The organism is Acinetobacter sp. PK01, assembly GCF_022819285.1.
GTDB classification, from domain to species: Bacteria; Pseudomonadota; Gammaproteobacteria; order Pseudomonadales; family Moraxellaceae; genus Acinetobacter; species Acinetobacter tandoii.
Genome location: NZ_CP094643.1, coordinates 1,557,129 through 1,672,471, shown reverse-complemented (window position 1 = coordinate 1,672,471; position 115,343 = coordinate 1,557,129). Strand labels below are relative to the sequence as shown.

The 115,343-nt window shown below is 40.1% G+C and carries 102 protein-coding genes, 3 tRNA genes, 3 pseudogenes and 1 riboswitch (2 of these 109 cut by a window edge); of the genes and pseudogenes, 61 read left to right on the top strand and 47 right to left on the bottom strand.

Annotated features, from left to right (window positions below):
- The 3 genes from betA to betI all read right to left on the bottom strand — a co-directional run.
- Positions 1-830, bottom strand: the 5' portion of a protein-coding gene (betA, locus tag MP622_RS08000) for a choline dehydrogenase (protein WP_243793353.1). Its footprint begins 838 nt before the window's first position; 830 of the gene's 1,668 nt are visible here — the first part of the coding sequence; it begins with the start codon at positions 828-830; its stop codon lies off the left edge, out of view.
- A 113-nt stretch (positions 831-943) separates the two neighbouring features.
- Positions 944-2,416, bottom strand: coding sequence for a betaine-aldehyde dehydrogenase (betB, locus tag MP622_RS07995; protein ID WP_243793350.1), 1,473 nt, complete (start codon positions 2,414-2,416; stop codon positions 944-946).
- Positions 2,409-3,035, bottom strand: coding sequence for a transcriptional regulator BetI (gene betI / locus MP622_RS07990; RefSeq protein WP_243793348.1), 627 nt, complete (start codon positions 3,033-3,035; stop codon positions 2,409-2,411). Before betI ends, betB begins: the two co-directional genes overlap by 8 nt.
- A 537-nt stretch (positions 3,036-3,572) precedes the next feature.
- Between betI and MP622_RS07985 the strand changes: the two genes are divergently transcribed.
- Positions 3,573-5,633 (top strand): choline transporter, encoded by a 2,061-nt coding sequence (locus MP622_RS07985; RefSeq protein ID WP_243793347.1) that lies wholly within the window; start codon positions 3,573-3,575, stop codon positions 5,631-5,633.
- Between the two features lie 12 nt (positions 5,634-5,645).
- Complete coding sequence (locus MP622_RS07980) at positions 5,646-6,260, top strand: MarC family protein (protein ID WP_243793345.1); 615 nt, start codon at positions 5,646-5,648, stop codon at positions 6,258-6,260.
- Between the two features lie 91 nt (positions 6,261-6,351).
- On the opposite strand, the gene MP622_RS07975 is transcribed toward MP622_RS07980, so the two are convergent.
- The 4 genes from MP622_RS07975 to MP622_RS07960 form a co-directional block, all read right to left on the bottom strand.
- Complete coding sequence (locus tag MP622_RS07975) at positions 6,352-7,173, bottom strand: SDR family NAD(P)-dependent oxidoreductase (protein WP_243793344.1); 822 nt, start codon at positions 7,171-7,173, stop codon at positions 6,352-6,354.
- A gap of 292 nt (positions 7,174-7,465) precedes the next feature.
- Positions 7,466-8,290, bottom strand: a complete 825-nt coding sequence (locus MP622_RS07970; protein WP_243793342.1) for an SDR family NAD(P)-dependent oxidoreductase — start codon at positions 8,288-8,290, stop codon at positions 7,466-7,468.
- Positions 8,291-8,327: 37 nt separating this feature from the next.
- On the bottom strand, positions 8,328-9,962 hold the full coding sequence (locus MP622_RS07965; RefSeq protein ID WP_243793340.1) for a long-chain fatty acid--CoA ligase: 1,635 nt from the start codon (positions 9,960-9,962) through the stop codon (positions 8,328-8,330).
- A 74-nt stretch (positions 9,963-10,036) separates the two neighbouring features.
- Complete coding sequence (locus tag MP622_RS07960; protein WP_243793338.1) at positions 10,037-10,531, bottom strand: 2,4'-dihydroxyacetophenone dioxygenase family protein; 495 nt, start codon at positions 10,529-10,531, stop codon at positions 10,037-10,039.
- Positions 10,532-10,881: 350 nt separating this feature from the next.
- Between MP622_RS07960 and MP622_RS07955 the strand changes: the two genes are divergently transcribed.
- On the top strand, positions 10,882-13,575 hold the full coding sequence (locus tag MP622_RS07955; protein ID WP_243793337.1) for a LuxR C-terminal-related transcriptional regulator: 2,694 nt from the start codon (positions 10,882-10,884) through the stop codon (positions 13,573-13,575).
- A gap of 237 nt (positions 13,576-13,812) precedes the next feature.
- Here the strand turns inward: MP622_RS07955 and MP622_RS07950 are convergent, their stop codons facing one another.
- From MP622_RS07950 to MP622_RS07900, 11 genes are all read right to left on the bottom strand, one after another.
- Positions 13,813-14,541: an SDR family oxidoreductase gene (locus MP622_RS07950; protein ID WP_044739505.1), complete on the bottom strand. Its 729-nt coding sequence runs from the start codon at positions 14,539-14,541 to the stop codon at positions 13,813-13,815.
- Between the two features lie 185 nt (positions 14,542-14,726).
- Positions 14,727-16,730 carry an alpha/beta fold hydrolase gene (locus tag MP622_RS07945; RefSeq protein WP_243793335.1) on the bottom strand — a complete coding sequence of 668 codons (2,004 nt, stop codon included), beginning with the start codon at positions 16,728-16,730 and terminating at the stop codon, positions 14,727-14,729.
- A 121-nt stretch (positions 16,731-16,851) separates the two neighbouring features.
- Positions 16,852-17,769: a hypothetical protein gene (locus tag MP622_RS07940; protein WP_016167569.1), complete on the bottom strand. Its 918-nt coding sequence runs from the start codon at positions 17,767-17,769 to the stop codon at positions 16,852-16,854.
- Positions 17,770-17,886: 117 nt separating this feature from the next.
- A complete protein-coding gene (gene cysE / locus MP622_RS07935; protein WP_016167570.1) occupies positions 17,887-18,696 on the bottom strand; it encodes a serine O-acetyltransferase in 810 nt (269 codons plus the stop codon).
- Positions 18,689-19,543: an RNA methyltransferase gene (locus MP622_RS07930; protein WP_016167571.1), complete on the bottom strand. Its 855-nt coding sequence runs from the start codon at positions 19,541-19,543 to the stop codon at positions 18,689-18,691. The genes cysE and MP622_RS07930 overlap by 8 nt, the downstream gene beginning before the upstream one ends.
- Positions 19,544-19,584: 41 nt before the next feature.
- On the bottom strand, positions 19,585-23,154 hold the full coding sequence (gene dnaE / locus MP622_RS07925; RefSeq protein WP_104440787.1) for a DNA polymerase III subunit alpha: 3,570 nt from the start codon (positions 23,152-23,154) through the stop codon (positions 19,585-19,587).
- A 190-nt stretch (positions 23,155-23,344) separates the two neighbouring features.
- Positions 23,345-23,992, bottom strand: a complete 648-nt coding sequence (locus MP622_RS07920; RefSeq protein ID WP_243793333.1) for a hypothetical protein — start codon at positions 23,990-23,992, stop codon at positions 23,345-23,347.
- Between the two features lie 74 nt (positions 23,993-24,066).
- Positions 24,067-24,762 carry a methionine ABC transporter permease gene (locus tag MP622_RS07915; RefSeq protein ID WP_243793331.1) on the bottom strand — a complete coding sequence of 232 codons (696 nt, stop codon included), beginning with the start codon at positions 24,760-24,762 and terminating at the stop codon, positions 24,067-24,069.
- Positions 24,759-25,784 (bottom strand): methionine ABC transporter ATP-binding protein, encoded by a 1,026-nt coding sequence (locus MP622_RS07910; RefSeq protein WP_243793330.1) that lies wholly within the window; start codon positions 25,782-25,784, stop codon positions 24,759-24,761. Before MP622_RS07910 ends, MP622_RS07915 begins: the two co-directional genes overlap by 4 nt.
- 72 nt (positions 25,785-25,856) lie before the next feature.
- Positions 25,857-26,732, bottom strand: a complete 876-nt coding sequence (locus MP622_RS07905; protein ID WP_044739509.1) for a MetQ/NlpA family ABC transporter substrate-binding protein — start codon at positions 26,730-26,732, stop codon at positions 25,857-25,859.
- A gap of 763 nt (positions 26,733-27,495) precedes the next feature.
- Positions 27,496-28,386: a 3-hydroxyacyl-CoA dehydrogenase gene (locus tag MP622_RS07900; protein WP_243793329.1), complete on the bottom strand. Its 891-nt coding sequence runs from the start codon at positions 28,384-28,386 to the stop codon at positions 27,496-27,498.
- Positions 28,387-28,584: 198 nt separating this feature from the next.
- Between MP622_RS07900 and MP622_RS07895 the strand changes: the two genes are divergently transcribed.
- Positions 28,585-29,712 (top strand): AraC family transcriptional regulator, encoded by a 1,128-nt coding sequence (locus MP622_RS07895; protein ID WP_243793328.1) that lies wholly within the window; start codon positions 28,585-28,587, stop codon positions 29,710-29,712.
- A gap of 103 nt (positions 29,713-29,815) precedes the next feature.
- On the opposite strand, the gene purD is transcribed toward MP622_RS07895, so the two are convergent.
- The 7 genes from purD to MP622_RS07860 all read right to left on the bottom strand — a co-directional run bounded on the left by purD (position 29,816) and on the right by MP622_RS07860 (position 37,290).
- Positions 29,816-31,099, bottom strand: coding sequence for a phosphoribosylamine--glycine ligase (purD, locus tag MP622_RS07890; protein ID WP_044739512.1), 1,284 nt, complete (start codon positions 31,097-31,099; stop codon positions 29,816-29,818).
- Between the two features lie 127 nt (positions 31,100-31,226).
- Positions 31,227-32,801: a bifunctional phosphoribosylaminoimidazolecarboxamide formyltransferase/IMP cyclohydrolase gene (gene purH / locus MP622_RS07885; RefSeq protein ID WP_151504018.1), complete on the bottom strand. Its 1,575-nt coding sequence runs from the start codon at positions 32,799-32,801 to the stop codon at positions 31,227-31,229.
- A 92-nt stretch (positions 32,802-32,893) separates the two neighbouring features.
- Entirely contained in the window at positions 32,894-33,163 is a 270-nt protein-coding gene (gene fis, locus MP622_RS07880) for a DNA-binding transcriptional regulator Fis (RefSeq protein ID WP_001086304.1), read from the bottom strand.
- 391 nt (positions 33,164-33,554) lie between these two features.
- A complete protein-coding gene (locus MP622_RS07875; protein ID WP_044739514.1) occupies positions 33,555-34,436 on the bottom strand; it encodes a DUF3426 domain-containing protein in 882 nt (293 codons plus the stop codon).
- 18 nt (positions 34,437-34,454) lie between these two features.
- Positions 34,455-35,357: a 50S ribosomal protein L11 methyltransferase gene (gene prmA / locus MP622_RS07870; protein ID WP_243793327.1), complete on the bottom strand. Its 903-nt coding sequence runs from the start codon at positions 35,355-35,357 to the stop codon at positions 34,455-34,457.
- A 116-nt stretch (positions 35,358-35,473) separates the two neighbouring features.
- Positions 35,474-36,373: a bile acid:sodium symporter family protein gene (locus MP622_RS07865; protein ID WP_044739515.1), complete on the bottom strand. Its 900-nt coding sequence runs from the start codon at positions 36,371-36,373 to the stop codon at positions 35,474-35,476.
- A 569-nt stretch (positions 36,374-36,942) separates the two neighbouring features.
- Positions 36,943-37,290, bottom strand: coding sequence for a hypothetical protein (locus tag MP622_RS07860; protein ID WP_044739516.1), 348 nt, complete (start codon positions 37,288-37,290; stop codon positions 36,943-36,945).
- A 263-nt stretch (positions 37,291-37,553) separates the two neighbouring features.
- Here MP622_RS07860 and mnmG point away from each other — a divergent pair, with 263 nt between their 5' ends.
- From mnmG to MP622_RS07815, 10 genes are all read left to right on the top strand, one after another.
- Positions 37,554-39,434, top strand: a complete 1,881-nt coding sequence (gene mnmG / locus MP622_RS07855; RefSeq protein WP_016166492.1) for a tRNA uridine-5-carboxymethylaminomethyl(34) synthesis enzyme MnmG — start codon at positions 37,554-37,556, stop codon at positions 39,432-39,434.
- Between the two features lie 95 nt (positions 39,435-39,529).
- Positions 39,530-41,338, top strand: coding sequence for a tetratricopeptide repeat protein (locus MP622_RS07850; RefSeq protein ID WP_243793326.1), 1,809 nt, complete (start codon positions 39,530-39,532; stop codon positions 41,336-41,338).
- A 266-nt stretch (positions 41,339-41,604) separates the two neighbouring features.
- A complete protein-coding gene (gene mhpT, locus MP622_RS07845; RefSeq protein WP_151504014.1) occupies positions 41,605-42,819 on the top strand; it encodes a 3-(3-hydroxy-phenyl)propionate transporter MhpT in 1,215 nt (404 codons plus the stop codon).
- Positions 42,820-43,059: 240 nt separating this feature from the next.
- The gene (locus tag MP622_RS07840; protein ID WP_243793325.1) at positions 43,060-44,124 is read left to right on the top strand and encodes a diguanylate cyclase; all 1,065 of its coding nucleotides are present in this window, start codon (positions 43,060-43,062) and stop codon (positions 44,122-44,124) included.
- Between the two features lie 160 nt (positions 44,125-44,284).
- Positions 44,285-44,381: riboswitch (guanidine-I (ykkC/yxkD leader) on the top strand.
- Between the two features lie 29 nt (positions 44,382-44,410).
- Positions 44,411-45,154, top strand: a complete 744-nt coding sequence (locus MP622_RS07835; protein WP_243793324.1) for an urea amidolyase associated protein UAAP1 — start codon at positions 44,411-44,413, stop codon at positions 45,152-45,154.
- Between the two features lie 18 nt (positions 45,155-45,172).
- Positions 45,173-45,823 (top strand): urea amidolyase associated protein UAAP2, encoded by a 651-nt coding sequence (locus MP622_RS07830; protein WP_044739984.1) that lies wholly within the window; start codon positions 45,173-45,175, stop codon positions 45,821-45,823.
- Positions 45,824-45,828: 5 nt separating this feature from the next.
- Complete coding sequence (gene uca / locus MP622_RS07825; RefSeq protein ID WP_243793316.1) at positions 45,829-49,434, top strand: urea carboxylase; 3,606 nt, start codon at positions 45,829-45,831, stop codon at positions 49,432-49,434.
- A 274-nt stretch (positions 49,435-49,708) separates the two neighbouring features.
- Positions 49,709-49,840, top strand: coding sequence for a hypothetical protein (locus tag MP622_RS17390; RefSeq protein WP_279577669.1), 132 nt, complete (start codon positions 49,709-49,711; stop codon positions 49,838-49,840).
- A gap of 3 nt (positions 49,841-49,843) precedes the next feature.
- Positions 49,844-50,281 carry a CopG family transcriptional regulator gene (locus MP622_RS07820; protein WP_016167587.1) on the top strand — a complete coding sequence of 146 codons (438 nt, stop codon included), beginning with the start codon at positions 49,844-49,846 and terminating at the stop codon, positions 50,279-50,281.
- A gap of 18 nt (positions 50,282-50,299) precedes the next feature.
- Positions 50,300-51,319, top strand: a complete 1,020-nt coding sequence (locus MP622_RS07815) for an ABC transporter substrate-binding protein (protein ID WP_044739987.1) — start codon at positions 50,300-50,302, stop codon at positions 51,317-51,319.
- 90 nt (positions 51,320-51,409) lie between these two features.
- On the opposite strand, the gene MP622_RS07810 is transcribed toward MP622_RS07815, so the two are convergent.
- The 5 genes from MP622_RS07810 to MP622_RS07790 all read right to left on the bottom strand — a co-directional run bounded on the left by MP622_RS07810 (position 51,410) and on the right by MP622_RS07790 (position 55,568).
- A complete protein-coding gene (locus MP622_RS07810; RefSeq protein ID WP_151504307.1) occupies positions 51,410-51,739 on the bottom strand; it encodes an SMR family transporter in 330 nt (109 codons plus the stop codon).
- A 15-nt stretch (positions 51,740-51,754) separates the two neighbouring features.
- A complete protein-coding gene (locus MP622_RS07805) occupies positions 51,755-52,657 on the bottom strand; it encodes a hypothetical protein (RefSeq protein WP_243793315.1) in 903 nt (300 codons plus the stop codon).
- A complete protein-coding gene (locus tag MP622_RS07800; protein ID WP_243793314.1) occupies positions 52,654-53,658 on the bottom strand; it encodes a 2OG-Fe(II) oxygenase family protein in 1,005 nt (334 codons plus the stop codon). Before MP622_RS07800 ends, MP622_RS07805 begins: the two co-directional genes overlap by 4 nt.
- Before the next feature lie 81 nt (positions 53,659-53,739).
- Positions 53,740-54,624 carry an ABC transporter ATP-binding protein gene (locus MP622_RS07795; protein WP_243793313.1) on the bottom strand — a complete coding sequence of 295 codons (885 nt, stop codon included), beginning with the start codon at positions 54,622-54,624 and terminating at the stop codon, positions 53,740-53,742.
- Positions 54,624-55,568, bottom strand: a complete 945-nt coding sequence (locus MP622_RS07790; protein ID WP_243793312.1) for an ABC transporter permease — start codon at positions 55,566-55,568, stop codon at positions 54,624-54,626. Before MP622_RS07790 ends, MP622_RS07795 begins: the two co-directional genes overlap by 1 nt.
- A 470-nt stretch (positions 55,569-56,038) precedes the next feature.
- On the opposite strand from MP622_RS07790, the gene MP622_RS07785 reads away from it, so the two are divergent.
- Positions 56,039-56,917 carry a homocysteine S-methyltransferase family protein gene (locus MP622_RS07785; RefSeq protein WP_243793311.1) on the top strand — a complete coding sequence of 293 codons (879 nt, stop codon included), beginning with the start codon at positions 56,039-56,041 and terminating at the stop codon, positions 56,915-56,917.
- A 9-nt stretch (positions 56,918-56,926) separates the two neighbouring features.
- Positions 56,927-58,249, top strand: a complete 1,323-nt coding sequence (locus MP622_RS07780) for a basic amino acid/polyamine antiporter (RefSeq protein ID WP_044739994.1) — start codon at positions 56,927-56,929, stop codon at positions 58,247-58,249.
- 131 nt (positions 58,250-58,380) lie between these two features.
- Here MP622_RS07780 and pcaU read toward each other — a convergent pair whose 3' ends face one another.
- Positions 58,381-59,193 (bottom strand): IclR family transcriptional regulator PcaU, encoded by an 813-nt coding sequence (gene pcaU / locus MP622_RS07775; RefSeq protein WP_165493966.1) that lies wholly within the window; start codon positions 59,191-59,193, stop codon positions 58,381-58,383.
- Positions 59,194-59,484: 291 nt separating this feature from the next.
- Here pcaU and MP622_RS07770 point away from each other — a divergent pair, with 291 nt between their 5' ends.
- From MP622_RS07770 to MP622_RS07690, 17 genes are all read left to right on the top strand, one after another.
- The gene (locus MP622_RS07770; RefSeq protein ID WP_104442200.1) at positions 59,485-60,165 is read left to right on the top strand and encodes a 3-oxoacid CoA-transferase subunit A; all 681 of its coding nucleotides are present in this window, start codon (positions 59,485-59,487) and stop codon (positions 60,163-60,165) included.
- 13 nt (positions 60,166-60,178) lie between these two features.
- The gene (locus tag MP622_RS07765) at positions 60,179-60,832 is read left to right on the top strand and encodes a 3-oxoacid CoA-transferase subunit B (RefSeq protein WP_016166463.1); all 654 of its coding nucleotides are present in this window, start codon (positions 60,179-60,181) and stop codon (positions 60,830-60,832) included.
- Positions 60,833-60,920: 88 nt separating this feature from the next.
- On the top strand, positions 60,921-62,126 hold the full coding sequence (pcaF, locus tag MP622_RS07760) for a 3-oxoadipyl-CoA thiolase (RefSeq protein WP_243793209.1): 1,206 nt from the start codon (positions 60,921-60,923) through the stop codon (positions 62,124-62,126).
- Positions 62,127-62,148: 22 nt separating this feature from the next.
- On the top strand, positions 62,149-63,504 hold the full coding sequence (gene pcaB, locus MP622_RS07755) for a 3-carboxy-cis,cis-muconate cycloisomerase (protein ID WP_044740781.1): 1,356 nt from the start codon (positions 62,149-62,151) through the stop codon (positions 63,502-63,504).
- Entirely contained in the window at positions 63,501-64,289 is a 789-nt protein-coding gene (gene pcaD, locus MP622_RS07750; RefSeq protein ID WP_104442265.1) for a 3-oxoadipate enol-lactonase, read from the top strand. The genes pcaB and pcaD overlap by 4 nt, the downstream gene beginning before the upstream one ends.
- A gap of 41 nt (positions 64,290-64,330) precedes the next feature.
- Positions 64,331-65,686: an MFS transporter gene (locus MP622_RS07745; RefSeq protein ID WP_104442264.1), complete on the top strand. Its 1,356-nt coding sequence runs from the start codon at positions 64,331-64,333 to the stop codon at positions 65,684-65,686.
- 14 nt (positions 65,687-65,700) lie between these two features.
- Positions 65,701-66,135 (top strand): 4-carboxymuconolactone decarboxylase, encoded by a 435-nt coding sequence (pcaC, locus tag MP622_RS07740; protein WP_044740783.1) that lies wholly within the window; start codon positions 65,701-65,703, stop codon positions 66,133-66,135.
- Between the two features lie 26 nt (positions 66,136-66,161).
- Positions 66,162-66,887 carry a protocatechuate 3,4-dioxygenase subunit beta gene (gene pcaH, locus MP622_RS07735; protein ID WP_044740784.1) on the top strand — a complete coding sequence of 242 codons (726 nt, stop codon included), beginning with the start codon at positions 66,162-66,164 and terminating at the stop codon, positions 66,885-66,887.
- Between the two features lie 15 nt (positions 66,888-66,902).
- Entirely contained in the window at positions 66,903-67,532 is a 630-nt protein-coding gene (pcaG, locus tag MP622_RS07730) for a protocatechuate 3,4-dioxygenase subunit alpha (protein ID WP_044740785.1), read from the top strand.
- Between the two features lie 146 nt (positions 67,533-67,678).
- Positions 67,679-68,539, top strand: coding sequence for a type I 3-dehydroquinate dehydratase (aroD, locus tag MP622_RS07725; protein ID WP_044740786.1), 861 nt, complete (start codon positions 67,679-67,681; stop codon positions 68,537-68,539).
- 27 nt (positions 68,540-68,566) lie between these two features.
- Complete coding sequence (locus MP622_RS07720) at positions 68,567-70,027, top strand: right-handed parallel beta-helix repeat-containing protein (RefSeq protein ID WP_243793310.1); 1,461 nt, start codon at positions 68,567-68,569, stop codon at positions 70,025-70,027.
- Between the two features lie 60 nt (positions 70,028-70,087).
- On the top strand, positions 70,088-71,404 hold the full coding sequence (locus MP622_RS07715) for a carbohydrate porin (RefSeq protein ID WP_243793309.1): 1,317 nt from the start codon (positions 70,088-70,090) through the stop codon (positions 71,402-71,404).
- 178 nt (positions 71,405-71,582) lie between these two features.
- A complete protein-coding gene (locus MP622_RS07710) occupies positions 71,583-74,012 on the top strand; it encodes a glucose/quinate/shikimate family membrane-bound PQQ-dependent dehydrogenase (protein ID WP_243793308.1) in 2,430 nt (809 codons plus the stop codon).
- A gap of 134 nt (positions 74,013-74,146) precedes the next feature.
- Entirely contained in the window at positions 74,147-76,213 is a 2,067-nt protein-coding gene (locus MP622_RS07705) for a TonB-dependent receptor (RefSeq protein ID WP_347881060.1), read from the top strand.
- A 142-nt stretch (positions 76,214-76,355) separates the two neighbouring features.
- Positions 76,356-77,393 carry a DUF1311 domain-containing protein gene (locus tag MP622_RS07700; RefSeq protein WP_243793305.1) on the top strand — a complete coding sequence of 346 codons (1,038 nt, stop codon included), beginning with the start codon at positions 76,356-76,358 and terminating at the stop codon, positions 77,391-77,393.
- An 89-nt stretch (positions 77,394-77,482) separates the two neighbouring features.
- A complete protein-coding gene (locus tag MP622_RS07695) occupies positions 77,483-78,256 on the top strand; it encodes a Rossmann-like and DUF2520 domain-containing protein (protein ID WP_243793302.1) in 774 nt (257 codons plus the stop codon).
- A gap of 125 nt (positions 78,257-78,381) precedes the next feature.
- Positions 78,382-79,167: a fatty acid desaturase gene (locus MP622_RS07690; RefSeq protein WP_243793301.1), complete on the top strand. Its 786-nt coding sequence runs from the start codon at positions 78,382-78,384 to the stop codon at positions 79,165-79,167.
- Between the two features lie 52 nt (positions 79,168-79,219).
- On the opposite strand, the gene trmB is transcribed toward MP622_RS07690, so the two are convergent.
- Entirely contained in the window at positions 79,220-79,936 is a 717-nt protein-coding gene (gene trmB, locus MP622_RS07685) for a tRNA (guanosine(46)-N7)-methyltransferase TrmB (RefSeq protein WP_016167613.1), read from the bottom strand.
- 225 nt (positions 79,937-80,161) lie between these two features.
- Positions 80,162-80,833: pseudogene (locus MP622_RS07680) on the bottom strand (SulP family inorganic anion transporter).
- A 226-nt stretch (positions 80,834-81,059) separates the two neighbouring features.
- Here MP622_RS07680 and gstA point away from each other — a divergent pair.
- Positions 81,060-81,671, top strand: coding sequence for a glutathione transferase GstA (gene gstA / locus MP622_RS07675; RefSeq protein WP_016167615.1), 612 nt, complete (start codon positions 81,060-81,062; stop codon positions 81,669-81,671).
- A 46-nt stretch (positions 81,672-81,717) separates the two neighbouring features.
- Here gstA and MP622_RS07670 read toward each other — a convergent pair whose 3' ends face one another.
- The 6 genes from MP622_RS07670 to MP622_RS07645 form a co-directional block, all read right to left on the bottom strand.
- Entirely contained in the window at positions 81,718-82,407 is a 690-nt protein-coding gene (locus tag MP622_RS07670) for a hypothetical protein (RefSeq protein WP_243793299.1), read from the bottom strand.
- Positions 82,408-82,486: 79 nt separating this feature from the next.
- Positions 82,487-83,272 (bottom strand): thiazole synthase, encoded by a 786-nt coding sequence (locus MP622_RS07665; RefSeq protein WP_016167617.1) that lies wholly within the window; start codon positions 83,270-83,272, stop codon positions 82,487-82,489.
- A gap of 12 nt (positions 83,273-83,284) precedes the next feature.
- A complete protein-coding gene (thiS, locus tag MP622_RS07660; protein ID WP_016167618.1) occupies positions 83,285-83,482 on the bottom strand; it encodes a sulfur carrier protein ThiS in 198 nt (65 codons plus the stop codon).
- Positions 83,483-83,507: 25 nt separating this feature from the next.
- Positions 83,508-83,873 carry a DUF423 domain-containing protein gene (locus tag MP622_RS07655; RefSeq protein ID WP_044740796.1) on the bottom strand — a complete coding sequence of 122 codons (366 nt, stop codon included), beginning with the start codon at positions 83,871-83,873 and terminating at the stop codon, positions 83,508-83,510.
- 137 nt (positions 83,874-84,010) lie between these two features.
- Positions 84,011-84,880, bottom strand: coding sequence for an RNA polymerase sigma factor RpoH (rpoH, locus tag MP622_RS07650; protein ID WP_016167620.1), 870 nt, complete (start codon positions 84,878-84,880; stop codon positions 84,011-84,013).
- Between the two features lie 141 nt (positions 84,881-85,021).
- Complete coding sequence (locus MP622_RS07645; RefSeq protein ID WP_016167621.1) at positions 85,022-85,255, bottom strand: sulfurtransferase TusA family protein; 234 nt, start codon at positions 85,253-85,255, stop codon at positions 85,022-85,024.
- Positions 85,256-85,639: 384 nt separating this feature from the next.
- On the opposite strand from MP622_RS07645, the gene MP622_RS07640 reads away from it, so the two are divergent.
- Together MP622_RS07640 and rhlB are read left to right on the top strand one after the other, a co-directional pair.
- A complete protein-coding gene (locus MP622_RS07640; protein ID WP_005177104.1) occupies positions 85,640-85,852 on the top strand; it encodes a cold-shock protein in 213 nt (70 codons plus the stop codon).
- Between the two features lie 98 nt (positions 85,853-85,950).
- Entirely contained in the window at positions 85,951-87,102 is a 1,152-nt protein-coding gene (gene rhlB / locus MP622_RS07635; RefSeq protein WP_044740797.1) for an ATP-dependent RNA helicase RhlB, read from the top strand.
- A gap of 79 nt (positions 87,103-87,181) precedes the next feature.
- Here rhlB and MP622_RS07630 read toward each other — a convergent pair whose 3' ends face one another.
- Entirely contained in the window at positions 87,182-87,559 is a 378-nt protein-coding gene (locus MP622_RS07630) for a hypothetical protein (RefSeq protein WP_104442250.1), read from the bottom strand.
- Between the two features lie 197 nt (positions 87,560-87,756).
- Here MP622_RS07630 and MP622_RS07625 point away from each other — a divergent pair, with 197 nt between their 5' ends.
- The 14 genes from MP622_RS07625 to MP622_RS07560 all read left to right on the top strand — a co-directional run bounded on the left by MP622_RS07625 (position 87,757) and on the right by MP622_RS07560 (position 100,999).
- On the top strand, positions 87,757-88,332 hold the full coding sequence (locus MP622_RS07625; protein ID WP_243793298.1) for a nitroreductase family protein: 576 nt from the start codon (positions 87,757-87,759) through the stop codon (positions 88,330-88,332).
- 29 nt (positions 88,333-88,361) lie between these two features.
- On the top strand, positions 88,362-89,435 hold the full coding sequence (locus MP622_RS07620; RefSeq protein WP_016167625.1) for an NAD(P)H-dependent glycerol-3-phosphate dehydrogenase: 1,074 nt from the start codon (positions 88,362-88,364) through the stop codon (positions 89,433-89,435).
- A 113-nt stretch (positions 89,436-89,548) separates the two neighbouring features.
- Positions 89,549-90,004 carry a phosphoglycerate mutase family protein gene (locus tag MP622_RS07615; protein ID WP_243793293.1) on the top strand — a complete coding sequence of 152 codons (456 nt, stop codon included), beginning with the start codon at positions 89,549-89,551 and terminating at the stop codon, positions 90,002-90,004.
- 27 nt (positions 90,005-90,031) lie between these two features.
- Positions 90,032-91,174, top strand: coding sequence for a type II secretion system protein GspL (gene gspL / locus MP622_RS07610; RefSeq protein ID WP_243793291.1), 1,143 nt, complete (start codon positions 90,032-90,034; stop codon positions 91,172-91,174).
- Complete coding sequence (gene gspM, locus MP622_RS07605) at positions 91,174-91,653, top strand: type II secretion system protein GspM (protein ID WP_243793289.1); 480 nt, start codon at positions 91,174-91,176, stop codon at positions 91,651-91,653. Before gspL ends, gspM begins: the two co-directional genes overlap by 1 nt.
- 90 nt (positions 91,654-91,743) lie before the next feature.
- Entirely contained in the window at positions 91,744-92,754 is a 1,011-nt protein-coding gene (locus MP622_RS07600; RefSeq protein ID WP_151504870.1) for a quinone-dependent dihydroorotate dehydrogenase, read from the top strand.
- A complete protein-coding gene (locus MP622_RS07595; protein ID WP_151504871.1) occupies positions 92,751-93,335 on the top strand; it encodes a CvpA family protein in 585 nt (194 codons plus the stop codon). The genes MP622_RS07600 and MP622_RS07595 overlap by 4 nt, the downstream gene beginning before the upstream one ends.
- Positions 93,336-93,359: 24 nt before the next feature.
- A complete protein-coding gene (purF, locus tag MP622_RS07590; RefSeq protein WP_104442248.1) occupies positions 93,360-94,901 on the top strand; it encodes an amidophosphoribosyltransferase in 1,542 nt (513 codons plus the stop codon).
- A gap of 91 nt (positions 94,902-94,992) precedes the next feature.
- Positions 94,993-96,882, top strand: a complete 1,890-nt coding sequence (locus MP622_RS07585; RefSeq protein WP_243793288.1) for a M48 family metalloprotease — start codon at positions 94,993-94,995, stop codon at positions 96,880-96,882.
- Entirely contained in the window at positions 96,883-97,671 is a 789-nt protein-coding gene (locus MP622_RS07580; protein ID WP_347881059.1) for a hypothetical protein, read from the top strand.
- Positions 97,664-98,629: a D-glycerate dehydrogenase gene (locus MP622_RS07575; protein WP_243793286.1), complete on the top strand. Its 966-nt coding sequence runs from the start codon at positions 97,664-97,666 to the stop codon at positions 98,627-98,629. Before MP622_RS07580 ends, MP622_RS07575 begins: the two co-directional genes overlap by 8 nt.
- 120 nt (positions 98,630-98,749) lie before the next feature.
- On the top strand, positions 98,750-100,153 hold the full coding sequence (locus MP622_RS07570; RefSeq protein WP_243793284.1) for a M48 family metalloprotease: 1,404 nt from the start codon (positions 98,750-98,752) through the stop codon (positions 100,151-100,153).
- Between the two features lie 43 nt (positions 100,154-100,196).
- On the top strand, positions 100,197-100,562 hold the full coding sequence (locus MP622_RS07565; RefSeq protein ID WP_044740810.1) for a GFA family protein: 366 nt from the start codon (positions 100,197-100,199) through the stop codon (positions 100,560-100,562).
- A 71-nt stretch (positions 100,563-100,633) separates the two neighbouring features.
- On the top strand, positions 100,634-100,999 hold the full coding sequence (locus MP622_RS07560; protein ID WP_243793283.1) for a hypothetical protein: 366 nt from the start codon (positions 100,634-100,636) through the stop codon (positions 100,997-100,999).
- A gap of 68 nt (positions 101,000-101,067) precedes the next feature.
- On the opposite strand, the gene MP622_RS07555 is transcribed toward MP622_RS07560, so the two are convergent.
- Complete coding sequence (locus tag MP622_RS07555) at positions 101,068-101,514, bottom strand: GatB/YqeY domain-containing protein (RefSeq protein WP_016167638.1); 447 nt, start codon at positions 101,512-101,514, stop codon at positions 101,068-101,070.
- Positions 101,515-101,551: 37 nt separating this feature from the next.
- On the bottom strand, positions 101,552-101,767 hold the full coding sequence (gene rpsU / locus MP622_RS07550; RefSeq protein WP_001136722.1) for a 30S ribosomal protein S21: 216 nt from the start codon (positions 101,765-101,767) through the stop codon (positions 101,552-101,554).
- Between the two features lie 145 nt (positions 101,768-101,912).
- On the opposite strand from rpsU, the gene tsaD reads away from it, so the two are divergent.
- On the top strand, positions 101,913-102,929 hold the full coding sequence (gene tsaD / locus MP622_RS07545) for a tRNA (adenosine(37)-N6)-threonylcarbamoyltransferase complex transferase subunit TsaD (RefSeq protein WP_243793281.1): 1,017 nt from the start codon (positions 101,913-101,915) through the stop codon (positions 102,927-102,929).
- Between the two features lie 467 nt (positions 102,930-103,396).
- Here the strand turns inward: tsaD and MP622_RS07540 are convergent, their stop codons facing one another.
- Positions 103,397-104,095 (bottom strand): hypothetical protein, encoded by a 699-nt coding sequence (locus MP622_RS07540; protein WP_243793280.1) that lies wholly within the window; start codon positions 104,093-104,095, stop codon positions 103,397-103,399.
- Positions 104,096-104,183: 88 nt separating this feature from the next.
- On the opposite strand from MP622_RS07540, the gene MP622_RS07535 reads away from it, so the two are divergent.
- From MP622_RS07535 to MP622_RS07520, 4 genes and pseudogenes are all read left to right on the top strand, one after another.
- Positions 104,184-104,537, top strand: a complete 354-nt coding sequence (locus tag MP622_RS07535) for a DUF2345 domain-containing protein (RefSeq protein ID WP_243793278.1) — start codon at positions 104,184-104,186, stop codon at positions 104,535-104,537.
- Complete coding sequence (locus tag MP622_RS07530) at positions 104,537-105,691, top strand: hypothetical protein (RefSeq protein ID WP_243793276.1); 1,155 nt, start codon at positions 104,537-104,539, stop codon at positions 105,689-105,691. Before MP622_RS07535 ends, MP622_RS07530 begins: the two co-directional genes overlap by 1 nt.
- Positions 105,675-106,564 (top strand): annotated as a pseudogene (locus tag MP622_RS07525) (hypothetical protein). The gene MP622_RS07530 and the pseudogene MP622_RS07525 overlap by 17 nt, the downstream one beginning before the upstream one ends.
- A gap of 378 nt (positions 106,565-106,942) precedes the next feature.
- A pseudogene (locus tag MP622_RS07520) lies at positions 106,943-107,864 on the top strand (hypothetical protein).
- Between the two features lie 192 nt (positions 107,865-108,056).
- Here MP622_RS07520 and MP622_RS07515 read toward each other — a convergent pair.
- On the bottom strand, positions 108,057-108,929 hold the full coding sequence (locus tag MP622_RS07515; RefSeq protein WP_243793273.1) for an ATP-binding protein: 873 nt from the start codon (positions 108,927-108,929) through the stop codon (positions 108,057-108,059).
- A gap of 180 nt (positions 108,930-109,109) precedes the next feature.
- Between MP622_RS07515 and MP622_RS07510 the strand changes: the two genes are divergently transcribed.
- From MP622_RS07510 to MP622_RS07490, 5 genes are all read left to right on the top strand, one after another.
- A complete protein-coding gene (locus MP622_RS07510; RefSeq protein WP_016167642.1) occupies positions 109,110-110,624 on the top strand; it encodes a DUF3336 domain-containing protein in 1,515 nt (504 codons plus the stop codon).
- A gap of 106 nt (positions 110,625-110,730) precedes the next feature.
- Positions 110,731-111,438 carry a protein kinase gene (locus tag MP622_RS07505; RefSeq protein WP_243793272.1) on the top strand — a complete coding sequence of 236 codons (708 nt, stop codon included), beginning with the start codon at positions 110,731-110,733 and terminating at the stop codon, positions 111,436-111,438.
- Between the two features lie 107 nt (positions 111,439-111,545).
- Positions 111,546-111,630, top strand: a tRNA-Leu gene (locus tag MP622_RS07500).
- A 31-nt stretch (positions 111,631-111,661) separates the two neighbouring features.
- Positions 111,662-111,735, top strand: a tRNA-Trp gene (locus tag MP622_RS07495).
- Between the two features lie 29 nt (positions 111,736-111,764).
- A tRNA-Leu gene (locus MP622_RS07490) sits at positions 111,765-111,849 on the top strand.
- Positions 111,850-112,160: 311 nt separating this feature from the next.
- On the opposite strand, the gene MP622_RS07485 is transcribed toward MP622_RS07490, so the two are convergent.
- The 3 genes from MP622_RS07485 to MP622_RS07475 form a co-directional block, all read right to left on the bottom strand.
- Positions 112,161-112,364, bottom strand: coding sequence for a hypothetical protein (locus MP622_RS07485; RefSeq protein ID WP_100242376.1), 204 nt, complete (start codon positions 112,362-112,364; stop codon positions 112,161-112,163).
- Between the two features lie 351 nt (positions 112,365-112,715).
- Entirely contained in the window at positions 112,716-113,882 is a 1,167-nt protein-coding gene (gene metK, locus MP622_RS07480) for a methionine adenosyltransferase (protein WP_100242377.1), read from the bottom strand.
- A gap of 346 nt (positions 113,883-114,228) precedes the next feature.
- Complete coding sequence (locus tag MP622_RS07475) at positions 114,229-114,552, bottom strand: hypothetical protein (protein WP_104442241.1); 324 nt, start codon at positions 114,550-114,552, stop codon at positions 114,229-114,231.
- Between the two features lie 513 nt (positions 114,553-115,065).
- Here MP622_RS07475 and tkt point away from each other — a divergent pair.
- A protein-coding gene (tkt, locus tag MP622_RS07470) for a transketolase (RefSeq protein WP_104442240.1) crosses the window boundary here: on the top strand, positions 115,066-115,343 show its start. The gene runs 1,711 nt beyond the window's last position; 278 of the gene's 1,989 nt are visible here — the first part of the coding sequence; it begins with the start codon at positions 115,066-115,068; the stop codon falls past the right edge of the window.

The following is a 115,343-nucleotide window of genomic DNA, read 5'->3' as shown; positions in this document are numbered from 1 at the left end:
CCGACTCCTGAACGTTGCAAAATCTGCGGTGATGCAATTGCTCCTGCACAAAGCAGGACTTCTTTATTGGCATAGACTTGGTGCAGATTGTTTAAATTTGCCCCCTGAATATATTCAACCCCAATGGCTTGCTTACCATTAAACAAAATTCGATTGGTCATAGCATGAGTGATGATGCTTAGATTCGCTCGACCTTTTGCCATGTCTAAATAATTACGTGCGGTGCTTGAGCGACGACCTTTCGGCGTTACGGTTCGATCCATTGGGCCGAAACCTTCTTGTTGATAACCATTTAGGTCATCCGTTCTTGGATATCCTGCTTGTACACCCGCTTCAATCATGGCTTGGAATAAAACATTGTTATCTGCTTTAGGTGTAGCAACAGAAACAGGCCCAGTATCACCATGATAGTCATTGCCACCGATGTCACGTGTTTCCGCTTTTTTGTAGTAAGGCAGACAGTCGGCGTAGCTCCAATTTTCAAGGCCTTTCAAGCTAGCCCATTGTTCTAAGTCCATGGCATTACCACGGATATAGCACATGCCATTAATTAGGGATGAACCACCTAAGCCTTTGCCACGACCACATTCCATGCGGCGGTTATTCATATGAGGTTCTGGGTCGGTTAAATACGCCCAGTTATAACGACGCCCTTGTAAGGGATAGGCCAATGCAGCAGGCATCTGGGTGCGGAAGTCGAGGCGATAATCAGGGCCACCTGCTTCGAGTAAGAGCACAGAAACATCAGGGTCTTCGGTTAAACGAGCAGCCAGTACGTTACCCGCAGAACCTGCGCCAATAATAATATAATCGTAGTATTGAGAATGCATAATGATCCTTTTCTATGGCAGTACCACGTCCTAGCAGAACGTGGTCACCTGTTGAGTTGAGGATGAAATAAAGAGAGATTTGAGACGGTATTGAGTTGTTTAAAATTTAAGCATTAAAAAATACTTTGATAGTCACCCAGTTCAACTTGAACGGATTTGATACGGGTGTAATGTTCAAGGGTGGTAATGCCATTTTCACGCCCAACACCTGACTGTTTATAACCCCCGACAGGCATTTCAGCAGGGGATTCACCCCAAGTATTGATCCAGCAAATACCAGCTTCAAGTTGATGAATAATACGATGCGCTTGGGAAATATCTTGTGTAACTACACCCGCAGCTAAGCCAAAATTGGTGTTGTTGGCACGTTGAATCGCTTCCTCGATAGTGTCGTAGCTCAAAATACTCATGACAGGGCCAAAGATTTCATCCTGTACAATTTGCATGTCGTCGTGACAGTCGGTGAAAACGGTCGGTAATACATATGCACCTTGTGCGAACGCTGTTTCGGTGGCACGTTGTCCACCAATCAATAAGGTCGCACCTTGTTTTTTGCCCGACTCAATATAAGACAAGACTTTTTCCATATGCGGAAAGCTGACTAAAGGTCCAAAGTTGGTTTCAGCCTGCATAGGGTCACCTATACGGATACGTTTGACACGCTCAATCACAGCTTGTTCAAATGCAGATTTCAAATTTTCAGGGACAAAAACACGTGTCCCATTGGTACATACTTGGCCTGAACTAAAGAAGTTTGCCATCACTGCAATATCGGCGGCGCGGTCAAGGTCGGCATCAGCACAAATAATAAGAGGGGATTTACCGCCAAGTTCCATGGTGACTTCTTTGAGGCTAGAAGCAGCAGCACTCGCCATCACTTTTTTACCTGTCGCTACACCACCTGTGAATGAAATTTTTTGAATGTCGGGGTGTTCAGTCAACCATTGACCGACTTCAGTACCAAAACCTTGTACAACGTTGAACACCCCAGCAGGTACACCTGCTTCAGTATAAATCTCTGCTAGTTTTAAGGCTGTAAGGGGGGTGACTTCGCTGGGTTTAAAAATCATGGCATTTCCCGCAGCGAGGGCTGGAGCCGATTTCCACAGTGCAATTTGAATAGGATAATTCCAAGCGCCAATCCCAGCCACAACACCTAAAGGTTCACGACGTGTATAGAAAAAACTACTTTCGCGTAGAGGGACTTGTTCGCCTTGAATGGCGGTCGCCAATCCTGCGTAGTATTCTAAAACGTCTGCACCAGTGACAATGTCCACAGCAGATGTTTCACTGAATGCTTTACCTGTATCGAGTGTTTCGAGACGCGCTAACTCATCATTACGTGCGCGTAAAATATCGACTGCTCGACGTAAAATACGGGCACGCTCGACTGCCGTCTTGGCAGCCCATTCACGTTGCCCTTGTACAGCACTTTGCAAGGCTGTATCGACGTCGGCTTTAGAGGCTTGTTGAATGGTAGCAATGACCTGTCCTGTGGCAGGATTAATACTGTCAAAAGTTTGACCACTGGTGGCATTGAAATATTGTCCGTGAATATAAAGCTTGTGAAGCTGTACATCATTCATTTTGTTGTTCCTGCCGTATCTGTTGAATTAAGCGAAGTTGCATTTCGACATAGTCGTATGCAATAGAACGTGCCAAATCACGATCAAATGCTTGATGACCACTTAAACTTCCACGTAACCACAATCCATCAATCAGTGCTGCTAGCCCTTTAGCGGCTTGGCTGGCCTGTGACTTTGGCATGAGTTGCAAAAAATGAAACTTCAAATTCGAATAAAGACGTTGGTCATTGATTCGTTGCAGACGACCTAAGTCGGGTAGGTGCATACTGGCAGACCAAAAATCCAACCAAACCCGCATGGCGGTGTTGTTGACCTGACTGATGTCAAAGTTGGCATCAATAATGGCTTTGAGCAAATATTCTGGACTCGGCTGTGCAACCTGTGCTTTATAACTCGCCGTGGTTTCAGCCAAGACTTTGAGCATTTGTCGCATACAGCTATGAATGAGACCTTGTTTATCGCCAAAATAATGACTCACAATGCCCGTAGAAAGCTGTGCTTTTTTCGCAATTTGAGCAATAGTGGTGTTGGATAAACCCACATCATAAATGACTGCATAGGCAGCATTAATGATTTCTTCACGGCGCTCATGCTCAGGTTTTACTCTACGTTTATTCATGATAATCCAGAACAATTTGCCTTAAATTTAAAGGCGTTAGATTCAATAATTTACATGGAAATCATCATAGCATTTTTTTATGATACTTTTAATTGATTGAACGTTCAATCAATTAAAAGTACACTATTGTTTAAATTCACAGCAAAAGTTGCTCATCTGACCGTTGTATATTTGGATAAATTTATATTTATCAGCTAGATATTTAACTTGAGTCACTGTGTTTTTTGTTTTGTTTAAAATTTAAACGGATTACGGTTTTATACTTTTTCCGAGTTGAGAAAGCTCATATAGTCATGTTGAAGGGAGATATATAAGATTCCAATCGGAATATCGATGAATAAGGGTGGGCTCACATTTTAAGACTGTGTAGCAAATGCACCTCATAAATGATTTAGACCGTTATTCAGGTTTAAAGAAGATAGCGTTTTTATTGTTGATAAAAATACTGTCGTTTTCGTTAGTCGATTTTTAAGCTCTCGACCACGAGAAGTTTAAAAATTGGCTTTTGTCTTTTTTATTTACTTTCTTGAGGATTGTATGGCAACAGATAATCCAAGAGCAGTTGATGATCAAACATTAGCGCCTAAAGACCGTTTAAATGGTGTGGTCTTTTATATTTCAGCTCTCATTATTTTAATTTTTTCTATTACCACCATTTTATTTAATGACTTTGCCAATCAAACCTTAAATATGGTTTTGGCGTGGGTGAGTTCAACCTTTAGCTGGTATTACTTACTCGCAGCGACCTTGTATATGGTGTTTGTGATTTTTATCGCCTGTTCACGTTATGGCGATATTAAACTCGGCCCCAAACATTCCAAGCCTGAATTTAGCCTTTTAAGTTGGTCTGCAATGTTGTTCTCAGCTGGCATCGGCATCGACTTGATGTTCTTCTCAGTGGCGGAACCTTTATCCCACTATGTGCATCCACCTGTAGGTGAAGGGCAGACCTTAGAAGCGGCCCGTCAAGGTATGGTCTGGACGCTGTTTCATTACGGCTTAACTGGCTGGTGTATGTATGCCTTAATTGGTATGGCATTGGGCTATTTTAGTTATCGTTATAATTTACCCCTCACTATTCGTTCAGCACTCTATCCAATCTTTGGTAAGAAGATTCATGGCCCAATTGGTCACAGTGTCGATACCGCTGCGGTGATCGGGACGATTTTTGGTATTGCGACGACCTGTGGGATTGGGGTGGTACAGTTGAACTATGGTTTGCATGTGCTGTTCGATTTACCCGAAAATCTCTGGATGCAAGCTGCCTTAATTGGGGTTGCAGTTGTGATGACGATTATTTCTGTTACATCAGGAGTTAATAAAGGTCTACGTGTGCTCTCCGAGATCAATATTTATGTTTCTGTCGGTTTGATGCTGTTTATTTTGTTTTTAGGCAATACTGAATTTCTACTGAATGCTTTTGTACAAAATATTGGGGACTATATTAATCGCTTTCCAAGTATGACCTTGGAAAGCTTTGCCTTTCAACAACCGAAAGAATGGATGAACAGTTGGACTTTGTTCTTTTGGGCATGGTGGGTGGCGTGGTCGCCCTTTGTAGGTTTGTTTTTAGCACGTATTTCGCGTGGACGAACCATTCGTGAGTTTGTCAGTGGAACCCTGATTATTCCTTTATTTTTCACCCTCACGTGGTTATCAATATTTGGAAATAGTGCGCTACATAGTGTGATTTTTGATGGCAATTTAGCCCTTGCCCAGAGCGTGATTGCCAACCCAGCACACGGTTTTTATGACTTACTGGCACAGTATCCGTGGTTTCCGTTTATTGCAGGGGTAGCCACCATTACGGGCTTGCTATTTTATGTGACCTCAGCTGACTCAGGTGCACTGGTATTGGGTAATTTCACCACTCAATTTACCAATGTCGATCATGATGCACCACGCTGGTTAAGCGTATTTTGGGCTGTAGCGATTGGTTTATTGACCCTTGCCATGCTGATGGCTAACGGGATTACTGCACTACAAAATGCCACCATCATTATGGGGTTGCCGTTTAGTTTTGTCATGTTCTTGGTCATGGCGGGTTTATACAAATCGTTAAGACTTGAAGATTATCGACAAGCCAGTAGCAGTTTAAATGCAGCACCCGTGGTAGGGAATGTTGACATCCTCAACTGGAAAAAACGGTTGTCTCGAGTCATGCATCATCCAGGAACAACCGATACTCGACGTATGCTCGATGACATTTGTCGACCCGCAGTGATGGCGGTTGCAGAGGAAATGCAAAAACGGGGTATCAACATCAGTGTTCAAGAGAGTGCGCTAGAAGAAGACCTAAATCTGTATCATTTAGATTTGATGATTCATTTGGAAGAAGAACAAAACTTTGTCTATCAAATTTGGCCTGTGCGTTATATCGCACCGACCTTTAGTGAACGTGGCAAACTGGGTAAACGGTTCTATTACCGTCTTGAAACCTATTTGTATGAGGGTTCTCAAGGAAATGACCTTGTTGGTTATACCAAAGAGCAAGTGATTAATGATGTGCTAGATCGTTATGAACGCCATATGACTTTCTTACATATCAATCGAATTAGTCCAGGGAATCGTCCCTTATTTCCAGACCCTCAAGGATAATTAGGAGGAGCCATGTTGACCTCATATTTACATGCTTTCGCTTTGTTTTTCTCATTGCTCAATCCGTTCTTGATGAGCATTTATATGATTGGCATGATTCGCAATTCTGAAGCTAAAGTGTTTAATAAGGCTTTGATTCAGGGTTGTCTCATTGCTTTTGTGGTATTTGTCCTGTTTGCATGGGGAGGAGAAACGATTTTCAGCAAATATTTGAATGTGCGTTTTGAAGCATTTCAAATTTTTGGTGGACTGATTTTCTTGGTGATTGGCTATCGCTATGTGTTTCAAGGGGCAGATACTATTGGCGAAATGCGTGGTGCACCTGAACATCTAGCAGGAACGATTGCCATGCCTTTTATGATTGGGCCGGGGACCATTAGTGCGGCGGTGGTGACCGGTATATCCCTACCAATTGGCGGTGCAGCCATGATTATTTTTCTGACTTTGACGTTGACCTGCGTGTTGATGATTTTAATGAAATTTGCGCATGATCATTTGCGCTATAAGCATGCCAAATATATTGATCGTTATGTGGACATTGTCGGGCGACTGTCTGCTTTACTGATCGGCACAATTGCGGTAGATATGATTATTAATGGTATTTTGGGTGTTATATCGGAAATGTAATCATTTCAAATAAAAAAACCGAATGTCATGCATTCGGTTTTTTAAGCCAGAGAAATGTTGGTCATTTAGAGAAATAATTTCCGTGTTTTGATTATGAAGCTAATCGTTGGATAATTTTGTCTAATTTTTTATCGATTTGCTTACGATAGGTATCTGGTAATAAGCGTGAAATTTTGGCCAAAATACGTGCCTGAGCACCAGGAATAACCACAAAGTCATTTGAGAAAATGCCCTGATATATTTCCTTACATGCTTTTTCGACGGGCATACTACCGCCTAATTGTTTTAAAGCTGCAGTTACAGGAGAACCATTTTTTCTTTCTTCAGTGACAAGCGGAGTGTCTACTTCTGGTGGGCAAACCACAGCCACATCAATTTTTTGACTGCGTAATTCCATACGGAGTACTTCAGCTAAGCCAACCACACCAAATTTAGATGCACAGTAACCTGTATAACCGTAGCAACCGACTAGACCTGCAGCAGAGGCAATAAACACCAGCTTAGGGCGTTTACCTTGCTGAACTGCCTGTTTTAAATGCGGTAACGCAGCATGAGCTACATTGCGACTACCAACGAGGTTAATCTGAATTTGGCGTTCAAACTCTTGCGAAGTCATATCATCGAAATTCTTCGCAATGCTGATTCCTGCGGAGTTAATTAGAAGATCTGGTGTACCAAATTGAGCAACCGCCTCAGCAAACTTTTCGTCCATGGTATTTTCATTTTGTACATCAACTTCAAATCCAGTAATTGTTGAAGAAATTTTGATTAGTTCTTTAACTGCTTGCTGAATACCTGTATGAGCAAAAATACAGACTTGGTATTGGTCTTTGAGTAAACGCTTGGTCAGTTCAAGACCAATCCCGCTACTGCCACCAGTAACCCATGCTGTTTTAGACATATTCTTTTTCATATTATTTTCCTTATGAGTGTTGTATTGAACTAGGTTGTTCAAATACATTTTTTTGAAACTTAAATATTTACAATAGTTTAGGCAATAAATATCCAAAAGCCGACAAACAGGTAATATCGCGTTGTTTTATGAGTGAATCTGATGAGTTTATTGTTTTACTGCAATACATAAAAGTTGTTTTGTCTAAATGCTGTTTAAAACTTCACCGTGCTAAAATTTAACATCTTTAATCGATTTTTATTCTAATGTAGTTGGTTGATTCAGCTACGCCGTAGCTGAATCAACAGGCGAATTAAGATGCAAATTTCTTTATAATCTGGTCTAATTTCTTATCGATTTGACCACGATAAGTATCAGGTAAGATACGAGAGAGTTTGGTCAAAATACGTAATTGAGTACCAACAATAATCATAAATTCATTTGCGAAAATGCCTTCATAAATTTCTTTGCAGGCTTTATCTACTGGCATAGTGCCGCCACCAAGTTGTTTTAATGCAGCCGTAACAGGTGAGCCAGTTTTACGCTCTTCTGTTACAAGTGGTGTGTCTACTTCTGGTGGACAAACCACAGCCACATCAATTTTTTGGCTGCGTAATTCCATACGGAGGACTTCAGCCAAGCCAATCACACCAAATTTAGAAGCACAATAGCCTGTATAACCATAGCAGCCAACCAAACCTGCAGCGGATGCAATGAATACAATCTTAGGGCGTTTGCCTTGTTGAACTGCTTGTTTTAAGTGAGGCAAAGCAGCATGTGCCACATTACGACTGCCCACAAGGTTAATATTGATTTGACTTTCAAATTCTTGCGAAGTCATTTCATCAAAATTCTTCGCAATACTAATACCTGCTGAATTAATCAGAAGATCTGGTGTGCCAAATGTAGCTACAGCTTCCGCAAATTTTGCGTCCATTGTGCTTTCATTTTGTACATCAACTTCAAAGCCACATACCGATGGTGAGATTTTTTTTAAATTCGCAACGGCTTGCTCAATACCTGCATGAGCAAAAATGCACACCTGAAATTTATCTTTGAGTAGACGCTGAGTGAGTTCAAGACCAATGCCACTACTTCCACCTGTAACCCATGCTGTTTTCATTGTTGTATTTTTCATCTCAATATCCTTGTGAGAACTCTTTAAGGACGAAGTGTTAAATCACTTCGTCTTTCAGTAGTACATCACCAAATTGTGTACGCAACTCGGCTTTTACAATTTTTCCTGTGCCATTGACTGGTAAAGCATCAACAAAAATCACAACATCTGGAATTTGCCAACGTGCAATCTTGTTTTCAAAATAAGCACGTGCTTCTTCTTCAGTCAGGGTTGAGTTTTCTTGTTTCACGGCAATTAGGATTGGTCGTTCATCCCATTTTGGATGACGTGCGGCAATAGCAGCTGCCATTCGAATTTCTGGATGACCAACCGCAATATTTTCAATTTCAACTGAAGAAATCCATTCACCGCCAGATTTAATTAAATCTTTAGCGCGGTCACAAATGGTCATGTAGCCATCAGCATCAATTGTTGCGATATCACCTGTATCGAACCAGCCATCAGCAGTCAGTGCACTTTTCTCTTGGTTAAAGTACTTTTCAACAATCCATGGACCACGAATTTGTAAATTACCTTGCGTATGACCGTCATTTGGTAATGCGGTAAGGTCATCACCATTTACAATACGTAATTCAACACCAAATGGCGGGCGCCCTTGAGTTAAACGAAGTTTCTCAAACTCTTCATCACTTAAAGCTGTATGTTTGGCTTTAGGTTGGTTTGCAGTACCCAATGGGCTGGTTTCAGACATACCCCATGCATGAATGGTGTCACAAGCATAATTATTCTTAAAGTCACGAATAATTGAAGGAGGGCATGCTGCACCACCAACCACGTTGCGAGTCATACTTTCTAACTTGGTGCCGCGTTTTTTCGCTGCCGCAAGTAGACCTTGCCAAATGGTTGGTACACCTAATGCAACAGTGACTTGATAATCATCAATTAAGCTAACAAGGCTGTCGCCATCTAAATTTGGTCCAGGTAATACAATTGTAGAACCAACCATTGCAGCAGCATAAGGAATACCCCATGCATTCACATGGAACATTGGGACTACAGGCATTACTATATCTTTCGCAGATAAGTTTAGTGAGTCTGGAAGGCAAATTGCCATCGTATGTAATAAGGTAGAACGGTGGCTATACAATACGCCTTTTGGATTGCCTGTAGTACCTGAGGTATAGCAAAGAGAGCTTGGTGTTTCTTCGCTAAACTGTGGCCAGTCAAATTCAGTAGATTGATATTGAATCAATTCATCATAGAAAAGCACATCTGGTAAAGCTTCAACGATTTTTTCGTCATGTGAACCAAGGCAGATAAAACGTTCTACAGTTGGTACTTTACCTTGAATTGCTTGAATTAAAGGTAGGAAAGTAGCGTCAAAGAAAATAGCTTTATCTTGTGCATCATTAATGATGAAGATTAACTGTTCAGGAAACAGACGTGGGTTAATGGTATGACATACATAACCACTCCCTGAAATTGCATACCAAGATTCTAAATGACGATGATTATTCCATGCGATAGTCGCAAGACGATCACCAGCTTCTAAACCAAATGTGGTAAAAGCATTGGCTAAACGTTTTGCGTTTTGCTGAGTTTGTAACCAGTTAGTCATGGTAATCTGACCATTCACTTCACGTGAAATAATAGGAGTGTCAGAGTGATACTTTGCTGCATGCTCTAGTAAATTACTAATCAACAAAGATTGATGCATCATTTTGCCAAACATTTCATTCATCCTTGGTAGCTGTTTTTATTTAATGTAAAAAAGACTTTTAGCATTTGCTAAAAGTCTTTATGAACTTATTTATCGTTAAATGCAACTTCTGAGCCTGGTTTAATATAACGTGGCATTTTCTGACCAGTTTGTTGAGCTACTGCATGAAGGGTGCGCTCAATCCAACCTGCATCCATGATGAACATAAGTGAGTCATCATCATTCAAGTTTACATTTGCACCTTCAATAACCATGAAGCCTTCAGCACCTTCTGGAGAAGCTAAAGTATGGATAGAACCTGCTGGTTCAAACAAATAGCTACCAGCAGTTTGAACATCTTCAGGATATTCGACATAATGCCAAGAACCAGTTGTTGTATAGAAATGTACAACACCCGTGTGAAAATGGCGTGGTAATACGGTACCCGGCTCGAAACATGCACGAATCACCCATGTACCATTATCAGGATCTAAAAAGCATGGTGTAACGTGTACACCTGGCAATGCGTTTTTAATTTCACCATCGTTAATGTTAATTGTTAATAAACGGTCTTGATGTTTAATTGATTGTGCAATGCTCATGACAAACTCCATGTATGTCTATTTAAGATGAAATATCAGAATGCCAAACAGTAGGTATCCGTTATTGCCTTAGACTTGAGCATAACAACGTTTCATGTTTAGCAAACCATTCAAAAGGATGGATTTGTAGTTGTTTAATTATTGTTCGAAGGGTTTGAATTTAAAAATGTATTTAAAATCTGGATTTTGATTCAATTTCACATTGCATCATCAGCAACCTTATTTTAATTTGATGATGCTTAAAATGCTGTGAAAGCAGAGGATTTTTTAGAATTTGTAAATGGGATATCGAATTTCAAGGAGTGGAATTTTGCTAATGGAATTAAATACTAAAGATTGGATGAAGTGATATGCAAGTATTAAAAACTAAGCTCAGCCGTCCAAGTGTGATGAGTGATAAGGCAATGCAACGTCCTGAGTTGTTGAGCCAAATGCTGGAATATTGCCAATCTTCTCTAGTGTTTATTCATGCAGCAGCGGGTTATGGTAAAACCACATTGATGTTTCAGATGAGTGAGGTTCTTCTTAACCAAGGTAAAACCGTAAAATGGTTAACATTAGATGGTGATGATAATGATCCCATTCGTTTTTATCACTACCTTTGGTTATCATTGTTGGGCTTAGAACAACTCAATGACCTTCCTGAGGGGCAAGTTCATAAGCAAAATATTATTGATTTGGCGCAAAAAATTGAAGATATAGATAGTGAAACTATTCTTTTTATTGATGAATTAGAGGCAATTGAAAATCCAGAGTGTTTAAATCTTCTGTGGTGGTTTTATCAGTATTTACCATTAAATTGTCATTTGGTGATTGCTTCTAGAACAAAGCCTAATTGGAGCTTTGCCAAAGAATATTTATTGGGTCGTTTAAAGTTGGTGACAGCAGGTCAACTAAGTATAAAAACTGAAGATAGTACAGCATTAATTCATTTTTTAAAGCAACAGAACTTTGATCATGTGACATTAACACCAGAATTAGCTGAGTTACTGATTCATAAAACAGAGGGATGGTTAACTGGAATACAGCTTACCAATTTATATTTAAAGAAATATCATGACGCTGGGGCTGTAATTCAAAGTTTAAGTGGCGCCCATAATCAGATTGTTGATTATCTAAGTGAGCAAGTATTTTTACAACTTTCTGAAGAAATGCAAACTTTTCTTATGAATATCAGTATCCTAAGAAAGGTTTGTTTGTCAAATATACAGGAAGTTGCACAAAACTCCACATCGTCAAAGTTGTTGGAATTAATGATACAAAAAGGCTTATTCCTTCAAGCCTTAGATGAGCAACATACGTGGTATCGTATTCATCATTTATTCCGAGAGTTTTTGGAAAACCGTTTTAAGGTATTAGATATAGAAGACTTTCGAGCGGCTCATTTACGTGCTGCGGGTTGGTATCAGAAAAACAATTATCTCATGGAGTCGATTTATCACGCCCAGCATGCTGAAAATCAAGAACTGGTATTAGAACTGTTAAGTCATGTCAGCCGTGATTTAATGTTAGGTGGTAGTTATTACAGCTTAATTGAATTGGTGAAGTCAATTCCAGATTCTCTATTAATTCAAAAAGCGGCACTACTATACGATATGATTTGGTCATTGATCATTACCCATCAGCATTTATTAAGCGCTCACTATTTACAACTTTGGCTCAAGCTTGATCCCAAAGATCGAATTAAAGGTGATGATCAACTGGCACTTGATCCTATGCTTGCTTTAGTCGGTGATGATATGAAATTGGCTTACGAGTTAGCCCAAGCCAATGTCTCTAAATTATCGGATAATTCCTACTTTGTTCGTGCACCTTTAATTGGTATTGGTGCGCTTTATCATATTTGTTTAGGTAAAATTATTGAAGCACGTAAAATTATTATTCAGACACGGGCGATATACATCCAAGGTCAAAATGTATTTGGGTTAATTATTACAGATTGTATTGAAGCACTCAGTGACTATTTGGAGGGAAATGTAGAGAAAGCACTGGTTAAATTTGACTATATTGGTCGCAGTGAAGACTACATAAAACTTGGTGCAAATGAGTTTTTAATGACGATTGTGAAAATGATCATCAGTAGTGTAAAAGCAAGTCTGTATTATGATTTGAACGAGATTACGCTAGCAGAAGAGGCACTTAAGCATTTTAATAATGGCGAACAACTGATTATTCCTGATTTGGCAATTATTGGGTATGAATTGTTGCTACGCTTGGCACATCTTTCAGAGGATGCACAGGCGGAACAGACGTGTTTGACGCAATCTCAAATCTGTAGCAATAATTGGTCAATGCCACGTTTAAGTCGCACAGTTCAGAATGTTTATCAGCAATATCAGTGGTTTGATAGAAAGCATAAGTTGAATGATATAAATGCAGACGAATTAGAAGAAATTTGCCAGCGTCATATTGAGAAAACTCTAAATATGTCAAATGTGATTACTGGCGATGATTTGATGCTCTATAGACAATTGATTTTTTTAGCTCGTGAACCACAAGCCAAAGTATTTCTTGAGCAAGAATTTGATCGAATAGTGACTTATCCATTCCGTCATGCTCGAATTCTTTTACTATTGGCTTTAGCTGATTATCGTTTGAATTACAACGACACTGCATTTATGTGGTTCGAACAAGCTTTAGTTATTTTGGAACAGTCCAAAGCAGTCCGTATTGTATTAGATGAACATCCATTGATATTCCAAGTATTGGCTGATTATATGCGACATTATGGCCAGACCAAGCAGAAAAAGGAACCTAAACTTTTAGCTTTCACTGAAATGCTGGCTGGTTTGTGCAATGTCCCTTCTTTTGAAGCAACAGCAGATAATGATATAAGTACTGTAAAATCCGAATTGCTCTCTAAACGTGAATTACAGATTTTGCAGAAGGTTAGCGAAGGTTGTACAGATATTGAGCTCGCAGATAAAGTATTCTTATCGGTCAATACAGTGAAATGGCATTTACGTAATATTTATAACAAGTTGGGTGTACGTTCGAGGCTTGAAGCAGTTACAGAAGCCAAAAAGAAAGGATTAATCCTCTAAAATAATGGTAAGTAATGTAGCGCATACAGATTAAAAAAGTTGCCCATGTCTAAACGCTAAGATATGGGCAAGATAGGGAACTGGTTTATTTTTTAATTTTTTTGCTTAAAATAATAAATGTTATTCAGGTATTTTCTTAAATTTTGAACATAAAGAGTATGTGGAAGTCATCTTCATGTTCAAAATTCTGTTTGTTTCCCTGAGAGGAATACAGCCAGAAGTTCTTTATACCTATACTTAGAAAATCGAGTATGCACCGTCAACTTTAACAATTGTACCATTCACAAAACTTGCTGCATCAGAAGCTAAGAAAAGTACCACACTCGCAATTTCTGATGGCTTGCCTAAGCGTTGCATTGGTGAACGGGCCATAATGCCCTCAAAAACCTCTGGCATATCTTTTAATGGCTGAATCAGAGGTGTATCAATCCAACCTGGTGCGACTGCATTCACGCGAATTTTTGCAGCAGACATACTAAGCGCATGTGAGAACGTTAATTGATCAATTGCACCTTTAGAGCAGGAGTACGCTGGTGCAAGGCCTGAACCAAATTGTGCGTAAAGCGAAGAAACATTAATAATTGACGGATTATCAGATTTTGCTAGCGCTTTTGCTGCAACTTCACTGATATAAAATACAGAAGTTAAGTTCACTTCGAGTACTTTCTTATAGGTATCTAATTCATGTTCTGAAATAGAACCCATACCTGCACCATTGAATAGAGTGTCTATACGGTCAACTTTTGCAAAGAAAGCATCAACAGCAGCTTTATCAGTTACATCCATTTCGACAGCTTCAATGTCTAAACCTGCTGGATAAACGGCTTTTTGTGCTTGTAAACCAAGTGCCCAAACTTTTGCACCTTTTTCAGCAAAAGCAATTGCGACCGCTTGACCAATACCAGAAGTTCCGCCAGTTACGACAGCAACTTTGTTTTCAAACATTTTTGTGTTGAACGCTTCCATGTTTCAATCTCTGTGTTGTGTAGTCAGTTCTAAGCTGTTGGAGTTAACCTTAACGGTTGCATAATTAAATGGGAAGAATAGGTATAAAAAAACCATTCTAAAGAATGGGATGGATTGATACATGGTAGTAGAAGCAATAAAGTTAGCCCATGTTTTACTTTAAAACACGGGCCCTTGACCTGTATTTAAGGTTTATAAAGTCCAAGTTGGACGAGATGTAAACGGAGGATACGTCTTAATTCGAGTACAGCTTCAGGTGTTTCTTGAATTGAATGACCCCCTTGAATTATTTTTTCAGAGACAGCGCCCTCTAGGTGAGCACTTTTATAAGGTACGATACCATCGGTAATCAGGTTTGGATCATCGCTTTTAGTGTCATTTCCCATAATCGAATGAAATAACAATCCTTTACGCGGCATAATATCCGATGTGGTCGCCATAAACTTAGATTTATGGCTTAAGTCACTTGGGCCATTTTGTATGAGTCCTTGGTCAATTTGTTTGGCTAAATCTGAGAAATCTAAATCTTGGCTTTGTAAGGTGTCACCAACCGCAGTTAAAAATGCGCCTGGAAGTTTAATAATTTTACGCGCAGCGCGAGTAAACCAAAGGTCGGCATAAGCGGTACCGTGGTGTGGGGCCGAAATAAAGATGGCACGGCTAAAATTAGGAATATCTTTTATTTGCATGCGTTGTGCAACAATTGGGACTTTTTTATATTTACTTAATTGTCGGTTGCTCATCATCGACAGTGCTTTTTTGGTGACATCCGCATCACTGACCAAAAGACGGGAAATAATTCCCCCCATACTGTGCCCAATCAGTACAGCATCATTTTTGGCAGCGGCATTAGCATTGACTTGCGCAAAACTCTGTTTAAGGAGTGCATAAATTTGCAAGCGACTTTCTATAATCGGCATATTGGTCGAATAGAACACTTGCCAAACTTGATAATTTTCTCTTAAGACTTTATCTCCCATAATGTCGTTGGTTAGACGAACCCAAGCCTCTGGACTACTAGCTAAGCCATGCACCAAAACAATCACTTTTTTATTTGGATTGTAAGGTTCTAACATATATAAATGGGGCATGGTTAAACGGTTTTCGCGGTCAATCAGGGTGAGATAAGCGGCCTTACCTAAGTTATTCTGAGCTAACCATAAACCGTATGGCGTCGAAAAGTTCGCTGCTAAAGGGTACGTACGTCCTGCAAGCGGAATAGATTCATATTGATATGGATCATAAGCTCGAATTACAAATTCAGGTTTGGTTAAAATATCATTGACTGAGGTGGCTGCTTTAGGTTCAGCCGTAAATGTTGCTGCCAAGTAGCGCGCTTTATGAATATTGGGATTGATTCCACTTTCATAAGAAAAATTTAATGGATCAATAACATATTGATTAGATTCTTTTTGCTGATTCGAGTCTGGAAGTACCACTACAAACTCTGAACCAAAGCCATCACGACGGTTAATCGAGCGTAAACCTGAAAAATTCAGATTATAACTCGACATGAGTTGTTCAATTTTCTGATCTTTCAACAATGGATAATTGCTAAAATCAATTTGATAGACACTTTGCCCGATTTTAATTTGGCGCTGAACTTCTTTTTCAGGGTGACGAAGACTATAAGCATTAGATAGTTTTGCAATCGCTAAGTTATAGAAATCACGTATTTGTACTTGTCGGTTATCAAAAATCCGATCTTCGGGGCCACGTTGGGTTTTGAACATGTAGGCATAGCTGTAGCGAATACTTTTATCTAGCATGTCTAATTCTTGTTCTAGACATTGATTATAAATTTCTTGCTGAATTTTTTGCTTTTCTTCAGATTTACGGCTGGTTAGTAATCCAATTTTACAGTCTGAAGAACCTTCTAATGCGAGCGCCCGTGCTAGGTATAGTTCACTGGCCGCAGAATATAATTGCTCGTCTTGAATTTGTGGAATTTGCTGTAATTCCTGAACGCATTGAGTGGGATTGGTTGTGCAAATTTTAGCTTCTCGCCCTGTCATGGATAAAACATTCAGGCTTGCTTCACTTAGCTTATCACGTGTCAGAATACTTTCACGTTCATTGGCAATGGTGACTTTGACAGCCTGATTTTTGACAGTAACAACTTGGCAACCCGAAAGTAGTGTGATTCCCAGTATGCAGAGTAGGGCAATACGGCTAAAGTTCTTTGGCATAGGCAGGTCTTAAATTTCATTTTGTTTATTTTTTTTAATCATACGATAATTGTCAGCTTTTTCAATGTGCAGAAAAAGAAATAGACCGTATGGGACGGTCTATTTGATGTAGCGAATTAAATTAAGATGCTTTAGGGGTAGTATTTAATACTTGCCAAACATTCCAACGCCCTTGCGTTTCAATTTCGTTAATTAAGCGATCTGCAACGGCTGCTTCTTGCGGATATTTGAGTTTGTAGTTTTTCAGAATTTGAATGGCACTTTTCTTTTGTTCCATGGCAATGTAGTTATTGGCAGCAGACAAATAAGCTTCCTGAACACCAGCTTTCATGGCTTTGTCTAAGTAAGGGATGGCTTCACGTTGACCACCACCTTCAGATAAACCAAAACCAAACCAGAAGTTTGCTTCTGGGTCATCTTGATTGATCTTCAAGATGCGCTGTGCATAAGTTAAAGATTTAGTTGTATACACAGAACCTAAATCAAGATTACGTGCCATCACGCTGGCTTTAAATGCACGCACTAAAATGTCAAAAGAGGCATCATCACGCGAAGCAAGCGTATCTAACTCTTGGGTCACTTGTTTTAATTTTGCTTCGAAGCCTTTACGTTCTTTGCGCTCAGAAAAACGTGGTGGGTAGTGACGTGCTTTGCCTTCAACTAACTGTAAAAAGTCATCAATATCTGTGATATCAATTTCGTTTTCACCTGCTAAAACGGCATATTTCATCGTACGTTGGTTGTTATTCACCGTAGGAATGATCAAGCGATTTGTTTCTAAGGTAATTTTTTCATTTGGTTTAGCTGAATTCGTCACTACCATTTTCGTTACTGGCTGAGCAGCGGCTTGCTTCAATGCCAATTCAAATGGAGGCGGTGCTGCATAGTCAAATGGATTTAGGGCGTAGAATGGGGGAGTGATATCTGGTTCCGTGAAAATAATCGGTTCTTTAGAGTTTTTATCTTTGCTTGGGGTTATGCTACACGCCGTCAGAAATGATGCAGCAACTAATGCGAGTGCCAGAGGCTTTAAGGTCATAGTATTCATCCATTCTTTCTTTTAAATGTAATAAAAAAATTGCATGTCCGTCAGTCTAAGAAAACTAAGGCGAACATGCAATATAGGGCGTGTTACAGTTGGTTTTTAATTATGTTGTTATGGCTTTGATTGGCTACTTTGTGCTTCACATTCGCGACGCACATCTTCAATAATTTTTAACTCTTCTTCACTGTAGGGTTGTTCATTCAATTGCTGCTTTTTAAACGTTGGATCAAGCAGAGATAAACGTTGGCAAAGTGTGTTCATACGTTTTTCATTATTTTGAATACGATCTAATAAAATACGCATACCTTCAAGCATAGGGTCTGATTGGTCTTGTGTTGCAGCATAGGCTTGGAATCCAATACTTTCGGCATAATCACGGCGACGTGCTTCATCTTGATCTTTTGGAATGTCTTTACTGATGTAGCGTGCAGGGTTGCCTACCGCAGTCGTACCAGCAGGTACAGCTTTGGTGACCACCGCGTTTGACCCAACTTTTGCACCTTTGCCTACGGTAAATGGTCCTAAAATTTTTGCACCCGCGCCAATAATTACCCCATCTTCAAGGGTAGGATGGCGTTTGCCTTTATTCCAAGTAGTACCGCCTAGCGTCACCCCATGATAGAGGGTAACATCATCACCAATCTCGGCAGTTTCGCCAATAACTACACCCATGCCATGATCGATAAAAAAACGGCGGCCAATTTTTGCACCTGGGTGAATTTCAATACCTGTCGCAAAACGGCTAAATGAAGACAGAAGTCGAGCTGAGCCTTTACAGTCTTTTTTCCACAGTTCATGTGCCATACGGTGCATGATTAAGGCATGAATGCCTGGGTAAGTGGTTAAAACTTCTAAAGTGTTTCGTGCGGCTGGATCGCGCGCGAAGACAGCTTGTATATCCTCTTTGAGCTGTTTAAGCATCAGACGGATCCTCTTTGTCTTTGGTTTTTGGTATAGATGGTTTCCAAGTGCCTTTATTCAAGGCTTGTACACGGCTGAAAATGCCACGTAATAAATGGTATTCCATTTTATCTAATTGTATACGCCCAAATAAGCGACGCAAGCGTAAAGGGAGTAATCTTGGGTTGTTTGGATCTAAAAATTCAATATCTTCAAGCATTTTCTCTAAATGCGGGTAAAATTGTTGCATCTGGTCATGCGTGACTAATGGCTCGTCCCAATGCATTTGAGCTGTATCGGTAACGGGCATAGTTGCTTCAAGATCTTCAGTTTTTTCTACATGAGCCAGTGCTGCTATACGCATTTCGTAACAAATGACTTGAATGGCTTGTGCAACATTCAACACACCATAATCCGTATTGACTGGAATCGTGACATGATAGTTGGCTAAAGCCAGTTCTTCATTGGTTAAGCCACGGTCTTCACGACCAAACACTACCGCAATATTTTGCTGTTGAGAGACTACAGCTTTGAGAGACATTTCTGCTGCAGGACGTGCATCAAGCAAAGGCCAAGGAATTGTTCGGCTACGTGCACTTGTACCAAATACAATATGACAGTCCTGAATAGCTTGTTCTAAAGTTTCTACAATTTTAATATGCGGAATAAGGTCTACAGCACCTGCTGCCAATGCTTCAATGTCTGGATGCGGATAGGTTTTTGGGGCAACCAAGACCAACTGGCTAAGTCCCATCGTTTTCATGGCCCGCAATGCACTTCCAATATTGGCAGGTAGAGTGGTATTCACCATGACAATACGGACATGGGAAAGATGTGCTGCAACCGCAGTATTGTCGAATTGATTCATTACATTTCCAATTTTGTTAAATCACTGAATGTGTTTAATCGTTATGAATATTGATTAACATCAGCTTGATATAAATCCATTGCCTCATCCATGCTTAAATCGGCAGGTGGAGGAGGGACTTGCGCAGGTCTGGCTTGTTCGTAATTGACGGCTTTGGCAGCTTTCGACTTGACCTGATATTCAATATAGATGGCTTCTTTACCAAAATAATCGCGCAATTTACTTAAAAGTTCATCTAATGGCGCAACTTTCCATTGCATACCAAAATGTAATTCCGCAGAGGCGTAAGCATAATCAAGTTGCAATAACACAGGAATATGATTGCACAGATCGACATTGCAATAAGGCAATAAGATTTTCTGTAAATCTTGGCTTAAGGTTTTGCTCAGATGATCTGCTTGTAACTTAATTTGAATACTATTAGCACGTTTTTGGCGAATTTCGTTCAGACTAAAGGCTTTGGTTAAGCGTCCCATTGGACGGTCAAAACCTTCGCGCTCATAAATTTCACCTTCAATGACCACCACGCGTTCATTGACAATAATGTCTTTAAAGCGCTGGAAGCGTTCATGATTGGCAGACACTTCAATTCGTGATGTACCATCATCAAGGGTAATCATGACACGGTTCGGGAAGTTGGCAACATCAACTACTAAACCTGCAAAAACGGTGGTTACACCACGACGTGTTGGTGTCAGTTCATTAATTTTGGCAGGAATGAAGGATTTTAACTCAGGACGATACACATCAATCGGGTGTCCTGTTAAATACAAGCCGAGCGTGTCCTTTTCACCTTTAAGGCGGACTTCATCTGACCAAGGCTTCACAGGTTTGGCAGGTTTACGTTGAACTTCTTCAACTTCACCAAATAAATCCATGATGCCCGTTTCACGGTTGCTACGTGCTTGTTCTGCGGCTTGGACAGCCTCTGGCAACTGTGCCATTAAGCTTGAACGTTCTATGCCTAAGCAGTCTAAAGCACCTGCACGAATCAGCGCTTCAAGGGTACGCTTGTTAATTTTCTTTAAATCAATTCGATGGCAGAAATCAAACAGGTCTTTATACGGACCGTCATGCAAGCGAGAGTCAATGACAGACTGCATGGCTTGTTCACCAACACCCTTAATTGCGCCTAAGCCATATACAATGGTTGTCTCATCGGTCGCATGGAAATGGTACAGTGACATATTAACCGAAGGTGGTAAAACTTCTAAACCATTGGTACGGCAGTCATCAATCAGGAATACCACGTTATCGGTATTCTGCATTTCCGAAGAGAGTACCGCAGACAAGAACTCAGCAGGGTAATGTGCTTTTAACCAAGCGGTTTGATAGGCAACCAAAGCATAGGCAGCAGCATGGGATTTGTTAAAACCATAGCCTGCGAACTTTTCCATATAGTCGAAAATATGGTTGGCCGTGGCTTCATCAATATCTTTTTTTGCTGCACCCTCAATAAAGATCTGGCGCTGTTTCACCATTTCTTCGGGTTTCTTTTTACCCATGGCACGACGCAATAAGTCCGCACCACCAAGTGTATAGCCAGCACAATACTGTGCAGCCTGCATCACCTGTTCTTGATAGACCATAATCCCGTAAGTCGGTTCGAGTACGCCCTCAAGTAAAGGATGTAAGTATTCAAACTCTCCGCCATGCATACGGTGAATAAAGTCAGGAATTAGGTCCATTGGACCTGGACGGTATAAAGATACGAAGGCAATAATTTCCTCAAATTTGCTCGGGCGAGCTTCTTTGAGCATTTTTTTCATGCCGACGGATTCAAACTGGAACACCGCAGTCGTATTGGCATCGGCAAAGACCAAGTAAGCATCTTTGTCGTCTAAAGGAATATTGGCAATATCCAGTGGTATCTCAGCAGGATAGTGCTTGTTAATATTTTGCACTGCATCTTCGATAACGGTTAAGTTACGCAAACCCAAGAAGTCGAATTTAACCAGTCCTGCCGCTTCGACATCGTCTTTATCGTATTGTGCAACACGACCTGTACCATCCGCATCACAAAGTACCGCAGAGAAGTCGGTAATTTTAGTTGGTGCAATCACTACACCACCCGCATGCTTACCTGTATTTCGGGTAATACCTTCTAATTTAAGCGCCATTTCCCAAATTTCTGCGGCATCGTCATTGTCTGGGTTGGATGGATTGGTGACAATATCTTTCAGTTGCGGTTCAGCTTCAATCGACTCCTCTAAAGACAAACCTAGAGGTTTGGTTGGAATCATTTTAGAAATACGATCCGCTAAACCATAAGATTTACCCAAGACACGTGCCACATCACGGATGGCACCTTTTGCCGCCATGGTTCCGAAAGTTGCAATCTGAGAAACTGCATCTCGCCCATAGTTACGTGCCACATAGTCAATCACTTTATCTCGACCTGCAATACAGAAGTCGACGTCAAAGTCGGGCATAGATACACGTTCTGGGTTCAAGAAACGTTCGAAAAGCAAATCGTAACGAAGTGGGTCTAGGTCGGTAATTTTTAAGCTATATGCAACCAATGAACCTGCACCAGAACCACGACCAGGACCAACAGGTACACCGTTATTTTTTGACCATTGAATGAAGTCCATGACAATCAGGAAGTAGCCAGGGAATCCCATTGAGTTAATGATGTTAATTTCGTAATTAATACGCTCATCATAAGGTTTACGGATTTCAGCCCAATCATCACCGCGTTGTTCTACTGGGTATAAGTGATTGAGGCGCTCTTCTAGACCTTCTTTGGACAAATGTTCAAAAAAAGTGTCAATGGTGTGACCTTCAGGAATTGGGTAGTCAGGCAGGAAGTATTTGCCTAATTGTAGTGTGACATTACAACGTCGGGCGATATGGAAACTGTTTTCAATGGCGGTCGGCACATCTGAAAACAGTTCAGTCATTTCAGCTGCAGTTTTAAAATATTGCTCAGGGCTATAGGGTTTTGGACGACGGTCATCCCCTAGAACATAACCATCTGCAATACAGACGCGGGCTTCATGCGCCTCAAAGTCTTCACGTGTAATAAAGTGCACATCGTTGTGTGCTACTACACCAATGTTATATTTTTTTGCCAGTTTAACGGCTTCTACAATGTAATCTTCTTCAAAGGGGCGATCAGTTCGAGTAAGCGCCAAATAAACACGGTTGCCAAATTTCTCGATCCACTGTTCAAGGAGTGGTTCGGCTTTTTGCGGATTCGATGAACACAGCATTTTGCCAACATCACTGTGCATACCCAACAATGCAATAATATCTTGATGTTGTTCTAGAACCCAGTCTTTCTGTACGCAGGGGATGTCGAGTTGTTGACCTTCAATATAACCACGGGAAACAATTTCAGTAAGTCCACGCCAACCTTGATTGGTCATGGCCAATAAGGTCACACGATGTTCAGCATCATTGAGTCGAATAACTGAACCTAAAATTGGCTTGATGCCTTTAGATAAGCAAGAGCCATAGAATTTGACTGCTGCATGCAAGTTCGACAAATCTGTTAATGCTAAAGCGGGCATTTCATCATTTACGGCAGCTTTAATTAGATCAGGTATCCGAACGATAGATTCAGTGATAGAAAATTCGGTATGAATACCAAGATGAACAAAGTGCATAAATGAGTTCCTGCAAAAACCACTCAATAGTTTAGCATGCTCTGTGCTTATTCTGAGTTTAATTGAAATGAATTGGTTAAGTTTTAATAGCCTAAAGCTCAGAATCAGCTTGTTTTATTTTGTCGTACTTGAATTGATAATTCATTTCTTTGCTTGTTTAAAGAAATAAGCTGAAATGATTTGATAGGCTTTAACATGCAAGCGCTTGCTGAATCGAAAATTGTGCAAGTTTTCCATTTTTAAAACTGAAATTGAGATAGGCCGTATAAGGTGGGCTAAAATCTTGAGGATGTTTCATGAATTCTTTGACTTGCTCGACTTCTAAAATCAGGACTTGAGCATCTCCTTTGGGGTTCATACTTTGTGCACTGTGTTTAAAATCTTGTTTAAATTGCTGCAATGTATACTGCGGTGTAATTTGAGTGTTGTTCACAACTATTTTATCATTCATGTCTTTGCTGTTGTTCCAAGTTAACCACACGCGACCTTTGGTTTGCCCCAATTGCTTGAAATTAGATTTATCCTGATAAAATTGTTCATTTTTGATTTGAGGATTATCTTCTGCAAAAATTTCAAACCTTAAGGTTTTATTGGGCGAGGGATTTAAGCTGTACTCATAATTTCCTGTGCATTCTGAATAGATTTTATTGGTTTTAGTACTCTCTGTTTTAACCAATTTGTTGATTTGATCTGCCGATACGGAAGCATTCAGTTCAATCTGATTCACTTTGATACTGGTGACATAATTATAAGAAATCGCATTTGCATGGCTGATAGTCGAAAGTACACAGAGACTCATTAATATCGTGTTTATTTTCATGGTTAAGTTTGAATTCATTTTGTTGTTATGCTGATTATATAAATTTTAGACCTGAAAAAAGCTCCCATTTCGGGAGCTTTAAAAGATTGGTTTTATCTTAAACGAGACAGCCAATCACCTAAGCTTTGTACCAACTGAACTAAAATCAGCAATACAATGACAGTGAGAATCACCACACTGGTGTCAAAACGTTGGTAACCATAAGAAATAGCAAGGTCACCAATACCGCCAGCACCTACAGCACCTGCCATTGCAGTGGCACCAATCAGGCTAATGGTGGCAGTGGTTAAATTTAAAATAAGCGAACTACGTGCTTCAGGTACAATAAACTTGAAAATGATTTGCCAAGGGCTAGCCCCCATTGCTTGCGCAGACTCAATAATCCCTTCATTCACTTCGAGTAGAGAAGTTTCAATCAGACGACCAATATATGGACCCACGTAAATGGTGAGCGGTACAATCGCTGCCCAAGTTCCAATCGAAGTGCCGACAATCACTTTGGTCAGTGGAATTACCGCAATGAGTAAGATAATAAATGGCAATGAACGTAGGGCATTCACAACTGGATTGAGTAAGTGATACACGACACGATTTGGCAAAATACCATCTGGACGTGTTACCAATAAGGTAATGGCTTGAATAAAGCCCCAAATTGAACCAAATAGCATTGCAAAAAACACCATGTGGAAAGTTTCCTGCATGGCAGTGACAAATTGGTCAATGCTGAGTGAACTATGCCAGAAAGGTGCTGTGAGGTCTGTCAGCCATTGTACGATTAAATCTCTCATTCGCAGACTCCAGATTGTTCAACTTTTACGCCGTGTTGTTCAAAGAAGGCAATAGTGTCTTGAATGATGCTTGGATCGCCCAATAACTGAACAAACATTTGCCCAATGACAGAACCATTAATTTCGGTCATGTTGGCAAACAAGATATTCAAGCTGATATCAAATTGTTTAATTGCGGCTTGCACCACGGTTTCTTGTGCTGAAGTACCCAAGAATTGCAGGCTATAAATACTGTGCTGATTTTGGTTTTCTAAATTCTTCAGAATATTGATTGGCAATTGTTGCTGTAAAACAGTTTGAATGAAATTTTTGGTCGTTGGATGTTGCGGCTGGCTGAAAATATCAAGGGTAGGACCTGTTTCAATCACTTTGCCTTGTTCCATTACAGCAACATAATCACAAACTGATTCAATCACATCCATTTCATGGGTGACCATAACAATGGTAATACCTTGTTCCTGATTGATCTTTTTTAGCAAGGCCAAAACGGACTTTGTGGTTTGTGGGTCAAGTGCAGAAGTTGCTTCATCGCAAAGTAAGATTTTTGGATGATTTGCCAATGCACGCGCAATACCGACGCGTTGCTTTTGACCACCAGAAAGTTCATCTGGATAAGCATCTTTTTTATGCTTCAGATCGATAAATTCGAGTAGTTCATCCAGTCGTTTTTCTCTTTCCGCTTTGGAAAAGCCTAAAAGCTTCAGTGGCATTTCAATATTGGCTGCAACCGTTTTGGTTTGCAGTAAATTGAAGTGCTGAAAAATCATACCGATATTTGCACGTTCTTGACGTAATGAACGTGCATCCAATACTGTAAAGTCGGTGTCACGAATAATGACCTGACCCTGCGTAGGACGTTCAAGCAAATTAATCAGACGGATTAAGGTACTTTTACCTGCACCACTATAGCCAATAATGCCAAAAATACTGCCATCTGGAATAGTCAGATTAATGTTATCCAGAGCACGTATGGTTTGACCTTTGAGCTCGTAGTGTTTTGAAATGTCTTTAAATTCAATCATAGCGTCAAAAACTGTACAAAATGAAAAAACAGGCAAAGTCACTTTGCCTGTTTTGTTTGCAGCATTATATTACTATTTGCTTTCGGTAAGATAGCTAACAGGTTTGTTTACATCAATTTTAGTACCACCAAAGTGTTCTTGAACATATTGTTCTACAGCTTTAGTGTGGTAAAGCTCACCTACTTTCTTCAATACAGGGTCATCTTTACGTGATTCTGCTACCGCTAAAACGTTAACATTCATTTTAGTGGTTTGGTCAACTGGCTCATAGTAAATCGCATCTTTCAATACATTTAAACCACCTTCCATAGCCAAGGTGTTGCCCAATACAATTGCATCTACTTCGTCTTTAACACGAACAGCCGTAGCCATTTGAATTGGTTTAATCACGATGTTTTTGCTGTTCTCTACAACGTCAGCAGGCGTACCTTTTACATCATCAAAACCAGCTTTTAATTTTACTAAGCCAGCAGATTGAAGCAATAACAATGCACGTGATTCATTTGCACCGTCATTTGGAATAGCAATTGTTGCGCCAGTTTTGAATTCATCAAGCTTTTTCACTTTGCTTGAATAAATACCCATAGGCTCAAGGTAAGTCGTAGAAACAGGTGCAATTTTATCTTTATTGTTGGCATTGAAGGCAACAAGATAAGCATAAGATTGGAATGCGTTAATGTCGATTTCTTTATTGGCTACAGCAGTGTTCATTGCCACGTAGTCAGTAAAGTTTTTCACTTCTAGTTTAATGCCTGCCTGTTTAGTTTCAGGAAGGGTCGCAATAAAACGCCAGATATCTGCGTCAGAACCAGTTGAAGCCATCACTACGGTTTGTTCTGTAGTTGTTGCCGCATCAGTTTTGGTTTCAGTTGCAGGAGCTTCCTGTTTGCCGCAGGCACTGAGTGTTAACACAGATGCACTCAATAAAACGCTAAATAGCTTTTTCATGAATATTTCCTAGTACAGACATCATTTCATCGTTTCACATTATAAAGACATGCTAAATAAAAATCCGATGCTCACGATGAATGAAGTTGTCTGATAAAAATTCGGTACTTTGCGATTTCTAGCTATATACAGAGCTAAAAATTCGCTTCATCCCAACAAGACCAAAATAATTTCGTATTTAGAGGATTAGATTATCGCGTTATGATATTGATATCACGTTGCAGTACTGACAAAGCAGATCTAATCTCTCAAAAAGTTACGCTATCATAGCAATAAAACTATATTCAATATAGTGAATAAGAATTCAATGCTTATCATTTTAGGCGCAAAAGAAAGTATTCATTTTTTATAAAAGAATAGTAAAAACAATACATTGTTTTAAATAAATATAAATAATCCATTTATTTTGCTGAAAAAATAAGCTTTATAAGATTTTATCCAATAGACATACGAAAAATGAATAATTTATGTAAATAGCATTAATTGTTTAATATATGAGTGATTGAGTTGATCAATAATTTTAACAATTTTTTATTTTTAAATTGTTGCGTGTGAATTTTTAAGGTTATAAAAAATGAGGGTCTGGTCTTCGGTGTTCTTTAATGTCTACTCAATTGAGAAAATATATAGAATACTTTTGAGCTTTATGAAATAAAAAGGCTTGAGAGGTATAAAAGTCAAAGCGATACCATAAGAAGCATCGCTTTGCTGTATATGGAATATGCGTGTATAGAATTGAATGTTTAATTTCTATACGCAACTTTTATTTTAAAAAGTTAGCAGATTCATACGCAGGATTTGGATAGTTGTAGAAACCTTTGCCACTTGGCATACCTAAATGACCAGGGTTAATAAATTCAACTTCTAGCTTTTGCATGAGTGGAACCATAAGTGGATTGGTATCTACATTTAATTTTGCAACATTATATACAGTGTTAATGCCAATGATGTCTAAGATTGCAAAAGGACCTTTGGGTGAACCAAACGATTTCATCCATGCTTTATCAATAGTTTCTGGTTCTGAAACTTCTTTAATCCAAAGATCTAATGCTGAGATTAAAAATGGAACGAGCATTGAGTTAAGTAGGTGACCTGGTTGTTCTTTATAAATAGGTAACGCGACCATGCCAATTGCTTTTGCAAATTGAACCAAATCATCAAACACGTGTTTATCTGTTTGTTCATGTCCCATGATTTCAGCCATATTGTTGACCCAAATCATATTGGCAAAATGGAGGGCGAGAAACTTCTCTGGTCGACCAGTCAAATCACGGAACTGACTTGGTAATAAAGTAGAGGTATTGGTTGCGAAAACCGTTTTTGCAGGAGCAACTTGGCTCAGTTGCTTGTAAAATTCAGTTTTAATTGCCACATCTTCAGGCACTGCTTCAATTACTAGGTCGGCATCTTGAACAGCTTCTGCAAGGTTTGAATGGTAGCTTAAGTTGTTAAATGTATTGTCCAATTGTTCCTGAGTTGCATTTATATCTCGTTTATAGCATGCGCTTAATTCAGAAAATTTGGCTTTTGCATGGTTAAGTACGTCATCATTAATGTCATAAACTGAGACTTTGAAACCATGAAAAGCAGTTTGAAACGCAATTTGGTAACCTAATACACCACTACCAGCAACAGTTACATTTTTAAAATTCATTCTTGTGTCCTTATATTATCCTTAATGGAAATGGAACATTTATTTCCTTAACCTACGTATTTACAACAGGAGTTCATCCTTTCGAGATGTTGGTCATGCGTGGTTAAATGTCCATTTTTGCTATTGTGCCTTTGAATATTTATGCTAGCTTGACAAAATGAGTCAATTTTTTGACATATTGAGACAAGGATTGTTTAAATGGTTGATTTGGATTTAATACATAAAAAAGATACGCGACAAGATATGGTACATAGCTCAGGTTTGCGTGGCTATGTAGATGTTATGCAGCAGCAACGAATAGATCCGCTGCCTTTATTGGAAAAATATCACATTAATTTAACAGATTTACATGCTGGTAATGTATGGATTAAGCATCAGTTCTTAATACAACTTTTAGAAGAGAGTTCACAAAAAGCCAATTGTGCTGATTTAGGTTTGAGAATTTCCACTTATCAGGATATTAGTGTATTAGGTGTACTTGGACAGATTATACAAAGTGCATCCACATTCCGAGAAGTAATTAAATTTTCATCGGATCTTTTATTCCTGCATGGTTCAGCATTGCGCTTAGAGATGAATGAACATGTAACGACTGATTTATTTGATCAGAATGCTGAAATTATAGAGATTGTTTACGATATACAACTCAAAAATTCAGAAAATATTTTCAGTAAACGTCAAGTTATAGACTTAGGTTTAGCTGTATGCCACCGAGTGCTCGCATATTTGAGTGGTAATCAATATCAACTTTTAAAAGTTTCACTACCACATAGCCCGCTTGCACCATTGAATATCTATAAACGATTTTTCAATGCTGAAGTTGTAGTGGGTCAAAAACATGCAGCTTTATATTTACATAAGGATATGTTGAATATTCAGTTTAATAGTTCAGATTGGGGTTTACGAGAAATTGTGGATAGTTATCTTGAACAAAGATTCCACAATCATCATAGTTCCATTGTTGAGCGAGTTCGTCACGCTATACGCATTCATTTATCAAGTCCCAAAGCGAATAAAGCCGAAGTTGCTCAGATGTTGGCAATGCATCCAAGAAGTTTGCAACGTAAGCTCAATGAAGCAGGTACAAGTTTTGAAGAAATTAAAGAGCAGTTGAAGCGGGACTTACTTTTACAATACTTAGTCGATTCGCAGTTGTCTATGAGCCAAATTGCATCAACACTTGGCTTTTCAGAACAATCTACTTTAAGTCGAGCTTGTAAAAATTGGTTTGGAATGTCGCCTCGAGAGCTTAAAATCAAAGCTTTGAGTTCACAATCAGTATCACAAACCTCTGAACTGGGGGTGAAAAAGAGATTAACTTGCTGAATTAAGTAGATTACTTTTGCTTAAGTTACAACCTTCTTAGGTAATGGGGAAATAAAAAAAACCCGCAAATTAGCGGGTTTTTCTGTTGCCGTATCAATGCGAGTTATGCATTTTCACGTGCAATAGCGCGATAACCAATATCTGTACGATATTGCATACCTGTAAATGTAACTTGACCACAAACTTCTAAAGCATTGACTTGTGCTTCAAGTACGGTATCACCAAGTGCAGTCACACATAAAACACGACCACCTGCAGTCAAAATGTGACCGTCAGCGCTCATTGCTGTGCCAGCATGGAAGATTTTAGTATTTTCTGGAGATTGGCCAAGACCAGAGATAACGTCACCTTTACGAACTGTTTCAGGATAACCTTCTGCTGCAAGTACAATACCAATTGATTTACGTTCGTCCCATTCAGCTTCTGCTGGGAGATTGCCTGCAATACCAGCTTCAACCAAATCGACCAAAGACGATTTTAAACGCATCATAATCGGCTGTGTTTCAGGGTCACCAAAACGACAGTTAAACTCAATTACACGTGGTTGACCTTGCTCATCAATCATAAGGCCTGCATATAAGAAGCCAGTGTAAACATGACCATCTTTTTTCATGCCTTCCACAGTAGGACGCATAATTTCAGTCATGACGCGGTCAAATACTTCTGGAGTAACCACTGGAGCAGGAGAGTATGCACCCATACCACCTGTGTTTGGACCTTGATCTCCTTCAAAGATACGTTTGTGATCTTGTGAAGTTGCCATTGGCAGGATGTTGTTACCATCGATCATACAAATGAAAGAGGCTTCTTCACCAGCAAGGAATTGCTCGATAACAACACGAGAACCCGCGTCACCAAATTTGTTGCCAGCGAGCATGTCATCAATCGCTGCAAAAGCTTCTTCGTTGGTCATTGCAACGATAACACCTTTACCTGCAGCAAGACCGTCTGCTTTAATTACGATAGGAGCACCATGTTCTGTCACGTAAGCTTTTGCTGCATCGACTTCAGTGAACACATCGTAAAATGCAGTTGGAATATTGTGACGCTTTAAGAAGTGCTTAGCGAAAGCCTTTGAGCCTTCTAATTGTGCAGCAAATTGAGTTGGTCCCCAAATTTTAAGACCCGCTTCACGGCATGCATCGACCACACCATTGACCAGCGGAGCTTCTGGCCCAACAACAATCAAATCAACTGCATTATTTTGAGCAAATTCAATAATTGCAGGATTATTTTGAATGTCTAATGCAACGTTTTCACATTTATCTTCAGTTGCAGTTCCTGCATTACCAGGCGCAACAAATACCTTAGTTACTTTTTCATCTTGAGCGATTTTCCATGACAAAGCATGTTCACGACCGCCACTACCCAAAACTAAAATATTCATCGGTTCATACTCCATGAATCGAAAATGACATAAAGTCTTCCGCTGAAGCGCCGAAGACTTTATGCAAGATTTAGAAATCTGTTTTAATTAATACGAATGACAAAGTCATTACCGTCGAAATCCGAAATTAGTGACGGAAATGACGCATACCTGTAAACACCATTGCAATACCCGCTTCATCAGCAGCAGCAATCGTTTCTTCATCACGCATAGAACCACCTGGTTGAATAATGCACTTAATGCCTGCTTTCGCTGCATTATCAATACCATCACGGAATGGGAAGAATGCATCAGAAGCCATTACAGCACCTTCAACCACTAAGCCTGCATGTTCAGCTTTAATGGCTGCAATACGAGCTGAGTTTACGCGGCTCATTTGGCCTGCACCTACACCAATTGTTTGGCGGTTTTTTGCATAAACAATTGCATTAGATTTCACATATTTTGCAACTTTCCACGCAAAAATTAGGTCATCAATTTCTTGTTCAGTTGGCGCACGTTTAGTTACGACTTTAAGATCATCTTTGGTGATCATACCTAAGTCTTGGTCTTGAACCAATAAACCACCATTCACACGTTTATAGTCTAACTGTGGAGCACGTTCATCAATTGCTGGTAATTCACCACAAACTAATACGCGAACATTTTTCTTCGCGCCAGTCACTTCAAGTACGCCTTCAGCAATACTTGGTGCAATGATCACTTCAACAAATTGACGGTCAACAATTGCTTGAGCAGTTGCAACATCTAACTCGCGGTTAAAAGCAATAATGCCACCGAAAGCAGATTCGGGGTCAGTTGCATACGCAAGATCGTAAGCTGTTTGAATGCCATCTAATGAAACTGCAACGCCACATGGGTTAGCATGTTTCACAATTACGCACGCTGGTTTAGCGAAAGATTTTACACATTCAAGTGCAGCATCTGTATCTGCGATGTTGTTATAAGAAAGCTCTTTACCTTGAAGCTGTTTTGCAGTTGAAACAGAAGCTTCAGTTGCAGCTGGGTCAACATAGAAAGCAGCAGATTGATGCGGGTTTTCGCCGTAACGTAAATCTTGAGCTTTATTTAATTGCGTATTGAAAGTACGTGCAAATTTGTCTGCTTCACCTTCTACTTTGCCTACACGAGCACCTAGGTAAGAAGCAATCATGCCGTCGTATTGAGCAGTGTGTTCGAAAGCTTTTACTGCTAAATCAAAACGAGTTTCATAAGACAGCGCACCATTTGCTTTAAGCTCAGCAATAACAGTGTCATAGTCAGAAGCATTTACCACAATACCAACAGATGCATGGTTTTTCGCAGCAGCGCGAACCATTGTTGGGCCACCGATATCGATGTTTTCAATTGCATCTGCAAGTGAGCAGTTTGGTTTAGCGACTGTTGCAGCAAATGGATAAAGGTTCACAATCACCAAGTCAATCGCATCAATGTTGTGTTCAGCCATTACTGCTTCGTCTAGACCACGACGAGCTAAAATACCGCCATGAATTTTTGGATGTAAAGTTTTTACACGCCCATCCATCATTTCTGGGAAACCAGTATGCTCTGAAACTTCCACTACAGCGATATTGTTGTCTTTAAGCAACTTATATGTACCGCCAGTTGATAAAATTTCTACCCCAAGAGCAGAAAGGTTTTGAGCGAACTCAACAATGCCAGTTTTATCGGAAACAGAGATTAATGCGCGTTTAATGGTCATGATCTTCGTCACAGTTATCAAGGATTAAAACAAAAAAAGCTAAAAATAGCAGGTAAAAAAAATGCCCGCGGAAGCCGCAAGCATTTTATCATTTATTCACTCATTAAACCGTGAGCTTTCAACTTTTTACGTAAAGTACCACGGTTCAGTCCAAGAATCTCGGCAGCGCGTGTTTGATTACCACGTGTATACTCAAGAACTACAGATAAAAGAGGTTTCTCCATTTCTGCTAGCACCATGTCATAGACCTGAGAAGGTTGCTCGCCTTGCAATTGAGCAAAGTAATGGCGAACTGCGCGATCTACGTGAATACGTAGAGCAACATCAGATTGTGCAGTAAAAATAGGAGATTTGCTATTCATGCGAATTAATCCGAAAAATCAGATACCGCTTGGGTAAAGCGATATATTAATGTTGTCTATAAAAATAAATGAACTCCGTTTTAGATCCTAAAACGAGGAGTTCTAAAACTCGTACATTTAGCTTGCCACAAACTAGCTATTTTGATCAAAAAACATACGTAACAATAATTTAATATTTGTTACTGATCAAAATCAAAACAAAAAATAGATACCCTACGCATTATCTGGAATAAAGCGCATTGGCAAAACTAGTAGTTGTTGTGAAAATTAGCGAGGAGTTTGCAGCACAAAGCTTTCGTGGCGCGTATGATACCATTGTCTTAGAAAAAGTGAGCAAGAAAACTGCATTTTTTTTACTTTTTTTTTACTTTTTTTGTAGTTTTTTCATTTTTTAAGGTCCAACAATTTCTAAACTATAGTCATCAAAGCTTTTTCGATCGACTGGAAGCTCAAAATGGATTTTAAAAGGCCTTTTTTGAGGGATGCGCTCAATACCGACCAAGTTGTCTGCCAAATATTCTTTGGGTTGAAGCGTAAAGTTACCTGTTTCTGCTCCTTGTTCACGTAAGATAACCTTTAAGGTCGGTAATGGAAGGCTCTTATCGTGATAATTGATTAATTCACCTGTAAATAGTGTTTTATTTTTTGCTATACGCTTCGCTTTTACTTTGTTGGTACTAATGAGGGTATAGTTTTCTTGTTGTATTTCACATTTGAACAAAGCGCAAACTTGATTAAAGCTCGCAGCTAATTTAGGGCTACTTCTTAAGTACTGAGGATTAAACCAAAAGAATTGGAACAATAATAATAGAATAAGAGCAATATTGATGATGCCCCACATGACATAGTACATCGGGGTGCGAGGTTTGTGGTCGAGATCTTTTTCTGCAAGGTTAAGGGCAGGAAAGTTGCCGATTGGATCGGTACTGAAATAATTGAGATTGTTCAAATATGTTTTTAGATCAATATTTGAGTGTTCAATTTTTCGATCAAAAATCTCGAGTAATTGCTGACGATTCGATAAAGAATGTTCAAAAGCAATATTCGACATTTGCGGACGAAAATCAATATCTTGATTGGATGAATCAAAATGATCTTCCGAAGCTGGATAAGTCGAAAGCTGGCCAAATGGCTGATTGATCAAATGCGTTAAAGCATTAAACGTGGTTGAACACTTTGGGCAACAAACCATGCCCTGAGCAACAGTCAGTTGAGCCACAGAGACTCGATAAATTGTTAGACACTCAGGACAGCTGGTTTGTTTTTCGCTCATAGTTTTTAAGTTAGATAGTTAGGCTTTGTGGCGTTTGCCTGAAATACGGCACCAGTTTTCTTCACGTTTTTCAACTTCTAATATATCAAAAAATTCTGAGTAAATACTAGAAACATCAGCAACTTGCTCTTCGATTACACCTGCAAGTGCGAACTCTGCCTCATATTTTGTTAAAGTTGCAAACTCTGGTGCAAGAGCCATTAGCGGACCTGCTAAAATATTTGCAACTAATACATCCGCTTTTTGGCTGCCAAACGTTTCATTAAACTCATCAGGTAAGCCCACAAAAATTTTGTCGAGTACACCATTTAACTCAGCATTTTGTTGAGTCGCCAATACCGCTTGCGGATCAATATCTGTGGCGTAGACTTTTTTAGCACCCAATAATAATGCTGCAACACCCAGAATACCTGAACCACATCCGTAATCGATTACGACTTTATCTTTGAGGTCGGTTTTGCCAAGCCATTGTAAACACAGGAACGTGCTAGCATGGTTACCCGTACCAAAAGCTAGACCTGGATCAAGTTTAATGTTCACAGCATCTGCTTCAGGTGGCTCTAACCATTCAGGCACAATCCAGAATTTTTCACTGATTTGAATTGGTTCGTAGTAATCCATCCAAGATCGTTCCCAAACTTGATCTTCTAAGAACTCGCTACGCAAAGGTGCATCAGGCATTTGTGTACGAATGAAGATTTCTAATGCAGCGACATCAATTTCTTCATTTTCTTCTTGTGCATAAATACCTGTCACAATCACTTTATTCCAAAGTGGTGTTTCACCCGGAAGTGGCTCAAGTAAGTCTTGATTTTCAGCATCGTCCAAAGTCACGCTCACTGCGCCCAAAGAACTTAATAATGTTTCTGTAAAATCGACTTGTGCTTGATCAACAGTAATATGAATTTGTAACCACTTCACGGAATAACCCAAACTTTGCTTTTCTAAAGCGCACATTGTAACTGAGAGCAGCATTTACAGCTACACTTTCATATAACTGTAAAAATGATGCCGAGACATCCTGATTAAATTTATGATTAAGATTCGAGTTTGAGTGAATCACTTTTATTGACTGGTGTTGTAGCGCGATCAAATTTATTTAATAACATGCCGAACCCTGCGGCGATGATATACATAAATATTGAATACACAGCTGCTGGTATAGATATGGTGGTATTTTCAAGAACTGTAAGGGCAATGGTCATGGCTAATGTACCGTTATGAATGCCAATTTCAAAAGCACAGGCACGTGCTTGCGTTGTATGTACACCCATAACACGAGGTACGAAATAACCAATGGACAAGCTGATGATACAGAAAACGATTGTTGCCACACCAATTTGAGCAAAGTATTCCATGATGTGAGCACGCTCTTTAATAAAGGCAGCAACAATAATCAGGATTAAGAATACAACTGCAAAGATACGCACAGGTTTATTCATTTTATGTGTGAAATTCGGTGCAAAATGACGAATAAGCATTCCGATGCACACAGGCACAATAATAATGCCAAACACTTGAATAATTTTACTGAACTGTAGGCTAACTTGCTGTCCGTCATTCATAAAATAATTGATGGAGAAATTTACAATTAAGGGTAGCGTTACTGCTGCGAGCACGGAGTTAATTGCTGTTAGGGTAATATTTAAAGCTACATCACCTTTAAATAAATAGCTAAACAAATTGGCGGTACTTCCACCAGGCGAAGCTGCTAGCAACATTAAACCTACTGCAAGCAGAGGTGGTAATGCAAAAAGCTTACAGAGCAGGAAAGCTACCCCTACAAGTAAGAAAAGTTGACTAAAAAGTGAAATGAGTACGGCTTTGGGTTGTTGTGTGACACGCGCAAAATCTTTTGGAGTAAGTTCAAGACCTAAACCCATCATGACAATTGCCAATGCCAGTGGTAAAACAACGGTAATTAATCCTGCATCCATTCTTTATTCCTATTATTAAATTGATTTATTTTTAAAAAAATCAGTAAAAACTCGATCCTGAGTTTTTAATTGAAATTATGGTTATTTTTGTGTGGGGCTTTTGCTTAAGCAATACACAATTGATTTGATCATAGTATATGCATAAACGTTGCAAATGACATTCATGCACAAAACTTGTTGGTTTAAGCATGATATATAAGCTTTATAACCAAAATAATGAGGGTAATGTTGGTCGTATTTCTTAAAAAAAATAAGCATTAATTTTGTGGTGTTTTTTTATAAGTAATTGTTTTTAAATATTTATATTTTTTTTGGTTATGGCGTATTTCATTTATTGAAGCATTGTTTCTTGTGTGTTGTTTTAGATGGAATTTGTCAACTCTAAAAGATGGTAAATGCATTTTATTATCAAAGTAGCTGTAAAAGTGACTCTTGGGTTCTCATTATGTGTTTTGGTATTTGATGGAAAAAAAATGAGAGTAAACAAGAGCGCTTACTCTATAACAAAAGTGGTCGAAGATGAAACACTTCAACCACTTAGAGTCATATAATATTGAGAGACTTGATATTTATTTAGGATAAGGCGCAGTGAAACCTAAAGCACATTTTCCTTTCACTTCCATCCCATTGATCATGACAGATTTGGTTGCCATATCGGTTTGGCATGCTGTCATTAATTCGGATTCATTTCCTTTCACGGCTTTATTGGTACTAAAGAATTGCGGTTCGCAGGTACCATTCCAAATAATTCCACGGTAAGCAAAACTAACCCAGGTTCCTTGGGATTTGCCTTTACAAACTTGCATGTATTTTTGGGCATTGTAGGTGGTTTCAACTTTATCATTTGCTTGCACGGTAGCAAATGGAGCAAGACATAAACCGCAGAGAACAGCAGAGAGTAGAATATTTTTATTCATGATGTGTACCTTATTCCTTTATTTGTCATGTTGCCTCTTAATAGGATAAAAAATAGACAAAATAAAACAGTGTAAATCAGGTAAATAGTGCTGAAAAATTGTGTTAAATTGCTTAATTATTAGACGATTCAATGGTGTTTATGTAGTGATATGAAACATTCAATAATAATTGTTTAAAAAATAAAATTGAGTTGCTTAGTCAACTTACTCAACAAAATTTGATATAATACTCTGTCATTCTTTTTATTTCTCTCTATACCACTATGCATTATCCTAAAGTTTACGATGTCATTGTTATCGGTGGCGGTCACGCAGGTACGGAAGCAGCACTTGCTGCGGCGCGTATGGGTCGACAGACTTTACTCCTGACTCATAACATTGAGACTTTAGGGCAGATGAGCTGTAACCCAGCTATTGGTGGTATCGGTAAATCGCACTTAGTTCGTGAAATTGATGCCTTAGGTGGTGCAATGGCATTGGCTGCCGATAAAGGTGGTATCCAGTTCCGTATTCTGAACTCACGTAAGGGTGCAGCGGTACGTGCAACACGTGCACAGGCTGACCGTGTACGTTATAAAGCCGCGATTCGAGAAACTTTGGAAAACCAAGCCAATCTAGATATTTTCCAGCAAGCAGCAGATGACCTTATTGTTGATGGCGATACTGTAAAAGGTGTTGTGACTCAAATGGGAATTCGTTTTGATGCGAAAACGGTTGTACTGACGGCGGGAACCTTCTTAGGCGGTGTAATTCATGTTGGTTTAGAAAAATCGAGTGGCGGTCGTGCAGGTGATCCACCATCAATTTCGCTTGCTCACCGTTTACGTGAGTTAAATCTGCCTGTAGGCCGTTTAAAAACAGGTACACCACCACGTATTGATGCACGTTCTGTTGATTTTTCTGTGATGACTCCTCAACCAGGTGATTTCCCATCTCCAGTGATGTCATTTATGGGTGATGCATCTATGCACCCAGAACAAGTCAATTGTTATATCACGCATACCAATGAAAAAACTCATGACATTATTCGTGGCGGTTTAGACCGTTCACCAATGTACACAGGTGTGATTGAAGGTGTGGGTCCGCGTTACTGTCCATCGATTGAAGATAAAATTCACCGTTTTTCAGACAAAGATTCACATCAAGTGTTCTTAGAGCCTGAAGGTTTAGATACACATGAGCTTTATCCAAATGGTATTTCGACCTCTTTACCATTTGATGTGCAGTTTGAATTGGTACGTTCGATTCGTGGTATGGAAAATGCGCATATTTTGCGTCCAGGTTATGCGATTGAATATGACTATTTCAACCCGCAAGCGCTTAAATTTACTTTAGAAACCAAGGCGATTAACAACCTGTATTTTGCAGGTCAGATTAATGGTACGACAGGTTATGAAGAAGCGGGTGCACAAGGTTTGTTGGCAGGTCTGAACGCTGCGCGTCGTGCTTGGGATCAGGAACAATGGACGCCAAAACGTGATGAAGCGTATATGGGCGTGTTGGTTGATGACTTGATTACATTGGGTACGAAAGAACCGTACCGTATGTTTACTTCGCGTGCAGAATATCGTTTGATGTTGCGTGAAGATAATGCAGATCAGCGTTTAACGCCAGTAGGTCGTGAAATGGGCTTGGTGGATGACGTTCGTTGGGCTGCTTACTGTGAAAAAATGGAAGCTGTTGAAAAAGAAACAGGTCGTTTACAACACCTTTGGGCTGCGCCAAATAACCCAATGGGTAAAAAGTTTGTTGAAATGACAGGCGCTGACTTGTCGAAAGAATGTAGCGCGATTGACTTACTCAAACGTCCAAATATTTCATTTGCCCAAATTGCGGAATTGACTGGTTCTGAAGTGTCACAACAAGTAGGTGACCAAATTGAAATTGCAGTGAAATACGAAGGTTATATTAACCGTCAGCATGAAGATGTCGCTCAAATGAAGCGTCTGGAAGAAACGAAAATTCCAGCCGATTTTAATTACGATGTTGTTTCTGGTCTTTCACGTGAAATTACCTTAAAGCTGAAAGATGTACGTCCAGATACTTTGGCACAAGCTAGCCGTATTCCTGGTGTGACACCAGCAGCAGTTCAATTGGTGATGATCACGATTCGTAAGAATGCACAAACCAAGAAATCTGCTTAATCTTTGAAAATGATTAAAAAAGTCCGCTTTATGCGGGCTTTTTTTTAGGTAAAATCAGCGCGCTATAAAGCACAATAAAAAAATAAGGTTAAGTAATGTCATTACAATATAAAAATGGTGAAGAGATTCGCGAGGGCGATGTTGTGATTTGGTTAAATCAAAATGGTGAATTTTATCAATTTGATCAAGCCATTATGAAAGTATGGAATGTTGCTAAAACCAATGATGGGGAGTTGGTGGGGGTAAATTTAATGCCTCCTGAAGCTGAGTCTCCTATGCAGATGTTGAGAGCTTTGGTTCGACCAAATGATCCTGAATCATCTGGTGAAATTATGAAAATGTCAGATGTTCCGGGGCTTTATACCATTACACGATGGTTTTTACCTTTACAGCAAGTTTCTAAAAGTTTGGGCTTGGTTGCACGTATTGATTATTTTGCTGAACATGAAAGAGGACATGGCGAACTGATTCATCAAATAATTCAGAAGAAAGCAGAACAGTATCACGGCATTTATCAATATTATTTGGCAGATCAGGCTTATCAAGCACGTGACTTTCAACGCTATATTGATTTACTACGTTACTCTGCACAGTCGGGATATAGTCCTGCGATGTGTCAGTTAGCTCAGCAATTATTTATTGGCGGAATTTTACAAAAAAGTTTGGAAGGAAGCTTTAACTGGTATCGAGAAGCCGCATCCAAAATGGATAGTATTGCGCTATATCAGTTGGCGGGATGTTATGCGCGAGCACAGGGCACCGAACAAGATTTACAGAAAAGTTTGCAGCTCTTGGAGCAATCATCCGAACAGGGTTGTTGGGCAGCGACATTGGGATTGGCTGCCTATTATCGTTTTGGTTGGTTAACCTGTTTTTTAGTCAATCCAGTTTATCCGAATTACGGTGTGGTGAGCGACCATGTGATTCATCCTGGGCAGGCATTATATCTGTATCACCGAATTGCATCTCAGGCTCCTGAAACTGAAAAAGTTGTTTTGGCTAATGCTTATTATCATTTAGCTTGGATGTATCAAGATGGTATTGGCACAAAACGTGATTATGAGCAATGTGTCTATTGGTATCAAAAATCGGCTGATTTAGGCAATTCAGTTGCAATCAATAATTTAGCTGATAAATATGAGCATGGTTTAGGTGTACCGCTTGATTTAGATATGGCTATTGAGCTGTATCAACAAGTCGCTGGGCGAGTGATAGCAGCCGATTTAAGCTTGGGGCGTATGTATGTAGAAGGACGAGGTGTTGAGCAAGACTTCGAATTGGCTCGAAAACATTTAAATGTTGTACTAGAGGCACGCATTGACGGTATAGATACAATGCAAGCGCAGGCGATGCAACTGCTTGCGTCCTTTACCGAAGATAGCCCACTGCAACAGGCTCAACACGTTCTCAAAAATGCGCGTGATTATTCAATTGAGCAAATTTCTGAGCAGATTAGGAAGATTGATTCATTTCTGCATATGAATGAAGCCAAGCAATTATTCTTTAAATTATTTTTACTTAATGCTCAAAAAGGTGAAGCTTCCTCACAGTATCAAGTGGGGTATTGGTATTTAAATGGTTTCTATACCGAAAAAGATTTAGAGGAAGCGGCGTATTGGATTCAGAAAGCGGCCGATCAAAAAGACTCGTATGCGGAATGCAAGATTGGATATATGTATGAAAATGGACTTTATTTTAATCCAGATTTAGATCTTGCAGAAAAGTGGTATGAGCGGTCACTAAGGACCCCATCAACAGCATATTATCCAGAACACATCGCTGGGCAATTAAATCCTGAGTATTTAAAAATGTACGAGCAAATGAATAGTGAGGCATTGAATGGACTTGTTCGTGTTGAGCAAAAGCGTCCGAAACGCAACAAATGGCTTTTTTGGAAAAAATAAAAGCAAATTTCCACCACGATTGCTATTAACTATAACTGTATAGTTAATAGCTTTCATTTGTATAACATACTGTATTTTATAGGTTATATATTTTGATAAGAGCTTTTAGCTATCATTTTATAAGGGTTTAGCTCTAAATAACCGAATCATTTAAAAATGAGAGTGAATGAATCCCGACCATTGTCGTGCTATTTCTCGCCAGTGATACCTTTCAAAATAGCCCCACAAGTTTTAGCCAACTTGCAAACTATTGATGGAGATCAATTATGGCTCAAACAAACATGGGAAAAACGCAGAAATTCCTCATCGTATTTTTGTGTTTTTGGGTAGCTTTTTTTGAAGGTTTCGATTTACAAGCACCTGGTATTGCAGCAAAAGGAATCGCAGCAACCTTTGGATTAGATCAAGTACAAATGGGATATGTGTTTAGCCTAGGTGTATTTGGTATGCTGTTTGGCGCATTCTTTGGCGGACGCGTTGCAGATTATTTAGGTCAAAAGAAAGTCCTGATGCTGTCTATTGCGATCTTTGGGGTGTTTTTTAGTATTACAGCAATCGCACCCAATGTAGAAGTTTTATATCTTGCACGCTTTTTCACAGGGCTGGGTTTAGGTGCTGCGATGCCGACCATGATTTCAGTGGTGGGGGATGAAGCAACGGAAGCCAACCGCGGCAAATTAAACAGTTTAATGTATTGTGGCTTGCCTGTAGGCGCCATTTTTGTGGCAGGGCTTGCGATTTATTTTAAAGATATTCCATGGCAGACATTGTTCTTGATTGGTGGGATTACCCCATTAGTCCTCATTCCATTCATGGCATTTATTTTAAAAGATAAACCGAAGCAAACAACGCTTGTCGAAAATGCTGAACCAGCACCAGTTCCTGCAATGACTGAAGTATTATTTCAGCAGCAAAAATTTAAACAGACTTTACCACTCTGGGTAAGTTTCTTTTTCACTTTGATGGTGAACTATATTTTAATTAGCTGGTTACCGAACTTGTTGATGGAACAAGGCTTAGAAAAGCAGCAAGCATTTCTGGTGATGCTGGTTTTTCAGGTGGGCGCAGTGATTGGAACCTTGGGTTTTGGTTACTTGCTAGATCGCCTGAAATTATGGCAAATGGCGGTAATTATCTATTCAGGATTATTTATTGCCATATTTTTACTGTTCACCAGTAAGGTGGTGGCTGTATTAATTATAGCTGGGGTGTTGGGCGGAATTTTCTCTACAGGTGGTCAATCTATTCTCTACGGAATTTCTCCAATCTTTTATTCAGGCGCGGGTAAGGTCACAGGTGTAGGGAGCGCAATCTCTTTAGGACGCCTAGGTGCAATGACAGGTCCATTACTGACGGGTAAAATTTTAGCCTTAGGTTTAGGTACATCGGGTATTTTGGTGGCAAGTGCTCCAGGCATTATTCTTTCCGCAATTGCCGTCACTGCATTATCACGTTTTAAAGCTCAGCAAGCGAAAAAATAATATTTTATATCTCGATCTTAATGAGCTACGCACAAGTGTAATGATTTACATTTGTGCGTTTGGTGTTTGATAAAAGCCTTTTATGCTGAACGTTAAATATCAGTGCTTGGTTTTGAAAATTAAAAAGAATTGTTGTCTCAAAAAGCGATAAATATCAACTTTTTTAAATGATATGGATAAATAAGGGAATAAAATTTGCTACATTAGAAGAAACCATTCTCATTTAGCATTAGGTTAAATATGTCTTATATCGTTCCTGATGAAGAATTATTACAAACGCGAACGAAAAAATTCCTTAAAAGAATTTTCGTTATGCGACAGCTTGGAACGATTTTGTGTTTTTTCCCAATTTTTTCTGTATTACGGGATATGCATTATGAAAGTAGCTATTTCATTTTATTGACAGTAAATGCTTTTGTTTGGCCAAGTTTCGCCTATTTAATTAGTCAACGATCTGACGATCCTGTGAAAACTGAACAAACCAGCTTGATTGTAGATACCATGTTTGGTGGGGCTTGGATTGGTGTGATGGGTTTAAGCCCCATGCCATCTTTTATTATTTTGGCTGTATTTATTGCAGATCGTTATGCTGCGGGGGGATGGAAACTTTTAGCTTCTTCAATTTTAGGATTTACCGTCTCTTTGATTGGCGTTTGGTTGTTGGTTGGTATGCCTCTAACCCTCACTTTTAGCCCGCATACAGTGTGGCTTACTATTCCATTGGCAACCTTATATTTAATTGCCTTGAGTATTTTATCTCGGAAGCTTTCTACCAATCTGAGCCAAAAAAATCGGCAGTTTGAACGGATTGCCTTAATGGATCCGCGTTTGCATATTCCGAACCGCCGTTTGTTTGAGCAGCGTTTAGCCAGCACTTTTGTACAAACACAACGTGGAAATAGTACGGCTCATTTAATGTTAATCGATGTGGATCATTTTAAGGACATTAATGATACCTATGGACATGAAATGGGAGATTATGTCCTGATTGAACTGTCGAATATTTTAAGAGAATCGATTCAAAGCAAAGATATACCTGCCAGATTTGGTGGTGATGAGTTAGCAGTGATTGTGATGGACAGCAGTTCACAGGAAATTATGCAATTGTCTCAAACCATTTTGGATAAAGTGCGACATTTTCGTTTACCGAGTAATCCGAACTTTCGCATGAGTATCAGTATTGGAATTTCTTCGGCAGCCGCAGCAGGCTCTACAACGGACTGGCTGAAGATGGCAGATCAGGCTTTATATGAAGTAAAACGCCAAGGACGTGATGGCGTGCAATATATTTGTGAAATGAGTTAATAGAAATCATTTTAATACAGCCTTTAGGGTGAATTGTTTTAATTCTGGTGCAAAAAAGCACCTTTTTTTATTTTTGCATCATCTTCGCTCAATAATAGTATTACGAATGATAAAAAACGTAATACTAAATTGGCACAGCCTTTGCTTAATCATGACTATGAAAAATGTGATCTAGGGTTCCGATACGCACGCGTATGTCTGAGACCGAGAGTTCACGGTTCGAAAGAACTACACGGAGGGATAAAAGCCCGGGAGGTCATGCGAATCCACCGAAGAGGTAACAGCAATGGGCTTACAGCAATATCACAATAACCAAACACTATGGACCGAAGTCTTGCCGGGAGGGCATCACTGGTCGGGACGTATTCAAAAAGGTGCAATTCTCCGTTTTAAAGCACTTTCTAAACATGCCAATGTTTCACTGTTCTGTGTTAATGCTGCCGATAAACTAGAGCGTTTTAACATGCCAGACAGTTTGAAAGGGCAACATACCGCCTATTTAAGTTCGGGTCATGTGCTGTATTCAGATCTTGGGCGTGTCATGGCTTCCATCGTCACAGATGAACATGGCTGGAATGATGTGCTATGTGGTGCAAGTCGTGCTGAACAGATCACAGCGCAATACGGTCACCTAAACTTCCAAGCTGCACGCAATGCCATGTATCAAAGTGGTGTGGAGGGTTTATTGGTGGAAATGGCGAAATTTTCCTTAGGACAAACCGACTTAAGTGCCACCCTGAATTTATTTTCTAAAGTCGCGCCGAATGATGCGGGCGAACTTTCTTATGTGACTGCTGACAATACTGATCAGGTGATTGAGCTACGCTTTGAAATGGATTGCTTGGTGTTCTTGTCTGCTGCACCGCATGCTTTAGATCAAACTCCTCACTATCAACCTGCGGACATTCAGCTTTCTCTGTTTAAAGCCAATCCTTTGAATGAACATGATATCTGTCGTGATTCATGCGCCCAAAATCAGCGTGCATTTCAAAACAATGCACGCTATTTCGCATTATCTGATGCTTGCTAAGAACTCGGGAGAACAGTCATGACAGTATTACAAAATTTCGAAAAAATGGTGTTAAGTGAAGTATGTCCTGCGGGCGAAGCATGGATGTGCGAAGTAAAAAAAGGGCAATATTTCCGCATTATCGATTTAGAAGGCAATCAGGCGGTGGATACCTTGTTTATCAGTGCTGAAAATCCAGAAGAACGCTATAGCGCAACTGATACCTTGGCGATGAATCGTCAGATTTATTTAGAAAAAGGTACGACTCTTTATAGTAATTTGGCGCGCCCGATGGCCGTGATTCATGATGATAACTGTGGTCGACATGACACACTCGGTGGAGCCTGTTCTTGTGAAAGTAACACGGTTCGTTATGCGCATGACACTTACCCGATGCATAGTTGCCGCAATAATTTTATGTATGCCTTAGCGAAAAACCCTGTGGCATTAAAGCATGGTTTAAATGTGCGCCATATTGGTCCGAACATTAATTTCTTTATGAATGTGCCTGTTACCGCAGACGGTCATTTGAAATTTGATGATGGCATTTCAGCCGCAGGGAAATATGTGGAAATTCAGGCGCAGATGGACTTGATTGTACTGATTTCAAATTGCCCACAGCTAAATAATCCGTGTAATGCCTATAACCCAACGCCTATCCAACTGATTGTGCGTGAAGCTGCGGAGTAAGCACCATGTTTAATAAAGTTCTCATTGCCAACCGTGGTGCGATAGCTTGCCGCGTAATCCGTACCCTCAAGAAATTGGGGATTCAATCGGTTGCTGTGTATTCAGAAGCCGACCGTGATTCTTTACATGTGACCATGGCGGATGAAGCGGTATGTATTGGTGCGGCACCTGCCAGTCAAAGTTATTTAAATATCGAAAAAATCCTGCAAGTTTCACAGCAAACAGGGGCGGAAGCGATTCACCCCGGCTATGGTTTTTTATCGGAAAATGCCGAGTTTTGTGACTTATGTGAAGCCGCAGGAATTGCATTTATTGGTCCGACTTCTGCCCAAATGCGCAGTTTTGGTTTAAAGCATACTGCACGTGAACTGGCGATTCAGAGTCAAGTGCCACTTTTGCCGGGGAGTGGCTTGTTGGCTGATGAAGCGGAAGCATTGGCAGAAGCAGAAAAGATTGGTTATCCCGTGATGCTTAAAAGTACCGCAGGCGGTGGCGGGATTGGTATGCGGTTGGTTTGGAATGCCGAAGAACTAAAAGATGCTTATCAAACAGTATCTTATTTGGCACAAGCCAACTTTAAAGATGCAGGCTTGTATCTAGAAAAATTTGTGCAAAATGCCCGTCATATTGAAGTGCAAATTTTCGGGGATGGTCAAGGTCAGGTCTTGGCATTGGGCGAGCGGGATTGTTCGGTACAACGCCGTAACCAGAAAGTGATTGAAGAAACGCCTGCACCGCATTTGTCGGATGAACAGCGTGATTATCTGCAACAGGTGGCGATTCAACTGATGCAATCAGTGCACTACCGTTCTGCGGGTACGGTTGAATTTGTGATGGATACTGATACTCAAGAATTTTATTTCTTGGAAGTGAATACCCGTTTACAAGTGGAACATGGTGTGACTGAACAGGTTTATGCTGTGGACTTGGTGGAATGGATGGTGACTTTAGCCAGTGGTGACTGGGTCGAGCCAACGGAAGTGTTGCAGTCGCAAGGGCATTCCATTCAAGTACGCTTATATGCCGAAGACCCGATTAAAAACTTTCAGCCGAGTGCAGGACTTTTAACTGAAGTGGGGTTTGATTCACACTGTCGAGTCGAAACTTGGGTGGAAACAGGCTCAAATGTATCTTCCTATTATGACCCGATGATTGCCAAAATTATTGTGACTGCTACAGATCGTGATGCCGCGATTCAAGCCATGACAGCCAGTTTAGCCAATACCCAGGTGGCGGGAATTGAAACCAATCTTGAGTACTTACAGAATATTGTGGCAGGAGAAGTGTTCCAAGCAGGTACGCAAACCACACGGTTCTTAAACAGCTTCACTTGGAAAACTCAAAAGATTGAAGTGTTACAGGCAGGTATCCAAACTTCGATTCAAGATGTTACAGGACGCTTGGGATATTGGGATGTCGGAGTTCCACCATCAGGGGCAATTGATCCATTTTCTTTGAATGTTGCCAATCAACTGTTGGGTAATGAGAAAAATACTGCGGGTCTGGAATGTACCCTGCAAGGTCCAAGCCTGAAATTTCATTGCGACAGTCAAATTGTGCTTACAGGCGGTGAGATGCCAAGTACGCTGGATGGCGTAAGTATTCCAATGTGGCAAACCGTGAATGTAAAGAAAGGGCAAATCCTAAAATGTAGCAAAATTAGCACAGGCTGCCGCAGTTATATTGGGGTCAAAGGCGGCTTTAAAGTCCCTGAATATTTAGGCTCGCAAGCCACATTTACCTTAGGGCAATTTGGTGGTCATGCAGGGCGTAACTTATTGGTTGGTGATATGTTGCCAATCACCTCTTTTAGCGATCAGCCTGCGAACGCTTTAAATCAGGGGCAAATTCCTGCATTCAATTCGCATTGGGAAATTGCGGTGATGTATGGTCCGCATGGTGCACCTGACTTTTTCACCAATCAGGATATTGAAACTTTCTTTGAACATGAGTTTGAAATCCACTTTAACTCCAGCCGTACAGGTATTCGTCTGATTGGGCCAAAACCTGAATGGGCACGAGAAGATGGTGGTGAGGCGGGCTTACATCCATCCAATATTCACGATAATGCTTATGCCATTGGCGCGATCGACTTTACTGGCGATATGCCAATTATTTTAGGCCCAGATGGTCCAAGTTTGGGCGGTTTTGTCTGCCCAGCAGTGGTGATTCATTCTGAATTGTGGAAATTGGGACAGCTAAAAGCCGGGGATAAAGTTAAATTTACTCCTGTGAGTTACCATCAGGCCAAGCAGCTCAATCAAGACTATCAAGCCATACTGGATGCAGCATCACTTGAAAGTATTCATTACGAGCAAGTCATTCAAGCAGAGGAAATTACTTTAAACCATGTAATTTTAGATACCTTTAAAGGCGATGGTACACGCCCTGACGTAGTCTATCGTCCTGCGGGGAATCATTACCTGTTGGTGGAATATGGTGAGTTGGTGCTAGATTTGAATCTGCGCTTCCGCATTCATGCCTTAATGCAATGGATGAAAGAGCAAAACATCAAGGGCATTATTGATTTAACTCCGGGCATTCGCTCGCTACAAATCCATTATGATTGTTTGGTACTGGATCAAACCGATTTACTGCGTTTGCTAGAAGTGGCTGAAGAACAGATTCCGAATATTGCAGAAATGCAGGTTCCTTCACGTACTGTATATTTGCCTTTGGCTTGGGAAGATTCGCAAACTCAATTGGCAACGGAACGTTATAGCCAAATCGTGCGTGCCGATGCTCCATGGTGTCCAGATAACATTGAATTTATTCGCCGTATTAATGGTTTAGATTCTAAACAGGCGGTGAAAGATGTGGTCTATAACGCCAGTTATTTAGTGATGGGACTGGGCGATGTGTATTTGGGTGCACCTGTGGCAACGCCTTTAGACCCGCGTCAACGATTAGTGACCACCAAATATAACCCTGCACGAACTTGGACACCTGAAAATGCGGTCGGTATTGGAGGTGCTTATATGTGCGTGTACGGCATGGAAGGCCCGGGCGGTTATCAGTTTGTAGGTCGTACTACGCAAATGTGGAGCCGCTACCGTAAAAATGCCAATTTTGAAGAGGGTAAACCATGGTTGCTGCGCTTTTTCGACCAGATTAAATTCTATGAAGTGTCTGAAACTGAATTGATGCAGATGCGTGAAGATTTTAAAGCAGGACGTTTAAATCTACGCGTAGAAGAAGGTGTATTAAACCTGAAAGAATACAATCAGTTCTTGCAGGACAATGCTGAAACTATCCAAGCATTTAAGCACACGCAACAAAGTAATTTTGAAGCCGAGCGCCGTCGTTGGCATGAAGCAGGTTTGGCGGAATATGTATCTGAAAGTTTAGATACGGTGGATGATGGTGAAGCAGTTTTGATTCCAGATGGTGGTTGTGCCGTAGAATCGCACATGCCCGGTTCGATTTGGAAAATTGAATGTCAGATGGGGGATGTGGTTGAAGAAGGGGCGACTTTGGCAGTAATTGAAGCCATGAAAATTGAAATTCCAATTTTGGCACCTGAACGGATGAAAGTTGAAGCCATTACCATTGAAAAAGGGCAAACCGTGAAAACGGGGCAGGTGTTGTTCACATTGGCGCCTGTGGCTTAAATCTTATCTCAAAATTATCAAATCTAAAAAGCCAGTGCTTGATCGCGCTGGCTTTTGCATTTAAAGATTCAGCCGAATTTCTCTCATGATTTTTCCCTGAAAAACTGTTCTTTAATTTAAAGCTCCATAACAGCGCGATTTGATTTATTTTGCCCAAATTTCAAGCAATTTTTCTTGTTTTCGTCTCTATTTTGATGGAATGGATTGGCACGCTTTCTGCATTTATTCGAGTAATACAAAATTCGAATTTGGTAATACCAAAGAGGAGCCACAGATGCAAAAGCCACAGAATAAAGATAAGTCGACATCACAGCTCTTTAAACAGTTTTTACTGGAGCTAATTAGCGTTCGCGCGGGTTTTTATGTCAAGCAAGACCCTCATCATCCTGAAACATTCCGGAAGTAAATTGTGGCTAAACCTAAACTTGCTCGAATCAGTGTCACTGTACCTGAGAGTACTTTAAGCGCACTGGATCAGAAAATTGTCGATCAATGCTATGAAAGCCGCTCGCAAGCCATTGTAGACATGATTCACAAGCACTTAATTGCAGAAGAAGAGCGGCAAAATTCGGTCATGGTCGGCACATTGACCTTGCTGTATGACGCCAGTTCTATGTCATTGCGAGTTCAGTTAATGGATTTGCAACAACAATATTTAGAACAAGTAATTAGCTCGCTGCATATCCAACTGGATGAGCAAAAAATTATGGAAGTGATGCTGATGCAGGGCAAAAGCGCCGAATTAAAGTTAATGAGCCAGCAATTTATTGCCTTGAAAGGGGTCATTAACGGACACCTTGAACTGATGGATGCGGTGATGCCACCAATTCCACAAAATGTTGAATAATCTTAGGGGAACCTGAAAATGATGAAAAAAGCAGTGTTATCAATGTCAGTAGTTGCGGGTATTTTACTCTCAGGTTGTGACAATACCGCCAAAGTACCAGAAGCGGAAAAGAAGACTGAAACAGCAGCAACACAGGCAATCACCATTGGTTATAGTGACTGGCCGGGTTTTGTGGCTTGGCAAGTAGCCATTGAAAAGGGTTGGTTAAAAGAAGCGGGTTTAAATGTCGAATTTAAATGGTTTGATTATTCAGCATCGCTTTCAGCATTTGCAGCGAACCAGTTAGATGCGGTTTTGGTGACCAATGGTGATAATTTGGTTACAGCATCGGGCGGAACCAAAGGCATCATGATTATGGCAACCGATTATTCCGCAGGAAATGATGTGATTATTGCCAAAGAGGGCATAAACAGCATTGCAGATTTAAAAGGGAAATCTATCGCCACTGAAAAAGGGCTAGTGGATCATCTATTATTATCAACAGCTTTGGATGATGCCAAAATTTCATTGTCGGACGTGAAGCTGGTCAACTCAATGACCAACGAATTGCCGCAAGTTTTTGCAAGTAATGGTGTAGATGCGATTGCAGTATGGCAACCTGTTGCCAATCAGGCATTAAAATCGGTTGCTGGGTCTAAAATTATTTATACCTCAAAAGATAAACCGGGTCTGATTTACGATACTTTAACTGTAAATATGAGCCATTTGGCCGCCAACAAAGAACAGTGGTCTAAATTAATTCAGGTTTGGGATAAAACCGTTAAATATATTAATGACCCTGCAACCCATGCTGATGCAGTCAAGATTATGTCGAACCGTGTTGGGGTGGATCCGCAGCAATATGAACAATTTATCGGTGGAACACATTTACTGGATTTAGCTGCAAACAAGAAAGTGTTTACCAAAGGTTCGGGCTTCGATTCCATTTATGGTTCGACGTATCATGTGAATAAATTTAATGTCAGTAATGGCATCTACAAAACTGAAATGGATGTCAATGGTTTAATTTATCCCGCATTGATTGAAGGGTTGAAATAAGTCATCTATACGAGGAAAAGCCCAGAAATGTTCTGGGCTTTTGTGTTGGGTGGTACAGCACGGCGATGTTTCGGTCAGGCTATTTTTATATTAAAGATGGGTGCTTTGTGAAAAGATATTAATCACTAAAATTCCAGAAATCATTAAAGCCAAACCAATCAGTGCAGGTACGTCCAATTGTTGCTTAAAGCCAAACCATCCCACCAATGAAATTAAAATAATGCCCGCACCCGACCAAATGGCATAAGCTATGCCCATAGGAATGGTTTTTAAAGTTAAAGACAGAAAATATAAAGCAATCGTATAGCCCAATACGGTAATACAAGAAGGGATAAACACACTAAACCCTTGTGAAGCTTTTAATGCTGAAGTAGCAATCACTTCAGCAATAATTGCAATGCTTAAGTAGATAAATGCAATCAAAATATCACCTACTTAATATGTTGCTTGAGCATGATGTAACAGATGCTCAGCTTCTTGTGTGAGCCAAGTTTGACTGGCTGCTGTTGTAGAGGTTTGTGTTTGGAATTGATAATGGGGTAGATAGATGTCGACCTTGAAATATAAGGTATAGGTTTCACCTTCAATTTCTTTGACTTGCTTAAGCTGATTTTCACCAATATATTCGAAGTCTTCGAGTGAAAAGGGCTGCTGCAAGCGATAATTTTGGGTACTGAATTGTACGCTCGAAGATAACGAACCCACTGAAACTTCAAATTGATTGATTTGCTCTAAATGAATACCTGCTTGATGTGCTTCAATCAAATTGCCGAAAGGTTGAATGGCTTGCTGGTTTTGCGGCAATCGAGACTGTGCATAAGCCACCAAGTCACCACAAATAATCAAGCCTGCATCCAGTTGAACTGGAGTATTCGATTCAAGATGAATGGCTTTTTCTAAACGTAATCCAAGGTATAAACCTTGATTGGCTTGTTGACGCCAATCCTCCACATAGGCATTGCTAGGAGAGAATTCCAAAATACAGTTGCCGATGCAATGTAAGGTTGCGGGTTCTGGCCATTGAATGTGATTTTGGTAATTGGAATTTGAATCGACTTGCCATGATAAGACTTGTTGTTCTTTATCCCAGAGAGTTTGTCCAAGCCAGCCCTGACGTTGCAACACAGGCGTAAGCTCAATATCTTTCAGTCTTAAATCAATGGTAAAAGATTTGGATTGAAACCAATAAACGATGGTTTTTTCATCCGTTTGACCATTAAAAAAACTAATACTTTTGCGTCTAAACGCACCGAGCAATTCTAAAGGCAGCTCTACAGTGCTTATATCTGTCGGCAAAAGTTTAGTTGATAAATCTGCACATAAATTGATTAAATTCATAATTTTTCCTTGTGTTCATTTAGACCAAAGGAATACAACGGACGGGCATTGTTCAGCACAATTTCGCCAGAAGCGACTTTTTCTTTTAAATAATGAAAGGTTTGAGCCGTTTGGTTAAACAGGTGTTCTCCGCCACTTAAAGGGGCATATTGGGGTTGATCTGTCTCAATCACAGGCTGAATCACATAGTCATAATCGCAAGAGAAAAACAGCGGGAACGAGTAGCGCTCTTGTTGAACTTTTTTGACGCGATGTTTAGTAGCCAAATAACGCCCATTGGACAGAATTTCCATCATGTCACCAATGTTCATGACCAGTGTGTTTTCGAGTAAGGGAATATCGATCCATTCTCCTTGTTTATTCAGAACTTGTAGACCAGGAGCCGTCGGAAGGAGTAAGGTAAAACATTCATAATCGGTATGTGCTCCCATACCTTCTTGGTCTTGTGCCTGAGGATTGAACGGATAGTGAATCAGTCGCAGTTGACTTGGTGCATGGGCAATATGTGCATCAAAATAGGTTTCCTTTAAACCTAGGGCTAAAGCAAAACATTGGAACAATTGCTGACCAATATCTTTTAGATGTTGATAATACTCCGATACATGCAGTTTAAATTCTGCATCTTCAGGCCACTGGGTCGGTCCCACTAAAGGGCGTCGTTGTTCTGTGCCCAAATAGTCATAATTCACATCATAAGACTCTTTAAGGTCATAGACATTTTTGACAAATTGTTCCTCTCCAATCGGAACATAGCCGCTATGATTTTCGGAAAAACCAATGTAGTGCTGCATTTTACTTTGCTGATCACGAGCAAAATATTGTGCGCTGATGCGACACAAATTTTCAAAAAGTTCGGGTTGGAATTGCTCGCCTTTTAAATATAAAAATCCAACTTCTTTACAGGCTTGATCGAGAGCCTGTGCGACTGATAGTCGATCTTCTAAAAGTGGGCTGTTAAGTTTTGAGATTTCTACCAGTGGTAATATATAATCCGATTGCATGATCATCACCAAAAGTTGGTCGTCCAACGTATTGTTCAACACTTTGGGTCGTCCCAAAGGTTATGATTATTTATAAGCGTTTTATTTGTGTGTACTGACTTGAGTCATACGTGGAATTTTTGGCAACTCCTCTAAAGCAGGATCTAGTTCCTCTTCCTGTGCATGCACCAATGCATCGACATGTTCGCGTAAGCGTTTAAATTCGGGTGTGAGCATCAGTTCAGCATTGCGCGGTCGCGGTAAATCCACCTCAATAATTTCTTTAATTTCGCCTGGATTGGCCTTCAGAGCCACAATTCGATCTGCCAGTAAAATGGCTTCATCCATGTCATGCGTGACAAAAATAATGGTGATGTCGATGTTCTGCCATAAATCCATGAGATGTTTTTGCATTTTCTGGCGTGTATGCGGATCGAGCGCCCCAAAAGGTTCATCCATGAGTAAAATTTTCGGTTGATTGACCAATGCACGGGCAATCGCAACGCGTTGTTTCATACCACCCGAAAGTTGATGCGGGTATTGGTTTTCATATTTTTCTAGCCCAATAATGTTGATCCATTCGCGTGCATGCGCTTCTGCGGAGGCATGGCTTGCACCTTTCATGAGCGGACCGAACATCACATTTTTTTTAACAGTTTTCCACGGAAATAGGGTGTAACCTTGGAACACCATGCCACGTTCTGGGCTAGGGCCTGTTATTGGTTGACCATCGACCAGTAGTTCTCCACTGTGATATGGATCGAGTCCCGCGACGACACGGCTAAAAGTGGATTTGCCACAACCCGAGGGACCAATCACACAAATAAATTCACGCTTATGAATTTTTAAATCGAGTTGATTCAAGACGGTGCGTTGGGTTTTACCATGCTGAAATACTTGGGTCAGCTTTTTTGCCTCCAGAATTACAGGGCGTTGATAGATGTGTTCAAAATACTGTTTTGTATCATTATTCGTCGTTGTATTCATTATTTTGCTCCTGCTTTCCATGTGAAGAGTCGTTCGCCTAATTTCATTAAAATGACATCACAGACCAGTCCAATGACCCCAATAATCAAAATAGCAGCATAGACATTGTCAAAGTTTTGATAGCGCGCTTGTTGGGTAATAAACCATGTGATGCCCGAGGTCGTACCAATCAATTCAGACACAATTAAATAGGTCCATGCCCAGCCCAATAGCACGCGTAAATCACGGTAAATATCGGGTAATGCCGCAGGAATCACCACATGCAACAGACTTTTCATTTTGTTGGTGCCAAGGGTATAACCTGCTTCTATCAGTCCGCGGTCGACCATCCGTGTGGTGTTGGCAATAATTAAAATTTGTTGAAACAGCGTTCCTATCACAATAATGGCGACTTTCGGTGCATCATTAATGCCTAAGATGGCAACAGCCAACGCACCGAATGCAGGGGCAGGTAAATAACGGAAAAACTCGACAAAAGGTTCGGTGAGTTTTGAAATCTTGAGTGAGAAGCCACACAAAATTCCTAAGGGAATACCAATTAAAGAAGATAAGAAAAATGCGGTAAAAACCAGCTTAATACTATGCCACAGGCTTTGATGAAACCATGGAGCATCGGGTTGTACAGGAGGTGTCGTAAATGCAGTAATCAGTGCTGTTGCAACTTCATCGGGGGCGGGTAAATAAATCGGGTTGACCAATTTGCCTTGAGGTGGCGCATCGCCGTGATTGACTGCATTTTGTGCTTCATTATAGAACAGCGCTTTATCAATCCGACTGTCGACTTGCAAATAAGGCACGCTGCCAGAGTCGGTAATTTGGACTTGAGGATGCCAAATAAATGGCAGATAACTGACTGCACACCAAATCAAAATTGGAATGAGAAATGAGCAAAAGCCCAGAATCAGCTTATTTTTTTGGTTAAGTTCAGTTGCAACATATCCCATATCGCTAGTCCGCCTAGTATTACGAATTTTTAAAACCGTATTACTGATAAGCAAAATAAATGCCAATTAGAGATTAAGTGCAGGAGACATGATTCAATCAAAAAACAAGATAGCTCTGCGTTGAGCTGTATTTTCAGCATATTGAATCAATAAAATTTTTAATGGGATAGTGCGTTATTTATTTGTTGAATATGCTGACGACAATTTGTATAGGGTTAATCAAAGATAATACCTTACACAGTCCTCTATTATTTGTTTTACCTAAGGATGGGAGAAGAGTAACGGAGCATATGGAAAAAACGCTTTTCCGAAATTCAACACTATTGTTCAAGCTACGCTACATCAGCATGAGTTATTAGAAAAATGAATTTTCATTAGCTGAAATAAAGATATTGTTTGGAGGATTCAAGCATTAAATCTTTTAAGAGTTTCTCTATAATCAGCTTTTTTATTTAATATAACTTAACTTTATGAAAATCTTAGATGGCGGTTTTGGTCGTGAACTTGCGCGTAGAGGTGCACCTTTTAGACAACCTGAATGGTCTGCATTGGCTTTAACAGAAGCCCCAGACATTGTAAAACAAGTGCATTTAGATTTTATTGAAGCGGGTGCAGAAGTTATTACCACCAATAATTATGCAGTGGTTCCATTTCATATTGGCGAGCAGCGCTTTGAAAATGAAGTAACAAGTTTGGTGAATGTTGCTGTAACTCAGGCGAAAAAAGCAGTTGAAGAGAGTGGAAAAGACGTTCGCATTGCAGGTTGTTTGCCTCCGTTATTTGGCTCTTACCGTGCGGATTTATTTAAAGAAGCAGAAGCTAAAACCCTTGCAACACCAATTATTGAAACTTTATCACCGCATGTCGATTTTTGGTTGGCAGAGACACAATCTTGCCTCAAAGAAGTCGAAACTGTACATGCATTATTACCTAAAGATGGGCGAGACTTTTGGGTGTCATTTACCTTACAAGATGAAATTCAGTTAGAACAACCCTTATTGCGTTCTGGGGAAAGCCTTGAACAAGTGGCTGAGTTGATACACCGTCTTGGTGCCAACGCGATATTGTTTAACTGCTGCCAACCAGAAGTAGTATTGCAAGCCATTATCCAAATTAAAAAATTACTACCAGAAACAGTACAAATTGGGGCTTATGCCAACGCATTTCCGCCACAGAAAAGTGAAGCAACCGCTAACGATGGTTTAGATGAAATCCGTGCCGATTTAAATCCTGAATTATATTTAAGCTTTGCACAGCAATGGCAAGCTGCGGGAGCAACTTTAATTGGGGGCTGTTGTGGTATTGGTCCCGAGCATATTGCAGAACTTTCTCAATTTTTTAAACAGTAAGATTTTCTTATGTCTACAGCTAAAATTGGCTTACTTTCCTTAACTGCCTTAGTGTTTAGTTCTATGGTGGGTTCAGGGGTATTTAGTTTGCCACAAAACATGGCTGCAGTCGCAAATGGCCAAGCCTTACTCATGGCTTGGCTTATAACAGGCGTAGGAATTCTGTTTCTTGCTTTTGCACTGCTTTTTTTAACACGGCAAAGACCTGACTTAGATGGTGGTATTTATAATTATGCTCGAGAAGGTTTTGGTGAATTAATTGGCTTTTGTTCTGCATGGGGCTATTGGCTTTGTACCACCATCGGCATTGTTGGATATGTGGTAATTGCCTTTTCTGGTGTGGGTTTATTTACTGATAGCCCAGAGCATGTGTATTTTGGTGAAGGCAATACCCTGTATGCATTGATTGGTTCATCTATCTTTGTCTGGATTGTGCATTGGCTGGTCAGTCAGGGCATTAAAGAGGCAGCTTTGGTGAATCTTATTGCGACGATTGCCAAGATTGTTCCTTTGGTTATTTTTATTGCCTGTAGTTTTATTGCGTTCAAACTGGATCTGTTCAAACTTAACTTTATCGACTTTTCTTTACAGTTGCCTGTTTGGGAACAGGTGCGTAATTTGATGCTCATTACCTTATGGGTATTTACGGGTATTGAGGGCGCTGTAGTTTTATCATCCCGCGCCAAGAACAGACAAGATATTGGCCGTGCAACCGTTTTGGGTGTGCTGTTGGCATTGAGTTTCTATGTCATGGTGACTGTACTGGCTTATGGTGTAACTGGGCGAGCTGAAATTGCCAATATGCATAACCCTTCTATGGCAACCATATTGGAGCAACTGATTGGGCTGCCTGGTACGATTATTATTACGCTAGGTTTGATTATTTCGGTTAGTTCTTCTTATTTGAGTTGGACTTTATTTGCAACGGAAATTCCATTTTTAGCTGCAAAAAATAAAGCTTTTCCTTCTATATTTTTAAAAACCAATCAGAATGGTGTGCCGATTGCTTCACTTTGGCTAACGTCTATTGTGGTGCAAATTTCGCTGATTGCAGTCTGCTTCTTTGATAAAAACTATACGCAGTTATTGCTGATTTCATCAGTAATGATTTTATTGCCATACTTTTTGGTTTCTGCATTCTATTTAAAAGAATCTGTGAAACATAAACGTAGTAAGCATATTTGGATTGCCGCAGTCGCAGTCATCTATGCAGCATGGTTACTTTATGCGGCAGGCGTATCATTATTATTGTTGTCGGGTTGCCTATATTTATTGGGGTTGCTTGTATTTTTCTATAGTCGATTCACCCATAAAAAAGTGGTATTTGACTAAAGCTGATAAAATAAAAAACCGCTCTGTTATCGCGGTTTTTTATTTTGCTAAGTCCTAAAAAAAATTAACACATACTCTGTGATTAAAGCACTAGATTAAGTATGTAGATTTAGATTGTTTATCTAGGCTTTTTATAAAATATTGCGCAACTCACGTGCCGTCTCTTGTAGTAATGGCAAAATGTGCTGAATCAGATATTCCTTAGTGGTACGAGTAGTCGGGGACACAATATTTAAAGCAGCAATCACTTTAGATCTTTGTTGATAAATCGGTACGGCAAGCGCATGGACACCTAACTCATGTTCTTCACAAGAATAGCACCAGTCTTGTTCTTTGATTTCATGTAGCAAGTTTAAAAATGTTGCATTGTCGGTATGGGTATATTTGGTTAAACGTTGTAGTGGATATTTTTCCAGCCATTCACGTTGCTCATTTGGTTCCAGATGGGCCAATAAAATTTTCCCTGCGGATGTTGCATGTGCAGGTAAACGATTTCCTAAGTGTAAACCATAGGGGTTAACACGATCTGTTTGTTGATGCGCAGCGCTACGTGCAATAGTAATGGCTTCATATCCATCCAGTACCATCACGGAAAAGATTAAAGACGTTTGATTGGTGAGTAGATTCAATAGAGGCTGAGATATTTTAGGAAGTTGTGCACCGCCAAGATAAGCACCTGAGAATTTTAAAATTTTAGGCGTTAAATAAAAATAATGACCATCCGACTCTAAATAGCCCAAATATTCAAGAGTGAGTAAGTGACGCCGTGCTGCCGCGCGGGTCATCCCAGTCCGTTCAGCAGCCATTGAAATATTTAAACGATGACGGTCAGCACCAAAACAATCCAGAATTGCCATACCTTTACTGATGCCGGCCACAAAATCTTCATGTCGAATGATTTTTTTATTATCTTTATTTTCAAGCCATCTTTCAGTTTTATGCAATTCCTCATCCATTTAGATACTTTCCTGATATGTATTGTGTTTATATTTTTACTATAGCGTGAAATCTGACTGAAAAAATCAGGTTTTGTTCGATAATAAGTAAAAATGTTCGATCATCGAACAAAAGCACCTATCGCTATCTAGTCCAGCGTTAAGAAATGATAAAAAATGAACGTATAAGGAAATCGAACTAAAAGACTAGGGAATGTTGTTTTAGCTGAATTGCTCTCCAGTATAAGTTAGGTTTCCGTGCCTTTTCAAATTTTGCATGATGCACAATGGAGTTATCTAATGATAGATAAAAGTGCAGCGACCTTAACGGAAGCGCTCTCCCAGATACAAGACGGCTCAACCATCATGATTGGTGGTTTTGGTACAGCAGGACAACCTGCTGAACTCATTGACGGGCTGATCAAACTTGGACGTAAAGACCTCACCATTGTCAGCAACAACGCAGGCAATGGCGACTATGGTCTGGCGAAACTGCTGAAAGCCGGCGCCGTCAAAAAAGTCATCTGCTCATTCCCGCGTCAGTCCGACTCTTGGGTCTTCGATGAACTCTATCGTGCAGGCAAAATCGAATTGGAATTAGTACCACAAGGTAACCTCGCTTGCCGTATTCAAGCCGCAGGCATGGGACTCGGCGCAGTCTTCACCCCTACAGGCTTTGGTACCTTATTGGCTGAAGGTAAAGAAACCCGTCACATCGACGGTAAAGATTATGTACTGGAATACCCGATCAAAGCTGACTTCGCTTTGATTAAAGCCCAACAAGGCGACCGTTGGGGCAATCTGGTCTACCGTAAATCGGCACGTAACTTTGGCCCAATCATGGCCATGGCAGCCAATGTGACCATTGCCCAAGTGTCTGAAGTGGTGGAACTCGGTGCTTTGGACCCAGAACACATCATCACCCCAGGCATCTTCGTTCAACATGTGGTACAGGTTCAGCCTGAACCTGTGGCTGTGTAATCGGGAGAACATCATGAGCTATCAAAAACTCAACCGCAACCAGATTGCTGAACGTGTGGCCCAAGATATTCCGGATGGGGCTTATGTCAATTTAGGCATTGGCTTACCCACCAAGATTGCCAGCTACTTACCGAATGACAAAGAGATCTTCCTGCATTCTGAAAATGGCTTATTGGCTTTTGGTCCACCGCCAGCTGCAGGGGAAGAAGATCCTGAGCTGATCAATGCCGGTAAAGAATATGTGACCATGTTACAAGGCGGTGCCTTTTTCCATCATGGGGATTCGTTTGCCATGATGCGTGGTGGGCATTTGGATATTGCGGTTCTCGGTGCGTTTCAAGTCGCAGCCAATGGTGACTTAGCCAACTGGCATACTGGCGCACCCGATGCAATTCCATCAGTAGGTGGAGCGATGGATTTGGCGGTAGGCGCTAAAAAAGTGTTTATCACCACCGATCATGTCACCAAGAACGGTGAACCGAAGATTGTGGCTGAGTTGACTTACCCCGCCACAGGACAAAAGTGTGTTGACCGTATTTATACCGATCTGTGTGTGATTGATGTCACTGCGGAAGGCTTAAAAGTGATCGAGAAAGTCGACGGTCTAAGCTTTGCAGAATTGCAGGCGATGACGGGTGCTCCGTTGGTGGATGCGACACAAGGATAATTAATCCCTCCCGACTTCCCTTTAAAAAGGGAAGCGTTTCCCCCTTTTTAAAGGGGGACTAAGGGGGATTCAAAGGACAAGATTAAAAATGAAAGACGCTTATATTATCGATGCCATCCGTACCCCATTCGGCCGTTATGCCGGTGGACTCGCACCAGTCCGTGCAGATGACTTGGGTGCTGTGCCGATTCAGGCCTTAATGCAACGTAATCCAAGCGTGGACTGGAAACAAGTTGATGATGTGATTTACGGCTGTGCCAACCAAGCGGGTGAAGACAACCGTAATGTGGGGCGTATGTCAGCACTACTTGCAGGTTTACCTGTCGAAGTTCCAGCAACGACGATTAACCGTTTATGTGGTTCATCTTTAGATGCGATTGCGATTGCAGCCCGTGCCATTAAAGCGGGTGAAGCAAACCTGATCATTGCGGGTGGTGTGGAAAGCATGTCGCGTGCTCCGTTTGTGATGGGTAAATCAGAAACGGCTTATGGTCGTAGCCAGAAGATTGAAGACACCACCATGGGATGGCGTTTTATCAATCCGAAGCTGAAAGCCATGTATGGTGTAGAGACCATGCCACAGACTGCAGAGAATGTGGCACAACAATTTAAGATTGATCGTGCAGATCAAGACCAGTTTGCCTTGACGAGTCAACAGCGCACAGCAACCGCGCAAGCTCAAGGCTTTTTTAAACATGAGATCGTCCCTGTAAGTATTCCTCAGCGTAAGGGTGATCCGATTGTGGTGGATACCGATGAACATCCTCGTGCATCGACCACATTAGCAGGTTTGGCGAAACTGAAGCCAGTCGTCACAGCAGAAGGCACCGTCACAGCGGGAAACGCGTCAGGCATCAATGACGGTGCGGCTGCTGTACTGATTGCTTCGGAACAAGCCGTCGAGCAATACCAACTTAAACCACGTGCCAAGATTATTGCATCTACGGCTGTGGGGGTTGAACCGCGCATCATGGGCTTTGCCCCAGCGCCAGCAATTAAGAAGCTTCTTAAACAAGCCAATCTCAGCATCGAACAGATGGATGTGATTGAGTTGAATGAAGCCTTTGCGGCACAAGCACTGGCGGTTACCCGTGATCTGGGTTTGGCAGACGATACGACACAAGTCAATCCCAATGGTGGTGCGATTGCGATTGGTCATCCACTTGGTGCATCGGGTGCGCGTTTAGTCACCACGGCTTTAAACCAATTGGAACAAACGGGTGGAACCTATGCCTTATGTTCGATGTGTATTGGTGTCGGTCAAGGTATTGCAATGATTATTCAGCGCGTTTAAAGCAGAGTTAAGGATAGCGATCATGAGCCAGTTATATGCCAGCTTATTTTACCAAAACGAGGTGACTGAAATTTTCAGTGATCGCGCGTTGGTGTCTTACATGATTGAGGCGGAAGTTGCCTTGGCACAAGCGCAGGCTCAAGTCGGTGTTATTCCAGAATCTGCCGCAACCGCAATTTCCAACATTGCAGCAACTGCACTCGATCAGATTGACTTTGATGCTTTGGCTGTGGCAACAGGCTTGGCGGGCAATATTGCGATTCCATTTGTAAAGCAATTGACAGCAATTGTGAAACAAAACGATGAAGATGCTGCGCGTTATGTACATTGGGGTGCAACCAGTCAAGACATTTTAGATACTGCCTGTATTTTGCAGTGCCGTGCAGCAATGACGCATGTTGAAGCCTTAATTCAACAATGTTATCGCACAGCTTTGGCTCAAGCAGAACAGTATCGCTCACAAGTCATGATTGGGCGCACGTGGTTGCAGCAAGGTTTACCCATTACCTTGGGTCATAAATTAGCGCGTTGGGCTTCGGCCTTTCATCGTGATTTGGCCCGTATTGAAGCCATGAAATCACGCGTGTTGACTGCTCAATTGGGCGGTGCTGTAGGTTCATTGGCTTCTTTGCAGCATCAAGGCACAGCAGTTGTGCAAGCATTTGCAGCACAGTTAAAACTTTCTGTTCCAAGCTGTACTTGGCATGGTGAGCGAGACCGTATTGTCGAAGTGGCAAGTGTTCTCGCAATAGTGACAGGTAGCTTGGGCAAGATGGCACGTGACTGGTCTTTGATGATGCAAACTGAAATTGCTGAAGTGTTTGAGCCAACCGCAAAAGGTCGTGGTGGCTCATCCACTATGCCACATAAGCGCAATCCTGTCGCGGCGGCATCTGTATTGGCAGCAGCCAATCGTGTCCCTGTGTTGATGTCGAGTTTGTATCAAAGCATGGTGCAAGAACATGAGCGCAGTCTAGGGGGATGGCATGCGGAATGGCTAGCATTGCCTGAAATTTTTCAACTCTGTGCAGGTGCTTTAGAGCGAACTTTGGATGTTTTACAAGGGATGCAAGTTAGTGCAGAGAACATGCAGCGCAATTTGGAATGTACTCAAGGCTTAATTATGGCAGAAGCGGTGATGATGGCATTGGCGCCACACATCGGACGTTTACAGGCTCATCATCTGGTAGAGGATGCGTGTAAAACAGCTGTTGCAAAAGGCGTGCATTTAAGAGATGTGATTGCTGAATTGGATCAAGTTAAAGACTTATTCAGCGTAGCTCAGGTTTTAGAAATTTTTAAACCCGAATCTTATCTTGGCAATATTCAAGACCAGATTAATGCGGTGTTGCAAGAAGCAAAAGGAGAGGCAAAGTGAATATCACGATGACCAATCGTCAAGGTAAGACTTTATCTGTTGCGATCAGTGGGCAAGACAATGCGCCTGTGATTGTATTTTCAAACTCATTGGGTACAGATAAAAGCATGTGGCAGCCCCAAGTTGCTGCTTTTGAACAGCAGTTCAAAGTGGTGACTTATGACACGCGTGGTCATGGACAAAGCGATGTGATTGAGCAAACCACTGTACAAAATCTTGCAGAAGATGTGATTGATATTCTTGATGGTTTAAACATTGAAAAAGCGCATTTTTGTGGAATTTCGATGGGTGGCATGACGGCTTTGTGGCTCGGTATTCATCATGCAGATCGTTTTCATAGTATTACTGTGGCGAACTCAGCAGCCAAAATTTGGACGGAAGATGGTTGGAATGCGCGTGCAGATGCAGTGACAGCCAACGGTTTAGCAGATTTGGTCAAAACTACGCACACTCGTTGGTTCAGCGAACAGTTTGATTATCAACATGATGCTTTGGCACAGCGCACCATTCAGTCTTTAGCGACTACGCCAGCACTGGGTTATGCAGAATCTTGCCGCGCATTGGCGCAAGCTGATTTGAGCGAAGAAATTCAACAGATTCAGATTCCTACTTTAGTGATTGCAGGCGCATTTGATCCAGTCACGACAGTGGCAGATGGCGTCTTTATGCAACAACAGATTCAAAAGAGTGAACTTGTGGTGATTGATGCATCGCATCTTTCCAATATTGAGCAACCTGAGCTGTTTACCCAAACCCTCAGCCAGTTTATTGGATCGATTCAATAGTTTAAGGATTTTAAAAGGACTTTCAGCCCAAGGAGGCAGGTATGGCGTCTCAGGAATACGCTACTCAAAAAACGAGTATAGACGCACAAGCACTGATTAATGATGCACCGATTAGCAAATATCAGTGGTTGATCGCAATTGTATGTTTTCTCATTGTTTTTGTTGACGGTATTGATACTGCGGCAATGGGTTTTATTGCTCCCGCTTTAGCACAAGACTGGGGGATAGACCGTTCGCAACTGGGTCCAGTCATGAGTGCAGCCTTAGGCGGCATGATTATTGGTGCTTTGGTGTCTGGTCCAACCGCTGACCGCTTTGGGCGAAAGATTGTTTTAAGCGTTTCGATGCTGATTTTCGGTGGTTTTACATTGGCATCGGCATATGCAACAGACTTAAACACTTTAGTGATACTGCGCTTTTTAACGGGTATTGGTTTGGGCGCGGCAATGCCGAATGCAACCACGCTATTTTCTGAATATTGCCCGCAGCGCTCCCGCTCGTTACTCGTGACCTGTATGTTCTGTGGTTATAACTTGGGTATGGCAACAGGTGGTTTCATCAGCAGTTGGTTAATTCCAACCTTTGGTTGGCACAGCTTGTTTTTACTGGGCGGTTGGTCACCACTGATTTTGATGCTTTTGGTGATTTTCTTCCTGCCAGAATCCTATCGTTTCTTGATTGTGAAAGGTCGTGATAATGCCAAAGTTCATCAAATTTTGACGCGTATTGCACCGACGCAAGTACAAGGTGTCACTGAGTTTCATGTGCCAGAGGAAAAAGCGGAAGGTGCAGAGAAGAAAGGCGTGTTTGGCATGCTGTTCTCTCAAAAATATGTCAAAGGTACAGTTTTATTGTGGCTGACCTATTTCATGGGTTTGGTGATGATTTACCTGCTCACCAGTTGGTTACCAACCTTAATGCGTGAAACAGGGGCTTCTTTAGAGCGTGCAGCATTCATCGGTGGTTTGTTCCAATTTGGTGGTGTTCTCAGTGCTTTATTTATTGGCTGGGCAATGGACCGTTTCAACCCGAACCGCATTATTGCAGGTTTCTATTTTGTCGCTGGAATCTTTGCCTTCGCTGTGGGGCAGAGCTTAGCAAACCCGACATTACTTGCCATTTTAGTGCTTTGCGCAGGTGTTGCAATTAATGGTGCACAGTCGGCTATGCCAGCACTCAGCGCTCGTTTTTACCCGACGCAATGCCGTGCAACAGGTGTGGCTTGGATGTCTGGAATTGGTCGTTTCGGTGCGGTATTTGGTGCTTGGATTGGTGCGGTATTACTCGGCAATGACTGGTCGTTTACTGCAATTTTGAGCTTACTCATGATTCCTGCAACGGCAGCGGCTGTCGCAATTTTTGTTAAATCACTTGTTGCACATACTGACGCAACTTAATTGAGGATTCTCCCATGAATGATGAACAACGCTATGAACAAGGGATCAAAGTCCGAACTGAAGTGCTAGGTGAAAAGCATGTGAATCGTTCGATCGAGAACCTGAATGATTTCAACGCAGATTTTCAAAACTTTATCAGCCGTTTTGCATGGGGTGAAGTGTGGTCTAGACCAGGTTTGCCCCGCCACACCCGCAGTTTAGTGACGATTGCAATTTTATTGTCTCTAGGGCGTGAAGACGAATTACGTATGCATTTACGTGCTTGTTTTAACAATGGTGTGACTAAGGATGAGTTAAAAGAATTGATTCTGCACTGCTCACTCTATGCAGGTCTACCAGCAGCCAATGCAGCCATGCATATGGCAGAAGAGGTATTTGCAGATTTGGGCATTGCACCAAAAAAACTCAGTGAACTGCAATCTGATTCAGAACAAACCAATCAAGAGTAATGGAACAAGATTAAGAGGGACGTCACATGTCGCAACTTATTTTAGGTGCATACGCACAACGCAATACCGATGATCATCCGCCAGCATACGCACCTGGCTACAAAACCAGTGTATTACGCTCGCCTAAAAATGCATTGATCTCAATTGCAGAAACTTTAACTGAAGTGACCGCACCGCATTTCAGTGCAGACCAGTTTGGTCCTAAAGATAATGATTTGATCTTGAACTATGCCAAAGAAGGTTTGCCGATTGGCGAGCGCATTATTGTGCATGGTTATGTCCATGATCAGTTTGGTCGCCCAGTCAAAAATGCTTTGCTCGAAGTGTGGCAAGCCAATGCTTCAGGGCGCTACCGTCATCCAAATGACCAATTTATTGGTGCAATGGACCCGAACTTTGGCGGCTGTGGTCGCATGATGACTGATGCCAATGGTTATTTTGTATTCCGTACCATTAAACCGGGTCCGTATCCTTGGCGTAACCGTATTAATGAATGGCGTCCTGCACATATCCATTTCTCTTTGATTGCTGATGGTTGGGCACAACGTCTTATTTCGCAGTTCTACTTTGAAGGCGATACGCTCATTGATTCGTGTCCAATTATTAAAACCATTCCTTCGGAAGAACAACGTCGTGCATTGATTGCCTTGGAAGACAAGAGCAACTTTATTGAAGCAGACAGCCGTTGTTACCGCTTTGACATCACTTTACGTGGTCGTCGTGCGACTTATTTCGAAAATGATTTGACTTAATTCAGGGAGAACAACATGAACAATTGGAACTTTCAAGAATTGCATGAAACTCCATCTCAAACAGGTGGACCATATGTACACATTGGTTTGTTACCAAAACAAGCCAACATTGAAGTCTTTGAAAATAACTTTAACAACCAACTGGTTAAAGAAAACACTTTAGGTGAACGCATTCGCTTGGAAGGTCAAGTGTTTGACGGTTTAGGTTTGCCATTACGTGATGTTTTGATCGAGATTTGGCAAGCTGATGCCAATGGCGTATACCCAAGTGCAGCCGATATTCAAGGTAAAGCGGTCGATCCAAACTTCCTTGGTTGGGGGCGTACAGGGGCTGACTTCGAAACAGGTTTCTGGAGTTTTAATACCATTAAGCCGGGTGCTGTTCCGGGCCGTAAAGGCACAACTCAAGCTCCGCATATTGCACTGATCATTTTTGCGCGTGGCATTAACATTGGTTTAAACACGCGTGTTTACTTTGATGATGAAGCGGAAGCAAATGCACAAGATCCTGTGCTCAAAAGCATTGAATGGGCACCACGTCGTCAGACTTTAATTGCCAAACGCGAAGAGCGTGATGGTGAAGTGGTTTATCGTTTCGATATTCGCATTCAAGGCGAAGACGAGACAGTCTTTCTAGATATCTAAGCTCATGAAAAGCGCAAGAAAGCTTGCGCTTATGAAACAGATAAAAGTTTATACGTGGTGATTGCATGTCCCATTGCATGAATCCCACGTATGTTTGCGGCTGATGACTAAAGTCAGGCAATAGTTTGAAAATACAAGGAACTGTAATGATTACCATCAAAAAATTAGCGATGCAACTCTGCTTAAGCAGTGCAGTTATCGCAGCAATGCCAGCGACATTTGCAGCTGAAACAGCTCAATCTCATGCTCAACACTATATGGTCAAAAACGTCAATCTTGGTGATTTGCCTGTTAAAACCATTGTACCCATTACTGCAAAAACGGCTGAACAAGCACTTGCACAAGCCAAAGTAATTGCGAGTAATCCAGATGCAGATTTGGCTGAGTTCCGTATTGATTTACTCGAATTTTCTGCGGACACGAAAAAAGTTATCGCATTGGGTCAACAGTTAAATCAAATTCTAAAAGATAAACCCTTAATTGCCACCATTCGTACCCATAACGAAGGCGGAAAAATGACGGTGTCTGACCAAGACTATGAAAAGATTTATCGTGAATATTTGAAAAAGCCATTCATGCAATTGCTCGATATCGAGATGTTCCGTGATGCAGAAAGTGTCGCAAAATTAACCAAATTGGCGCATGATAAACATGTGTTAGTGATCATGTCGAATCACGATTTTAATAAAACGCCAGAACAACAAGAAATTGAAAACCGTTTGTTCAAACAAGACCAGATGGGTGCAGATATTTTGAAAATTGCGGTGATGCCGAAATCTAAACAAGATGTCTTTACCCTCATGAACGCAACGTTGGCAGTCAGCCAAAAAAGTCAAAAACCCCTGCTGACTATGTCGATGGGGCAGTTAGGCACGATCTCACGAGTGGCAACTGCCAACATGGGGGGGAGCCTAAGTTTCGGCATGATTGGTGAGGCTTCAGCACCAGGTCAAATTGATGTGACCCAACTTAAGCAGTTCCTTAAAACTGTGCAGCCTACACCTTAAGACTTCAAGATATAAAAGGATTTGAACATGAAATTATCAACTTTACGTTTCACTACACTGGTTTTAAGTTTGGCAGCTTCTGGTTTGGCCAGTGCAGAAACTTATATTGTTGACCGCTATCAGGATGATAGTGCAAAAGGTTCATTACGTTGGGCAATTGAACAATCTAATGCCAATGCTACACAAGAAAATGAAATTCAGATTCAAGCTGTAGGTAAAGCTCCTTATGTCATTAAGCTGAATCAAGCTTTACCGCCTATTAAATCTTCTGTGAAAATTATTGGTACGCAGTGGGACAAAACAGGTGAGTTTATTGCCATTGATGGTTCAAACTATATTAAAGGTGAGGGTGCGAAAGCTTGCCCAGGCGCTAACCCTGAACAGTATGGTACCAACGTTCGTACCATGACTTTACCGGGTCTGGTGCTGCAAGATGTGAATGGTGTGACCTTAAAAGGGCTTGATATTCACCGTTTTTGTATTGGTGTTTTGATTAATCGTTCGAGCAATAACCTGATTCAACATAACCGTATTAGTAATAACTACGGTGGCTCAGGTGTGATGCTGACAGGTGATGATGGTAAGGGCAATCCAACCTCAACTACCACCAATAATAACAAAGTTTTGAACAACTTATTTGTAGATAATGGTGATGGTTTAGAGCTAACGCGTGGTGCGGCATTTAATCTTGTTGCTAATAATTTGTTTACTTCAACCAAAGCCAACCCCGAGCCATCTCAGGGCATCGAGATTCTTTGGGGCAATGATAATGCCGTGGTCGGTAACAAATTTGAAAACTACTCCGATGGTTTGCAAATTAACTGGGGCAAACGTAACTATGTTGCCTATAACGAACTGACAAACAACTCGATTGGTTTTAACTTAACGGGTGATGGCAACATCTTTGATAGTAATAAAGTTCATGGTAACCGTTTAGGAATAGCCATTCGTTCAGAAAAAGATGCCAATGCCCGCACAACATTGACCAAAAACTTAATTTGGGACAATGGTAAAGATATTAAGCGCTGTGAAGCAGGTGGTTCATGTGTACCGAATCAACGTTTGGGTGCGATTGTGTTTGCTGTACCTGCGCTAGAACATGCAGGTTTTGTGGGTTCTCGTGGTGGTGGTGTGGTGATTGAAGATGCGAAACTTCAAAAAACTTGTACCCAGCCAAACGAGCAAGGCTGTAATGCCATGCCAAACCAAAATATCCAAGCGCCACGTTTAAGCTATAGCAAAGGGCAAATTACCGCTGTAGTTCAAGGGCAACCAAATCAGCGTTATCACATTGAATTCTTTGCCAATCGCCAAGCGAATGCTCAAGAAGCTGAACAGTATTTAGGAATGCAATTTTTAACAACCAATGCACAAGGTCAAGGTCAAGCAACATGGAAAGTAGCGAGTGGTGTGGCGAATGTCACCGCGAATGTCACAGATCACTTGGGCGCTACTTCTGAACTGAGTCCAGCCGTTCGTATTAAATAATAAAAACCGCATGGAAAGCTCACCTGAGTTGAGCTTTCCTCACAGAAAAGGATGTTTGGTATGCAACAACTATTAAAACTAGGCACATTATCTTTGGCGCTTTTAACTTGCCAATTGGCTTCAGCCAATGAGTTTTATTCGGCAGACCGTCAATGGTTATTGGGTGATTGGAACGGTGAACGGAAGCAACTGGAAGATCAAGGTTACAAATTTACCGCTGCTATTATGAGTCAGGCGGCAACCAATTTGGCTGGCGGTTATAACGATGACAATACTCTGGAAAATGCGGGACAACTGACTTTAGGCGCTAATTTCGATTTAAGCAAAATTGCAGGTTGGGAAAATACTACAGCTGGCTTAATGATTACCAAACGTGATGGTAACTCATTAACGCTTGAACGCATTAAAGACCCGCGTGCCAGCACTTTAGGCAATACGCAAGAAATTTATGGGCGTGGAAAAATCTGGCGCTTAACTCAAGCATGGATCAAAACAGGATTTAATGATAACCGTGTTCAATTCAAGATTGGACGTATGGGCATGTCGGATGACTTTAACAGCTCGCAATGTGAATTCCAGAACTTGCTGCTTTGTGGTGGTCAGTTAGGCAAATCAATTGGTTCAATCTGGTACAACTGGCCTGTAGGACTCTGGGGTACCAATATTAAATACCAGTTTGCACCTGCATGGTCACTTGGTTTGGGCGTATATGAAGTCAATCCAGACAATGTGAAAACACAATCGAATAGTGATGGTTTTAACCTTGATATGGACAATGTAGAGGGTGCAACCATTCCTGTAGAGTTGGCTTGGAAACCAAAGTTAGCCTCGTTTAATGGCTTGCCTGGGGAATATAAAGTGGGTGCACTGTATTCCACCGCCGAAGCAAAAGATATTCGTAGTGGCGAAATGCAAGATAGTAAATACAGTTTTTGGTTGAATGCACAACAGCAACTCACACAGCATGGGGCAGATCCGAAGCGTGGTTTATACATTAGCTTTAATGGTGTAGTGAACGATAAGGCCACAACATTTGTAGAAAGTACACAACAACTCGCGCTTTGGTACAAAGGGCCTTTTGACAGTCGCCCGAATGATTCCATCGGTTTTGGTTTAGCCAATTATGTCGTGAATGATCGTGCGACGGACAAGCAAATCGCCACCAATGAAGGTCGTGGTTATTACAGTTATGATGCTGTTGCGAGTGACTATGTCCCGATTCAACGTGACGAGTTGAATGTCGAACTGAACTATACCTACCAATGGTCCCCAGCGGTCATGCTCAGACCAAACTTGCAATACATCTACCAACCGACAGGGGTAAAAGAAGTAGAGGACGCATGGGTGGCAGGTTTAACCATGAAAGTTAATTTTTAACAGTACTTAGACTGAAAATTGTTTAAAATATAAGCATTAGTGCTGTTTAGTTTAAACACTTTGGTCAAGGCTTTCGCATTGTAGATGCGAAAGTACAAGAATTTATTCGTGATGATAAATGATACTCAAAGGAGAGAGGGAGTGGTCATTTAAACTCACGGCACTTGGAGTAAGATGTATGTCTGAAGCTCAATCTAAGCCAGGAGCCATATTTAAAATATGGTGCTTTATCCTAGGCTTGGCCTTATTGTTAACAGGCCTATTTTATTTAATTGGTGGCGGAAAGCTCATCAGTTTAGGTGGCTCTTGGTACTTCTTCATTGCAGGCTTAGTGACGATCGTTTCAGCGATTTTCATTTTTCGAAAACAAGCCCTTGGGGTCGGATTATTCAGCTTAGTCTTTATTGGCACTGTCATTTGGGCATTGATTGATACAGGCTTGGAATTCTGGCCACTACATTCACGCTTAATGTTCCCAGCAGGCTTATTTGCTGCTGTGCTATTCACATTGCCATCTATTCGTAAATACCAGCAACAAACAGCAATGTCAGCACCAGCTTATGTGGTTGGTGGATTGACTGTTTTGGGTATGTTGGGTGGTTTGTACGGTATGTTCATTCCACACCCAACCGTTCAAGCATCAGGTGAGGAATTGCCACTTGTACCCGTCGAACCAAGTAAGCAGCAAGTCAATTGGGATCATTATGGTAGTGATGCAGGCGGTAGCCGTTTCGCTGCACTCGACCAAATTAACCGAAATAACGTATCTAAACTTAAGGAAGCTTGGCGCTTCCAAACGGGCGATATGACTACAGGTTCGGGTAATGGTGCAGAAGATCAAATGACACCATTACAGGTCGGCAATAAGGTCTTTTTGTGTACCCCGCATAACAACATGATTGCTTTAGATGCGGACACAGGTAAACAAATCTGGAAAGCCGAAGTCAACTCTAAAGCCGATGCTTGGGAGCGTTGTCGTGGCGTTGCTTATTTTGATTCGACGCAAGCATTGGTACAGCCAACCTTGGCAGGAGCAACAGCCGTAACCGCAGTCGCGACCAATACAGCTTGCCCACGTCGAGTATATACCAATACCCCTGATGGTCGTTTAATTGCAGTCAATGCTGATACAGGTGAGCGTTGTAAAGACTTTGGTGTTGATGGTACGGTAAATTTACTTGAAGGCTTAGGTGATGGTACTAAAGCGCCACGTTTTGAAGTGACTTCGGCACCGACCATTGCAGGTACATCGATTGTCATTGGCAGCCGTATTGCCGATAACGTCGGTGCAGACATGCCGGGTGGTGTAATTCGTGCATACGATGTCATTACAGGCCAGTTGCGTTGGGCGTTCGATCCGCGTAATCCAGATCCGAACTATGTGTTAAAACCAGGTGAAACTTATAAACGTAGTTCGGCCAACTCATGGGCGGCTATGTCTTATGACCCGCAAATGAATACCGTGTTCTTACCAATGGGAAGTTCATCAGTTGACCTTTGGGGTGCAAACCGTCAACCATTAGATCATAAATACAATACCTCGGTATTGGCACTTGATGCGACCACAGGTAAAGAAAAGTGGGTCTATCAAACAGTTCATAATGATTTATGGGACTTTGACTTGCCAATGCAACCAAGTTTGGTGGATTTCCCACTGAAAGATGGTTCGACTAAACCTGCTGTAGTCATTGGTACCAAGTCTGGTCAGTTCTTTGTACTTGACCGTGTCACAGGTAAACCATTGACCAAAGTCATTGAACAACCTGTTAAAGCTGCAGATATTCCAAATGAACAATACAGTTTGACCCAACCGCGTTCTATTGAAATGCCACAAATTGGTAATCAAACGCTGACTGAATCAGATATGTGGGGTGCTACACCATTTGATCAATTGATGTGTCGTATTAATTTTAAATCGATGCGTTATGAAGGTCTATTTACAGCACCAGGTACTGATGTTTCATTAAGCTTTCCAGGTTCACTGGGTGGCATGAACTGGGGTTCTATTGCTTTCGATCCAACGCATCGATATATGTTTGTGAACGACATGCGTTTAGGGCTTTGGATTCAGTTGATCAAACAAACTCCTGAAGACTTGGCGATTCAAGCCAATGGCGGTGAGAAAGTGAATACGGGTATGGGTGCAGTACCAATGAAAGGCACACCATACAAAGTGAACAAAAACCGTTTCTGGTCAGCGTTAAGTATTCCTTGTCAAAAACCACCATTTGGTACTATGACTGCAATTGATATGAAAACTCGTCAAATTGCATGGCAGGTTCCTTTGGGTACAGTCGAAGATACAGGTCCAATGGGCATCAAAATGGGCTTAAAAGCACCGATTGGTATGCCAACCATTGGCGGTCCAATGGCAACACAGGGTGGTTTAGTGTTCTTTGCAGCAACACAAGATTACTACTTACGTGCCTTCAATTCATCTAATGGTGAAGAATTGTGGAAAGCACGTTTACCTGTGGGGAGTCAGGGTACGCCAATCAGCTACATTTCACCAAAAACAGGTAAGCAATATGTGGTCATTTCAGCAGGCGGTGCGCGTCAGTCGCCCGATCATGGTGATTATGTGATTGCTTATAGTTTAGAAGACTAAAACGTATTATTGTTGGGAGAGTCCTTCCTTGAGGAGGGGTTTTCCACATTCCTACCAAGATGATAATAAAAGGATGTCTTGTGAAATTATATAGTCGCAATCCACTTCCCTTTAAATATGCTTTATTAGCCACAGTGATTCTAAAATCGATGGCACTGTATGCTCAAGATACAGCAGCATATCAACTCCCAGTCATTACCGTGCAAGCCGTACGTACTGAAAATGAATTGTTACAGACCCCAGCTTCTATACAGAAAGTAGAAGTTGCGCAATCGCAATCCAACACTCATGTGAATGTGTCTGAACTATTGCAAGGTGTTGCGGGTTTACAAATGAATAACCGTGAAAATTACGCGCAAGATTTGCAAATTTCCATGCGTGGCTTTGGAGCGCGTTCTACTTTTGGTGTGCGGGGCATACGGCTCTATGTTGATGGCATTCCTGCTACCATGCCTGACGGTCAGGGGCAAAGCTCTAATATTGATTTAGATAGCTTGGACAATATTGAAGTTTTGACAGGTCCATTTTCTGCCATTTATGGTAACTCATCGGGTGGAACCATTCTAACCGAAACCAAAGAAGGACAAGGGAAAGACTCGATTCAAGTGGGGTTAAATGCAGGCAGCCACCATAAACAACAAGCCAATATTCAATTACAAGGAGGTTCAGACCAAGCCAATCAACCCGCTTATGTGATTAGTTCTTCCTATTTTGATACCGATGGTTTTCGCGATCATAGCGCTGCGCGCAAAGTGTTGAATAATGCCAAGCTCACTTGGAATTTGGAGGATGGTAGTAAGATTAATTGGCTCATAAACCGTACAAAAATTGAGGCAGATGATCCTCAAGGCTTAAACCGTGCGCAATGGCAAGCCAATCCGAAGCAAGTGAATGATGCTAAAAATATTTATGATGTACGTAAAGAAATTGAACAAACCCAAACAGGGTTGACATGGAACAAACCACTGAATGATCAGCAAGAGTTGTATGGCATGGTCTATTTTGGCAATAGGCAGGTTGTGCAATATCAGTCGATCCCGAGTAGTGCCCAAAAAAATCCTCGTCATGCAGGTGGAGTGATCGATTTTGATCGAGATTATTATGGTGCAGACTTCCGTTGGATGGGGAAAGAGCTCTTGCCGAATACTACATTTATTGCAGGTTTGGCATTTGATCAGATGCGCGAAGATCGTCAGGGGTATGAAAACTTTGATGCGACAGGGCGTTATGGTGTGAAAGGTAATTTACGTCGTGATGAAATCAATACCTTATGGAATCTCGATCCTTACATCCAAGCCTCATGGCAGTTTTTACCACAGTGGCACTTAGATGCAGGTTTACGTTATAGCAACGTCAATTATGAGTCCGAAGATCATTACATCACCACAGGCAATGGTGACGACAGTGGTTCAACAGATTATCAGAAGTTACTTCCAACTGTCGCTTTAGGTTGGGAAATTTTACCCGAGCTTTATGCCTATACCAGTTATGGTAAAGGCTTCGAAACACCAACCTTTACCGAAATGGCTTATCCTACAGTAGGGACTTCAGGCATTAATTTTAATTTAAAACCTGCGACGAGTGATACCGCAGAACTTGGATTAAAATCGCAGAATAGCTTAGGACTGTTTACTTTTGCTGTATTTCATACTGAAACTAAAAATGACATTGTTCCTGACGATGCCAATGGTGGGCGTAGCACATTTCGCAATGCAGACAAAACCTTACGTGAAGGCTTAGAGTTATCGTGGCAAAAACAGCTCTGGCAGGCACTTAATGTTCGAACCAGTTATAGTTATCTAGATGCGACTTTTGATGCTGATATTCCAGCAACTGCAACCAAGCCGCTGATACGGAAAGGAACATACATTCCCGGAATTGCCAAGAATCAAGCTTTTGTAGGCTTGGCATGGCAACCTGAGCAGGGCTTTCAGGCAGGCTTGGATGCACGTTATATGGACAAGATTTATGTCGATGATATCAATTCCGATACTGCACCAAGTTATACGGTCGTTGCGGCAAATTTTGGCTATTTGTGGGTCAATAAAGACTGGAAAATCAATACTTATGCACGCGTCGATAATTTGTTTGATCGAAATTATGTGGGTTCTGTGATCGTTAATGATAGTAATAGTCGCTTCTTTGAACCTGCGGATGGTCGAAACTTTAGCGTTGGTGTGAGTGTGAACAAGACTTTCTAGAAAGCTCACAGTAAAACTAAAAAAGGGACGAAATAGTCCCTTTTTTACGATTTAAAATCTTTCATGATTTAATTACTCGTTTTTTTAGCCCAAATTTGCTTAAATACGCCTCGAAAAATAACAAACAGACATTGGGCTTTATATGAATAAACTTGCCAATTCTTTGGTTTTTGCAACATTGTGTAGCAGCATGTTTTTAACGGGTTGTGATTTCTTTAAGGGAAAGAAAGACAGCGCCGAAGCAGAACAAGCCACACCCGCAGTGAATGAATGGGACTGTAGCAATGAGGCGAAGTTAAAAGAGATTAAGAATGCTTTACAGCAAGACTATTTGAAAAAGTTAGATAAAGCCTTACGTAACTCGAGTTACTATCAGTCGGATAAAAACCTGACCGATACCATCACGCAGAATATTAAATTTGAAGTCAAAAGTATTACAACAGTAACGGAACAACCTGAGACGGCCAAACAACTGGAATGTCATAGCGAGTTGGTCGTGAAAATGCCGAAAGGTTTACAGAAACGTGCTGAAAATGCTTTTGAGGCAGAATATTGCGAAGAGTGTGAACGAGAAGCAGAGACGCTTAAAGACTATATTGAAAGTGAAGTATATGGTTTAACGATGCAAAATGATCAACTCAAAGGATCATTTAATTATCAACTGATTAAAACGGATAAAGAAGGTATTCAACTCCAGCTACCAAAAGAAAATAAAGTGTTAGATGGACTCGTTTATATCACCGAAAAAGCAGTACAACTTGCTGCTTATGAAGAAGAGAATAAAGGTATTGCAGATAGCCAAGAAGCTAACGCTCAAGAAGAGGCAGCGCAACAAGAACTCGCTCAGAAATCTATGGATATCCGTCAGAAAGAACTCAATGCTGATCAGGCAAAAGTGGTAGATCGTTTGAATCAAACATGGGATCGTTTTAGTAGTGAGCAAAAAGCACAATTACAACAGGACCAGTCGGATTGGTTTGAAAAGCGTGATGTAGACTGTAAAGTGCTTGCGCAAACGAGCATTCATAATATTGCTGAAAAAGATCGTGAAACTTACCAACAGCATTACAACTACTGGGATGGGCAAATGAGAGCACAAAATCAGGACATGCAATACACCAAATGCTTTAATCAGAAAACGTCGGAGCGTATTGTTTATTTAAACAATGTCTTTAATTAATTAGAAAGTTGCTTGAAATGAAAAGGACGAATTGATTCGTCCTTTTTTTCTTGGCATGCTTAGCGCAGAAATAGAGAGTAAGCCTAGACATGCGAATTAGTTTTATTGGTGCTGGACGTGTTGCCCACCATTTGGCATCTGCTTTAAAGCAACACCATCAAATTGTACAAATATATAGTCGAACTTGGGAAAATTCACAACATTTGGCAGAGCAGGTGGCAGCACAAGCATGTCCCTCATTAACCGACTTATCTTCAGAAATTGATTTGCTCATTCTTGCTATCAGCGATCAATCTATTGCCGCTATCATCGCTGAAGTTGCGCCATTGTTGCCAGAGGTTCTGATCGTACATACTTCAGGTAGTACTGATCTGCAAATCCTACAGCAACAGCACCCATGTTCGGGCGTGTTTTATCCTTTACAGACCTTCAGTTTAGAGCGAGAGGTAGATTGGAAACAAACCCCATTATTTATTGAAGCTGCAAATGAAAACCATCAAAAACAGCTATTGGGTTTGGCTCAACAGTTGAGCAAGCGTGTCTATGCTTATAGTTCACAGCAACGTTTAAGTTTGCATTTGGCTGCAGTATTTGCCTGTAATTTTGCCAATTACTGTTACGATATGAGCAAGCAAATTGTCGATCAGACGCAAGTTGATTTTAGTTTGTTATATCCGCTGATCTTGGAAACAGCAGCGAAAGCCACCCAAAATGATCCTAAAATGATGCAAACTGGACCTGCGGTACGCGGTGATGTGAATATTTTACAGATGCATCAATCAATATTAGTGGATTTAAAACGACCTGATTTGGCTGAGGTTTATACCTCAATGAGTCAGCAAATTATGCAGCGACATAGTTAATTGAAGGATGAATAATTCGTGTACCTGTAATAAAAACAAGTAAAGCCGCTGAAAAAGTGGCTTTTTTTATGCATTAGGATTAGGTAGAGTGCTTCTGAAAATAAATACAAACAATTAGAGGGTGTATGCGTTCACATTTATTATTAGAACAGGTGCAGTGGAAAGATCTTGTGCAGTTAGGCCGTACTGATGTCATCAGTGAGTTACTCATTTCTTTACCGTGGTTACTGGTCTCATTCATTTTCGCTGGTTTTCAGTGGTATCTTTTGGCACTGTTTTGCTCGTTTATGTTTTTCTTAACAGGGCTTAGACAAGTGCATAACGCCTTTCATTTTGCTTTAGGCATTAGCCGACCCGCGACACATTGGGTCATGTTTGTCTTAAGCATTATTATGCTAGGTTCAATGCATGCGGTACAAATTAATCATCTTCGACACCATCAGCACTGTATGCAAGAAGAGGATATTGAAGCAAAAAGTGCAACCATGAAGTGGTGGCAGGCTTTGTTATTTGGCCCTATTTTTCCGTGGATGTTGCATAAAAAAGCATTCGAGGTTGGAAGTAAGACGCAGAAAAAGTGGATGTCTGCCGAGCTTGTTGCCAATCTGATCGTGCTATTTTTGGTTTTTATCGTCTTGGATATTAGTGTTTTAAAATACCATGTCAGTGCAATGCTGATTGGGCAATGCATGACGGCTTTTTTTGCGGTATGGACGGTGCATCATGATACAGAAGATCATATTTATATGGCACGTACAGTACGTAATGAATTCAAAAGGGTCGTAACCTACAATATGTTTTATCATGTGGAGCATCATTTGTTTCCAGCAGTGCCGACACGACGTTTACATATTTTGGCAAAACGCTTAGATGCACATGATCCGACAGTTGAAATTCGGCATGTGTTTTAATCATTTCAGAATAAAAATAGGGCACTAAGCCCTATTTTTTTAAACACAAAACTTATTTAATTTTCTTAAATAAGAAGTCGTTAATCTTATGACCTTCTTCCAGTCCTCGACGTTCAAACTTAGTCTGTGGACGCCAGTCAGGACGTGGGTAGCTGTTGCCTTTACCTGCCATATTCTCAAGATTTGGACGGTTGTCGAGCACATCAAGCATCCATTCTGCATACGGTTCCCAGTCTGTTGCTGCGTGGAATGTTCCACCCATTTCTAACTTTTGTTCAACCAGCGGCATACGGTCATGTGACACGAAACGACGTTTGAAATGACGTTTTTTCTGCCATGGGTCTGGGAAGTAAAGTTGCACAGCGTTAATGCTGTTGTCTGGCATTTCACGCAACACTTGAATTGCATCAGCATCTAAAAGACGGAGGTTGGTTAAACCCGCCATGCCAGCCTCATATACACATTGAGCAATACCTGGAACATGGACTTCAATCCCGACAAAGTTTCGTTCAGGATTGGCTTTTGCCATAAGCACCAGTGAACGTCCCATACCAAAACCAATTTCAACAGTTAATGGGCGTTCAGGGTGTTCAAAATGTTGACGTAAATCACCAACTGGATATTCCAAAATTAAGTGACCATATTGTTCAAGCGCAGTACGTTGAGAAGTATTCAGCGGAGAAGAGCGACGCATAAAAGTCACAATTTCACGATGCTCATTCAAGTTGTCTAGCTCGACGACTTGCGGTTCTAATAGATCGGTTGACATAACTTTGGCAAATGTAAAAATTCGAAAGCGGTATTTTAAATCCTGAGACTAGCAAGTCAAATTATTTACCGTTATTTCGGCAATTAAATTGTTTTTGAGTTTTTCAAATCTCTTTTTTCCGACTTTTATCGAATTATAAAGTTCATTTATTGAATGAAATCTATAGGTGATTTGAAGGGCGAATAAAAAGAGCTGAATAAACAGATCTTTAGTGAGATAGAAACATCAAAGCGGATTATAGCGGTCAATCAGGGTACTACTGGCTTCATTTAAACCCACCACTTCAATATCGATACCTTGATCTCGAAACTTTTGTACGACGGTATTCAGCATATTGACGGAAGTAATGTCCCAGATATGGGTATGGCCCAGATCCAGAATCACATGTTTGGCAGAAGTTGATACATCAAAAAACTGATAAAATTTTTCAGTACTACTAAAGAAAATTTGTCCTGAAACAGGATATTGCAAAGTTTGAGAGTTAATCAATTTAAATGTAACTTTCACTTCACTTTCCAATTTATTTACAAGAAAGAGTGCAGAAAGGCAGACGCCAACAAAGACTCCCAAAGCCCAATTATGCGTTGCTAAAACAATGAGCACTACACTCAGCATAATAACGTTGCTTTGTTTTGGATGCTTGTGAAACTGTTTGACCGAGGTAATCATCAGCAACGCCATTGCACCTGTTGCCGCAGAAATCATGGCGGGGCGTCCACCAAAAAAAGCAATGCTCACGGCTATACAGAACGAAGCATATAAACCAACCTGAGGATCAATACCTGCAATAACAGAAAAGGCGATAGATTCAGGAATCAAGGCTTAACCAACGACAATCCCTGCAAGTACATCAGTACGAATATTGGATAACCATTCTGATTTTTTAAGGTTAATCATTATGGCATTTCATAAAATTTAAAGGATGTGTATGTTAAAACATCTAGCAATAAAAAAGCACACAGGATTAACTTGAAAAAATTTAAAAATTGAACAATATTCAAAAGGTAATTGTTTTTATATGTTTTATAGAATGGTTACGTTTTTGCAATTTACAGGTCTGATCGCTTGAAAGTTTGTCAGAAGCAATTTAAAAAAGTGAAAAGTTAGATAACAAGGATTATATATGAAGCTTTATTATTCCCCAGGCGCATGTTCACTGGCATCTCATATTATTCTAAATGAAATTAATGTCGATTTTGATCTGGTTCGCGTAGACCTAAAAACCCATAAAACTGAAAAAGGTGAAGATTATTATGCAATTAACCCTAAAGGTTATGTTCCTGCCTTAGAAATTAATCCTGGGTTAATTCTGACTGAAAATGTGGCAATTTTACCTTTCCTTGCTCAGCATGATCCTAAGCAGGATTTAATTCCACCATCAGGTTTAGGTCGTGCCAAAGTGCTGGAATGGTTGGGCTACCTCAACTCTGAGTTGCATGATGCCTATGCTGTATTCTTTGGTGGACCTTTATCAGAAGAGGCTAAAACCAAAGCCTATGCAGAAATTGATCGCTTATTGACCTATATTGATAATGCTATTGCTGAATCTGATCATGATTACTTGGTCGATGATAATTTTGGGCCAGCAGATGCATATTTATTTGTGCTAACAAATTGGTCAAATTCGATTGAGCACGATTTAACACCTTATAAGAACATTATTGGTATACGCCATAAGGTTGCAGAGCGTCAGTCTGTACAAATGGCGATGCGTGATGAAGGCTTAATTCCATAATTGCCTAAAAGTTTGGTTTAAAAAATGCCTCGTGAAGAGGCGTTTTTTATTGATATTCGGCATATTCACTAAAATCTATGTCTTGTAATTGAATCTGATATTTATTTTTAAGTGTACTCCACTGAACTTTCACAGGTTGTGAAGTGTCTGCAAATTCATTTTTACCTGTGGTAGTTTTCACTTTGCCAGTAGAAAAATTAATGCTCTTTTCGGTGATGTCACCTGAGGCACGATGGAAATCATTACTGTCAAAACCAATTAAATTGAAATTATTATTTTGATAACGGAAGGTATAGCTATTATTGGTAACATACCAAGAACCGCAGCTTAACCAATAATGTAGGCTTATTTTTAATAAGCCTTTAGTTATGGTAATACCGCCATCTTCTAGTGGGTCTGCAAGGCAAGGGGATTCGGCATCGTTCTCACTAGGCAATAGCTCATTTTTACTTATTAATTGGTAACCTGAAGCGGTCTTAAATAAAACAAGCAGTGTTCTGGGGTTGGTATTGAGTACAGAACTGCCTAAACCAGCATTGGCGATCACATTTTCTGGATTGTTTTCTTCAATAACCAAGACGGTGTCATTCTGACCATCACGGTTCAAATCCCCAGTGGTTGTTTTCAAAATTTTCCAACCTTGTGGCACAAACTTTGAATAAGCAGAAGTTTCTGAAGCTGCGAATGCTGAGGAACTTAAGGCTGCGAGTGTAAGAGCAAGTATATTTTTTAGCATGATGTTCTGAACTTTTATTATAAAAAGATTATAGAAAGTATAAAAAATGGATTCCGAAGAATCCATTTTAAGTGCAGTATTATTTAAAGAAATAACCCGTTTCAGGGGAACTGGCATTTGCCATACGTTTACGTGGCATACGTCCTGCAAGGAATGCTTCACGTCCTGCTTCAACTGCCTTTTTCATAGCTGATGCCATTAAAATTGGATTTTGAGCAGCAGCAATCGCAGTATTCATCAGTACGCCGTCACAGCCTAATTCCATTGCAATCGCAGCATCACTGGCTGTACCTACACCAGCATCTACCAACACTGGAACTTTGGCATTTTCTTTAATAATTGAAATGGTATGTGGGTTTAAAATACCTAAACCAGAACCAATCAAACTGCCTAAAGGCATAATTGCAACGCAACCCATGCTTTCTAATTCTTGCGCGACAATAGGATCATCCGAAGTGTATACCATAATCTCGAAACCATCATCAATCAGTGTGCGTGCTGCTTTTAAGGTTTCGGTAATGTTAGGATACAAGGTCTTTTCATCCCCTAAAACTTCCAGTTTTACCAGATTGTGACCATCTAACAGTTCACGAGCTAACATACAGGTACGGATTGCGCTATTTGCATCAAAACAACCAGCCGTATTTGGCAAAATGGTATATTTTTCTGGTGGAATCACAGAAAGTAAATTAGGTTGATCAGGGTGTTGCCCAATATTCACACGACGAATAGCCACCGTGACAATTTCGGCACCACTGGCTTGAATGGCTAAATCAGTTTCATTTAAATCTTTATATTTACCTGTACCCACCAAAAGGCGTGAGTTAAAGGTTCTTGAACCAACAATAAGAGGGGTGTCTTCCATGGGAGCTCCGAATTAGCCGCCACCAACGGCATGAATAATTTCAATGCGATCTTGATCACAAATTGGGGTTTGTTCGAGTTTGGATTTAGAAATAATCATTTCATTTTGTTCAACTGCAAAGCGTTTGCCTTCGAGTTCTAATTCCTGAACCAGTTGTAAAAGATTGCAGCACGTGGTGTCTTTTGCTTCACCATTCAGAAAAATTTGCATGTTTCATTCCCGAAAATTTGCGACTTTATTTGGCGTATTTGAAAGCATTCCAAGCCAGAATCAGCCATCCAGCAATCATGAGGGCACCACCAATAGGGGTAATGGCACCTAAGCCGCGAGGTAATCCCAAAGCCATGACATACAATGAGCCGCAAAAGAAGAAAATTCCAATTTGAATAAGAGTAAAACTCATTTTAATTGGAAGTTGGGGAACGACTTTTGCCAAAATGGCGAGCGCCAATAAGCCCAAGGCATGATAGAAAAAATAATCTGTTGCAGTGTGCCACCAAGTCAATTGGGCCTCAGTTGCACGCGCTTTTAAACCATGTGCACCAAAAGCGCCTAACATGACAGCAATTGCTAAATTAAGTGCAGAGATTGCAATCCACATAAGTCGTGATGACCTGAACAAATTTGCCCATAACCTTAGCATATTCTTTCTAAGGTAAAAAAGCGAAATGTGACATTGTCAAAGTGTTAATGTTAAAAAGGCACAATTTGAAATTGTGCCTTTTAAAAACGGAAAACTTAATTGGATGACATAGCGACTTTAATTTTTTCCATCGCATTTTTTTCTAATTGACGAATACGTTCAGCAGAGACGTTATATTCAGCAGCCAATTCGTGCAAGGTAGACTTGTCATCATCTAACCAACGACGTTGTAAGATATTGCGTGAACGATCATCCAGCTGCTCCATGGCTTCATGTAAAGCAGAGGTGCTTTGTTCTTCGTAATCTTCACTTTCAACCAACCGAGCAGGATCGTAACGATTATCTTCTAGATACAAAGCAGGCGCGACATGGGTTGAACCTTCATCGTCATCATCGCCCTGTGCTTCAAATGCAGCATCATAAGCAGTTAAACGACCTTCCATCTCAAGAACTTGCTCTGGAGTCACGTTTAAATCGTTGGCAATCGATTGCGCTTCTTCAAGCGTCAATTTTTTGCTTGATTTTTTTAGACTGCGTAAATTAAAGAACAATTTACGTTGGGCTTTAGTCGTTGCAATTTTGACAATACGCCAGTTACGAATGACGTATTCATGGATTTCAGCCTTAATCCAATGCACCGCAAAGGAGACCAAACGTACGCCCATATTTGGGTCAAAACGTTTTACGGCTTTCATTAAGCCTAAGTTACCTTCTTGAATAAGATCACCTTGAGGCAATCCATAACCTGCATAACTACGTGCAATATGTACGACAAAACGTAAATGTGACATTACCAACATTTTGGCTGCATCAAGGTCTTGGTCGTAGTAGTAACGTTCAGCCAACTCTTTTTCTTGTTCGGCTGTTAAAATCGGAATCTGATTGACAGTACTAATATATGCCCCAAGGTTTACACCTGGTGCAGATAATGACAGGGGCATCAATTGATTGCTGCTGTCACTCATAGGTACTCCTTAATAAAATTGGACATTGATGTTCCACTACCTTTCATCTTAATGCCAATACGCTCACACATTAAGGAAATTTGGGTAGTGTTATGTAATTTTTTATGCCAAATTGAAACCATTTAGTTTAATTGAAAATAATTAAGATTCAATTAAGTAATGGTATTCATGCTCTGAAATTTTTTGCACTACACAGGTCATCTGATGCATTTGGCAATACCTTGTTACATCAATTTGGCTATGTGGGTCGGAGGATTTTAGTAAGACTCGACCATGCGGCGAATTTTTTAAAGAACGCTTCAACATGAGTAATGGCATTGGACAAGGTTTACCCATTGCATCAATAATGAGGTCACATTCGCTTTGATTCGACATATGAAGTGAGAAATATCAGGATACATCGCCAAATATTAGCAAATTTAATGCCAAACCCCAACTTAAATCACAGTAAAACTATATTTATGTTTATATTGGTCATAAATAAGTATCGAAAAAAAAATACTAAATTTGATATGGAATAAGTAAAAAAAATTCTATTAATTGTCATAAACCCATGTTAAGCTCGATGCCGTATTGAGGATTTAACACAACTATAAATTGTTTTAAACCCATACTCTACAAATGGATGTAACCGGGATTTTGTTAATAGTTATACAGAATGATTACAAGCTTAGAAATAATAAATGTTTTTAAACCTTGTTTGCTCTGCTGTTTGCAACACCGGGTGGTCCTTCTTTTAAATACAATGAGGATTAACTTATGACAGCTCGTGAACAAGGCGTAGTTAAATGGTTCAACGACACTAAAGGTTTTGGTTTTATTCAACGCAATGGCGGTGACGATGTATTCGTTCACTTCCGTGCTATTCAAGGCGAAGGCCACCGTTCACTTCGTGACGGCCAACGTGTTGAATTCAGCGTTGTGAAAGGCCAAAAAGGCTTCCAAGCTGAAGAAGTTCAACCTTTAGATTAATACGCTAAAGATTCTTCGAAACGCCTCAATGTATATTGGGGCGTTTTTTGTTTATAATGACCCTGTTTTTCAATATTCATTAATTTGAGCACGTATTTATGTCATCTGGTTTTGAAACCCTAAATTTACACCCGCAACTTAAACAAGCGATTGATGCTTTAGGGTTTAAGGAAATGACGCCAATCCAGCAAAAGGTGCTTAAATTTACTTTGGCTGGGCATGATGCGATTGGTCGCGCACAAACTGGAACAGGAAAAACGGCTGCGTTTTTAGTCAGTGTCATCAATGATTTGCTTAATAATCCAATTAAGGAACAGCGTTTCCGTGGTGAACCACGTGCATTAATTTTGGCACCTACACGCGAATTGGCTTTACAAATTGAAAGTGATGCGAAACATTTAACTAAGTTTACTGACCTACATTTAGTGACTTTGCTGGGTGGTGTGGATTTTGATAAACAAAAAGCACAACTCGACAAAAAACCTGTTGATATTATTGTGGCTACACCAGGACGATTGATTGATTTTGTAGAGCAAAAAGAAGTCTGGTTAGATCAAATAGAATTTTTGGTGATTGATGAGGCAGACCGTTTATTGGATATGGGCTTCATTCCTTCCGTTAAACGAATTGTGCGTTATTCACCACGTAAAGAACAGCGTCAAACCCTCATGTTCTCTGCAACATTTAGTTATGATGTTCTCAACTTGGCTCAACAATGGTTATTTGAGCCAGTGACGGTAGAAATCGAACCTGAAAAGAAAACTAATGCAGATGTTGAACAACGTGTGTATATGGTTGCAAAGTCTGATAAATATAAATTGCTACAAGACATTTTACATGACGAGCCGATTGAAAAAGTCATGATTTTTGCCAACCGTCGTGATCAAGTTCGTAAGTTATACGACACCTTAAAGCGCGATGGTTATAAAGTAGTGATGTTGTCGGGCGAAATTGCTCAAGATAAACGTCTGAAAATGTTAGACCAATTTAAGAATGGTCAGCATAACATTATGATTGCAACAGACGTTGCAGGGCGTGGTATCCATGTAGATGGTGTGTCACACGTGGTTAATTTTACTTTACCAGAACAGTCTGATGATTACGTGCATCGTATTGGACGTACAGGACGTGCAGGTACACGTGGGGTAAGTATCAGCTTCCTTTCCGAAGATGATGCATTCCATTTACCTGAAATTGAAAAAGCAATTGGTCAAAAGTTACCTTTAACCCGTTTAGAAGGGTATTGTTAATTCCATGTTAAATTAAAAAAAAGGGTTGGCATTAAAGCTAACCCTTTTTTATTGTATTTAGATGGTGAATTGGACAGTGTTATTTTGCTTTGCAATAAAAAGTCAAAACAGTCTGATAATCTGTATCTTTGGCAATACTTGTATTGGTACCTGCAATACTGCCGATGACATCCGCAGCGGATTGAATCATTTGGCCAGTTTTTTCATCAAAAACACCTTTTAAGGCACCATTGTATTCAGTCTTTTCACTAACGACGATAGGCGTTGAGTTTTTACAAGTCTTGTTTGCAGCTTCAATGGCATTGTTTTTAGCGACAATATTAGTTTTACCTAGTCCTGTAACTTCAAATTGATTATTTTCTTTTTGAATTACAGTCGAAGAGGTGGGTGTGGATGCACATGCTGTTAATAAGATAGTGAATAATGCAGTTGTGCCTAAAGTTAAAATTTTATTCATATTTTTCCCATTCATCATAAGAAACCTCTGAGGCAATGGTTTCATGATCATGCTGTGGATGCTGTATAAAAAATGCAGTTTTATTTTATTGCAATGTGAAAAGGGTTTTTGAAGTGACAATTTATTCAGTTGGCTAGAGTAATATGAAAATATTGTGATACTCTTGCTGAAGTATTTATGTATAGATCTTTGAATCAATGACGGATTTAACAGCTGACCTTATTCATCAAAATATTCATCAACGTCAGTCAATTGGACATCTTGTTGAACCAGCACCTAATGCAGCGCAATTGGAGTTGGCATTTCAGGCAGCATTAACAGCACCTGACCATCATCGTTTAAAGCCTACAAGATTTGTGGTGATAGAGTCAGAGCAACGTGAAGCATTTGGGCAATTATTGTCTCAAGCATTAGCAGATTTGGGCGAGCAAGATCAAATTCAACTTGATCGAGTTAAGAATCATCCATTTCGCGCACCTTTGCTGGTACTCGCGCTGACCAAGTTTCAAGAACATATAAAAGTTCCTAATTTTGAGCAAACTTTAAGTACAGGTGCAGCAATTCAAAACTTTTTACTATCTTTACAAGCGCAAGGTTTTTCGACTATGTGGCGAAGTGGTGCGGTTGTTGAATCAAAATTATTAAAACAGGCCTTGGGCTTAACGGAGCATGATCTTATTTCAGGGATTATTTATGTCGGTACAGCAGTAAAGGCAATTCCTGCCCGGGCTGAAATAAATACTGCCGACTATGTAAGTACTTGGAATAAATAAGTTAGATCCATTTTGGGATATAAAAATAAATGTCTGAATTAAACTTTAGTGATTTGGTAGAACCTGTAAATATTGACCGCAAAACTGCTTTACGTGTCACGGTATTGGGTGGGGGTAGTTTCGGAACAGCAATGGCCAATACGGCTGTGCGGAATGGTTGCGATACCATGATCTGGATTCGTGATGAAGCGATTGCTGAAGAAATTAACCGTACTCACGTAAATCAACGTTATTTACCAGATTTTCAATTAGAACAAAATTTGGTTGCTGTTTCAGATTTAGAAAAAGCGGTACGTGATCGCGATATTATTTTGGTTGCCATTCCAAGTCATTCGTTCCGAGATGTGCTTAAGCAGATTCGTCCATTTATTAGCTCACAAGCTGTGGTGTCTTTAACTAAAGGGATTGAAGCGAAAACATTTTGCTTTATGAGCGATATTATTCAGCAAGAATTACCAGAAATTCCTTTTGGCGTGCTTTCAGGTCCAAATTTGGCAAAAGAGATTGTTGCTGGACAGCCTGCAGGTACCGTTATTGCGAGTGACTCTGAATTAGTGCGTTATGCTGTACAACAAGCCTTACATAGCGCCTTATTTCGTGTATTTGCCAGTGATGATGTGCATGGAGTAGAGTTGGGTGGTGCACTTAAGAATATTTATGCAGTCGCAATGGGGATGGCGGCTGCTTATAATGTAGGTGAAAATACCAAAAGTATGATTTTAACTCGCGCTTTGGCTGAAATGAGTCGCTTTGCAGTGAAGTTAGGTGCGAATCCATTAACTTTCTTGGGGTTGTCTGGGGTCGGTGATTTATTTGCAACTTGTAATAGCCCACTGAGTCGTAACTATCAGATTGGTTATGCTTTAGGAAAGGGAAAAAGCTTGGAGCAAGCTACCAAGGAATTAGGACAAACCGCAGAAGGGATTAATACGGTTGTTCAAGTTCGTGCACGAGCGCAAGAGTTGGATGTCTATATGCCAATTACCTGTGCATTGTATGATGTTATTTTTGAAGGTGCTCCGCCCTTATCTATTGCAGTTTCATTAATGAAAAATGGTCACCGTAGTGATGTAGAATTCGTACTGCCTCACCATGAAGTTTGATGAATTGAATGCGTTAGAATTGTCATAAATCTTGTATATACTTGAAAATTAGACGCCTGCAGAATTTTAATTTGATCATGCTGCTGAGTGTTCTGAAATAATAAGGAAATTTTATGTTACTTACATTGGTTCGTCATGGCGAAGCCGCACCAGCAATTGACGGTAATGATATGAAAAGACCACTTACTGCACGTGGTCATTTACAGGCACAAGAAACAGCAGATTATTTAAAAGATGTTGTGCAGCCTGATATTTTTATTGTGAGTCCATTATTAAGGGCGCAAGAAACTTTGGCGCATATTCAAACACATTTTAAAGGTGTGCCAGTATTGCTTTGTAATGCAATCAAACCAGATGATGATGCGCGTGTAGCTGTAGAATGGTTGTCGCATTTGCCTTATGAGTCAATTGTTGTGGTTTGCCATATGAATGTTGTGGCACATATAGAAGAATTGTTGACAGCCGAGCCTTTTCATCCTTTTTCGTTGGCGGAAGCCCGCTGTTATGATCAAAGTGTGATTGCAGTAGGTTTATCAACGGTTCAAAAGCGCTTTATTCCTCAAGCTTAAATTATTCTAAACGGCAGATAAAAATAAATGTTGTATATATGGATGCCAGAAGCCAATGAGGCATGGCAGTGGTCGCAAGGGGAATTCTGGCAAAGCGCTTTGAGTTTGGAACAGTTGATTCAAGATTTGCAGCCTTTTGCTGCTCAAGAAGCGACTGTTTTTTTTCCAAGCCGCCATATGCAAATGTTGCAACAGCAGTTGAGTAAGGCAAATTATAAACAACTGGGGCAAGAAGGTATCAAGTATCTGTTAGAGGAATATATTGTATTCCCTATCGATAGTATGAAAATCTTGCATCATTTTCAAAATCCAGATCAACTCACATTGTTGGGCGTTTCTCAGCATTTGGTAGAAACATGGCAGCATTCGCTTTCCTTATTGCCTACAAAAATTACTGCGCTTCTTCCTGACTTTTATGTAGTACCACAACCCCAGCAGGCAGATGAAACAGTTTTGTTGGATTTGCATGGGCGTTTATTGGCAAGAGAAAGTGAATGGATGGGGTGTTCTATTGATGATTTAGCACTTTATCTAGATTATCAAGAGGTGTCGCGACTTTATACCACTTCTAATTTAAATACAGCGCAACTGAATAGCTTGCAGGCACGCGTAACGCAAGATCAGATTCATGAATTTCAATATCACTTCATGGAACTGAAAAAGCCGAAACAACATCCTTTTAATGTTTTACCAAAGTTGAAATCGGAAGCAAAAATTTCTGGTTATTGGAAAGCTTGTGCAGCTGTTTTATTTGCAATTTTAATTGTTCAATTTGGTTACGATGCAAGTCGCTGGTATAAAAATAAAAAGGTGGCCGATGAAACAGCACTGCAAGCAGTATCGCAATTTAAATATTGGTTTGGGCAAAATTATCCTGTAACTGAGCAGACGCTGAAAAGTCAATTTGAGTTTCAGATGCGGACCAATCAAATGGGGCAAAATGCAGGGCTACAATTATTGAGTCGAGTTGGTCCAGTATTGATGCAGAACAAAATCATCGCAGATCGTGTCTCGTATGATGCATCAGTTCTTAATTTAGATTTAAAAGCCAATTCATCAGTAGTATTGCAAAATTTGACACAGCAATTGAATCAACAAGGCTTTAAAGTGGAGCTTGGTAATATTCAGCCAAATGGTTCTGGGGTAATTGGTTCGGTGAAAATACAATAATGAATGCAATAGAAAAATTTCAAAATAGATTGGATAGTTGGATTGAGCAATTCACACAATATCTAGAGCGTTTGTCTGTTCGCGAACGCGTCATGGTTATTTTTACTATGGTCTTTGTATTGGTTGCGGCGGTTGGATCGGCTTTATGGTATATGCATAAAGCAGCAGAATATCAACAGCAAAGGGTGAGCGAGTTGAAAGATTTAGTGGTGTGGATGCAAAGTAATGCGGTCACCATGAAGCCAGCAGGGGATGTGCAACTCAGTGCAGCAGAAAAAGTACAGCGGGCTGCGCAACAACAAGGATTGGGAGTTGCTTCACAACAAGTAGGGGAGCAAATTCAAGTTGTTGTGAGTCATGCAAATTATTCTATTCTGGCGAATTTTCTCACCCAATTAGCCCAGATGGGTTTAAGCATTGAAAAAATGGAACTTCAGTCTAATGCTGGACAGATTAAATTAACAGCGACACTACAATAATAGGTCAAAATAAACAGTTGCCAAGCATGGCGTTTTTGGTGGGCTACGCCTATAATATACCGACCTAAAAAGCAGTAGACTTTTCTAGATATGTTGTATTCTCTAGCCCGCCCTTTGTTGTTTTCTTTAGCACCAGAGCGTGCACATGAGCTAACATTGTCCTTGCTGAAATCAGCCCATGCGATGGGGATGATGCGCCAACATGTTGCAGCAAAGCCTGTGACTTGTATGGGTATTGAATTTCCAAACCCTGTTGGTTTAGCGGCAGGTTTAGATAAAAATGGTGCTTATATTGATGCCTTGGCTGCTCTCGGCTTTGGTTTTATTGAAATTGGAACGATCACTCCGCGTCCACAAGCAGGTAACCCCCAACCACGTCTTTTCCGTTTGCCACAAGCACAAGCCATTATTAACCGTATGGGTTTTAATAATGATGGTGTAGATAAACTAATTGAAAACGTAAAAGCATCTAAATTTAAAGGTGTGTTAGGAATTAACATTGGTAAAAATGCTGATACGCCTGTGGAAAATGCAGTTGATGACTATCTCATTTGCTTAGAAAAAGTCTATAACTACGCGTCTTATATCACCGTAAATATTTCCTCTCCGAACACTAAAAACCTACGTAGTTTACAAAGTGGTGATGCGCTGACTGACTTGTTGGTGACCTTGAAAAAACGTCAACTCGAATTGGCCGATGAGCATCAACATTATGTACCTTTAGTACTAAAAGTTGCGCCAGATTTAACACCTGAAGATATTAGCTTTATTTCGCAACAATTAATTACGAATAAAATTGATGGGCTAATTGTCACGAATACGACTTTATCTCGTGAAGGCGTAGAAAATTTACCACAAGGTGATGAGGCTGGTGGATTGTCTGGTGCGCCTGTATTTGAGAAGAGTACGGCATGTCTATCTGCGTTTGCTCAAGCGTTAAATGGTCAAGTGCCATTGATTGGTGTGGGTGGAATTTTGGCAGGCGAACAAGCACTAGTAAAACAAAATGCAGGCGCAACACTTGTACAGGTGTATAGTGGCCTTATATATACTGGACCTAAACTGGTTAAAGATTGTGTTGATGCTATGCTTGCAAAATGAATACCATTGATATCTTCATACTGATCATTTTGCTCATTGGAGGGCTAAACGGTTTGCGACAAGGATTTGTTAAAGCCTTTGCGAACTTGGTGGGTTGGATTTTTGCACTGATTGTCGGTGCAAAATATGCCGCTATCATCGCTCCTTCAATGGGTGCTCTCAGTCAAGATCCAGTGGTTCAGAAAATTGCGGCGTTTGCCTTTATTGTGTTGCTCATTGTTGTTTTAACTTGGTTCGCAACAGCACTGTTGAATAGTGTTTTAAGTACCTTGAAGTTAGGTCCGCTTAATCGTCTTGCGGGTGGTGCATTTGGCACACTCAAAGGACTGATGGTGGTTTTAATTACAATGCAAGGTTTAAGTCCATGGGTAGAAAGCTCTCCACATTGGAAGCAATCCAAAATGGTTCAATCTTTATTGCCTTATGCACCTTGGGCTGCCCAGTTGTCTAAAGATGCAGCGCACGAAGCGCTTGAACATATTCAGTCGGAAGATGCTCAGAAATCTTCTCACTCTTTGTCTGAACCAGCGCCAAAAGATCATTCGCGTTCAGGCAATTCAACAAATAATCCTTTTTATTAATCCTAGCTTGTCTGCGAGGTTGCTATGTGTGGAGTTGTTGGTATAGCTGGTAAATCACCCGTTAACCAAATGTTGTTTGATGCATTAACGATGTTACAACATCGTGGACAAGATGCTGCTGGGATCGTAACTTGCCATGAAGGACGTTTATTTCTTCGTAAAGACAACGGCATGGTACGTGATGTTTTCCATACTCGCCATATGCGAGCTTTGCTTGGTAATTATGGTATCGGTCATGTGCGTTATCCAACTGCGGGTTCTTCAAGCAGTGCAGAAGCGCAGCCATTCTATGTAAACTCTCCTTATGGTATTACTTTGGCGCACAATGGTAATTTGACCAATGCCGAAGAAATTCATGACGATTTGTTTAAAACAGATTTGCGTCATATGAATACTGATTCGGATTCGGAAGTTTTACTGAATGTTTTTGCGCATGAATTGCAAAAGCGCAGTAAGTTAGAGCCGACGCCAGAAGATATTTTCCATGTGGTTTCACGTGTTCATGAGCGTTGTAAAGGTGCTTATGGTGTTGTTGCCATGATTACGGGTCAGGGTTTGGTTGGTTTCCGTGATCCAAATGGTATTCGACCACTCATTTACGGTTCACGTTTAACAGAAACGGGCGAGAAAGAATATATTATTGCTTCTGAATCTGTAGCAATTACTGCGCTTGGTTTTAAAGTTGAGCGTGATATTGTGCCGGGTGAGGCAATTTTCATTAATGCTGATGGCGAAATTTTTACACAGCAATGTGCGGAAAACCCACAATATCGCCCATGTATTTTTGAATATGTGTACTTTGCACGTCCAGATGCAACTATTGATGGTATTTCAGTGTATAAAGCTCGCTTAAAAATGGGTGAGAAGTTAGCACACAAAATTCTTAGCGAATGGGGTGAGGAGCACGACATTGATGTGGTGATTCCAATTCCTGATACATCACGTACTTCAGCATTAGAGTTGGCGAATACTCTTGGTGTAAAATTCCGTGAAGGTTTTATGAAGAACCGATATATCGGTCGTACCTTCATTATGCCAGGTCAACAACAGCGTAAAAAATCAGTTCGTCAAAAATTGAACCCTGTAGAACTTGAGTTTAAAGATAAAAATGTATTGCTGGTGGATGACTCGATTGTACGTGGTACAACGTGTAATGAAATCATCCAAATGGCGCGTGATGCTGGTGCAAAAAAAGTATTCTTTGCTTCTGCGGCACCAATGGTGAAATATCCAAACGTGTACGGCATTGATATGCCGGCGAAACAAGAGCTGATTGCATCAGAGCGTAGTGTCGAAGAAATTCGTGAGATTATTGAAGCTGATCGTTTAATTTTCCAAGATTTGGAAGATTTAAAAGCTGCGGTTCGCACCAGTAAGGTTCCTGATTTACAAGACTTTGATTGCTCTGTATTTGATGGTGTTTATGTAGCTGGTGGTATTGATGCTGCATATTTAGATGAATTGGAGCAAAAGCGTAGCGATACAGCTAAGAAATCGAAAGATGGCTATATTGATGTGAATATTGATGCTGCATCTGTTGATTTAACAGGTGTGACCGAGCAATAATTTTCAACGATTTTGCGTGAAAAAGGTGGGTATTTCCCGCCTTTTTCATTTATGATGTGGCTGAATTACAATGTAATAAAGGAATTTTACATTGAAAGAAATAGGTGGCTTTTTGATCAAAAATAAAAATATGATGTGGACTGCCAGTATTTGTGCTTTGGCTGTTCTTTTGACCATGTTTATTCTCAATACTGTTTTGGGGCTTTTAGTTTATTATTTTGATCAATCACAATCTATTTTTTGGCATCAGCTTAGTCCCTACGTCATTATTTTACTGTTACTGATTATTGGCTCGTCTATTTTGTATGAATTTTATGTGTTTCGTTCAGGTGGGCACTCGCTGGCAAAACAATTACGTGCAAGAAGACTGAGTCTGATAGAAAGTACTCCAGAAGAATTTATTGCATTAAAGATCGCAGAGCAGCTTTCTGAGCGTTTCCTCATTGATACACCGGCTGTATATGTGCTGCCTGATGAAGTTGGGGTGAATGCACTTACGGCAGGCTTTTTACCCCGTGATATTGCGATTATTCTGACTTGGGGGGCTTTACAAAACTTAGATGAATCTGAGTTATTTGGTTTGTTAAGCCATGAATTTAATCAAATTTTATCTGGGGAAACTGCAGACAACACCCGTCTAAAAATTTTATACAGTGGCTTAACCACTTTTAGTCAGTGGGGGAGTAAGGTTGCGAAATTAGGCTTTAGTCGTCGAGGGTATAATCAACCCCAGAAGTTTGAAACTATTTTAGTGGCATTGGGTGGTGTCATTTGGTTGGTAGGAAGTTTGGGTGTCTTAATCACACGATTTATTAAGTATTTAACTTTAGGTAGTCGTACCTTTAAAAATGATTTAAAAACCAAGCGACTGATTCAAAATAACGCGAATATCCAGACGCTATTACGTATTTATGTTCATCATGCAGGTTCACAAATTCACAGTGAATATTCTGAATCAATTTCACATATGTGTTTTGCTAATTCACTAAGTCCGCAAAGTTGGATGAATATTCATCCAAGTATTGAGCAGCGGATTTATGAAATGAATCCTGGGTTGGTGCAGGATTTACAGCTAGAAAATCTAAAAAGATTAAAAAATCAGCCTTTATTTGGTTTGTTTCGCCCATTAGAGGAAACTAATGCTGAATACCATACCCCTTGGAGTTCACCTCAGCCTTTGCCTCTTTTGCGGTTATCTCCAATTAGTTTTGCTATTAAAGATGCAATTAAACCATTGAATCCCGAAGTGCGGAGCTCTATGCAGCGCCCAGAGTTGATTGAGCGCGCATTGCAAACTGCAACAGGTTCACGCGAGGTGATGGTTGCGATTCTCATGATTCGTCAATATCGCGAGTTTATTCCAGCCGAAGCAGAGGTCAGCCGTGCGATTATTGATGCATTGCTTCATTTGGATGGGCGTGTGCATTTATCTATTTTTCATGAAGCATGTGCCAATATTGGCGGAATGCCAGCGACTATTGCTCGTCAATTTGTCACTAAGTTGGCACTCATTATTCAAGAAGATGGCGAAATAGGACTATTGGATGCATTATTACTTGAGCGGGTAAAATACGAGCTAAACTTATTGCCTGCGCATACTCCAACAGCTTTGGATGAGGTGAAGCCGCAAATTGTTCGTTTGATTGATGCCTTGCTACATGTGCAGCAGATTAATAGTGATAACCAGCTCACTGTTCGTGAGCGCATATTAAAAAAGATCCTGACAATTGATGAGTTGGATCTCTATGAGGAAATATCTGATGAGCCGATTGATCTTGCAGAAATTGTGCATGATATTTCGGGACTGCTTTTACGTGATCGCCTAATTATTTTGGGAATAGCAGAATTATGTCTTTGGAATGATCGTATTATTACCCAAGATGAATTGGATGTTCTGGAATTATTATATTGGCGTTTTGGCTTTGAAACTGCAGAAATCGTTGAGCAAATGCAAAAGAAAAATAGTTTAATGATTATGTGATTGGGTATAAGTGCAGATCAGATAGATATTGGTGAGCGCTTTAATAAAGCACAGCAAAATGATGCGAATGTCGTTAGAATAGCACTAAAGATTGAAATGTTGAACACGGGCATGATGGGGCATCAGCGAGATATATTGGCAACGATGGGAATCGATATCTGGATTCCTAATCATAGCGTTCGCGTGCAGCAAACTCAGCCATCTTCTTTGTGGCGTGATCAGGCTTTACCAGAAGTAATGGTAGAACTGCCTCAAAACCAGATTGAGGTCCCAATTTTTAGTCCACCAGATATTCGTGAAATTGATTCGACATTAACTCAGTTTGTTGAAACTGAAAAAGAAAGTCGCCATCAAAATACTCAGGTTGTCTCAATTGAATCTTTAGAAACTGTTCCTCAAGCTGCGATTCAGATTGAGGCATTTGAGTTGCAGGCGATCAGTTCAGCATCATGCTTGATTGTGGTAGATGCTTCTACTTTAAGCGAGTCGCAAGTAGAATTATGGTTAAATATACAACGTGCAATACCTGCCGAATATCATGAGTTGAAATGGCCATTTCCGTTAGCTGAAATGCAAGATGGCCGTGGGGCATCCAGTTATGTTCAGGGATTTATTGATGGTATGGGGGTAGACAAAGATCTGATTGCATTGGGAGAGATACCTCATTTACAACAAGCAGATCTGCATCAATTGGCGAGTTTGCAAGAAATGCTTGATCAGCCAATTTTGAAAAAACGTTTGTGGCAGTTTCTGCAAAAATCACTCAATACACGGATGACTGATGAATAAAAAAGTTGTTGTTTTTAGCCAAATTGACCCTGAAATCTTAACTCGCTTAAAAGCACAATACCATGTTGTGGTTATAAACCCTAAACAGGGTGATGTGAATCAACAAATTCAACAGCATGTTCAAGATGCGGACGGTATGATTGGTGCGGGTCGATTGCTCAATCAAAGTAATTTGGCGACAGCGCAACAGCTCAAGATTATTTCAAGTGTTAGTGTTGGTTATGATAACTACGATGTAGATTATCTGAATCAAAAAAATATTTGGTTAAGTCATACACCACATGTATTAACAGAAACTACCGCCGATTTGGCATTTACCTTGCTCATGAGTGCAGCACGTAAAGTACCATATTTAGACCATTGGACTAAAAGTGGTGAATGGAAGCGTACAGTATCACAAGCGCAGTTTGGCCAAGACATTCATGGGAAAACTTTAGGAATTATTGGTTTAGGTAATATTGGAGCAGCAATCGCTCGTCGTGGTTTATATGGCTTTAATATGAATATTTTGTACCATAATCGTCGCGAAAAATTAGAAATGGCACAGCCACTCAATGCACAATACCGTTCTTTAGAGCAACTGTTGCAAGAGTCGGATTTTGTGGTGGTTGCAGTTGATCTGAATGCTGAATCAAAAGCCTTACTTTCTACCGAGCAGTTTGATTTAATGCAATCGCATGCGGTGTTTGTGAATATCGCGCGTGGTTCAGTGATTGATGAGCAAGCATTAATTCAAGCTTTGAAAGATCGTAAAATTTTTGCTGCGGGTTTGGATGTTTACGAGAAAGAACCACTTCAAACGTCTGAACTATTTCAGTTAGACAATGTGGTGACATTGCCACATGTAGGTTCTGCAACAGCAGAGACACGGAAGAAAATGGCTGAGCTTGCTTATCGTAATTTAGTCGATGCTTTAGATGGACGTCAACCACGCTATTTGGTGAATCCTGACTTTTAAAATATTGATAACACATCATTGCAAATCATAAGTTGTTTCAATGTTATAGTCTGTTCAGAACGAATAATATTTTGAGATGTAACATTGAAACGGTTTTTCGTCATTGGTAGTTTGTGTGCAATGGCTCATATCGCATGGGCTGATGCAGCGCACTTTTCATCTTCTCCTCAGTTTAATGTTCCTGAAATTGGCAGTGGGATAGGCTTAATTGATCGCCAAAATGAAAAAATGATTGGTGAAAAAGTCTATCGTGAAGTGCAGCATCAATTACCTGTTGCGCATAATACGTGGCTTGAAGACCAGCTTTTATCAGTATTTTCAAATATTTTAAGTCAAACTCAGTTGGGGCAGCCCATTGGTTTGGTTCTGGTTAATGATGCTCAAATTAATGCTTTTGCTGTGCCTGGGGGCTTATTTGCTTTAAATACAGGCATGATTACTTCTGCGCGCAATATGGATGAAATTGCAGGGGTGATGGCGCATGAAATTGCGCATGTTACACAACGACATTACAGTCGTTCTCAAGATGCATTTAAAGGGCAGAGCTTATTGGCTTTAGCGGGCATTATTGTTGGGGCTTTGGTGGCTTCACAGGCAGATGGCAATGCTGGGGCTGCGGTGATGATGGGTTCTCAAGCTGCGTTAATGGATCAACAACTGACGTACAGTCGAAATCAAGAGCGTGAAGCTGATCGTATAGGTATGCAGTATATGTATGCTGCGGGCTATAACCCACAAAGCATGGCAGATTACTTTGAGGTGATGCACCGAGCAACCAGTCGAGTCAGTTTCTTGCCAGATTTTTGGTTAACCCATCCCTTAACTACAGAGCGTATGAGTGAAGCGCGTTTACGTGCGAATCAGTTACCTCAAGTTAAAGGCAGTATGCGTGATGAAAATTTTGAAATTTTAAAATGGTATACTTTAGTCATTACGAATCAAGCGACTGAATTGCAATTGCAGAACCTTGCAAAACAAGGAAGCTTTGCAGGAGAGTTGGCTTTAGCTGCGTTTTATAATCAGCAAGGTGACTATGTATTAGCTCAAACGCAGCTCAATCAGCTCAAAAAACAAAATAAGTTACATAATTTACTGACTTTAATTCAAACAGATGTTTATCTTGGTCAAAATAAATTAGATGATGCTTATCAGACGATTGCATCATCCGCGAGAATTATGCCTGAGAATCGTGCTTTGGCATATAAACTGGCAGAAGTATTGATTCGTCAAAAGCAACCCGCACAAGCCAATAATTTAGTGCAAAATTTTGTGAATCAAAATCCACGTGATATTGCGGGGTGGAACTTACTGCAACAGTCTGCGAACATTGATGTGGCTTCACCACTCCGAGCGGTGAATGTATTGCGTTATCGTGCTGAAGTTGAGTATTGGAGTGGTTTGGAAGAGGGTGCAATAAAATCATTATTGCATGCACAGCGCTTGGCGAAGGATAATGTTGCGATGTCCGCGCAATTAAAGCAGCGTATTGATCAAATGCAAAAGGAGCGTCAGCTCAGAATTTAGTGTATGAATAGATTATAAATTATAAGAATAATAGGAGGATAGAATGATAGAGGGGCAGTGTTTATGCGGTACAGTCAGTTACCGATATCATGGGGAAATTGAGAAATCAATTTTATGTTACTGCCAGCATTGTCAAAAAGCCCAAGGGGGTTTTGCTGGTTGGAATAGCCCATTGCAAAAGTCATTATTTGAAATTGTACGTGGTGTGAAAGTACTAAAAGAGTATTTCCATAGCCCAAACAAAGCCCGTGTTTTTTGTCAGGAATGTGGAAGCCCTATTTTTTCCTATCGTATAGATTTACCAGATATTATTCGGCTAAGACTGGGTACGGTCACTGTAGGGCAAATACCCGCACCAACTGAAGAAGCATATAAGCAATATAAGCCTGAATTTATTCAAATTAAATAAACGATGCTAGTTTTGCTATAGTAGGCGCTGTATGATGGCGGTCAATCATGTTTTGATTTTTAATGGTTCACATGAAGAATAAAGTTCATTTTTTAGCAGTACTTTGGCTTGCGGTTTCTTGTGGTTCGGCTTTTGCGAGTGTCGAAGATTATGTGGTTACGGTGGATAAAATTAATCGTAATTACAAAGCGGATATTCGACAGTTCTTTTCGCAACTTAATCCGCAGCAAACTAGTTTTACTGCTGAACAGCAAATGCAATATTGTGGAATTATGGGGCGTTATGTTGATCAGCTATATATAGCGGCTGATAAGAATAGAAGTTCGCTTGATGCGCAATATCGAAATTTAACTAAACAAGATGTGATTCAACAAGTGATGTCATCGAAAGAAATGATGATTTTGAAGAAATATAATGTGCAGTGTAATTTGACTTAAATGCTGTTATCTAAGAACTGTCTTATTGTTAAGGCAGTTCAACGATCAAGAAAGAATATTTTGAAAGATTAAGCGAGTTTCGCTTTAATTTTAGCAGAAACGAGAGCAGGATCGGCGCGCCCGGCTATGAGCGGACGCAGAGAGTTCATCACCTTACCCATATCTTTCATGCTAGTAGCTTCTTGAGCAGTAATTGTTTGCTCAATGATAGAATCAAGCTCTTCCTCAGTCATAGCTTCTGGTAGAAATTGAGATAAAACGTCAATTTCGGCTTGTTCTTTACTAGCTAAATCATCACGACCAGCACCTTCAAAGGCTTTGATCGATTCTTTACGTTGCTTTATTTGCTTTTCAATGACCGCAAGAGTTTGAGCATCGTCAAGCTCTTTGCGCTCATCGACTTCGATTTGCTTGATTGCTGCTTGTAGACTACGAATGACCGTTAACTTATCCATTTCTTTAGCACGCATAGTGGCTTTTAAAACTTCAGTTATTTGGTTTTTTAAAGTAGTCATTTATTTTTCCAAGTCGTCAATCAATCACAAATTAATCTTAGTAAAGGCGTGTAGTACGAACTGATTCGCGCGCCAATTTCTTTTGGTAGCGCTTAACAGCAGCAGCTTTTTTGCGCTTACGTTCTTGAGTTGGTTTCTCATAGAATTCGCGCTTACGAACGTCAGCTAAAACACCTGCTTTTTCGCAAGAACGTTTGAAACGACGGATAGCTACGTCTACTGGTTCGCCTTCTTTCAATTTAACTTGTGGCATGAAGAATCCTCATTAAGTTATGGATAAGATCTCAGCATGATTGCCTTGATCACAAGTGAAGGTCAGTATTTTACTCATTTACATCTCATACCACAAGTCTATAATAGGTTTCGCTTTAGATTTGATATAGGTTGTAGGCAGTTTAATGATCGTTTTAGGCTTAGAAACATCGTGTGACGAAACAGGTTTGGCACTGTATGACAGTGAAAACGGCTTACGCGGGCAAGTTTTGTATAGTCAGATTAAACTGCATGCAGAATATGGTGGGGTCGTACCAGAATTGGCTTCGCGTGACCATGTACGCAAATTAATCCCATTATTAAATCAATTGCTTTCGGACAGTGGCGTTAAAAAATCCGAAATTGATGCGGTTGCGTATACACGTGGGCCAGGATTAATGGGCGCGCTCATGACAGGTGCTTTGTTTGGTCGAACTTTGGCTTTTGCTTTAAATAAACCTGCTATTGGTGTGCATCATATGGAAGGGCATATGTTGGCACCGTTACTCTCTGCGACACCGCCTGAATTTCCTTTTGTTGCACTGTTAGTGTCTGGTGGACATTCTCAGTTAATGGCAGCCTATGGCATTGGGCAGTATGAATTGCTCGGTGAGTCTATTGATGATGCTGCGGGTGAAGCCTTTGATAAAGTGGCGAAAATGATGGGTTTACCATATCCTGGTGGTCCAAATATTTCTAAACTGGCAGAGCAGGGTGATCCAAACGCATTTGCTTTCCCTCGCCCAATGTTGCATCAGGGCTTAGAGTTTTCATTTAGTGGTTTAAAAACAGCTGTATCTGTACAAATGAAAAAATTGGGTGATGAGAACCGTGATGCTGATATTGCTGCAAGTTTCCAAGAAGCGATTGTGGATACTTTAGTTAAAAAATCCGTTAAAGCATTAAAACAAACAGGTTTAAAGCGTTTAGTGATTGCCGGTGGTGTTAGTGCGAATAAGCATTTACGCGAACGTTTAGAAGCTGATTTGGTGAAGATACGTGCTCAAGTGTATTATGCAGAACCTGCACTTTGTACGGACAACGGTGCCATGATCGCATTTGCAGGCTATCAGCGTCTAAAAGCAGGGCAACAGGATGGATTGGCGGTAACTACGACACCGCGCTGGCCGATGACAGAGTTAAGTAATCCTGCGGACATTTAAATCGTCTTAATCAAATTGTGTAGTAATAAAAAAAGCCCGACATCCTGTCGGGCTTTTTCGTATGGGGTATTTGGTATAACTCCTGTCGTACCTCACGTCCTAGTGCGGACTTTATCATTGTTGTTTTGAGTTTTTGGAACATCATGTTCTCTATGACTTCATAATATAAATCTTGTGGTGAATGCTAGAGAAGTTATCTGCCTGAATAGGTGTAAGCAGAAGCTTATAGAGTTGTAATACACTTACCCCTAGGGTTATCCACAGAAATTGCGGATAAAATTAAGGGTTCTAAGTGTTGATTTACCTAGTATTATTAAGTTTAAGTATGTTTTTTGATCTACTGCATTTATTGAAAATGATAAAATTTTTGAGCAGGAAAAAGGCTCATAAATATTTGTTAATTTTTAAAATTGATACTTTGATGTATACCGCTTTAAATTAATATATTTCGTGTAAGTATGATGATATTAAATGGATCCATAATCTGATGAAATTTCTTTAATTTCTGGAATTGTGTTTGGCATGTTTGAAATATGACCAGTAATGTATTCGTCCTTAGCTTGAAAAAAGTAGTCAAAACTTTGACTCATTAAGGGGTCTTGCTGACTTTGCTTCTGATAGATCGGGGCAAGGTGTCTTATATAGTAATTGATCCAATCTATTTGATTAGAGAATGTCGAATAGTCCTTTAAATCACTATAAAGATTTTGAAGGTCTACAGAAATAGTTTCAATATTAGGATGAAATAACCAAACCGTAATACTCATAGAATTAATGGCTGTGAGTGCGTAAGGCCGTGACGGACTAAAGCGTTGAACAGTATAAAGTTGAACGCCTGACTCACTATAACTACTACATAACAGTTTAGTATTTTCAACTTGATAGCAATCTGTACCGATTTCGAACTCTCTGAGTTGTCTTGATATTTCTAAGCATTGAGGAAGTTTATCTAATCTAGAAGGGTTGGCTTTCTTGAATAATTCAACAGACCTCTTAATTACATAACTTTCGCCTGTGCCAACGATAATACCCTTATTCCATAAGTGGATTTTCTGAGTTTTTTCTGTATCAATCCTACTTTCACCAATCTCATTGATAATAATATGCTTATTATCTGCTGCAATAACTATGCTATCATTTAATTGTATGGCTACAATAAAAGTCATCTTTATACTTACAATATTAAATTAGTACGTACTTATATTAATCTAATTTTAATTGAATTTTTGCAATCGATAAAAAATAGGTAAACCTATGGCTGGCGGTTCTCAGATTATCATCAATAAAGATGGTATTAAAATCATAACTCCTGCAAAGTTTGAGGCTAAAGCAGGTCAACATATTTTTCAAAGTGGTGCTGAAGTGGGGGTAAATCCTCAAGGCTTACCAGCATATGAGGCATATAATGAAAAATTTAAAATACTTTCACCTTCTGGTGAGGAAATGTCGAGTATTGGATATAAAGTTTCTAGTAATGATGAAAACTTTACAGCAATAACAGATCGTAAAGGTTTTTCAAAACGTGTGAATACACCATCCCAGCAGAATTTGCAGGTTGATTTAAATTGGATTTCCTTAGTAAAAGAGGATGAAGGAGATCAAACATAATGGGAAGTTTAGGTTGGGAAGGTAATACAAATACACAAGAAAATAGCTGTAAGGCACTACAGTGTGATTGCCTAACGTTTTGGGAAATACACCAACAAGAGGCAATGAAACGAGTTTCTAATTTAACAGATGCCAAGAAAAATTTATATAAATTAGAGCCAGGCTATGAGGCGAGAGCAAGACGTATTGCTTCAGTTTACGCCAAGATTTATTTAGAACAAGAAAATCATGGAAATAAACAATTGATAGGCCGTTATTACTGGATGGGCTTAGGTGCATTTGCGTCCAAGACTGTAGCTGCCATATTTAAGCATGGTCTTACAACATGGGGATATAAATGGGTACCAATTGGTGTTATTCGAGACCCCGTACATTCTTTTGCTAAGGGAAACTTATGGTTATTTATGGACATTGCACCTTGGCATTATGCATGGAATATGTCCTCTAAATCATTTAATCAATGTAAAACACAACGTAATGTCTTAAAATTCACTCACATCAAAGAAGAAGTGTGTAATGTACCTTGGTCAAACTGTTTGCCGATTATTAAACATTTACAAAGTACGCCTGAAATCACTAAGGCTTTTGACTTGCTTCCAAAAATAGAAGCCGTTTTTAAAAGAAAAGGAAAAACAAGAAAAGAGAATTTTACTTTAGCAGCTAAAGATCTTTTTAAGCACCTTCTCGCGATTGCTGTACAAGAACAGCGCAATATTTTACAAGAGTTAGTGTGGAAGGATTGGAAAGTTGAAGCACAAGCAACTTTACAACGCTATACAAATTTACCTGATAGTACTCTGGTGCTATCGAGTGATTATTCGGCTGAGGCAGTTAAATTCGTAAGAAAATCACAAAGTGTTTTACCTAGTGCGTATAACAGACAAAGTATGGAAAAAGTGTATAAAGGACGTCATGAGGGTGTGCTTGACCAGTTACCTGAATCGGTATATAGCGAACAGTTAGCAAACACGAGGGTTGCAAATTATGATAGTCGTATGGAATGGATTAACGAAGCTGCAAAGAAATATCATCGTTTAATGCTAAGTGACAAAGGGCGTTTGTTTTTAGAAAAAGAATTGGTAATTATTGCGGGGTGGGCCAATAGCAAGGCTGATTTTAAGGTTGGTAAGGACAGTAATGATGGGAAAATTTGAATGGTATTTCCATTTTATCTTATTTCTAATATTAGGGTGGCTATTGTCAGGATGTCAACCAAGTGCAAAAATCACAGAGAATAATGCAATGAATCAACAGTCTTATACTTTACATTTAGGGCAACAGGGATTTAAAGATTTTGCTCAATATAACCTTGGTCGTACTGACAGCCATCCATCTGGTGCTGGTTTTAGAGAGTTAGATTTTACTCCTCCTAACTTAGGTCAAATTAAAGTTGAAAATGGTGCGAATAGCTTAGTGATAGATCATGTATTTTCAGTTTTAGGCACATCATTTAATAAAGAAGATGGTATTCAAGGTCTTGATGTTGATGCCGGTTTAACTAAAGATGAATTTGTAAGTCCTGAGCAAGCCTATCAAGGTTATGTGGAACTAATGAAAAGGTTAAATCAAGCTGGATGGAAAAATTATTTTTACAGAGGCGATGCTAGAATAGCGAAAGAAGACAGTATTCGATATTTAATGGAAGGGCATGATGTAATTGATCCGAGTTATATATTCAATTATGAGGAATGGGAAAAATAATAAATACAGTTGGAGGGAACTATATAGGTTATCGATTATATGCTAATGGAATTCTTTTAAATCTTAGCCTAGATCAAACTCAAAAAACTGAAGGGGGTAAAGAGCAATATATGGTTCGATATGCTTTTGATACAATTCGCTATAATCAACGAAATTTGATTTCAGATGCCTATGAAATGACACCACAAGAATTAGAAAAAGCCTTTCAAAGTAATTTGTCTCGGTATATAAAAACAAGAGAAATGGATGAAAAAGATGCGATAGCACAGGGTTATCGGATTGATGAAAGTTATGATGATCCTGATGTTTGGTTATACGTAAAATAGCTACGTTTGATTAATTTTAATCCTGTTTAAACCAATCATTTTATAATTTAAATTATTGGTTTATTTTTATGAGAGAAAGTCGGTTATTTTATAAATATATGAAATAGCCTTTTGTATTTCTTGCTTTTATTGCGACTAAATTGATGGAGGTTACTTAAATTGACTTTTTTATTTTGACCTGATTTAAATTTGAAAAACTAACATCATTACGATTTTCACAAAACTTTGGCTATACATTTTTTTGACTATTATATTTAAATATTTTTCGATTATACTGGTTATATGTAATATATAAAAATTATAAATAAATATAATTTTTAATGTTGGATGATAAGTATTTTGAAACTAGAACAGTATGAAATAACAAAGCTATTTTTAATGTTGGAAAAGATAGGAGTAACTGGGGGATTTGATAAATTCACCTATTCCATCATTATTTTAATATTGGGATGGTTTCTCTGTGCATGCCAACCAAGTGCAAAAATCACAGAGAATAATGCAATGAATCAACAGTCTTATACTTTACATTTAGGGCAACAGGGGTTTAAAGATTTTGCTCAATATAACCTTGGTCGTACTGACAGCCATCCATCTGGTGCAGGTTTTAGAGAGTTAGATTTTACTCCCCCTAACTTAGGTCAAATTAAAGTTGAAAATGGTGCGAATAGCTTAGTGATAGAGCATGTATTTTCAGTTTTGGGCACATCATTTAATAACGAAGATGGTATTCAAGGGCTTGATATTAATGCAGGCTTAAATAAGGAGGAGTTTGTGAGTTCAGAACAAGCCTATCAAGCTTATGTCGATTTAATGAAACAATTAAATCAAGTAGGTTGGCGACTGTGCAAGATATAACCCTAGAATTGCAAAGGAAGACAATATTCGATATTTAATGGAATGGGGTTATGTAATTGACCCAAGTTATATATTTAAATATGAGGAATGGAAAAAAATAATCAGAACGATTGCAGGAAACTCTATAGGCTATAGGTTATATGCCAATGGTATTCTTTTAAATATTAGCTTGAACCAAACTAAAAAAACTGAAGAGGGTAAAGAGCAATATATGATTCGGTATGCTTTTGACACAATTCGCTATAATCAACGAAATTTGATGAATGATTCAGAAAATAATATTGATACGTATAAAATGACACAACAAGAGTTAGAGCAAGCATTTAAGAAAGAAGAAATACGTAATAAAAGGTCAAGAGAAATGGATGAAAAAGATGCGATAGCACAGGGTTATCGGATTGATGAAAGCTATGTTGATCCTGATGTTTGGTCATACATAAAATAGCTGCGTTTGATTAAAATTAGCATAATACGGCTTATATGAAATAAATTTTTTAATTATAAAACATGTATTTAATTCTAAATAGAAAGCCCAATCTAAGATGTTTGGGCTTTTATTCTAAAAATAACGTTCCGCGAATAAAAATCTAAACAGGATGCTGCCTTATTGTTTAAATAAACTGATTTTATAAGAAGTTTAGAGCTGCTGTAACTGCTGTGAACCTACCCAATGTTTTGAGAATTGATAAGCGGCGCGCCCAGAACGTTGCCCACGTGCTTGACACCATCTCAATGCTTCTGCGTGTACTTCTTCTGTCATTGGCATTTTTGATTTTGCTAAATAGTGTTCAACGATTTCTAAGTAAAGTGCCTGATCCATAGGATAGAACGACAACCACAAGCCAAAGCGATCAGACAGCGAAATTTTTTCTTCAATCGCTTCTTGAGGGTGTAGTTCATTGTATTGAGGAACGTCAACGCGGGTGACAGGTGTATTTTCATGCATAAACTCAGGAAGTAAATGACGACGGTTACTGGTGGCGTAAATAATAAAATTACTTGAGCCAGACTGTAATGAGCCATCCAATACACTTTTTAAACTTCGGTAGTTTTCATCTTCAGCGTTAAATGCTAAATCATCACAATAGACGATGAACTTTTCAGGACGGTTTTGAATAATTTTTTGAATTTCGGGTAATTCTGATAAATCATCACGTTCAATTTCAATTAAACGTAAGCCTTGATTTTGATATTGGCTTAATAAAGCACGAACAATAGATGACTTACCCGTACCACGTGAGCCTGTCAGTAATACATCATTTGCAGGTAATCCATTTAAAAATTGTAGCGTATTTTGAATGACTTTGGCCTTTTGACGCTCAATCCCTTTTAGGTCGTCTAAATCAATTTTTTTGGGATGGAAAATGGGAATGAGTTGTTGGTTTTGCCACTTAAACGCTGGCGCAGAAAAGTCAGGTTCTTGTTTCAATGAGGGCAGTGTTTGATGTAATTGAGCAAGAACTTGCGAGAGGGATTGTAAAATCGTGTCAGGTAATTCGATAGTTGCCATAGTCATTCAGCTGATAATTACGATAAAGTAGCAAATAAGACCAACCTTGGCCTTGGTTTTAGACTGTATAGTATAATGTGAACGAATGCTAATCGAATCATGCTTCGACTTAGCCAAATTTTTAATATTCAAAGATAAAGACTTTAAATTGTATTTAAGCGCAGGTGTTTGAGGGAAGCTATGTTATTTCAAGAATTCATACAGGACATGAATCCACATCAAGCCTATCGTATAAAAAAGTTAAAACGCCAATTAGAACATGCGGAAAGTTATGCAGAGTGGAAAAGTATTGCGCTCAAAATTGATCAAGAGTCGGGAGCGCAAGAGTGGAAGTATGATAACTGCTCGCCTTATTTTGATGCGGAAATGATCTCATATCGTTTGAAATTACTAAAACGCTATCGCTATCAGCACCGAACACGTGACTTAATGTATTTATTACGTGAGGGGCTAACCTATGACATTGCCAATATCGCACATCCAATGCTTTTTGCAGCGACGTATGTAGGTACTAAAACTATTATAGAGGACTATATTGAAGAAGTAAGCGCGAGCTTAGCGTTTATTGCCTCAGAAGCTTGCGAGTGTCTTTCTCATCAAGAGAAAATGGATTTCTTTAAACATTGTGAAAAAGCATATGGACAGCCAGCGTTAATGTTCTCTGGCGGTGCAACTTTAGGTTTGTTTCATACTGGGGTGTGTAAAGCCTTACTTGAGCAGGATTTAATGCCTAAAGTGCTTTCAGGTTCAAGTGCGGGTGCAATTATGACCGCTATGCTTGGTGTCTCAAATCCTGAAAATATTTCGAAAATATTAAATGGCGAGAACTTTTTTAGTGAAGCTTTTCATTTTCGAAAGTTGGGTGACTTGTTAAAAGGCAACGGTGGCGTTGCCGATGTGAAGTATTTGAAAAAATTCCTCGTTGAAAATTTAGGCAATGTTACTTTTGATGAAGCATTTAAACAGTCAGGGTTATATATTAATGTAGCAGTAGCACCTTACGATGCTTCACAGGAAGCGCGTATTATGAATACCTATACTTCACCTGATTTATTGGTGTGGAGTGCGGTATTGGCTTCCTGTGCGGTTCCTATTTTATTTCCGCCTGTTAAGCTCACCAGTAAACGCTATGATGGTGAACTTACACCATATATGGCAACGACGCGTTGGGTAGATGGCAGTGTACGGAGCGATTTCCCACAACAGAAAATGGCACGCCTTTATAATTTAAATTACAGTATCGCCAGTCAGGTTAACCCACATATTGTGCCATTTATGCAGGATGATGTTTCTCGGTTCAGACGCGATATGTTGAGTTGGCCTGAGCGTATTATTCGTCGTCAAGGCAAAGTTATCGCTAAGGGTGTGATGGACTTTACGCGTGAACGGGTGGGGAAAGTGCCATCTATACGCCGTTTACTTGATCATGGTTATGGTGTGGTGGATCAGCGCTATTATGGTGATGTCAATATTATTGGTAGATATAGTCTGCGTCATTATAGTTATATGTTGCAAAATCCTCGTCCACACTTATTTAAGTTGTTACAACGCGAAGGAGAGCGGGCAACATGGCCCAAAATATCGAGCATTGAAACTCATGCTCGAATTGGGAAAACCATCCAGCACGCTTTAGAGCTTCTGAATTATCAGCAATTACACCGACAAGAAACACATGTCCAAGTTCATACTGCCTGATTTTAATCATATAGATTGTTTGGAATTAAAAACCAAGACGAACAGCCTGCGATATGGACGCAGGCTTTATTATTTTCAGTATCAAGAAAAGCTTTATTGGTTAAAGATGCAAATGAAACAAGGGCATCATATCTACCAACAAGGATTTCAGCATGAATTGGCTTTTTATCAAGAAAGTCTGAACTCTACTTCATTGTCTAGGATCATATTGCCTTGTGAAATCGTGCCTAAAGCATTTTTAGCATCTAAGGCAGTAGATATTGAAGTCGAGCAATCCTTAGCGCAGATGCTTGTTCTGCCTCATGCAGCATCATATTTTAGTGTTAGTGCTCAGACATTGCCGATTGCAAGTATTCAGCATTATCTATTACGTGCTTTAGATGCCCTACAGAGATTACATGAAGCAGGATGGATACATGCCGATTTAAAACAAGAACATTTTGTGGAATATGATGGACAATTAAAGTTAATTGACTTCGAGCAGGTCCAGTCGATAGGGCAGTCGGTACAAACTGAAATGAATGCAACCCCACGTTATATGGCACCCGAACTTTTTCATGGCGAAGTCAAAACAGTATCAACAGATATTTATGCTCTGGGTATTATTTTCTATGAATGGCTGTCTGGACAGCGATTAAAGGCAGAAAATTATACAGATTGGGCGTATTTACATTGTCAGCGCCTAAATATTGAGCTTTCTGAGAAATTTTTAGTATTTCAACCGCTTTTGTCGAAGATGTTAGCAAAGCATAAAGCACATAGATTTGACAATTTTTATGCAATAAAACATACCTTAGTGACTGAAATTGCTTAAGAAAAGTACATAATCGCGGTTTTTGTTTTATATTTAATCAAACAAGAGATTTTTTCATAAAAAGGGCTTGCCAGAGGGGAGTGATCTCTATAATATACACAGCCATCGGGGGCGTGGCGAAATTGGTAGACGCACTGGATTTAGGTTCCAGCGCCGCAAGGTGTAAGAGTTCGAGTCTCTTCGCCCCCACCACTTAATCATCAGTTGATGGTGTTTAGGTAACAGAGGATTGGTGTAATGGTAGCATGACGGTCTCCAAAACCGTTCGTCAAGGTTCGAGTCCTTGATCCTCTGCCAAATTTTTCACTTAGTGTGAAACCCAGTATGGGGGCGTGGCGAAATTGGTAGACGCACTGGATTTAGGTTCCAGCGCCGCAAGGTGTAAGAGTTCGAGTCTCTTCGCCCCCACCACTTAATGAGCTGGGAAGATTAAAGCAAGGTTAACACCTTGTTTTTTTTCGTCTAGAGAAAAGTAAATTCAAAAATGACTGTCAATATGAAACATCATCTAGATGCTTTTGATGATCTTGTTGTGCTTGTTAAAAGGTAAGGGATTGGCTGAGTAATTCATGGTCTTTGTTGACTAAAGTTTCTGATGATGCTGATAAAACTAAATTTCTCATCGATCAACAATAAAAAAAGCCCCGAAGGGCTTAAAAATATAGGAATAGCGACTCGATGAACTGTGAATACGTGTACAAGCTATTGAATTGCTTTTATTGTTAAGCTTTTAAGTGATCTTCAAACTCTTCGCCGAGCTGCATAGCCAACGAATTACCTGCTAAATCACAAGTAACTAAACCATATTCTTTTTTAAAACTAAAAGTAAAACCACGATCATCAGCGAGAGTTTTGACTGAGTAACCTAATTTTTCTAACCAAATACGAAATGCGATTAAATTTTTTGCTTTTACAACCTTCTTCACGAGACAACTCCTGTAAACATATAAATATTTAATAGGGATAGGCTAAATTTTTTAAAGGGCAAAAACCTATTTTTTTATTTATATGCTTTTTTTTGCCTAATTTCTATGCTGATCTGTAAATTACTCTGAGTTGTGGAATGGGGCTGAAGGTTAGTGGTTCGACGTGCTTTTGAGTGATTGTATTGAGCTAAATATTGAATTTATCATCAATTCTTATTTCGTGTCACCAATGATGAGCAACTTGATTATTTCTCAAGGCTTCGCATGCTTGAAATATTTTGTTATGAGAAATAATTTTCAAGTGACAATAAAAAAAGCTCACCGAAGTGAGCTTTTTCTACAAAGGAAGGATTAGAGACCAGCAGAAGACTTAAGCGCTTCAACTTTGTCTGTTTTTTCCCAAGTAAATGCAGTATCAGAACCTTGACGACCAAAGTGACCATATGCAGCAGTTTGCTTGTACATTGGTTGAATCAGGTCGAGCATACGAGTAATGCCGTATGGACGTAGGTCAAAGTGTTCACGAACCAATTGAATAATCAATTCATCAGCCACTTTGCCTGTGTTGAAAGTGTTGATAGAAATAGAAGTAGGCTCAGCAACACCAATTGCATAAGACACTTGAATTTCACACTTGTCTGCTAAGCCAGCAGCAACAATGTTTTTCGCAACATAACGACCAGCATAAGCAGCAGAGCGGTCAACTTTAGATGGGTCTTTACCAGAGAAAGCACCACCACCGTGACGCGCCATACCACCGTAAGTATCTACAATGATTTTACGACCAGTTAAACCGCAGTCACCTACAGGACCGCCAATCACAAACATACCTGTTGGGTTAATGTGGAATTTGGTGTCCGCATGGAACATTTCAGCAGGAATAATTTTCTTCACGATTTCTTCAATCACAGCTTCTTTTAAGTTGGCTTGTGAGATTTCTGGATCGTGTTGAGTAGACAATACAACAGCATCTAAACGTACTGGTTTGCCATTTTCATAAGCAAAAGTCACTTGGCTTTTTGCATCTGGGCGTAACCACGGTAATGAACCATTGCGACGCAATTCAGCTTGCTTTTCCATTAAGCGATGCGCATATGAAATTGGCGCAGGCATAAGTACGTCAGTTTCACGGCTTGCATAACCAAACATTAAACCTTGGTCACCCGCACCTTGATCTTCAGGCTTTTGACGGTCAACACCTTGAGCAATTTCAGGTGACTGTTTGCCAATCATGTTGATGACTGCACAAGTCGAGCCATCAAAACCTAAGTCAGAGTGGTGGTAGCCAATACCGTTTACAGTTTGACGAACAACAGCTTCGACATCAATGTTTGCAGTTGTTGTGATTTCGCCAGCAAGTACGACAGCACCCGTTTTTACAAGCGTTTCACAAGCAACCCGCGCATATGGGTCTTCTTTTAAGATTGCATCCAAGATAGCATCACTGATTTGATCAGCCATTTTATCTGGATGGCCTTCGCTTACAGATTCCGAAGTAAATACAGCGTACTCGCGCATAAGTCCTATCACAGTTAATTTTAAAGACGCAATATGTTACATCGAGTTAGACTTTAGGACTAGCTCAACTTGTATAAAAAAGGATGAATTTATTTCAATTCAATGACTTTTTATCTGATATAAGCATCTATAAAACTGATAAAGCAGCAATTAATTGTTTTGGCTTTAAATATTTTGTGTATATAAATTAAACAATTTAATACACAATTATACTTAAGTAGAAAAAATTGATGAAATTTAAAGGGGATGAAAATCATTCTTCTGACTGTTGGTTAAGCATGTGCATACTTAAAGAGTGATGATAAAGATCATAAAGCAGAACTAAACACAGAAAAATAACGACGGTTTAAAAGAAGTCACAAGTCCGTAAATTATCGATGACAGGGATTGGGGTATAGTGAGCGTATTTTATTCGTATTTTTGAAGGGGGAATTGGAATTGAGACAAGCCATTTAAATTGATATGTATAGGAGGGCGTGAAGCGTTCATCCGAATGGTCTAAATAAGTGTTGTTATCCATCATAAAAGCTATTTCATTAGAGGAATGGCGCTTTTGTGTTAAATAAACCGATTCTAAATCAGTGAAGTAAGCTTTATGTTTTTCATCTTCAGTATTTTTAGCACCATAACTTTCCGCAGCAAAACCATTAGGAATCAAAATTATTGGCATAAGGAGTACCTAACTTGATAGTCACTTTGTTCTTAAGTGCATCAAAAAATTAACTCCTCAGAAATCTAATTTTATTGAGAAATACTTATGTCTGCCTTACATGGATATTTAGTGCAGTTTCAATGATGTTAGGTTTTTTTATGTGAAGAGCTTTGTTAGAGCTAGGTTAACTTTGCTTGGATCTTGCATTCATCTGAAATAAACGTGAATTTTGTGTCAGAAGAAGCTATTTCTAATTCTAAACTGTATTTCAAAGCTTTAATCTGATTTTACAGGCATGATAATAGGCAATATGGTGTTGCGTGTAACTCTAGATCAAAATAATAATTTTTTTTGTTTGCTCGTATAAATAAAATTCTTAATATTTCCATTCATTCAAGTCCACATAAGTAGCAATTAATAGGGAAAAATTGTGTATAAGGCTTTACCCATCTCGCTTTTTTTAAGACAATAGTGCCTAGTTTTGAATGTGATATTCATCTTCTTTAAATTGTTTTAATTGGACTCTGATCTATGACAACCCCTTTGAACGAACGTCGTATTGCAAATGCAATTCGTGTATTGGCTATGGATGCTGTGCAAAAAGCCAACTCAGGACATCCAGGTGCACCAATGGGGATGGCAGATATTGCAGACGTCGTTTGGCGCGAATTTTTAAATCATAATCCAACAAACCCACAATGGGCGAACCGCGACCGTTTTGTATTGTCGAATGGTCATGGTTCAATGCTTCAATATGCATTGTTACATTTAACAGGTTATGAGCTTTCAATCGAAGATTTGAAAGCTTT

Bases quoted from the DNA above. Each gene is read 5' to 3' on its own strand.
- betB (WP_243793350.1), bottom strand. From the start codon at position 2,416: ATGAATGATGTACAGCTTCACAAGCTTTATATTCACGGACAATATTTC.
- betI (WP_243793348.1), bottom strand. From the start codon at position 3,035: ATGAATAAACGTAGAGTAAAACCTGAGCATGAGCGCCGTGAAGAAATC.
- MP622_RS07985 (WP_243793347.1), top strand. From the start codon at position 3,573: ATGGCAACAGATAATCCAAGAGCAGTTGATGATCAAACATTAGCGCCT.
- MP622_RS07980 (WP_243793345.1), top strand. From the start codon at position 5,646: ATGTTGACCTCATATTTACATGCTTTCGCTTTGTTTTTCTCATTGCTC.
- MP622_RS07975 (WP_243793344.1), bottom strand. From the start codon at position 7,173: ATGAAAAAGAATATGTCTAAAACAGCATGGGTTACTGGTGGCAGTAGC.
- MP622_RS07970 (WP_243793342.1), bottom strand. From the start codon at position 8,290: ATGAAAAATACAACAATGAAAACAGCATGGGTTACAGGTGGAAGTAGT.
- MP622_RS07965 (WP_243793340.1), bottom strand. From the start codon at position 9,962: ATGTTTGGCAAAATGATGCATCAATCTTTGTTGATTAGTAATTTACTA.
- MP622_RS07960 (WP_243793338.1), bottom strand. From the start codon at position 10,531: ATGAGCATTGCACAATCAATTAAACATCAAGACCGTTTATTAACAATT.
- MP622_RS07955 (WP_243793337.1), top strand. From the start codon at position 10,882: ATGCAAGTATTAAAAACTAAGCTCAGCCGTCCAAGTGTGATGAGTGAT.
- MP622_RS07950 (WP_044739505.1), bottom strand. From the start codon at position 14,541: ATGGAAGCGTTCAACACAAAAATGTTTGAAAACAAAGTTGCTGTCGTA.
- MP622_RS07945 (WP_243793335.1), bottom strand. From the start codon at position 16,730: ATGCCAAAGAACTTTAGCCGTATTGCCCTACTCTGCATACTGGGAATC.
- MP622_RS07940 (WP_016167569.1), bottom strand. From the start codon at position 17,769: ATGACCTTAAAGCCTCTGGCACTCGCATTAGTTGCTGCATCATTTCTG.
- cysE (WP_016167570.1), bottom strand. From the start codon at position 18,696: ATGCTTAAACAGCTCAAAGAGGATATACAAGCTGTCTTCGCGCGCGAT.
- MP622_RS07930 (WP_016167571.1), bottom strand. From the start codon at position 19,543: ATGAATCAATTCGACAATACTGCGGTTGCAGCACATCTTTCCCATGTC.
- dnaE (WP_104440787.1), bottom strand. From the start codon at position 23,154: ATGCACTTTGTTCATCTTGGTATTCATACCGAATTTTCTATCACTGAA.
- MP622_RS07920 (WP_243793333.1), bottom strand. From the start codon at position 23,992: ATGAATTCAAACTTAACCATGAAAATAAACACGATATTAATGAGTCTC.
- MP622_RS07915 (WP_243793331.1), bottom strand. From the start codon at position 24,762: ATGAGAGATTTAATCGTACAATGGCTGACAGACCTCACAGCACCTTTC.
- MP622_RS07910 (WP_243793330.1), bottom strand. From the start codon at position 25,784: ATGATTGAATTTAAAGACATTTCAAAACACTACGAGCTCAAAGGTCAA.
- MP622_RS07905 (WP_044739509.1), bottom strand. From the start codon at position 26,732: ATGAAAAAGCTATTTAGCGTTTTATTGAGTGCATCTGTGTTAACACTC.
- MP622_RS07900 (WP_243793329.1), bottom strand. From the start codon at position 28,386: ATGAATTTTAAAAATGTAACTGTTGCTGGTAGTGGTGTATTAGGTTAC.
- MP622_RS07895 (WP_243793328.1), top strand. From the start codon at position 28,585: ATGGTTGATTTGGATTTAATACATAAAAAAGATACGCGACAAGATATG.
- purD (WP_044739512.1), bottom strand. From the start codon at position 31,099: ATGAATATTTTAGTTTTGGGTAGTGGCGGTCGTGAACATGCTTTGTCA.
- purH (WP_151504018.1), bottom strand. From the start codon at position 32,801: ATGACCATTAAACGCGCATTAATCTCTGTTTCCGATAAAACTGGCATT.
- fis (WP_001086304.1), bottom strand. From the start codon at position 33,163: ATGAATAGCAAATCTCCTATTTTTACTGCACAATCTGATGTTGCTCTA.
- MP622_RS07875 (WP_044739514.1), bottom strand. From the start codon at position 34,436: ATGAGCGAAAAACAAACCAGCTGTCCTGAGTGTCTAACAATTTATCGA.
- MP622_RS07865 (WP_044739515.1), bottom strand. From the start codon at position 36,373: ATGGATGCAGGATTAATTACCGTTGTTTTACCACTGGCATTGGCAATT.
- MP622_RS07860 (WP_044739516.1), bottom strand. From the start codon at position 37,290: ATGAATAAAAATATTCTACTCTCTGCTGTTCTCTGCGGTTTATGTCTT.
- mnmG (WP_016166492.1), top strand. From the start codon at position 37,554: ATGCATTATCCTAAAGTTTACGATGTCATTGTTATCGGTGGCGGTCAC.
- MP622_RS07850 (WP_243793326.1), top strand. From the start codon at position 39,530: ATGTCATTACAATATAAAAATGGTGAAGAGATTCGCGAGGGCGATGTT.
- mhpT (WP_151504014.1), top strand. From the start codon at position 41,605: ATGGCTCAAACAAACATGGGAAAAACGCAGAAATTCCTCATCGTATTT.
- MP622_RS07840 (WP_243793325.1), top strand. From the start codon at position 43,060: ATGTCTTATATCGTTCCTGATGAAGAATTATTACAAACGCGAACGAAA.
- MP622_RS07835 (WP_243793324.1), top strand. From the start codon at position 44,411: ATGGGCTTACAGCAATATCACAATAACCAAACACTATGGACCGAAGTC.
- MP622_RS07830 (WP_044739984.1), top strand. From the start codon at position 45,173: ATGACAGTATTACAAAATTTCGAAAAAATGGTGTTAAGTGAAGTATGT.
- uca (WP_243793316.1), top strand. From the start codon at position 45,829: ATGTTTAATAAAGTTCTCATTGCCAACCGTGGTGCGATAGCTTGCCGC.
- MP622_RS17390 (WP_279577669.1), top strand. From the start codon at position 49,709: ATGCAAAAGCCACAGAATAAAGATAAGTCGACATCACAGCTCTTTAAA.
- MP622_RS07815 (WP_044739987.1), top strand. From the start codon at position 50,300: ATGATGAAAAAAGCAGTGTTATCAATGTCAGTAGTTGCGGGTATTTTA.
- MP622_RS07805 (WP_243793315.1), bottom strand. From the start codon at position 52,657: ATGAATTTAATCAATTTATGTGCAGATTTATCAACTAAACTTTTGCCG.
- MP622_RS07800 (WP_243793314.1), bottom strand. From the start codon at position 53,658: ATGCAATCGGATTATATATTACCACTGGTAGAAATCTCAAAACTTAAC.
- MP622_RS07795 (WP_243793313.1), bottom strand. From the start codon at position 54,624: ATGAATACAACGACGAATAATGATACAAAACAGTATTTTGAACACATC.
- MP622_RS07790 (WP_243793312.1), bottom strand. From the start codon at position 55,568: ATGGGATATGTTGCAACTGAACTTAACCAAAAAAATAAGCTGATTCTG.
- MP622_RS07785 (WP_243793311.1), top strand. From the start codon at position 56,039: ATGAAAATCTTAGATGGCGGTTTTGGTCGTGAACTTGCGCGTAGAGGT.
- MP622_RS07780 (WP_044739994.1), top strand. From the start codon at position 56,927: ATGTCTACAGCTAAAATTGGCTTACTTTCCTTAACTGCCTTAGTGTTT.
- MP622_RS07770 (WP_104442200.1), top strand. From the start codon at position 59,485: ATGATAGATAAAAGTGCAGCGACCTTAACGGAAGCGCTCTCCCAGATA.
- MP622_RS07765 (WP_016166463.1), top strand. From the start codon at position 60,179: ATGAGCTATCAAAAACTCAACCGCAACCAGATTGCTGAACGTGTGGCC.
- pcaF (WP_243793209.1), top strand. From the start codon at position 60,921: ATGAAAGACGCTTATATTATCGATGCCATCCGTACCCCATTCGGCCGT.
- pcaB (WP_044740781.1), top strand. From the start codon at position 62,149: ATGAGCCAGTTATATGCCAGCTTATTTTACCAAAACGAGGTGACTGAA.
- MP622_RS07745 (WP_104442264.1), top strand. From the start codon at position 64,331: ATGGCGTCTCAGGAATACGCTACTCAAAAAACGAGTATAGACGCACAA.
- pcaC (WP_044740783.1), top strand. From the start codon at position 65,701: ATGAATGATGAACAACGCTATGAACAAGGGATCAAAGTCCGAACTGAA.
- pcaH (WP_044740784.1), top strand. From the start codon at position 66,162: ATGTCGCAACTTATTTTAGGTGCATACGCACAACGCAATACCGATGAT.
- pcaG (WP_044740785.1), top strand. From the start codon at position 66,903: ATGAACAATTGGAACTTTCAAGAATTGCATGAAACTCCATCTCAAACA.
- aroD (WP_044740786.1), top strand. From the start codon at position 67,679: ATGATTACCATCAAAAAATTAGCGATGCAACTCTGCTTAAGCAGTGCA.
- MP622_RS07720 (WP_243793310.1), top strand. From the start codon at position 68,567: ATGAAATTATCAACTTTACGTTTCACTACACTGGTTTTAAGTTTGGCA.
- MP622_RS07715 (WP_243793309.1), top strand. From the start codon at position 70,088: ATGCAACAACTATTAAAACTAGGCACATTATCTTTGGCGCTTTTAACT.
- MP622_RS07710 (WP_243793308.1), top strand. From the start codon at position 71,583: ATGTCTGAAGCTCAATCTAAGCCAGGAGCCATATTTAAAATATGGTGC.
- MP622_RS07700 (WP_243793305.1), top strand. From the start codon at position 76,356: ATGAATAAACTTGCCAATTCTTTGGTTTTTGCAACATTGTGTAGCAGC.
- MP622_RS07695 (WP_243793302.1), top strand. From the start codon at position 77,483: ATGCGAATTAGTTTTATTGGTGCTGGACGTGTTGCCCACCATTTGGCA.
- MP622_RS07690 (WP_243793301.1), top strand. From the start codon at position 78,382: ATGCGTTCACATTTATTATTAGAACAGGTGCAGTGGAAAGATCTTGTG.
- trmB (WP_016167613.1), bottom strand. From the start codon at position 79,936: ATGTCAACCGATCTATTAGAACCGCAAGTCGTCGAGCTAGACAACTTG.
- gstA (WP_016167615.1), top strand. From the start codon at position 81,060: ATGAAGCTTTATTATTCCCCAGGCGCATGTTCACTGGCATCTCATATT.
- MP622_RS07670 (WP_243793299.1), bottom strand. From the start codon at position 82,407: ATGCTAAAAAATATACTTGCTCTTACACTCGCAGCCTTAAGTTCCTCA.
- MP622_RS07665 (WP_016167617.1), bottom strand. From the start codon at position 83,272: ATGGAAGACACCCCTCTTATTGTTGGTTCAAGAACCTTTAACTCACGC.
- thiS (WP_016167618.1), bottom strand. From the start codon at position 83,482: ATGCAAATTTTTCTGAATGGTGAAGCAAAAGACACCACGTGCTGCAAT.
- MP622_RS07655 (WP_044740796.1), bottom strand. From the start codon at position 83,873: ATGTGGATTGCAATCTCTGCACTTAATTTAGCAATTGCTGTCATGTTA.
- rpoH (WP_016167620.1), bottom strand. From the start codon at position 84,880: ATGAGTGACAGCAGCAATCAATTGATGCCCCTGTCATTATCTGCACCA.
- MP622_RS07645 (WP_016167621.1), bottom strand. From the start codon at position 85,255: ATGTCGAATCAAAGCGAATGTGACCTCATTATTGATGCAATGGGTAAA.
- MP622_RS07640 (WP_005177104.1), top strand. From the start codon at position 85,640: ATGACAGCTCGTGAACAAGGCGTAGTTAAATGGTTCAACGACACTAAA.
- rhlB (WP_044740797.1), top strand. From the start codon at position 85,951: ATGTCATCTGGTTTTGAAACCCTAAATTTACACCCGCAACTTAAACAA.
- MP622_RS07630 (WP_104442250.1), bottom strand. From the start codon at position 87,559: ATGAATAAAATTTTAACTTTAGGCACAACTGCATTATTCACTATCTTA.
- MP622_RS07625 (WP_243793298.1), top strand. From the start codon at position 87,757: ATGACGGATTTAACAGCTGACCTTATTCATCAAAATATTCATCAACGT.
- MP622_RS07620 (WP_016167625.1), top strand. From the start codon at position 88,362: ATGTCTGAATTAAACTTTAGTGATTTGGTAGAACCTGTAAATATTGAC.
- MP622_RS07615 (WP_243793293.1), top strand. From the start codon at position 89,549: ATGTTACTTACATTGGTTCGTCATGGCGAAGCCGCACCAGCAATTGAC.
- gspL (WP_243793291.1), top strand. From the start codon at position 90,032: ATGTTGTATATATGGATGCCAGAAGCCAATGAGGCATGGCAGTGGTCG.
- gspM (WP_243793289.1), top strand. From the start codon at position 91,174: ATGAATGCAATAGAAAAATTTCAAAATAGATTGGATAGTTGGATTGAG.
- MP622_RS07600 (WP_151504870.1), top strand. From the start codon at position 91,744: ATGTTGTATTCTCTAGCCCGCCCTTTGTTGTTTTCTTTAGCACCAGAG.
- MP622_RS07595 (WP_151504871.1), top strand. From the start codon at position 92,751: ATGAATACCATTGATATCTTCATACTGATCATTTTGCTCATTGGAGGG.
- purF (WP_104442248.1), top strand. From the start codon at position 93,360: ATGTGTGGAGTTGTTGGTATAGCTGGTAAATCACCCGTTAACCAAATG.
- MP622_RS07575 (WP_243793286.1), top strand. From the start codon at position 97,664: ATGAATAAAAAAGTTGTTGTTTTTAGCCAAATTGACCCTGAAATCTTA.
- MP622_RS07570 (WP_243793284.1), top strand. From the start codon at position 98,750: ATGGCTCATATCGCATGGGCTGATGCAGCGCACTTTTCATCTTCTCCT.
- MP622_RS07565 (WP_044740810.1), top strand. From the start codon at position 100,197: ATGATAGAGGGGCAGTGTTTATGCGGTACAGTCAGTTACCGATATCAT.
- MP622_RS07560 (WP_243793283.1), top strand. From the start codon at position 100,634: ATGAAGAATAAAGTTCATTTTTTAGCAGTACTTTGGCTTGCGGTTTCT.
- MP622_RS07555 (WP_016167638.1), bottom strand. From the start codon at position 101,514: ATGACTACTTTAAAAAACCAAATAACTGAAGTTTTAAAAGCCACTATG.
- rpsU (WP_001136722.1), bottom strand. From the start codon at position 101,767: ATGCCACAAGTTAAATTGAAAGAAGGCGAACCAGTAGACGTAGCTATC.
- tsaD (WP_243793281.1), top strand. From the start codon at position 101,913: ATGATCGTTTTAGGCTTAGAAACATCGTGTGACGAAACAGGTTTGGCA.
- MP622_RS07540 (WP_243793280.1), bottom strand. From the start codon at position 104,095: ATGACTTTTATTGTAGCCATACAATTAAATGATAGCATAGTTATTGCA.
- MP622_RS07535 (WP_243793278.1), top strand. From the start codon at position 104,184: ATGGCTGGCGGTTCTCAGATTATCATCAATAAAGATGGTATTAAAATC.
- MP622_RS07530 (WP_243793276.1), top strand. From the start codon at position 104,537: ATGGGAAGTTTAGGTTGGGAAGGTAATACAAATACACAAGAAAATAGC.
- MP622_RS07515 (WP_243793273.1), bottom strand. From the start codon at position 108,929: ATGGCAACTATCGAATTACCTGACACGATTTTACAATCCCTCTCGCAA.
- MP622_RS07510 (WP_016167642.1), top strand. From the start codon at position 109,110: ATGTTATTTCAAGAATTCATACAGGACATGAATCCACATCAAGCCTAT.
- MP622_RS07505 (WP_243793272.1), top strand. From the start codon at position 110,731: ATGCAAATGAAACAAGGGCATCATATCTACCAACAAGGATTTCAGCAT.
- metK (WP_100242377.1), bottom strand. From the start codon at position 113,882: ATGCGCGAGTACGCTGTATTTACTTCGGAATCTGTAAGCGAAGGCCAT.
- MP622_RS07475 (WP_104442241.1), bottom strand. From the start codon at position 114,552: ATGCCAATAATTTTGATTCCTAATGGTTTTGCTGCGGAAAGTTATGGT.